Source organism: Mesorhizobium sp. J8 (assembly GCF_016591715.1).
GTDB lineage: Bacteria > Pseudomonadota > Alphaproteobacteria > Rhizobiales > Rhizobiaceae > Mesorhizobium.
In genome coordinates this window covers 3,602,937-3,713,453 of the sequence record NZ_AP024109.1, presented here as the reverse complement: position 1 = coordinate 3,713,453, position 110,517 = coordinate 3,602,937, and the positions used below count along the sequence as shown (strand labels likewise).

Annotated in this window: 111 protein-coding genes, 1 tRNA gene and 1 pseudogene (1 of these 113 cut by a window edge); 76 read left to right on the top strand and 37 right to left on the bottom strand. The window is 63.8% G+C overall.

Features of this window, described 5'->3' with window-relative positions; all coding sequences use genetic code 11:
- The 6 genes from urtA to MJ8_RS17840 form a co-directional block, all read left to right on the top strand.
- A protein-coding gene (gene urtA / locus MJ8_RS17865; RefSeq protein WP_201410146.1) for an urea ABC transporter substrate-binding protein crosses the window boundary here: on the top strand, positions 1-1,244 show its 3' portion. Its footprint begins 64 nt before the window's first position; 1,244 of the gene's 1,308 nt are visible here — the last part of the coding sequence; the start codon falls outside the window, past its left edge; its stop codon occupies positions 1,242-1,244.
- A gap of 199 nt (positions 1,245-1,443) precedes the next feature.
- A complete protein-coding gene (urtB, locus tag MJ8_RS17860) occupies positions 1,444-3,060 on the top strand; it encodes an urea ABC transporter permease subunit UrtB (RefSeq protein ID WP_201410145.1) in 1,617 nt (538 codons plus the stop codon).
- Complete coding sequence (gene urtC, locus MJ8_RS17855) at positions 3,057-4,280, top strand: urea ABC transporter permease subunit UrtC (RefSeq protein ID WP_201410144.1); 1,224 nt, start codon at positions 3,057-3,059, stop codon at positions 4,278-4,280. The genes urtB and urtC overlap by 4 nt, the downstream gene beginning before the upstream one ends.
- Positions 4,281-4,286: 6 nt before the next feature.
- Entirely contained in the window at positions 4,287-5,033 is a 747-nt protein-coding gene (gene urtD / locus MJ8_RS17850; RefSeq protein ID WP_201410143.1) for an urea ABC transporter ATP-binding protein UrtD, read from the top strand.
- 70 nt (positions 5,034-5,103) lie between these two features.
- A complete protein-coding gene (gene urtE, locus MJ8_RS17845; RefSeq protein ID WP_201410142.1) occupies positions 5,104-5,799 on the top strand; it encodes an urea ABC transporter ATP-binding subunit UrtE in 696 nt (231 codons plus the stop codon).
- A 263-nt stretch (positions 5,800-6,062) separates the two neighbouring features.
- Positions 6,063-6,239: a hypothetical protein gene (locus MJ8_RS17840; protein WP_201410141.1), complete on the top strand. Its 177-nt coding sequence runs from the start codon at positions 6,063-6,065 to the stop codon at positions 6,237-6,239.
- A 126-nt stretch (positions 6,240-6,365) separates the two neighbouring features.
- Here the strand turns inward: MJ8_RS17840 and MJ8_RS17835 are convergent, their stop codons facing one another.
- From MJ8_RS17835 to MJ8_RS17800, 8 genes are all read right to left on the bottom strand, one after another.
- Positions 6,366-7,511: a GGDEF domain-containing protein gene (locus tag MJ8_RS17835; protein WP_201410140.1), complete on the bottom strand. Its 1,146-nt coding sequence runs from the start codon at positions 7,509-7,511 to the stop codon at positions 6,366-6,368.
- A gap of 112 nt (positions 7,512-7,623) precedes the next feature.
- Entirely contained in the window at positions 7,624-8,430 is an 807-nt protein-coding gene (locus MJ8_RS17830; protein WP_201410139.1) for a DUF72 domain-containing protein, read from the bottom strand.
- 27 nt (positions 8,431-8,457) lie between these two features.
- A complete protein-coding gene (locus MJ8_RS17825) occupies positions 8,458-8,916 on the bottom strand; it encodes a GNAT family N-acetyltransferase (RefSeq protein WP_201410138.1) in 459 nt (152 codons plus the stop codon).
- 106 nt (positions 8,917-9,022) lie between these two features.
- A complete protein-coding gene (uvrA, locus tag MJ8_RS17820; protein ID WP_201410137.1) occupies positions 9,023-11,944 on the bottom strand; it encodes an excinuclease ABC subunit UvrA in 2,922 nt (973 codons plus the stop codon).
- A 792-nt stretch (positions 11,945-12,736) separates the two neighbouring features.
- The gene (locus MJ8_RS17815; RefSeq protein WP_201410136.1) at positions 12,737-13,018 is read right to left on the bottom strand and encodes a hypothetical protein; all 282 of its coding nucleotides are present in this window, start codon (positions 13,016-13,018) and stop codon (positions 12,737-12,739) included.
- A 76-nt stretch (positions 13,019-13,094) separates the two neighbouring features.
- On the bottom strand, positions 13,095-13,697 hold the full coding sequence (locus MJ8_RS17810; RefSeq protein WP_201410135.1) for an ATP-dependent Clp protease proteolytic subunit: 603 nt from the start codon (positions 13,695-13,697) through the stop codon (positions 13,095-13,097).
- Between the two features lie 16 nt (positions 13,698-13,713).
- On the bottom strand, positions 13,714-14,187 hold the full coding sequence (locus tag MJ8_RS17805) for an SRPBCC family protein (RefSeq protein WP_201410134.1): 474 nt from the start codon (positions 14,185-14,187) through the stop codon (positions 13,714-13,716).
- Complete coding sequence (locus tag MJ8_RS17800; RefSeq protein ID WP_201410133.1) at positions 14,184-14,498, bottom strand: ArsR/SmtB family transcription factor; 315 nt, start codon at positions 14,496-14,498, stop codon at positions 14,184-14,186. Before MJ8_RS17800 ends, MJ8_RS17805 begins: the two co-directional genes overlap by 4 nt.
- A gap of 236 nt (positions 14,499-14,734) precedes the next feature.
- Here MJ8_RS17800 and ssb point away from each other — a divergent pair, with 236 nt between their 5' ends.
- From ssb to MJ8_RS17785, 3 genes are read left to right on the top strand one after another with little or no spacing between them, the layout of a single operon-like run.
- Entirely contained in the window at positions 14,735-15,256 is a 522-nt protein-coding gene (ssb, locus tag MJ8_RS17795; protein WP_201410132.1) for a single-stranded DNA-binding protein, read from the top strand.
- 33 nt (positions 15,257-15,289) lie between these two features.
- On the top strand, positions 15,290-15,688 hold the full coding sequence (locus MJ8_RS17790) for a DUF2306 domain-containing protein (RefSeq protein WP_201410131.1): 399 nt from the start codon (positions 15,290-15,292) through the stop codon (positions 15,686-15,688).
- A 19-nt stretch (positions 15,689-15,707) separates the two neighbouring features.
- Positions 15,708-16,133: an OsmC family protein gene (locus tag MJ8_RS17785; RefSeq protein ID WP_201410130.1), complete on the top strand. Its 426-nt coding sequence runs from the start codon at positions 15,708-15,710 to the stop codon at positions 16,131-16,133.
- A 30-nt stretch (positions 16,134-16,163) separates the two neighbouring features.
- On the opposite strand, the gene MJ8_RS17780 is transcribed toward MJ8_RS17785, so the two are convergent.
- Positions 16,164-16,793, bottom strand: a complete 630-nt coding sequence (locus MJ8_RS17780; RefSeq protein ID WP_042642668.1) for a MarC family protein — start codon at positions 16,791-16,793, stop codon at positions 16,164-16,166.
- A gap of 166 nt (positions 16,794-16,959) precedes the next feature.
- Positions 16,960-17,493, bottom strand: a complete 534-nt coding sequence (locus MJ8_RS17775) for a hypothetical protein (protein WP_201410129.1) — start codon at positions 17,491-17,493, stop codon at positions 16,960-16,962.
- Positions 17,494-17,578: 85 nt separating this feature from the next.
- On the opposite strand from MJ8_RS17775, the gene MJ8_RS17770 reads away from it, so the two are divergent.
- Entirely contained in the window at positions 17,579-18,409 is an 831-nt protein-coding gene (locus MJ8_RS17770; RefSeq protein WP_201410128.1) for a helix-turn-helix domain-containing protein, read from the top strand.
- A gap of 9 nt (positions 18,410-18,418) precedes the next feature.
- Here the strand turns inward: MJ8_RS17770 and MJ8_RS17765 are convergent, their stop codons facing one another.
- Both MJ8_RS17765 and MJ8_RS17760 read right to left on the bottom strand, forming a co-directional pair.
- Positions 18,419-19,042: a ParB-like protein gene (locus MJ8_RS17765; protein WP_201410127.1), complete on the bottom strand. Its 624-nt coding sequence runs from the start codon at positions 19,040-19,042 to the stop codon at positions 18,419-18,421.
- Positions 19,039-20,769, bottom strand: a complete 1,731-nt coding sequence (locus MJ8_RS17760; RefSeq protein ID WP_201410126.1) for a SulP family inorganic anion transporter — start codon at positions 20,767-20,769, stop codon at positions 19,039-19,041. Before MJ8_RS17760 ends, MJ8_RS17765 begins: the two co-directional genes overlap by 4 nt.
- Before the next feature lie 173 nt (positions 20,770-20,942).
- Here MJ8_RS17760 and gyrA point away from each other — a divergent pair, with 173 nt between their 5' ends.
- On the top strand, positions 20,943-23,729 hold the full coding sequence (gene gyrA, locus MJ8_RS17755) for a DNA gyrase subunit A (protein WP_201410125.1): 2,787 nt from the start codon (positions 20,943-20,945) through the stop codon (positions 23,727-23,729).
- 49 nt (positions 23,730-23,778) lie between these two features.
- Here the strand turns inward: gyrA and MJ8_RS17750 are convergent, their stop codons facing one another.
- A complete protein-coding gene (locus tag MJ8_RS17750; RefSeq protein ID WP_201410124.1) occupies positions 23,779-23,931 on the bottom strand; it encodes a hypothetical protein in 153 nt (50 codons plus the stop codon).
- A 284-nt stretch (positions 23,932-24,215) separates the two neighbouring features.
- On the opposite strand from MJ8_RS17750, the gene coaD reads away from it, so the two are divergent.
- The 6 genes from coaD to tgt all read left to right on the top strand — a co-directional run bounded on the left by coaD (position 24,216) and on the right by tgt (position 28,606).
- Entirely contained in the window at positions 24,216-24,716 is a 501-nt protein-coding gene (gene coaD, locus MJ8_RS17745; RefSeq protein ID WP_201410123.1) for a pantetheine-phosphate adenylyltransferase, read from the top strand.
- 126 nt (positions 24,717-24,842) lie between these two features.
- On the top strand, positions 24,843-25,340 hold the full coding sequence (locus MJ8_RS17740) for a peptidylprolyl isomerase (RefSeq protein ID WP_225248316.1): 498 nt from the start codon (positions 24,843-24,845) through the stop codon (positions 25,338-25,340).
- 29 nt (positions 25,341-25,369) lie between these two features.
- A complete protein-coding gene (locus MJ8_RS17735; protein WP_040987166.1) occupies positions 25,370-25,882 on the top strand; it encodes a peptidylprolyl isomerase in 513 nt (170 codons plus the stop codon).
- Between the two features lie 12 nt (positions 25,883-25,894).
- A complete protein-coding gene (locus tag MJ8_RS17730) occupies positions 25,895-26,344 on the top strand; it encodes a DMT family transporter (protein WP_201410121.1) in 450 nt (149 codons plus the stop codon).
- The gene (gene queA, locus MJ8_RS17725) at positions 26,344-27,432 is read left to right on the top strand and encodes a tRNA preQ1(34) S-adenosylmethionine ribosyltransferase-isomerase QueA (RefSeq protein WP_201410120.1); all 1,089 of its coding nucleotides are present in this window, start codon (positions 26,344-26,346) and stop codon (positions 27,430-27,432) included. The genes MJ8_RS17730 and queA overlap by 1 nt, the downstream gene beginning before the upstream one ends.
- A gap of 43 nt (positions 27,433-27,475) precedes the next feature.
- Entirely contained in the window at positions 27,476-28,606 is a 1,131-nt protein-coding gene (tgt, locus tag MJ8_RS17720) for a tRNA guanosine(34) transglycosylase Tgt (protein WP_201415472.1), read from the top strand.
- Positions 28,607-28,668: 62 nt separating this feature from the next.
- Here tgt and MJ8_RS17715 read toward each other — a convergent pair whose 3' ends face one another.
- Positions 28,669-29,088, bottom strand: coding sequence for a DUF4864 domain-containing protein (locus MJ8_RS17715; protein WP_201410119.1), 420 nt, complete (start codon positions 29,086-29,088; stop codon positions 28,669-28,671).
- A 211-nt stretch (positions 29,089-29,299) separates the two neighbouring features.
- Between MJ8_RS17715 and MJ8_RS17710 the strand changes: the two genes are divergently transcribed.
- The 16 genes and pseudogenes from MJ8_RS17710 to MJ8_RS32800 all read left to right on the top strand — a co-directional run bounded on the left by MJ8_RS17710 (position 29,300) and on the right by MJ8_RS32800 (position 46,034).
- Positions 29,300-29,536 (top strand): Lrp/AsnC ligand binding domain-containing protein, encoded by a 237-nt coding sequence (locus tag MJ8_RS17710; RefSeq protein WP_201410118.1) that lies wholly within the window; start codon positions 29,300-29,302, stop codon positions 29,534-29,536.
- A gap of 163 nt (positions 29,537-29,699) precedes the next feature.
- Complete coding sequence (locus MJ8_RS17705; protein WP_201410117.1) at positions 29,700-31,112, top strand: circularly permuted type 2 ATP-grasp protein; 1,413 nt, start codon at positions 29,700-29,702, stop codon at positions 31,110-31,112.
- A gap of 92 nt (positions 31,113-31,204) precedes the next feature.
- A complete protein-coding gene (locus tag MJ8_RS17700; RefSeq protein ID WP_201410116.1) occupies positions 31,205-32,146 on the top strand; it encodes an alpha-E domain-containing protein in 942 nt (313 codons plus the stop codon).
- Positions 32,147-32,167: 21 nt separating this feature from the next.
- On the top strand, positions 32,168-32,962 hold the full coding sequence (locus MJ8_RS17695; RefSeq protein ID WP_201410115.1) for a transglutaminase family protein: 795 nt from the start codon (positions 32,168-32,170) through the stop codon (positions 32,960-32,962).
- A gap of 134 nt (positions 32,963-33,096) precedes the next feature.
- Complete coding sequence (locus tag MJ8_RS17690; protein WP_201410114.1) at positions 33,097-33,828, top strand: peptidase; 732 nt, start codon at positions 33,097-33,099, stop codon at positions 33,826-33,828.
- Between the two features lie 102 nt (positions 33,829-33,930).
- Positions 33,931-35,343, top strand: coding sequence for a pyridoxal phosphate-dependent decarboxylase family protein (locus MJ8_RS17685; RefSeq protein ID WP_201410113.1), 1,413 nt, complete (start codon positions 33,931-33,933; stop codon positions 35,341-35,343).
- Positions 35,344-35,467: 124 nt separating this feature from the next.
- Positions 35,468-36,235, top strand: coding sequence for a DeoR/GlpR family DNA-binding transcription regulator (locus MJ8_RS17680; protein WP_201410112.1), 768 nt, complete (start codon positions 35,468-35,470; stop codon positions 36,233-36,235).
- 126 nt (positions 36,236-36,361) lie between these two features.
- Entirely contained in the window at positions 36,362-37,888 is a 1,527-nt protein-coding gene (gene glpD / locus MJ8_RS17675) for a glycerol-3-phosphate dehydrogenase (RefSeq protein ID WP_201410111.1), read from the top strand.
- 39 nt (positions 37,889-37,927) lie between these two features.
- The gene (locus tag MJ8_RS17670; protein ID WP_201410110.1) at positions 37,928-39,007 is read left to right on the top strand and encodes an ABC transporter ATP-binding protein; all 1,080 of its coding nucleotides are present in this window, start codon (positions 37,928-37,930) and stop codon (positions 39,005-39,007) included.
- Between the two features lie 10 nt (positions 39,008-39,017).
- Positions 39,018-40,085: an ABC transporter ATP-binding protein gene (locus MJ8_RS17665; RefSeq protein WP_201410109.1), complete on the top strand. Its 1,068-nt coding sequence runs from the start codon at positions 39,018-39,020 to the stop codon at positions 40,083-40,085.
- Positions 40,086-40,952 carry a carbohydrate ABC transporter permease gene (locus tag MJ8_RS17660; protein WP_201410108.1) on the top strand — a complete coding sequence of 289 codons (867 nt, stop codon included), beginning with the start codon at positions 40,086-40,088 and terminating at the stop codon, positions 40,950-40,952.
- Positions 40,953-40,955: 3 nt separating this feature from the next.
- The gene (locus MJ8_RS17655; protein WP_201410107.1) at positions 40,956-41,864 is read left to right on the top strand and encodes a carbohydrate ABC transporter permease; all 909 of its coding nucleotides are present in this window, start codon (positions 40,956-40,958) and stop codon (positions 41,862-41,864) included.
- Between the two features lie 3 nt (positions 41,865-41,867).
- Positions 41,868-42,155, top strand: a complete 288-nt coding sequence (locus MJ8_RS17650) for a DUF2160 domain-containing protein (protein WP_201410106.1) — start codon at positions 41,868-41,870, stop codon at positions 42,153-42,155.
- A gap of 78 nt (positions 42,156-42,233) precedes the next feature.
- Positions 42,234-43,958 (top strand): ABC transporter substrate-binding protein, encoded by a 1,725-nt coding sequence (locus MJ8_RS17645; protein WP_201410105.1) that lies wholly within the window; start codon positions 42,234-42,236, stop codon positions 43,956-43,958.
- 90 nt (positions 43,959-44,048) lie between these two features.
- The gene (glpK, locus tag MJ8_RS17640) at positions 44,049-45,542 is read left to right on the top strand and encodes a glycerol kinase GlpK (RefSeq protein ID WP_201410104.1); all 1,494 of its coding nucleotides are present in this window, start codon (positions 44,049-44,051) and stop codon (positions 45,540-45,542) included.
- Positions 45,543-45,564: 22 nt separating this feature from the next.
- A pseudogene (locus MJ8_RS32800) lies at positions 45,565-46,034 on the top strand (DUF6882 domain-containing protein).
- 105 nt (positions 46,035-46,139) lie between these two features.
- On the opposite strand, the gene MJ8_RS17630 reads toward MJ8_RS32800, so the two are convergent.
- A complete protein-coding gene (locus MJ8_RS17630) occupies positions 46,140-46,592 on the bottom strand; it encodes a BA14K family protein (RefSeq protein ID WP_201410103.1) in 453 nt (150 codons plus the stop codon).
- A 276-nt stretch (positions 46,593-46,868) separates the two neighbouring features.
- Between MJ8_RS17630 and MJ8_RS17625 the strand changes: the two genes are divergently transcribed.
- The 3 genes from MJ8_RS17625 (at position 46,869) to MJ8_RS17605 (ending at position 48,925) form a co-directional block, all read left to right on the top strand.
- Positions 46,869-46,944, top strand: a tRNA-Lys gene (locus tag MJ8_RS17625).
- Between the two features lie 534 nt (positions 46,945-47,478).
- The gene (locus MJ8_RS17610; protein WP_201410100.1) at positions 47,479-47,691 is read left to right on the top strand and encodes a hypothetical protein; all 213 of its coding nucleotides are present in this window, start codon (positions 47,479-47,481) and stop codon (positions 47,689-47,691) included.
- A gap of 91 nt (positions 47,692-47,782) precedes the next feature.
- On the top strand, positions 47,783-48,925 hold the full coding sequence (locus MJ8_RS17605; protein WP_201410099.1) for a hypothetical protein: 1,143 nt from the start codon (positions 47,783-47,785) through the stop codon (positions 48,923-48,925).
- 31 nt (positions 48,926-48,956) lie between these two features.
- Here MJ8_RS17605 and dprA read toward each other — a convergent pair whose 3' ends face one another.
- The 4 genes from dprA to MJ8_RS17585 all read right to left on the bottom strand — a co-directional run bounded on the left by dprA (position 48,957) and on the right by MJ8_RS17585 (position 53,091).
- A complete protein-coding gene (gene dprA, locus MJ8_RS17600; protein ID WP_201410098.1) occupies positions 48,957-50,084 on the bottom strand; it encodes a DNA-processing protein DprA in 1,128 nt (375 codons plus the stop codon).
- Positions 50,081-50,662 (bottom strand): glycerol-3-phosphate 1-O-acyltransferase PlsY, encoded by a 582-nt coding sequence (gene plsY, locus MJ8_RS17595; RefSeq protein ID WP_201410097.1) that lies wholly within the window; start codon positions 50,660-50,662, stop codon positions 50,081-50,083. The genes dprA and plsY overlap by 4 nt, the downstream gene beginning before the upstream one ends.
- Positions 50,663-50,842: 180 nt before the next feature.
- Positions 50,843-52,129 carry a dihydroorotase gene (locus tag MJ8_RS17590; protein WP_201410096.1) on the bottom strand — a complete coding sequence of 429 codons (1,287 nt, stop codon included), beginning with the start codon at positions 52,127-52,129 and terminating at the stop codon, positions 50,843-50,845.
- Complete coding sequence (locus tag MJ8_RS17585) at positions 52,126-53,091, bottom strand: aspartate carbamoyltransferase catalytic subunit (protein ID WP_126082627.1); 966 nt, start codon at positions 53,089-53,091, stop codon at positions 52,126-52,128. Before MJ8_RS17585 ends, MJ8_RS17590 begins: the two co-directional genes overlap by 4 nt.
- Before the next feature lie 200 nt (positions 53,092-53,291).
- Here MJ8_RS17585 and MJ8_RS17580 point away from each other — a divergent pair, with 200 nt between their 5' ends.
- The 3 genes from MJ8_RS17580 (at position 53,292) to MJ8_RS17570 (ending at position 56,025) form a co-directional block, all read left to right on the top strand.
- The gene (locus MJ8_RS17580; protein ID WP_201410095.1) at positions 53,292-54,920 is read left to right on the top strand and encodes a DNA alkylation response protein; all 1,629 of its coding nucleotides are present in this window, start codon (positions 53,292-53,294) and stop codon (positions 54,918-54,920) included.
- A gap of 206 nt (positions 54,921-55,126) precedes the next feature.
- On the top strand, positions 55,127-55,684 hold the full coding sequence (locus MJ8_RS17575; RefSeq protein ID WP_201415471.1) for a hypothetical protein: 558 nt from the start codon (positions 55,127-55,129) through the stop codon (positions 55,682-55,684).
- The gene (locus MJ8_RS17570; RefSeq protein WP_201410094.1) at positions 55,684-56,025 is read left to right on the top strand and encodes a DUF6105 family protein; all 342 of its coding nucleotides are present in this window, start codon (positions 55,684-55,686) and stop codon (positions 56,023-56,025) included. Before MJ8_RS17575 ends, MJ8_RS17570 begins: the two co-directional genes overlap by 1 nt.
- Here MJ8_RS17570 and ruvX read toward each other — a convergent pair.
- Positions 55,967-56,449: a Holliday junction resolvase RuvX gene (gene ruvX, locus MJ8_RS17565; RefSeq protein ID WP_201410093.1), complete on the bottom strand. Its 483-nt coding sequence runs from the start codon at positions 56,447-56,449 to the stop codon at positions 55,967-55,969. The genes MJ8_RS17570 and ruvX overlap by 59 nt on opposite strands.
- A gap of 119 nt (positions 56,450-56,568) precedes the next feature.
- Between ruvX and MJ8_RS17560 the strand changes: the two genes are divergently transcribed.
- The 5 genes from MJ8_RS17560 (at position 56,569) to MJ8_RS17540 (ending at position 60,563) form a co-directional block, all read left to right on the top strand.
- Positions 56,569-57,276, top strand: coding sequence for a metal-dependent hydrolase (locus MJ8_RS17560; protein ID WP_201410092.1), 708 nt, complete (start codon positions 56,569-56,571; stop codon positions 57,274-57,276).
- A 144-nt stretch (positions 57,277-57,420) separates the two neighbouring features.
- The gene (gene gatC, locus MJ8_RS17555; protein ID WP_040987223.1) at positions 57,421-57,708 is read left to right on the top strand and encodes an Asp-tRNA(Asn)/Glu-tRNA(Gln) amidotransferase subunit GatC; all 288 of its coding nucleotides are present in this window, start codon (positions 57,421-57,423) and stop codon (positions 57,706-57,708) included.
- A gap of 4 nt (positions 57,709-57,712) precedes the next feature.
- Positions 57,713-58,171 carry a GNAT family N-acetyltransferase gene (locus tag MJ8_RS17550; protein WP_201410091.1) on the top strand — a complete coding sequence of 153 codons (459 nt, stop codon included), beginning with the start codon at positions 57,713-57,715 and terminating at the stop codon, positions 58,169-58,171.
- Positions 58,171-59,736 carry an amidase gene (locus tag MJ8_RS17545; RefSeq protein WP_201410090.1) on the top strand — a complete coding sequence of 522 codons (1,566 nt, stop codon included), beginning with the start codon at positions 58,171-58,173 and terminating at the stop codon, positions 59,734-59,736. Before MJ8_RS17550 ends, MJ8_RS17545 begins: the two co-directional genes overlap by 1 nt.
- 29 nt (positions 59,737-59,765) lie before the next feature.
- A complete protein-coding gene (locus tag MJ8_RS17540) occupies positions 59,766-60,563 on the top strand; it encodes a YdcF family protein (RefSeq protein ID WP_201410089.1) in 798 nt (265 codons plus the stop codon).
- Here MJ8_RS17540 and MJ8_RS17535 read toward each other — a convergent pair.
- The gene (locus tag MJ8_RS17535; RefSeq protein ID WP_201410088.1) at positions 60,536-61,255 is read right to left on the bottom strand and encodes a DUF599 domain-containing protein; all 720 of its coding nucleotides are present in this window, start codon (positions 61,253-61,255) and stop codon (positions 60,536-60,538) included. The two genes, MJ8_RS17540 and MJ8_RS17535, sit on opposite strands and share 28 nt — an antisense overlap.
- 179 nt (positions 61,256-61,434) lie before the next feature.
- Between MJ8_RS17535 and MJ8_RS17530 the strand changes: the two genes are divergently transcribed.
- From MJ8_RS17530 to MJ8_RS17520, 3 genes are all read left to right on the top strand, one after another.
- Positions 61,435-62,838 carry an L-serine ammonia-lyase gene (locus tag MJ8_RS17530; RefSeq protein WP_201410087.1) on the top strand — a complete coding sequence of 468 codons (1,404 nt, stop codon included), beginning with the start codon at positions 61,435-61,437 and terminating at the stop codon, positions 62,836-62,838.
- An 84-nt stretch (positions 62,839-62,922) separates the two neighbouring features.
- Positions 62,923-63,360 carry a DUF1489 family protein gene (locus MJ8_RS17525; RefSeq protein ID WP_201410086.1) on the top strand — a complete coding sequence of 146 codons (438 nt, stop codon included), beginning with the start codon at positions 62,923-62,925 and terminating at the stop codon, positions 63,358-63,360.
- Positions 63,361-63,535: 175 nt separating this feature from the next.
- Positions 63,536-64,234 (top strand): molecular chaperone DnaJ, encoded by a 699-nt coding sequence (locus tag MJ8_RS17520; protein ID WP_201410085.1) that lies wholly within the window; start codon positions 63,536-63,538, stop codon positions 64,232-64,234.
- Positions 64,235-64,275: 41 nt separating this feature from the next.
- On the opposite strand, the gene MJ8_RS17515 is transcribed toward MJ8_RS17520, so the two are convergent.
- Entirely contained in the window at positions 64,276-65,691 is a 1,416-nt protein-coding gene (locus tag MJ8_RS17515) for a D-alanyl-D-alanine carboxypeptidase (protein WP_201410084.1), read from the bottom strand.
- Between the two features lie 288 nt (positions 65,692-65,979).
- Here MJ8_RS17515 and MJ8_RS17510 point away from each other — a divergent pair, with 288 nt between their 5' ends.
- From MJ8_RS17510 to MJ8_RS17490, 5 genes are all read left to right on the top strand, one after another.
- Positions 65,980-66,309, top strand: coding sequence for a phasin family protein (locus MJ8_RS17510; RefSeq protein WP_040972326.1), 330 nt, complete (start codon positions 65,980-65,982; stop codon positions 66,307-66,309).
- A gap of 277 nt (positions 66,310-66,586) precedes the next feature.
- On the top strand, positions 66,587-66,913 hold the full coding sequence (clpS, locus tag MJ8_RS17505) for an ATP-dependent Clp protease adapter ClpS (RefSeq protein ID WP_040972327.1): 327 nt from the start codon (positions 66,587-66,589) through the stop codon (positions 66,911-66,913).
- 6 nt (positions 66,914-66,919) lie between these two features.
- Positions 66,920-69,385, top strand: coding sequence for an ATP-dependent Clp protease ATP-binding subunit ClpA (gene clpA / locus MJ8_RS17500; RefSeq protein WP_201410083.1), 2,466 nt, complete (start codon positions 66,920-66,922; stop codon positions 69,383-69,385).
- 228 nt (positions 69,386-69,613) lie between these two features.
- Complete coding sequence (locus tag MJ8_RS17495; RefSeq protein WP_201410082.1) at positions 69,614-70,351, top strand: AzlC family ABC transporter permease; 738 nt, start codon at positions 69,614-69,616, stop codon at positions 70,349-70,351.
- A gap of 35 nt (positions 70,352-70,386) precedes the next feature.
- A complete protein-coding gene (locus MJ8_RS17490) occupies positions 70,387-70,698 on the top strand; it encodes an AzlD domain-containing protein (protein WP_412177065.1) in 312 nt (103 codons plus the stop codon).
- Positions 70,699-70,710: 12 nt separating this feature from the next.
- Here the strand turns inward: MJ8_RS17490 and MJ8_RS17485 are convergent, their stop codons facing one another.
- From MJ8_RS17485 to MJ8_RS17475, 3 genes are all read right to left on the bottom strand, one after another.
- Positions 70,711-71,139: an HIT family protein gene (locus MJ8_RS17485; RefSeq protein WP_201410080.1), complete on the bottom strand. Its 429-nt coding sequence runs from the start codon at positions 71,137-71,139 to the stop codon at positions 70,711-70,713.
- A 64-nt stretch (positions 71,140-71,203) separates the two neighbouring features.
- Complete coding sequence (locus MJ8_RS17480; protein ID WP_201410079.1) at positions 71,204-71,431, bottom strand: hypothetical protein; 228 nt, start codon at positions 71,429-71,431, stop codon at positions 71,204-71,206.
- Complete coding sequence (locus MJ8_RS17475; protein WP_201410078.1) at positions 71,401-73,068, bottom strand: sulfatase-like hydrolase/transferase; 1,668 nt, start codon at positions 73,066-73,068, stop codon at positions 71,401-71,403. The genes MJ8_RS17480 and MJ8_RS17475 overlap by 31 nt, the downstream gene beginning before the upstream one ends.
- A 2-nt stretch (positions 73,069-73,070) precedes the next feature.
- Between MJ8_RS17475 and MJ8_RS17470 the strand changes: the two genes are divergently transcribed.
- On the top strand, positions 73,071-73,235 hold the full coding sequence (locus tag MJ8_RS17470; RefSeq protein WP_116390151.1) for a cytochrome oxidase subunit III: 165 nt from the start codon (positions 73,071-73,073) through the stop codon (positions 73,233-73,235).
- A gap of 12 nt (positions 73,236-73,247) precedes the next feature.
- On the opposite strand, the gene MJ8_RS17465 is transcribed toward MJ8_RS17470, so the two are convergent.
- The 3 genes from MJ8_RS17465 to MJ8_RS17455 all read right to left on the bottom strand — a co-directional run bounded on the left by MJ8_RS17465 (position 73,248) and on the right by MJ8_RS17455 (position 75,832).
- The gene (locus MJ8_RS17465) at positions 73,248-74,462 is read right to left on the bottom strand and encodes a GNAT family N-acetyltransferase (protein ID WP_201410077.1); all 1,215 of its coding nucleotides are present in this window, start codon (positions 74,460-74,462) and stop codon (positions 73,248-73,250) included.
- Positions 74,463-74,630: 168 nt separating this feature from the next.
- Positions 74,631-75,359, bottom strand: a complete 729-nt coding sequence (locus tag MJ8_RS17460) for a glycerophosphodiester phosphodiesterase (RefSeq protein ID WP_201415470.1) — start codon at positions 75,357-75,359, stop codon at positions 74,631-74,633.
- Between the two features lie 8 nt (positions 75,360-75,367).
- Positions 75,368-75,832: a RidA family protein gene (locus MJ8_RS17455; protein WP_040994991.1), complete on the bottom strand. Its 465-nt coding sequence runs from the start codon at positions 75,830-75,832 to the stop codon at positions 75,368-75,370.
- A gap of 139 nt (positions 75,833-75,971) precedes the next feature.
- On the opposite strand from MJ8_RS17455, the gene MJ8_RS17450 reads away from it, so the two are divergent.
- The 4 genes from MJ8_RS17450 to tsf all read left to right on the top strand — a co-directional run bounded on the left by MJ8_RS17450 (position 75,972) and on the right by tsf (position 79,189).
- Positions 75,972-76,802, top strand: coding sequence for a cell envelope integrity EipB family protein (locus tag MJ8_RS17450; protein ID WP_201410076.1), 831 nt, complete (start codon positions 75,972-75,974; stop codon positions 76,800-76,802).
- A gap of 83 nt (positions 76,803-76,885) precedes the next feature.
- A complete protein-coding gene (locus MJ8_RS17445) occupies positions 76,886-77,164 on the top strand; it encodes a DUF4031 domain-containing protein (protein WP_040994988.1) in 279 nt (92 codons plus the stop codon).
- A gap of 202 nt (positions 77,165-77,366) precedes the next feature.
- Positions 77,367-78,146 carry a 30S ribosomal protein S2 gene (gene rpsB / locus MJ8_RS17440; RefSeq protein WP_040994986.1) on the top strand — a complete coding sequence of 260 codons (780 nt, stop codon included), beginning with the start codon at positions 77,367-77,369 and terminating at the stop codon, positions 78,144-78,146.
- 122 nt (positions 78,147-78,268) lie between these two features.
- Positions 78,269-79,189, top strand: a complete 921-nt coding sequence (gene tsf / locus MJ8_RS17435) for a translation elongation factor Ts (protein ID WP_201410075.1) — start codon at positions 78,269-78,271, stop codon at positions 79,187-79,189.
- Between the two features lie 52 nt (positions 79,190-79,241).
- Here tsf and MJ8_RS17430 read toward each other — a convergent pair whose 3' ends face one another.
- Complete coding sequence (locus MJ8_RS17430; RefSeq protein ID WP_201410074.1) at positions 79,242-80,168, bottom strand: LysR family transcriptional regulator; 927 nt, start codon at positions 80,166-80,168, stop codon at positions 79,242-79,244.
- 114 nt (positions 80,169-80,282) lie between these two features.
- Here MJ8_RS17430 and MJ8_RS17425 point away from each other — a divergent pair, with 114 nt between their 5' ends.
- The 13 genes from MJ8_RS17425 to lpxB all read left to right on the top strand — a co-directional run bounded on the left by MJ8_RS17425 (position 80,283) and on the right by lpxB (position 93,407).
- On the top strand, positions 80,283-80,807 hold the full coding sequence (locus tag MJ8_RS17425; protein ID WP_201410073.1) for a nuclear transport factor 2 family protein: 525 nt from the start codon (positions 80,283-80,285) through the stop codon (positions 80,805-80,807).
- A 35-nt stretch (positions 80,808-80,842) separates the two neighbouring features.
- Positions 80,843-81,952, top strand: a complete 1,110-nt coding sequence (locus MJ8_RS17420; protein ID WP_201410072.1) for an aldo/keto reductase — start codon at positions 80,843-80,845, stop codon at positions 81,950-81,952.
- Between the two features lie 156 nt (positions 81,953-82,108).
- Positions 82,109-82,831 (top strand): UMP kinase, encoded by a 723-nt coding sequence (gene pyrH / locus MJ8_RS17415; protein ID WP_201410071.1) that lies wholly within the window; start codon positions 82,109-82,111, stop codon positions 82,829-82,831.
- Between the two features lie 90 nt (positions 82,832-82,921).
- On the top strand, positions 82,922-83,476 hold the full coding sequence (frr, locus tag MJ8_RS17410) for a ribosome recycling factor (protein ID WP_082037291.1): 555 nt from the start codon (positions 82,922-82,924) through the stop codon (positions 83,474-83,476).
- A 30-nt stretch (positions 83,477-83,506) separates the two neighbouring features.
- Positions 83,507-84,226 carry an isoprenyl transferase gene (locus MJ8_RS17405; protein ID WP_201410070.1) on the top strand — a complete coding sequence of 240 codons (720 nt, stop codon included), beginning with the start codon at positions 83,507-83,509 and terminating at the stop codon, positions 84,224-84,226.
- Between the two features lie 12 nt (positions 84,227-84,238).
- On the top strand, positions 84,239-85,054 hold the full coding sequence (locus MJ8_RS17400) for a phosphatidate cytidylyltransferase (RefSeq protein ID WP_201410069.1): 816 nt from the start codon (positions 84,239-84,241) through the stop codon (positions 85,052-85,054).
- 105 nt (positions 85,055-85,159) lie between these two features.
- Positions 85,160-86,302, top strand: coding sequence for an RIP metalloprotease RseP (gene rseP / locus MJ8_RS17395; protein WP_201410068.1), 1,143 nt, complete (start codon positions 85,160-85,162; stop codon positions 86,300-86,302).
- Between the two features lie 218 nt (positions 86,303-86,520).
- Entirely contained in the window at positions 86,521-88,881 is a 2,361-nt protein-coding gene (gene bamA, locus MJ8_RS17390; RefSeq protein WP_201410067.1) for an outer membrane protein assembly factor BamA, read from the top strand.
- 77 nt (positions 88,882-88,958) lie between these two features.
- On the top strand, positions 88,959-90,014 hold the full coding sequence (gene lpxD / locus MJ8_RS17385) for a UDP-3-O-(3-hydroxymyristoyl)glucosamine N-acyltransferase (RefSeq protein WP_201410066.1): 1,056 nt from the start codon (positions 88,959-88,961) through the stop codon (positions 90,012-90,014).
- On the top strand, positions 90,007-90,468 hold the full coding sequence (gene fabZ, locus MJ8_RS17380) for a 3-hydroxyacyl-ACP dehydratase FabZ (protein WP_201410065.1): 462 nt from the start codon (positions 90,007-90,009) through the stop codon (positions 90,466-90,468). The genes lpxD and fabZ overlap by 8 nt, the downstream gene beginning before the upstream one ends.
- 15 nt (positions 90,469-90,483) lie before the next feature.
- Positions 90,484-91,326 (top strand): acyl-ACP--UDP-N-acetylglucosamine O-acyltransferase, encoded by an 843-nt coding sequence (gene lpxA / locus MJ8_RS17375; RefSeq protein WP_201410064.1) that lies wholly within the window; start codon positions 90,484-90,486, stop codon positions 91,324-91,326.
- A complete protein-coding gene (locus tag MJ8_RS17370; RefSeq protein WP_412177119.1) occupies positions 91,307-92,230 on the top strand; it encodes an LpxI family protein in 924 nt (307 codons plus the stop codon). The genes lpxA and MJ8_RS17370 overlap by 20 nt, the downstream gene beginning before the upstream one ends.
- Positions 92,220-93,407 carry a lipid-A-disaccharide synthase gene (gene lpxB, locus MJ8_RS17365; RefSeq protein ID WP_201410063.1) on the top strand — a complete coding sequence of 396 codons (1,188 nt, stop codon included), beginning with the start codon at positions 92,220-92,222 and terminating at the stop codon, positions 93,405-93,407. Before MJ8_RS17370 ends, lpxB begins: the two co-directional genes overlap by 11 nt.
- 46 nt (positions 93,408-93,453) lie before the next feature.
- Here lpxB and gltA read toward each other — a convergent pair whose 3' ends face one another.
- Together gltA and gltX are read right to left on the bottom strand one after the other, a co-directional pair.
- Positions 93,454-94,782 carry a citrate synthase gene (gene gltA, locus MJ8_RS17360; RefSeq protein WP_040994963.1) on the bottom strand — a complete coding sequence of 443 codons (1,329 nt, stop codon included), beginning with the start codon at positions 94,780-94,782 and terminating at the stop codon, positions 93,454-93,456.
- Positions 94,783-94,965: 183 nt separating this feature from the next.
- Positions 94,966-96,390 (bottom strand): glutamate--tRNA ligase, encoded by a 1,425-nt coding sequence (gene gltX / locus MJ8_RS17355; RefSeq protein ID WP_201410062.1) that lies wholly within the window; start codon positions 96,388-96,390, stop codon positions 94,966-94,968.
- A gap of 100 nt (positions 96,391-96,490) precedes the next feature.
- On the opposite strand from gltX, the gene MJ8_RS17350 reads away from it, so the two are divergent.
- A complete protein-coding gene (locus MJ8_RS17350; protein WP_201410061.1) occupies positions 96,491-98,950 on the top strand; it encodes a ComEC/Rec2 family competence protein in 2,460 nt (819 codons plus the stop codon).
- Here MJ8_RS17350 and lexA read toward each other — a convergent pair.
- The 6 genes from lexA to MJ8_RS17320 form a co-directional block, all read right to left on the bottom strand.
- Entirely contained in the window at positions 98,944-99,684 is a 741-nt protein-coding gene (lexA, locus tag MJ8_RS17345; protein WP_201410060.1) for a transcriptional repressor LexA, read from the bottom strand. The genes MJ8_RS17350 and lexA overlap by 7 nt on opposite strands.
- A 116-nt stretch (positions 99,685-99,800) precedes the next feature.
- Positions 99,801-101,006 carry a gephyrin-like molybdotransferase Glp gene (glp, locus tag MJ8_RS17340; RefSeq protein ID WP_201410059.1) on the bottom strand — a complete coding sequence of 402 codons (1,206 nt, stop codon included), beginning with the start codon at positions 101,004-101,006 and terminating at the stop codon, positions 99,801-99,803.
- Positions 101,006-101,482, bottom strand: a complete 477-nt coding sequence (gene moaC, locus MJ8_RS17335; RefSeq protein WP_201410058.1) for a cyclic pyranopterin monophosphate synthase MoaC — start codon at positions 101,480-101,482, stop codon at positions 101,006-101,008. The genes glp and moaC overlap by 1 nt, the downstream gene beginning before the upstream one ends.
- Before the next feature lies 1 nt (position 101,483).
- On the bottom strand, positions 101,484-102,296 hold the full coding sequence (gene trpC / locus MJ8_RS17330; RefSeq protein ID WP_201410057.1) for an indole-3-glycerol phosphate synthase TrpC: 813 nt from the start codon (positions 102,294-102,296) through the stop codon (positions 101,484-101,486).
- A gap of 4 nt (positions 102,297-102,300) precedes the next feature.
- Positions 102,301-103,311 carry an anthranilate phosphoribosyltransferase gene (gene trpD, locus MJ8_RS17325; RefSeq protein ID WP_201410056.1) on the bottom strand — a complete coding sequence of 337 codons (1,011 nt, stop codon included), beginning with the start codon at positions 103,309-103,311 and terminating at the stop codon, positions 102,301-102,303.
- Positions 103,308-105,203, bottom strand: coding sequence for a peptidylprolyl isomerase (locus MJ8_RS17320; protein ID WP_201410055.1), 1,896 nt, complete (start codon positions 105,201-105,203; stop codon positions 103,308-103,310). Before MJ8_RS17320 ends, trpD begins: the two co-directional genes overlap by 4 nt.
- A gap of 143 nt (positions 105,204-105,346) precedes the next feature.
- Between MJ8_RS17320 and tpiA the strand changes: the two genes are divergently transcribed.
- The 5 genes from tpiA (at position 105,347) to MJ8_RS17295 (ending at position 110,479) form a co-directional block, all read left to right on the top strand.
- Positions 105,347-106,114, top strand: coding sequence for a triose-phosphate isomerase (gene tpiA / locus MJ8_RS17315; RefSeq protein WP_201410054.1), 768 nt, complete (start codon positions 105,347-105,349; stop codon positions 106,112-106,114).
- 161 nt (positions 106,115-106,275) lie between these two features.
- Entirely contained in the window at positions 106,276-106,779 is a 504-nt protein-coding gene (gene secG / locus MJ8_RS17310; protein ID WP_201410053.1) for a preprotein translocase subunit SecG, read from the top strand.
- A 213-nt stretch (positions 106,780-106,992) separates the two neighbouring features.
- Complete coding sequence (locus tag MJ8_RS17305; protein WP_201410052.1) at positions 106,993-108,123, top strand: L,D-transpeptidase; 1,131 nt, start codon at positions 106,993-106,995, stop codon at positions 108,121-108,123.
- Between the two features lie 150 nt (positions 108,124-108,273).
- On the top strand, positions 108,274-109,911 hold the full coding sequence (locus MJ8_RS17300) for a CTP synthase (RefSeq protein ID WP_318528182.1): 1,638 nt from the start codon (positions 108,274-108,276) through the stop codon (positions 109,909-109,911).
- A gap of 22 nt (positions 109,912-109,933) precedes the next feature.
- A complete protein-coding gene (locus MJ8_RS17295) occupies positions 109,934-110,479 on the top strand; it encodes a DUF1697 domain-containing protein (protein ID WP_201410051.1) in 546 nt (181 codons plus the stop codon).
- The last annotated feature ends 38 nt before the right edge of the window (positions 110,480-110,517 follow it).

Sequence of the window (110,517 nt, the reverse complement as noted above, 5' to 3'; positions counted from 1 at the left end):
TGGCGTCGGCTTCGGCCAAGGCGGAAGACACGATCAAGGTCGGCATCCTCCATTCGCTGTCGGGGACCATGGCGATTTCGGAGACGACGCTGAAAGACGTCATGCTGATGCTGATCGACGAGCAGAACGCCAAGGGCGGACTGCTCGGCAAGAAACTGGAAGCCGTGGTCGTCGATCCGGCATCCAACTGGCCGCTCTTCGCGGAGAAGGCGCGCGAGCTGATCTCGAAGGACAAGGTCGCGGCCGTGTTCGGCTGTTGGACCTCGGTGTCGCGCAAATCGGTGCTGCCGGTGTTCTCGGAGCTCGACAACATCCTGTTCTATCCCGTCCAATATGAAGGCGAGGAGAGCGAGCGCAACGTCTTCTACACCGGCGCAGCGCCGAACCAGCAGGCCATTCCGGCCGTCGATTACCTGATGAGCGCCGATGGCGGCGCGGTGAAGCGCTGGGTGCTGGAAGGCACCGACTATGTCTATCCGCGCACCACCAACAAGATCCTCGAAGCCTACCTCAAGTCGAAAGGCGTGCCGGCCGAGGACATCATGGTCAACTACACGCCGTTCGGCTTCTCCGACTGGCAGACCGAGGTTTCGGCGATCAAGAAGTTTGGCTCGGCCGGCAAGAAGACGGCCGTGGTCTCGACCGTCAACGGCGACGCCAACGTGCCGTTCTATAAGGAACTGGGCAACCAGGGCATCAAGGCCGAGGATATCCCGGTGATGGCCTTCTCGGTAGGCGAGGAGGAACTGGCCGGTCTCGATACCGGCCCGCTCGTCGGCCATCTTGCCGCCTGGAACTACTTCGAGAGCGTCGACACGCCCGAGAACAAGAAGTTCATCGAGGACTGGCACAAGTTCATCAAGAACGACAAGCGCACCACCAACGACCCGATGGAAGCCCATTACATCGGCTTCAACATGTGGGTGAAGGCGGTCGAGAAGGCCGGCACCACCGACCCGGACAAGGTCATCGACGCCATGGTCGGCGTGTCGGTCCCGAACCTGACCGGCGGCTATTCGACGATGATGCCCAACCACCACATCACCAAGCCGGTGCTGATCGGCGAGATCCAGGCCGACGGCCAGTTCGAGACCGTCTCGCAAACGCCCGGCCTCGTCATGGGCGACGAGTGGTCTGACTACCTGCCGGACTCCAAGGACCTCATCTCCGATTGGCGGGCGCCGCTGAGCTGCGGCAACTTCAACGTCAAGACCGGCAAATGCGGCGGCAAGGGCACCAACTGATCCCGGCCCGGACTTAGGTCCCCAAGTCCTCCCAGGTCTGACGGATCGAGGAGTGGCCCCACGATCCTAGACCGCTGCCCGGGCGGGCCATTTCGGTCCGCCCGGGCAAGATCCCGAAACCTAGTTGGCGCAATTCCCGACGGAAAACCGCTTCACACATTTTCTGGAATTGCTTGAGAAAGCTGGCTTGAAGACGACAATGCTGTTGCTGCGCGCAATTGGTCTGGTGTTGCTGCTGACGATGGCAAGCTTATTGCCGTCGAAGGCGGCCGAGGCCGACCTTCGCGCGACGCTCGCCAAATTCGCGGCCGCCACCGGTTTCTCGGCCACGGAGGCCGTCGTGCGCGAGCTGGCCGCGAGTGGCGATCCGGCGGTCGAGCGCCCGCTTTCGGCGCTGGCCGACGGCAATCTCTACATTCGCAAGAGTGACTCCCAGGTTTTTGTCGGCAAGGAGGCGGGAGAGGGCATCGAATTGCTCGATCCGCTGAGCGGCGAAAAGGCGGCCGACGCCGCCAAGACCGATCTCACCAAGATCAAGGTCAACAATGGGCTCCGCCGCACGATCCGCGACGCGCTGGGCACGCTGACGTTGCGGGCCAAGGACGCGAGCGTGCGCCTTGCCGCTGCGATGACCATGTTCAAGACGCCCGACGCCGCGAATATCGAGCCGCTCGACGCCGCCATAGCGGCCGAGACCGAACCGGCCGTCAAAACCCTGTTCGAACAGGCGCGCGCGGCGTCGGTTGTGGTTTCCGACAAGCCCGAAGCCGACAAAACTGCGGCCATCTCGGTCATCGCCGCGCGCGGCGACCGCGACGCGCTTTCATTGCTGACTTCGGTCGATGCCAATGCCCAGGGCGCGGTCAAGGACGCTGCGAACGCCGCGATTGGACATATCAACTCCAAGCTCGCCCTGTGGGATGCCGGCCAGAACATCTGGTATGGCATCTCGCTGGGGTCGGTGCTGCTGCTTGCGGCGATCGGCCTTGCCATCACCTTCGGCGTCATGGGCGTCATCAACATGGCGCATGGCGAGATGGTGATGCTTGGCGCCTACACCACCTTCGTCGTCCAGCAGGCGATCCGCACCTCGTTTCCCGGCCTGTTCGACTGGTCGCTGGTGATCGCGCTGCCGCTCGCCTTCCTCGTCGCGGCGCTGGTCGGTCTCGCCATCGAGCGCGGCATCATCCGCTTTCTCTATGGACGCCCGCTGGAGACGCTTTTGGCCACGTGGGGCGTTTCGCTCATCCTGCAGCAAGCGGTGCGCACCATTTTCGGGCCGACCAACCAGGAGGTCGGCAATCCATCCTGGATGTCCGGCTCGTTCGATATCGGCCAGCTGGCGATCACCTGGAACCGGCTGTGGATCCTGGTGTTCGCGCTCGCCGTGTTCGCGGTGCTGCTCTACGTCATGAAGCGCACGCCCTGGGGCCTGCAGATGCGCGCCGTGACCGCAAATAGGCGCATGGCCGCGTCCATGGGCATCAGGACGCCATGGGTCGACGCGCTGACCTTTGCGCTGGGCTCGGGCATCGCGGGCATCGCCGGCGTGGCGCTCAGCCAGATCGACAACGTGTCGCCCAATCTCGGCCGCGGCTACATCATCGACAGTTTCATGGTCGTGGTCTTCGGCGGTGTCGGCAATCTGTGGGGCACGCTGGTCGGCGCCTTCTCGCTCGGCATCGTCAACAAGTTCCTCGAGCCCTATGCCGGCGCGGTGCTGGGCAAGATCGTCGTGCTGGTGCTGATCATCCTGTTCATCCAGAAGCGCCCGCGCGGCTTGTTCGCACTGAAGGGCAGGGCGGTGGAAGCATGATCACGCAACGCTTCCTTTCCGCCGACCGCCGGATTGGCGTTACGATCGTCGCGCTGCTTGCGGCAGCCATCATCGTGCCGCTGCTCAACCTCGCTGTGTCGCCACAAAGCGCCTTCTATATCCCGCCGTACATCGTGGCGCTGGTCGGCAAATATCTGTGCTACGCGCTGCTGGCGCTCGCACTCGACCTGGTCTGGGGCTATTGCGGCATTCTTTCGCTCGGCCACGGCGCCTTCTTCGCGCTCGGCGGCTATGCGATGGGCATGTATCTGATGCGCCAGATCGGCTCGCGCGGCGTCTACGGCAATCCGATCCTGCCCGACTTCATGGTGTTTCTGAACTACAAGGAATTGCCCTGGTTCTGGTACGGCTTCGACCATTTCTGGTTCGCGGCGCTGATGGTGCTCGCCGTGCCGGGCCTGCTCGCCTTCGTCTTCGGCTGGTTCGCCTTCCGCAGCCGCGTCACTGGCGTCTATCTGTCCATCATCACCCAGGCGATGACCTATGCGCTGCTGCTCGCCTTCTTCCGCAACGACATGGGTTTCGGCGGCAACAACGGCCTGACCGATTTCAAGGATATTCTCGGCTTCCCCGTGCAGGCGGACGCGACGCGCTCGGCGCTGTTCGCGGCGAGCGCCGTCACGCTGGCGCTGGCCGTTTTCGTCACGGCGGCGATCGTGCGCTCCAAATACGGCAAGCTCCTGATGGCGGTGCGCGATGCCGAGAGCCGCACCCGCTTCCTCGGTTGGCGGGCGGAGAACGTCAAGCTGTTCGCCTTCACCGTCTCTGCCGTCATGGCCGGCATCGCCGGCGCACTCTACGTGCCGCAGGTCGGCATCATCAATCCCGGCGAATTCGATCCGGCCAACTCGATCGAGGTTGTGATCTGGACCGCTGTCGGCGGGCGCGGCACCATCGTCGGGCCGATCATCGGCGCGCTGTTGGTCAATGCCGGCAAATCCTGGTTCACCGGCGTGCTGCCGGAATTCTGGCTGTTCGCGCTCGGCGGGCTGTTCGTCGCCGTCACGCTGCTTTTGCCCAAAGGCATCGTCGGTATGTGGGATGCCTGGCGCGGCCAGGCCAAGGCGCTGCGCGCGGCTTCGCTTGCCGCCGAAGCCGGCGCTGATCCAGAGATGCCACAGCCGAAGATCGTTCGCTCGGCGGCGCGGACGCCGGGCGCCTGGTCGGCCACCAGCCCCGAACCGCAGCCGGCGGAGTGAGCGGTCATGAGCAAGTCGAACACGATTCTCTATCTCGACGGCGTCTCGGTCTCCTTCGACGGTTTTCGCGCCATCAACAATCTGTCGCTGGTGCTCGATAGGGGCGAGATGCGCGCCATCATCGGCCCGAACGGCGCCGGCAAGACGACGATGATGGACATCGTCACCGGCAAGACGCGGCCGGACGAGGGCGAGGTGTTCTTCGACGGCCAGGTCGATCTCACCCGCCACGACGAGGCCGAAATCGCCATGATGGGCATCGGCCGCAAGTTCCAGAAGCCGACCGTCTTCGAAAGCCACAGCGTCGAGGACAATCTGATGCTGGCGCTGAAGGGGCCGCGTTCGATCTTTCCGGCGCTGTTCCATCGCCGCTCGGCGGCCGAGACGCGGCGCATCGACGACATTCTCGGCATCATCCGTCTCGGCGACAAGCGCGACGAGCTCGCCGCCAATCTCAGCCACGGCCAGAAGCAATGGCTGGAGATCGGCATGCTCTTGGCGCAGGACCCGAAGCTCCTGCTCGTCGACGAGCCGGTCGCCGGCATGACCGATGCCGAAACCGAGGAGACCGCGCGCCTGCTCAAGGACATCGCCCGCGACCATTCGGTGGTCGTCGTCGAGCACGACATGCATTTCGTGCGCGAGCTCGGCGTCAAGGTCACCTGCCTGCATGAGGGTTCCGTCCTGTCGGAAGGCTCGCTCGATTTCGTTTCGGCCGACGAGCGCGTCGTCGAAGTCTATCTGGGGCGCTGAGCATGATCTGGCGGGTTCCGTTCCATCGTTTCGATTTCGCTTTCCTGAAGCGCTGGAGAAGGGGCTGACCATGCTCGAAGTCTCCAATGCCACGCTGCATTACGGCGCCGCCCAGGCGCTGCGCGGCGTTTCGCTGAAGGCGGGCGCCGGCAAGATCACTTGCGTGCTCGGCCGCAACGGCGTCGGCAAAACCAGTTTGATGAGATCGATCGTCGGCCATCACCGGCTGACGAGCGGAAGCGTTGCCTTCGAGGGGAAGGCGCTCGACCGGAGCGCGGCGTATGATCGCGCCCGGTCGGGCATCGCATTCGTGCCGCAGGGCAGGGAAGTCTTTCCGCTGCTCACGGTGCGCGAGAACCTGGAATCCGGCTTCGCGCCGCTCAGGCGTGCCGACCGCACCATTCCGGCCTATGTCTTCGAGCTGTTCCCGGTGCTGAAACAGATGCTGTCGCGGCGAGGCGGAGACCTTTCCGGCGGCCAACAGCAGCAGCTCGCCATCGGCCGCGCGCTGGTGATGCGGCCGAAGCTCCTGGTGCTCGACGAGCCGACCGAAGGCATCCAGCCCTCGATCATCAAGGATATCGGCCGCGCCATCCGCTATCTGCGCGACCAAGCGGGAATCGCCGTGCTGCTGGTCGAGCAATATCTCGACTTCTGCCGCGAGCTTGCCGACGAGGTCAACATCATGGATCGCGGCCAGATCGTGCATACCGGGCCGGCCGAAGACCTTGATAGAGCGGATGTGCGGAAGTTCCTGACAGTCTAAAGCGGCCGCTCGACTTCGCCTGAACCGCGAAACGACAGCAGGTCCAATATTTCTTCCATGCAACCCTGTCCCAACCCTGGCGGAACAAGGGCTGCATGCTAGTCTTTTCTTGGCCTTGGTGAGTCGGCCGCTTCCGTATCAGTCTCGAATGAGGGGAAGGCGCGCGGTCACCGCCCGCAAGTTCCACGCAAGCAAGCCTGCCTAGCTTTCCCCGCAGTGATTGCCGGTCAACGCGTCCAAAAAATTCATGCCAGGGGACGGCGATGGAACGTTTTGTCGAGGACTATCAGAAGCGGCGGCTCACTGACCGCGCCGATATCATGACGGCGATCAACATCCTGATGTCGCAGGGTTTCGACGAGGATGATCTGCTGGGAGAAATGACCAAGGTCTTCTACGTCGATCTCGACGCCTTCAACGAAGTGATCGCCCATCACTGAGGGCGATACCTTAGCCTAAAGCGCGTCGCGATCTTTCAGGTTCGCTCCATGCGCTTCAGGTTTTTGATTTTGCGCATGTCTTTATCCCGAAACCGGTTCCCACTTTCGGGAGACATGCTCTAAGCTTCAACCGGCACGGCGGAAGTCGAGCACGCGGTTGCGGCCGCCGCGCTTGGCGGCATAGAGCGCCTTGTCGGCGGCGCTGAGGACCTTGTCGAAGCTCATGCCATCCGTGCTGCCGAAGGCGAAGCCGGCGCTGACCGTGCAGCGCAACGGCCCAGTCTCCGTCTCGACGGTACGCGCGGCGAACGCGGCTCTGACACGTTCGGCCGTCGCCTCGGCTGTCTCGGGCAAGGTGCGCCTCAGCACCATGGCGAATTCCTCGCCACCCATGCGGGCGACGGAGTCGTTCGGGCGCAGGTCGGCGGAGAGCACCTCGGCAAAGACCTTGAGCACCCCGTCGCCGGCGGCATGGCCGAACTGGTCGTTGATGGCCTTGAAGCCGTCGAGATCGAAAACCACCACCGCCGTAAAAGCGCCGATGGGCGTCTTGCCGTGCAAATCGAACAAAGCGCGGCGGTTGAGCAGACCGGTCAAGGCGTCGGTCTGCGCCTCGCGCTGATGATGGCGGGCGTGCCGCCCCTGGTTGAGCGCCAGGGACAATGCGCCGATGCCGGTCATGGAGGCGATGACGATGACGAGGCTTAGATCCTCCGCCCAGTTGCTCGGCGCGTGCCCGAGGATGAGCCTGCCGTCCCATGCCAGCACGGCCGCGCACAGCACGAAGGAGGCCGCGGTCAGCGAATAGAGCAATGCCACGCCGATGAGATGGACAGGCGCCTCGGCGCGGCCCCGCCAATATTCATAGGCGGTTCCGAACAAGAGCAGCGCGGCCAAGGCGTTTTCCAGCATGAAGCCCAGGCCGTCATAGCCGAGCGCCATGGGCGGCAGCGCGAGAGCATAGGAAATTCCGGCGCCGAGCGCGATCAGCGGCAAGGGCGAGCGTCTTGTCCTGAATTGATGGGCAGCACCCAGCATGACCGAGAAGCCGAGCAAGAGCAGTGCCAGCGTCAGCACACCGAGCGCCGTTCCGGGCCTTGCGATATAGGCGTCATAGGCAAAGACCTCGACCACCACGACCAGCACGCTGACCGCCCAGGTCAAAAGGAACTTGTCGGAACGTGCGGCCATCCAGGTTCCGAACAAGGTAAGGCTGAGGCAAGCGGCGGAGAAGCCGACGGCCAGAAGCAATGAATTGTAGTCGAGCAGCATGCACGCGTCCTTGCCGGCGCCGGGCTTCTGCAACCTGACGTAGGTCCATTAGTGCAGCAAGGAAGTATCGATTACGTTACGATCGCCGCGAAGATTGCCGGATTTGCCCTTATCAGTTCGCCACCCGCTTCATCAGCGCCATGGCGCCGAACGGCGCGCGCACCTTACCCTCGGTGATGAAGTAGGCGAACACGTCGCGCGGCTTGACCGGCGCATCGGTCTTGGGATCGGCGCGCGGCAAGTCGGCGGGCTGCTTGCCTTCCGCCCAGGTCTTTACGCGCTTCGCCCATTCGTCGAGGCCTTTCGGCGTGTAGCAGTCGGGATTGTCGTCGCTGCCGGTCTGCAGGCGTGCGTAGACGAAATCGCCGGTGACGTCGGCGATCGCAGGATATTTCGCGTGGTCGGCATAGACGATCGCGGCGTTGTATTTGCGGGCGAGCGCCGGGAATTCCGGTACGATGAAGCTGTCATGGCGCACTTCCAGCGCGTGGCGCAAAGGCACGCCGTCCTGCTTTTCGGGCAGAAGCTTCAGGAACGCTTCGAAATCGTCGGCATCGAATTTCTTGGTCGGCGCGAATTGCCACAGGATCGGCCCGAGCTTGTCGCCGAGCGCGGCAACGCCGGAGCCGAGGAAGCGCATCATCGATTCGCCGGCTTCGCCGAGCACGCGGCGGTTGGTGACGAAGCGATTGCCCTTGAGCGAGAAGACGAAACCCTCAGGCGTGTCTTTGGCCCACTTCACAAAGGTCGGTTCCTTGAAGCTGGAATAATAGGTGCCGTTGACCTCGATGCTCGGCACCTGGCGGCTCGCATAGTGCAGTTGCTTGGCCTTGGCGAGCTTCTCCGGATAGAAGGCGGTATCCCAGGGCTCGAAGGTCCAGCCGCCCATGCCGGAGCGGATTTTTCCTTGGGCAGTCATCGTCTTCCTCCTCCGTTCGAAATGCGATCAGGCCGCTCGGTCGACGGGCTTTGCCATGTCGACCAGGGTCCATCCTGGTCGGTATGGATTGGCGCGGCGACCCGTTTCCCGATAGCCGTAAGCGGAATAGAGCGCGATGTTCCGCTCCATGCGCGAATTGGTGTAGAGCCGCACCTCCGGCACGCCCCATGCCCGCGCCTGCTCGTCGGCGAAGGTCAGCAATCTGATCCCGAGCTTTTTGCCCTGGAAAGCCGGGGCGACGGCGACGCTGAAGATCATGGCGTGGTCTGGGTGGCGTTCGAGAACGATCAATCCGGCGAGTTCTGAGCTTTCTTCCAGCAGCCAGACTTCGCCGCGCTCGATGCGCGGCGCATAGTCCTCGGTGACCGGGATCGGCGGCCCACCAAAGATGGGCGTGTACGGCGCATAAGCATCCGCAGTCAGCGCGATGACCGCGGCGAGATCGCCGGGGCGGGCCGCTCTCATGATTGGTCCACTCCGGCAGCGGCCGCGACGACCTTCTGCATCCCGGCAGCCATAGCCGCGACGGCGCCGAAGCGGCTTTCGACAGAGATCAGGCCGTTGCTTGCCATCACTCCGCCGCTTCGCGTTTGCCTCCGGGGCGGCGCTCCAGAAGCTCCTTCAGGAACTGGCCGGTGTAGCTGCGTTTCTCGCGCACGATAGCTTCCGGCGTGCCGGACGCCACCAGCTCGCCGCCGCCGTCGCCTCCTTCCGGGCCGAGATCGAGCACCCAATCGGCGGTCTTGATCACTTCGAGATTGTGCTCGATCACCACCACCGTATTGCCCTGGTCGACCAGTTCATGCAGCACTTCGAGCAGCTTGGCGACGTCGTGGAAATGCAGGCCCGTGGTCGGCTCGTCGAGGATATAGAGCGTCTTGCCGGTCGCCTTGCGCGACAGTTCCTTGGCGAGTTTTATCCGCTGCGCCTCGCCGCCCGACAACGTCGTCGCCTGCTGGCCGATATGGATATAGCCGAGGCCGACCTGCTTCAGCGTCTCCAGCTTGTCGCGCACGCCCGGCACCGCCGAGAAGAACTCGACGCCTTCCTCGACCGTCATGTCGAGGACGTCGGCGATCGACTTGCCCTTGAACAGCACATCCAGCGTCTCGCGGTTGTAGCGCTTGCCGTGGCAGACGTCGCAGGTAACGTAGACGTCGGGCAGGAAGTGCATCTCGATCTTGATCACGCCGTCGCCTTGGCACGCCTCGCAGCGGCCGCCCTTGACGTTGAAGGAGAAGCGGCCCGGCTGGTAGCCGCGCGCCTTGGCTTCGGGGAGCCCCGCGAACCAGTCGCGGATCGGGGTGAAGGCGCCGGTATAAGTCGCTGGGTTGGAGCGCGGCGTGCGGCCGATCGGCGACTGGTCGATGTCGATGACCTTATCGAGGAATTCCAGCCCTTCGATGCGGTCGTGCTCGGCCGGATGCTCGCGCGAGCCCATGATGCGGCGTGAGGCCGCCTTGAACAGCGTCTCGATCAGGAAGGTCGACTTGCCGCCGCCGGAGACACCGGTGACGCAGGTGAAAGTGCCGAGCGGGATCTCCGCCGTCACGTTCTTCAGATTGTTGCCGCGCGCGCCGACCACCTTGATGCGCCGGTTCTTCTTAGCCTCGCGGCGCACTTCCGGCGTCGCCACTTCGAGCTCGCCGGACAGATATTTGCCGGTGATCGAGGCCGGTGTCGCCATGATCTGCTGCGGCGTGCCCTGCGCGATGATGCGGCCGCCATGGATGCCGGCGGCGGGGCCGATGTCGACGACGTAGTCGGCATGCAGGATGGCATCCTCGTCATGCTCGACGACAATCACGGTGTTGCCGATGTCGCGCAGGTGCTTGAGCGTATCGAGCAGGCGTGCATTGTCGCGCTGGTGCAGGCCGATCGACGGCTCGTCCAGCACATAGAGCACGCCGGTGAGGCCCGAACCGATCTGCGAGGCGAGCCGGATGCGCTGGCTCTCGCCGCCCGACAGCGTGCCGGAGTTGCGCGACAGCGTCAGATAATCGAGGCCGACGTCGTTCAAGAAGCGCAGCCGCTCGCGGATCTCCTTGAGCACGCGCACCGCGATCTCGTTCTGCTTCTCGTTGAGCTGCGCCGGCAGGTCGGTAAACCACTGGTCAGCCTTGCGGATCGACAGCTCAGTGACCTCGCCGATGTGCTTGCCGGCGATCTTCACGGCCAGCGCTTCCGGCTTCAGCCGATAGCCGTTGCAGGCGGGGCAAGGGGTGGCCGACATGAAACGCTCGATCTCCTCGCGCATCCAGGCCGATTCCGTTTCTTTCCAGCGCCGGTCGAGATTGGGGATGACGCCCTCGAAGGTCTTGGTGGTCTTATAGGAGCGCAGGCCGTCGTCATACTGGAAGGTGATCTCGCGCTCGCCGGTGCCATGCAGCACGGCTTTCTGCGCCTCCGCGCTCAGGTCCTTGAACTTGTCGCCGAGCTTGAAGCCATAGGCCTTGCCGAGCGCTTCCAGCGTCTGCGCGTAATAAGGCGAGGTCGACTTCGCCCACGGGCTGATGGCGCCGTCGCGCAGCGAGACGTTCTCGTCCGGCACCACGAGGTTGGGATCGATGGCGCGCTGGCTGCCGAGGCCATCGCAGGTCGGGCAGGCGCCGAACGGGTTGTTGAAGGAGAACAGCCTGGGCTCGATCTCCGGAATGGTGAAGCCGGACACCGGGCAGGCGAATTTTTCCGAGAACAGGATGCGCTCATGCGTCTCGTTCTTCGACTTGTTGACCGAGTCCTCGCCGGTCAGGCTGGCGTCGAGCGGCCGGTCGGCGAATTCGGCCACCGCAAGGCCATCGGCAAGCTTCAGCGCCGTCTCCATCGAATCCGCGAGCCTGGTCGCCAGATCGCCGCGCACGACGATACGATCGACCACCACATCGATGTCGTGCTTGTACTTCTTGTCCAGCGCCGGCACGTCGGCGATCTCGTAGAAGGTGCCGTCGACCTTGACGCGCTGGAACCCTTTCTTCTGCAGCTCCAGCAGTTCCTTGCGGTACTCGCCCTTGCGGCCGCGCACGATCGGCGCCAGCAGATAGAGGCGCGTGCCTTCCTCCAGCGCCAGCACGCGGTCGACCATCTGCGAAACCGTCTGGCTCTCGATCGGCAGGCCGGTGGCCGGCGAATAGGGGACGCCGACGCGCGCGAAGAGCAGGCGCATATAGTCGTAGATCTCGGTGACGGTGCCGACCGTCGAGCGCGGGTTGCGCGAGGTTGTCTTCTGCTCGATCGAGATGGCGGGCGACAGGCCGTCGATCTGGTCGACGTCCGGCTTCTGCATCATCTCCAGGAACTGCCGGGCATAGGCCGACAGGCTTTCGACATAGCGGCGCTGGCCCTCGGCGTAGATCGTGTCGAAGGCGAGCGACGACTTGCCAGACCCCGACAGTCCGGTCATGACGATCAGGCTGTCGCGCGGCAGGTCGAGATCGACGTTCTTGAGATTGTGTTCGCGCGCCCCGCGAATGGAAAGATATTTTTGGTCGGCCATCGCCGGTCGCCGCCTCAGATCTGGAATTTGCTTGGATTGGGCGGGTTGTCCCGGCCATCCCTTATGTAGGTTGTTTTGCCGCCGCGTCGAGAGACGCCACAATCTCGACGGAAGAAGCCGTTCATGGGTTTAACCGTCTTTCGCGCGAGCGGGCAAGCGGAAAGAACAAAGGCCGAACACGCTCCTGACAAAGCTTTGTGGAAACAATCGCGTCAGGCGCTGTGGAACAATCGCTCGAAGCATCGTGGAAACAAGTGCCGCCGATGCCCGCCTCGTTGATCCACTGAGCTCGGCTTACCCAAACGTAACCTCCCGGCGATCACATTTTTCGGTAACCGGCTATTCAAGTGTTGACGCCAGCGACCCACGGGAGCAGTCTCAAATCGTCAACGAAGCCGGCCGTCTTTCGATGGCCTCGCCGCCCAACAGGCGGCCTGCGAGACGCCGCAGGCGATAGCGATTTGCGCTTCGAACGACATTGTCGCAATGGACCCAGGAGCGGAGCATGACGCCACCGGACAGTCCCTTGAGGCTCCACGCGGAGATGGAGCCACGGCAGGCATAAGTGCCAGGGCAGACTTGAAACGCCGGCCCGACAAACCGTGACTTGCCGATTCCTACAATTAGAGACCATAGTCGGATCGTCGGCCGAACGCCGCGTTGCATCCGAAACAGAACGCCGGCAGTCCACTCCCGGCTAAAATTGGATTTCAGATCCATGAAGCCCCATTCGTCTGCAGAGCAGGGATGGGGCTTACATTTTGCGGAACGCTTGACCTGCGACCCGGCCAATCAGCGGTTCGGCAACTTCATGCCGCCCGTCGCCATGTCGATGGTGATGCTGCCGCCGATCCTGACATCGGTGTTGCCGATCTTGAACGAGCCGTCGCTGCCGGCCGGCTGGGTGTCATCGGGTTCCGGCTGCGGCGCCGGCTTGGCGATGCGGTAGTCGCCGCTCACTCCGGGCAGTTTCTGCAGCGAGCTGTCGTCGGCCAGCGCGGCGCCGGGTATCAGCACGGTGGCAAGCGCGGCGAGGGCAGCGCACAAATGTCTGGGCTGAGCGGACCTGATCATGCGCGGACTATAGGGACGCGGCCGAAGAGATGCCAGACGCGCGGCGATCAAATTGCCGCGCGCCTGCCCCGCGACGTCAGGCCGCTTTCTTGCGCGTGTCGTAGACGTGGTCGACGAGGCCCCAGTCCTTGGCTTCGGCGGCGCTCATGAAGTAATCGCGGTCGAGCGTGCGCTCGACCTCCTCGTAGGTCCGGCCGCAATGCTTGGCGTAGAGCTCGGTCATGTGCTGCTTGGTGCGCAGAATGTCCTCGGCGTGGCGCTGGATGTCGGAGGCCTGGCCCTGGAAGCCGCCGAGCGGCTGATGCAGCACGATCCTCGTGTTGGGCAGCGCGATGCGCCGCCCCGGGGAGCCTGCCATCAGCAGGAAGGAGCCCATCGAGGCGGCGAAGCCCATGCAGACTGTCGAGACCGGGCAGGAGATGTATTGCATCGTGTCGTAGATGGCGAAGCCGCTGGTCACCATGCCGCCGGGCGAGTTGATGTAGAGCGATATTTCCTTGTCGGGATGGTCCGATTCCAGCGACAGAAGCTGCGCGCAGACCAGCGCCGACACGTTGTCGTTGATCTCGCCGTTGATGAAGACGATCCGCTCGCGCAGCAACCGCGAGAAGATATCGAAGGAACGTTCGCCGCGGCTCGATTGCTCGATGACCATCGGCACCAGGTTGGCAATGCTCATGACGGATTCCTCTCGATCAGGCCGCGCGCAGCATCATGCAAGGCGCATTGGCGGCGGTTGGGTTCTTGCGCGTGTCGAGCGAAAGCCCGCAGCCGGCACCGGAAACAGCGACAAGAGGCTGCGCGACCGGCACGAAGCCGTCATGCACGATGCAGAGATGCGTGCCGCCCGAGGCCGTGCCGGCAAGCGTGAAGGTGACCACACTGTCGAAGGCTGGAAGCCCGCCGTCGTCAGCCCCAGGTTTTTCGCGCCAGGAATAACGCAGCAGCCTGCCCGGCTCGGCCTCGAGCACCTCGCATTCTATAGTCGCATCCGGTCCGGCAAAGGCGAAGCGGCTGCCGGCTTCCGCCTTGATGTCGTTCGGCATCATCCAGGCGGCGAGCAGTTCCGGCTCGGTCAACGCCCGCCAGACCTTTTCCGGCGGATCGGGGAGGTCGCATTCGAAGCTGAGTGGCGCTTCGTCGACCATCGGGTTTTCGGTTGCCGTCATTGATCCATTCCCTTCAGAACCGTCTTCAACTTCTCGATGCGTTCCGGCCAGAAGGCGCGGTAGCGTTCGATCCAGCCGAGCAGCGGATCGAGCCCCTGCGGATCGGCGCGGTAATAGGCGTTGCGGCCGGCGCGCCGCTCGACCACCAGGCCGGCGCCGCGCAGAACGGCGAGATGCTGCGAGACCGCCGGCTGCGAGATGCTCATACCGGCGCGCAGCTCGCTTACGCTCATCTCGCCGGCGGTCAGCCGCTCATAGACGGCGCGACGCGTGGGGTCGGCGAGCGCCCGGAAAATCTCTGCTTCGATCATGGGTAAAGCATAAGTCGATACTTATTGATTTGGCAAGCCGCTATTTGATCGCCATATCGGGACATAGGTCTAAACCCTGCCTTTGCTGACATTCCTTGACAGAAAAGGCGGTTGTGACTAGAACGAAAAGAGAACAAAAACCTTGTGGGAAAAGCCAGCCTTTGCGGGCAGGGGCGACCCCGAGGCTGTAAGGTGAGCGACTTAAAATTTGTTTCGGATGAGCGCGGAGAAGTAAGATGGCGGGTAGCGTCAACAAGGTCATTCTGGTCGGCAATCTCGGGGCGGACCCTGAAATCCGCCGCCTGAATTCCGGCGATCCGGTCGTCAACATCCGCGTCGCCACTTCGGAAAGCTGGCGCGACAAGAACTCGGGCGAGCGCAAGGAAAAGACCGAGTGGCACAATGTCGTGATCTTCAACGACCAGCTCGCCAAGGTGGCCGAGCAGTATTTGAAGAAGGGCATGAAGGTCTATGTCGAGGGCCAGCTGCAGACCCGCAAATGGCAGGACCAGACTGGCAATGACCGCTACACGACCGAGATCGTGCTGCAGAAATTCCGTGGCGAATTGCAGATGCTCGATGCGCGCGGCGAGGGCGGCGGCCAGGTGGGCAACTATTCCGGGGGCGGCGGCAGCCGTGGCTCCGATTTCGGCCAGTCCGGCCCGAACGAAGGTTTCAGCCGCGGTGGCGGTGGTGGTTCCAGGGGCGGCGGTGGCGGCGGATCGTCGCGCGAGCTGGACGACGAGATCCCGTTCTAAGGTCTCGACATGGTCACTTGAGGGGAAGGCGCGATGTCGCTCGGACCGCTTCTGTCGGCGCCGCCTCCCATTCCGTGGCATGCCTTCGCGGCCTTGGCCGCTTTAGCCGTCGGCGGCGCCCAGCTGGCGCTGCCGAAGGGTACTTTGCGTCACCGCGCGCTGGGTTATGTCTGGGTGGCGCTGATGCTGGTCATCGCCATATCGAGTTTCTGGATCCAGCAGATCCGGCTCATCGGTCCGTTCAGCCCGATCCATCTGTTATCGATCCTGGTGCTGGTCACGGTGCCGCTGGCAGTTTGGCATGCGCGCAACCACCGTGTGACGAAGCATCGCAAGGTGATGATTTCCCTCTATGTTTTCGCATTGATCGGCGCGGGCGTGTTCACGCTGCTGCCCGGCCGGATCATGCATGCCGTGGTGTTCGGCCAGTAACCTCGTAAGGAATATCAACGTGAAAGCACGCGTAAAATGGGTCGAGGAACGCACCTTTGTCGGCGAGTCCGGCAGTGGGCATAAGGTCGTGCTGGGCACGGCGCATGGGCCGGACGGCAAGACGCCCGGACCGAGCCCGATGGAACTGGTGCTGATCGGCACCGGCGGCTGCTCGGCCTTCGACGTCGTGCACATCCTCGAGAAGGGCCGCGAGGCGGTGGAGGACTGCGTGGTCGAGCTCGACGCCGACCGCGCTGAGACCGACCCGAAGGTGTTCACCCGCATTCACATGCATTTCATCGTCAAGGGCCGCGCGCTGTCGCATGACAAGGTGAAACGGGCGATCGACCTGTCGATCGAGAAATACTGCTCGGCCAGCGCGATGATGGCCAAGACGGCGGCGCTCACGCATGATTTCGAGGTGGTCGAGACAGCGGCCAAGTAGGCAGTAGGAGGCGTTGCTCGCGGCGATGAGCTACGCGGCCATCAGCGCCCTGACACCATCCGCCACGAATTGCACGGCAAGCGCCGCAAGGATGACGCCGAGCAGCCTTGTCAGGATCGAGCGGCCGGTCTGGCCGAGGATGCGGTCGATGCGTTCCGACAGCACGAACACCAGATAGGTGATGACGAGGCAGAGGAAGATGATGCCGACCAGGGCTGCCTGGGCGGCAAAGCCTTCGAAATGCCCCGATAAGAGCACGGTTGCCGAGATTGCGCCCGGGCCGGCGATCAACGGGATCGCCAGCGGGAAGGCGGCGATGTTGTGGATCATGTCCTTGGTGATGGCAACGTCGCCGATCTTCTCCTTGCGGTCCTGGCGGCGCTCGAACACCATTTCGAAGGCGATGAAGAACAGGAGGAAGCCGCCGGCGACGCGGAAGGCCGGCAGCGTGATGCCGAACACCGAGAGGATCGAGGCGCCGGCAATCGCGAACAGCGCCATGACCAGGAAGCCGATCACGGAGGCGCGCACCGAGACCTGCTGACGCTCCTCGCGGTTCATGCCGCGCGTCACGGCGAGGAAGAGTGGCGCCAGTCCCGGCGGGTCGATGGTCACCAAGATGGTGACGAAGGCGTTGAACAGGCTGTCGAAACTCGGCATCGCTGGCCCCTCCCGCCAGGCGAAGCCCAGCCTCCGCAATTGGTAGAGCAAAGCCTGGGCGGTGGGAACAGGCGGGAGAGAAATGGTGCGCGAAGCTGTGAAAGCAGGCGGGACAGCGTCCGCGCGAAGGATCGCTGCGTTTCAATTCCTGGTGACTTTCCGATCTTTATGGAGCCTCATTCACTCGACGGGCCAGAAACTCGACCTCCATGCGCCAGGTCGCGCCGCCGTCATGGGATCGCTCGCCCAGCCAGCGAAACGAGTTTTCGGTGATGCGTGAAAAGCTCCAGCGCACCGACGCGCCGGTGCCGTCGGCGCCGACCTGGACGATCGCGTCGCCCTCGGCGCGGCCGAGCTGCCGGCTGTAATACTGGTTGCGCGGGTCGCTCCAGAAGATGTGCCAGGCATCGGCGCCGGGATCGTAGATGCGCAATGTCGTGCCATAGAAGGTCCATGGACCGAGGGACGGCGACGGATCCGCGTCCCGGGCGGGCAGGATCCAGACGTCCTGCACGGCCTTGCCTTCCAGAACCCAACCGAAATGCACCTCGCCGCGACCGGTTAGCCTGGTGCCGTCCTCCAGAATGCGCGTGGCATCGAACGTCCAGGCGCCGATGAAGCGGCCGTAGAGCTTCAACTTTTCGGCGAGGTCCGGAACGGGGCCGTCGCTGTGCAGGGCTTCGGCAAAGGGATCGGTCATGATTGCTGCCTCGTTTGTCAGGAGAGGGCAAGCAATAGGCGCGCGGCAGGGTTCGCCGCTTGGGAAAAATTGCTATCTTTCGGACATGACGACAACGCAGAAAACTCTGGCTTCCGGATCGGGCTGGTCAGTGTCCGACGTGGTGTGCGCGGCAACCGTCGGCGACAGGCCGTTCGAGGAGGAGCATCGCGGCTTCTGCATCGCCGCGGTCACCAGGGGCACTTTCCGCTACCGCACGCGCCAGGGCACGACGATGCTGGTGCCGGGCGCCATCCTGCTCGGAAATCCTGGCGCCTGCTATGAATGCGGGCACGAGCATGGCGCCGGCGATCGCTGCCTTTCCTTCCATTTTTCGCCGGCCTATCTGGAGCGCGTCGTGGCCGAACTGCCGGGCGCGAAGCGCCTGGGCTTCGCCGATCCGCGCCTGCCGTCCCTACCGTCGCTGGCGCCGGTGCTGGCCGAGGCGGAGGCCGCGCGAGAAAAGGGGGACAACGAGGCGTTCGAAGAACTCGGCCTGCGCATTGCCGGCGCGGTGGTCGCGGCTGCGGCAGGTTCTTGCCAACCTGCGCAGACTCCAAGCTGCCGCGACCAGAAACGGGTTGCCGAAGCGGTGCGGCTGATCGAGCTGAATACCGACCGGCCGCTCTCGCTGAGCGAGCTTGCCGACGGCACGGCGACCAGCCCGTATCATTTCCTGCGCACGTTCCGGCACGTGGCCGGCATGACGCCCTATCAGTTCCTGCTGAGGACCAGGCTGCACCGCGCCGCGGTGCGCCTGCGCAGCTCGGACGCGACGATCTCGTCAATCGCCTTCGATGCAGGCTTCAACGACCTGTCGACCTTCAACCGCCGGTTCCGGCGAGAGATGGGAGAGGCGCCGGGCGCATACCGAGCCAAACGGACTGGCGCCCGATAGGGTTTGCCTTCAATCGTCGGTCGGACCGCACCAGCCGGGCAGGTAATCCGCATCCTTGCCTTTGGCCAGCGCCAGCGCCTGCTTCATCGCCTTGTCGAAGTTCTTCGCAACCGCATCCTTATCGATGCGCCTACGCAGGAAATCCGCCCAGATGAATTCGCTGAACGGCGTCGTGTCCTTGGCGAAGCCGCCCTGCCGGCGCAATTCGCCCGCCATGCTCCGATAAGGATCATCGACCAGCTCGCCGATGGTTTTTGGAATGGCCGAATAATCGCGACGCCGGCCGTTCTCGTCGAAGGGGTGCATCCAGCCGCGATTGTCGAGCACGAAGAAAAAGGCGTCCTTGTCGAGCGCGGAGAGGTCGCTAATCACGGTCACGAGCACGTCCTTGACGCCTTCCTCGAGCAGGGCGCGGGCGAGATGGTGGTGATCGGTGACGTAGTTGCGGTTTTTCGGACCCAGCACCACCGGCACCACGTGTCTGCCCAGAAAGACACCGGTCTTCTTCTTGGCGTCCTGTGCCCGGATCATCTGGCGCTTCAAAGCAACCTCCCGCATGCCGACCGTGATCTGCGTCGGCCTCAGGTCCTCAACTGGGACCGGGGTGACAATGGGCTCTCGAGGATCGATCATGGCACGCTATCCTGTTTCTTGAGCTGCGGTTTCCCCGGACCAAGCGATCTGATCGCCGCGTCGACGCTGTGGAAAATGCGCTCAGCGCCGACGATGTCGGCAATGCCGAACCGCGTCAGCGCCGCCTGGGCGCGGAGCGATTCCATGCGCGCAATGGCAAAGACCGCGCCTTTGTCGCGACAATGGCTAATCGTGTCGATCAGTGCCTGTGCGGCGGTATAGTCGATCTCGACGATGTTGCTGGCCTCCAGCACCACCAGCTTCACATCCTCGTTCCTGGCGTCGATCAGGTCGCACAGGCCGCGCTTGAACCGGTCGGCGTTGACGAAGGAAAGCGGCGCCTGGAATGCCGCCACCAGCACGCCGGGGTGCCGCTCGCCGGGGCTGGAACCGCTCGGCGGCCACCAGACCGAGGTGCCCGGCACCTGCGCCAGCTCAATCGGTTCCGTGCGCGTCGAGCCCCAGATGCCGTGCAGCAGCGACAGGCCAATGCCGATCGCGACGCCGGTTTCGATCGGCAGCACGACGATGGCGATCATGGTGATCAGGATCAGCGCGAACTCGACCTTCGCCTGGCGCCAGACCTTGGCGAACACCTGCCAGCGCAGGATATGCTGGGCCAGGAACATCAGCACGCCGGCAAGGGCCGCCTGCGGGACGTTGGCCAGCAGGCTGCCGCCGAACGCGCCGAGCGCCAAAACGATGGCCGCCGCGATCAGGCCTGACAGTTGCGAGCGGCCGCCGGTCTGGGCGACGATGGCCGTGCGCGGCGGGCTGGCGTTGACGGCAAAGGCGCCGAACAGGCCGGCCACCATGCTGCCCGCGCCGACGCCGACGAAGTCGCGGTTCACGTCGGTCGCTTCGCCGTCCCGTGGCGGGAAGGCGCGGCTGGTGGCCGCCGTCTGCACCATGACGACGATGGCGATCAGCAGCGCCAGCGGGACAAGCGCCTGCGCGTCGTGGAAGTCGGCGGTCGGCATGCCAGGGGCCGGCAACCCGTTCGGCAAGGCGCCGAGCACCTCGACGCCCCGGTTCCTCAAATCGAAGGCGACAACGCCAAGCGTCGCCAGCACCATGCCGATCAATGCCGCCGGGATCCGCGCGCTGACCTGTCCGGCGGCGAAGACGACTGCGAAGACGCCAAGGCCGATTGCCAGGCACCAGGGATTGGTGAGGTGGAGATTGGCGCCTATCTCGCCGATCCGCCGCACCGTCTCGCCGCTTTCGGGCGGCAGGCCGAGCAAGGAAGGCAATTGCGAGACGATGATATGGATGGAAATGCCGGCGAGGAAACCGGTCGTGACCGGCACGGACAGGAGATCGGCAATCCAGCCGAGACGGAAAATGCCGCTGAGCACCACCAACAGCCCAACCATCAGCGCCAGCATGGCCGCCAGCGCCAGGTAATGCGGCGAGCCCGAGGTGGCGATCAATGCCAGACCGCCGGCGAACAAGGGGGTGATGGTCGAATCCGCGCCCGCCGACAGCTGGCGGTTGGCCCCGAGCAGCGCGAAGGCGACCGAGCCGGCGACGAAGGTGAAAAAGCCAATCTCCGGCGCGAAACCGCCGAGCCGCGCCGTCGCCATCTGCTCGGGAATGGCGATCGCGGCCAGCGTGACGCCTGCCGCCAGGTCGCCATTGAAGTCCTTGACGCTCCAGCCGCTCAGCGCCCGCAAGGGCAGCCATGAGGTCTGGTTCACAGCACTTGGGATTTTTGCCCGATCCATCGCCGCCCTTGCCGCATGACGGCGAAAACGACGGTGGCCATATCGTCGCAATCAGCGGTATCCATTTGAAATTACCATCAAAATTGTCTCTGGAAAAGTCCGGCCGACATTGGAGTTTCGGCGAGGCTTCCTATATAAGCATCCAGTGATTCCCGACTGGATTGTGACCTGATTTGACCGACCAGAAGACACCGCGCGGGCCGGATGGCGGCCCCACCGGCATCGAGCCGATTTCGATCATCGAGGAGATGCAGCGCTCCTATCTCGATTACGCCATGAGCGTGATCGTCAGCCGCGCCTTGCCCGACGTGCGCGACGGCCTGAAGCCCGTGCACCGCCGCATCCTCTACGCCATGCAGGAAGGCGGTTATCACTGGAACCGCAAGCATGTGAAATCGTCGCGTATCGTCGGCGACGTGATGGGTAAATACCATCCGCACGGCGACGCCTCGATCTACGACGCCCTGGTGCGCATGGCACAGGACTGGTCGCTGCGCGTGCCGCTGATCGACGGGCAGGGCAATTTTGGCTCGATCGATGCCGATCCGCCCGCGGCCATGCGCTACACCGAGTCACGGCTGACCAAGGTCGCGCATGAGCTCCTGGAGGATATCGACAAGGAAACGGTCGATTTTCAGGACAATTACGACGGCGCCGAGCAAGAGCCCAAGGTGCTGCCCGCGCGCTTTCCGAACCTTCTGGTCAACGGTTCGGGTGGCATCGCCGTCGGCATGGCCACCAACATCCCGCCGCACAATCTTGCCGAAGTGTGCAACGGGGCGATTGCGATCATCGACAATCCGGGCATCGACCTGCCGGCGCTGATGGAGATCGTGCCCGGCCCGGATTTCCCGACCGGCGGCATCGTGCTAGGCCGCTCGGGCATCTACAGCGCCTATTCCACCGGCCGCGGTTCGATTGTCATGCGCGGCCGTGTCGAGATCGAAAGGCGCGGCAACGACCGTGAATCCATCGTCGTCACCGAAATCCCCTATCAGGTGAACAAGGCAGCGATGATCGAGAAGATGGCCGAACTGGTGCGCGAAAAGCGCATCGACGGCATTTCCGACATACGCGACGAGAGCGACCGCCAGGGCTACCGGGTCGTCATCGAACTGAAGCGCGAGGCCGTCGCCGACGTCATCCTCAACCAGCTCTACCGCTTCACGCCGCTGCAGACCTCGTTCGGCGCCAACATGGTGGCGCTCAACGGCGGCAAGCCGGAAGTGATGACGCTGATCGACATGCTGAAAGCCTTCGTCGGTTTCCGCGAGGAGGTGATCAGCCGCCGTACCAAATACCTGCTGCGCAAGGCGCGCGAGCGGGCGCACGTCCTTGTCGGCTTGGCGATCGCCGTCGCCAACATCGACGAGGTGATCAAGCTGATCCGCACCGCGCCCGATCCGCAGACGGCGCGCGAGCAGTTGATGGAGCGGCGCTGGCCGGCCCATGACGTCGCGCCGCTGATCAAGCTGATCGACGACCCGCGCCACCGCATCAACGAGGACGGCACCTACAATCTCTCCGAGGAACAGGCGCGCGCCATCCTCGACCTGCGCCTGCAGCGCCTGACCGCGCTCGGCCGTGACGAGATCGCCGATGAGCTGAACAAGATCGGCGCGGAGATCATTGATTTCCTTGATATTCTGTCGTCTCGCGCGCGCATCCAGCAGATCGTCAAGGACGAGCTGATAGCGGTCCGGGACGAATTCGGCACGCCGCGCCGCACCGAGCTCTCCGAGGGTGGGGCGGACATGGAAGACGAGGACCTGATCCAGCGCGAGGACATGGTCGTCACCGTCAGCCATTCCGGCTACATCAAGCGCGTGCCTCTGTCGCTCTATCGGGCGCAGCGTCGCGGCGGCAAGGGCCGCTCCGGCATGTCGACCAAGGAAGAGGATTTCGTCACCCGGTTGTTCGTGGCCAACACGCACACCCCGGTGCTGTTCTTCTCTTCGCGCGGCATCGTCTACAAGGAAAAGGTCTGGCGGCTGCCGATCGGCAACCCACAGTCGCGCGGCAAGGCGCTGATCAACATGCTGCCGCTCGAGCAGGGCGAGCGCATCACCACGATCATGCCGCTGCCGGAGGACGAGACCAGCTGGGGCGAGCTCGACGTGATGTTCGCCACCACGCGCGGCACCGTGCGCCGCAACAAGCTGTCCGACTTCGTCCAGGTCAACCGCAACGGCAAGATTGCCATGAAGCTGGAGGAAGAGGGCGACGAGATCCTGGGCGTGGAGACCTGCACCGACAATGACGACGTGCTTCTGACGGCGAATTCCGGCCAGTGCATCCGTTTCCCGGTCTCCGACGTGCGTGTCTTCCAGAGCCGCAATTCCGTGGGCGTGCGCGGCATAAGCATGGCCGAGACCGACCGCATCATCTCGATGTCGATCATCGAGCATGTCGATGCCTCACCCGCCGAGCGCGCAGCCTACCTGAAGCGCGCCGCAACGGAGCGCCGGCTTGCCGCCGGCGGAGCCGGCGAGGAAGAGGAGATCGCGCTCACCAATGAGGAGGTCGGCGAGGAAGCCGAGCTTTCCGACGAGCGTTATGAGTTCCTCAAGGCGCATGAACAGCTCGTGCTGACGGTGACCGAATATGGCTACGGAAAACGCTCGTCATCTTACGACTTCCGCCTGACGGGCCGGGGCGGCAAGGGTATCCGCGCCACCGACGTGTCGAAGACCGCCGAGATCGGCCGCCTGGTCGCGACCTTCCCGGTCGGCAATGACGATCAGATCATGCTGGTTTCGGACGGCGGCACTGTCATCCGGGTGCCGGTCAACGGCATACGGTTCGCCAGCCGCGCCACCAAGGGCGTGACGATCTTCAACACGGCCGAAGGCGAGAGGGTTGTGTCGGTCGAGCGGATTTCGGAGCCGCAGTCTGACGAGGAGGCGGAAGACGTGTCTTCGAGCGAGACTGATGAGGACGATACGGGCGGAAGCGAATAGGGTTCGTCCGGGTCGACCGGCCTTTGGGCCGGCTTGGTCTTGGCGGAGATCAGTGGCGACGGTAGACGTTGCGATGTGCGAAACCATCGAGCCGCTTGGCGTTGGCCTTGACGCGCACCCGCGCCGCTTCCTGGTGCAATCCGAATGCGGTCGCGATCAGCATCACGATGGTCATTGCAGTGGCAAGCATGTAGATCAGCATTTGCGTGTTCTCCTGGGCTTACAACGATGACGTGGGGATTTGGTTTCATCCCTTGAAGCGGCAACCTAGTGAACGCTGCGTGAAACGTTCGTGATTGCCGCGTTCATCTGTCATTCATGGGCGCGAAAAGGTTCACGACCGTCCGATCGATGGATTTGCCATCCTTCGAGAGGCTCGCTAAAGCCTTTCGTCGGAAACGGCGGACCGCTCTGTCTTTTTTGTTTTGCGCAATTCCGGACGGAAAACCGCTCACACTTTTCCTGGAATTGCTCTAGAAGCCTGCCATGACCGAACGCACCGCCCTTTACGCCGGCTCCTTCGACCCGCTGACCAACGGCCATCTCGACGTGCTGAAAGCCTCGCTGGCGGTGGCCGACACCGTCTATGCGGCGATCGGCATCCATCCGGGCAAGAAGCCGTTGTTTTCCTTCGAGGAACGCGTGGAACTGATCGAGGCCGCGACCAAGGCCGAGTTCGGCCGCGACGGTGGTCGCATCAAGGTCGTTGCCTTCGATGGGCTGGTCATCGACGCTGCCCGCAAGCACGGCGCCTCGATCATGATCCGAGGCCTGCGCGACGGTACCGACCTCGATTACGAGATGCAGATGGCCGGCATGAACGAGACGATGGCGCCGGAGTTGCAGACGGTTTTTCTCCCCGCCAGCCCGTCCGTGCGCACCATTACCGCCACACTCGTGCGCCAGATTGCGTCGATGGGCGGCGATATCCGCCCGTTCGTGCCAGCGGCCGTCGCCGGCGCGCTCAACGCCAAGTTCACCAGATAGGCTTTCCCGGAGATCCCTATGCAGCTGAAGAAGCTCGCTTCGTTCCTTGTCGTGCTTGCCGGCCTTTTCGCGGCATCCCTTTTCTCGATATCCGGGCCGGCCGTCGCCGCCGACAAGGAAAACACCATGATCATCACGCTCAAGGACGGCGACGTGACCATCGCGTTGCGTCCCGATCTGGCGCCCAAGCATGTGGCGCAGATCAAGAAGCTGGTGCGCGACGGCGCCTATGACAATGTCGCCTTCCACCGGGTCATCGACGGCTTCATGGCGCAGACCGGCGACGTCAAGTTCGGCAACATGAAGAAGGGCTTCAACCCGCAAGCCGTCGGCACCGGCGGTTCCGATCTTCCCGACCTGCCGGCCGAGTTCTCGCAGAGCGAGCAGTTCACGCGTGGCGTGGTCGGCATGGCCCGATCGCAAGACCCGAACTCGGCGAACTCGCAATTCTTCATCATGTTCGCGCCGGCACCGAACCTCGATGGCCAGTACACCATTGTCGGCAAGGTGGAGAGCGGCATGGAACTCGTCGACAAGATCAAAAAGGGCGACGAGGCCGACAACGGCACGGTCACCGACCCCGACCGCATGATCAAGGTTCGTATCGCCGCCGACGGCAAATAACTCCCTCAATTTCCAAAAGGATTTCTGACATGGCTGAGATCAAGGATCGCGAGAACGCGCTCATCATGGAGACGACCAAGGGCCAGGTCGTCATCGAGATGTATCCCGAGCTGGCGCCCGGGCACGTCGCCCGCATCAAGGAACTGGCGCGTGAAGGCGCCTATGACGGGGTGGTGTTCCATCGTGTCATCGACGGCTTCATGGCGCAGACCGGCGACGTCAAGTTCGGCAACTCCTCGAAGCCAACCTATGCGCCGTCGCGCGCGGGCATGGGCGGCTCCGACAAGCCGGACCTCAAGGCCGAGTTCTCCAACGCCAATCACGGCCGCGGCGCCTGCTCGATGGCCAGAGCCCAGAACCCGAACTCGGCGAACTCGCAGTTCTTCATCTGCTTCGACGACGCCGCCTTCCTCAACCGCCAGTACACGGTTTGGGGCCAGGTCATCGAAGGCATGGAGAATGTCGACAAGATCAAGCGCGGCGAGCCGGTTCAGGATCCCGACAAGATCGTGTCGCTGAAGGTCGCGGCCGACGTCAAGTAAGGCACAAGAACGATGATGGGCGCAGTCTGGTCCCTGCTTGGCATCCTGTCCGGCGCCTTCATCGCCGTCCAGGCGCCGATCAATTCGCAATTGGCGCGCGGCCTCGGTCTTCCGGTCGCGGCGGCGGCGTTCTCCTTCCTGTCGGGCGCGGTTGTGCTTGGTATCATTGCCTTCGCGGTGGTGAGGCTGCAGGGCATCACGCTCGACTGGAAGGCGCCGGCGCCTTGGCTGTTTATCGCCGGCGGCATGCTCGGCGGCTTCTATGTCACGCTCTCCACCATTCTCACGCCGCGCATCGGCGCCGCGGCCCTCATGGCCTTCCTGGTCGCCGGGCAGTTGCTCGCCGGCATGCTGATCGACCGCGTCGGTTTCCTAGGCGTGGCGGTGCGCGAAATCTCGCTTGGCCGCGTCGCTGGCGCCGTGCTCTTGCTTGCCGGGGCGCTGCTCATCCGGCTCTACTGATGCGCGTCGACCTGTTCGACTTCGACCTGCCGGAGGAGCGTATCGCGCTTCGCCCGGCGGAGCCGCGCGACAGCGCCCGATTGCTGGTCGTCAAGCCGGGCGAACCATTGCAGGACCGCATCGTCTTCGATCTGCCGTCGCTGCTGCGCGAAGGCGACGTGCTGGTATTCAACGACACCAAGGTCATTCCGGCCCAACTGAAAGGCATCCGCCGGCGCGGCGAGGCAATGGCGCAGGTCGAGGCGACGCTGCATATGCGGGTGGCGCCGGACCGCTGGCAGGCCTTCATGCGGCCGGGCAAGCGCATCGCTGCCGGCGACCGCATCCATTTCGGCCATGACGGCAACTCCTGCTTCCTTGGCCAGCTCGACGCGACGGTGCTCGAGAAGGGCGAGGCGGGCGAGGCGCTGCTCGGCTTCGACCTGTCCGGGCCGTTCCTCGACGAGGCGCTGCATGCGGTCGGCCACATCCCGCTGCCGCCTTACATCGCCTCGAAGCGAGATGACGACGAGCGCGACCGCGCCGATTACCAGACGATCTATGCCAGGGAAGAGGGCGCGGTCGCTGCGCCCACCGCGGGCCTGCATTTCACGCCGGAGCTGTTTGCCGCGCTCGACGCCAAGGGCATCGAGCGCCGCTTCGTCACGCTGCATGTCGGCGCCGGCACTTTCCTGCCGGTGAAGGCAGACGACACGGCCGATCACAAGATGCATGCCGAGACCGGCTCGGTGAGCCCGGAGACGGCGGCGGCGCTCAACACGGCGAAGGCGCGGGGAGGGCGGATCATCTGCGTCGGCACGACCTCGCTGCGCCTGCTGGAGAGCGCAGCGCGCGCGGACGGCAGGATCGAGCCCTGGTCCGGACCCACCGACATCTTCATCACGCCCGGCTATCGCTTCCGCACCGCCGACATGCTGATGACCAATTTCCATCTGCCGCGCTCGACGCTGTTCATGCTGGTCTCGGCCTTCAGCGGGCTGGAGGCGATGCGTTCGGCCTATGCGCATGCGATCGAGAACCGCTACAGGTTCTATTCCTATGGCGATGCCAGCCTGCTTTTTCGAGCGGAGACAAGCGATGGACGTTGATCTCGAAAGACAGTCGGCGCGCCCGTTGCCGACGGGCAGTTCAATGGCCGAGACTTTTTCCTTCAAGGTGCTTGCCACCGATGGCAAGGCCAGGCGCGGTCTTGTCTCAATGCCGCGCGGCGAAATACGCACGCCGGCCTTCATGCCGGTCGGCACCGGCGGCACCGTCAAAGCCATGTATATGGATCAGGTGCGCGGCGTCGGCGCCGACATCATCCTCGGCAATACCTATCATCTGATGCTGCGGCCTGGCGCAGAGCGCGTGGCGCGGCTCGGCGGTCTGCACGAGTTCGCGCGCTGGCCGCAGCCGATCCTGACCGACAGCGGCGGCTTCCAGGTCATGTCGCTGTCGAAGCTGCGGAAGCTGACCGAGCAGGGCGTCACCTTCCGCTCGCATATCGACGGCGCGCCTTACGAAATGTCGCCGGAGCGGTCGATCGAGATCCAGGGACTGCTCGATTCCGACATCCAGATGCAGCTCGACGAATGCACGGCGCTTCCGGCCAAGCCCAAGGAGATCGAGCGCGCCATGGAATTGTCGCTGCGCTGGGCCGAGCGCTGCAAGACGGCGTTCGGCGAACAGCCGGGCAAGGCGATGTTCGGCATCGTCCAGGGCGGCGACAGCGCGCCGATGCGCATACGCTCGGCGCAGGCGCTGAAGGCGATGGACCTCAAAGGCTATGCCGTCGGCGGGCTTGCGGTCGGCGAGCCGCAGTCGGTGATGCTGGAGATGCTCGACATCACCTGCCCGGAACTGCCAGCCGACAAGCCGCGCTACCTGATGGGCGTCGGGACGCCGGACGATATCCTGAAATCGGTGGCGCGCGGCATCGACATGTTCGACTGCGTGATGCCGACCCGCGCCGGCCGCCACGGTCTTGCCTATACGCGGCGCGGCAAGGTCAATCTCAGGAATGCCCGCCATGCGGACGATCCGCGTCCGCTCGACGAGGAGAGCGACTGCCCGGCCGCGCGCGATTACTCGCGCGCCTATCTGCACCACCTTGTGCGCTCGCAGGAAGCGCTCGGCGCCATGCTGCTGACCTGGAACAATCTGTCTTACTATCAGAAGCTGATGCAGGACATCCGGGCCGCCATCGAGGCGCAGTCCTTCGAAGCGCGCACCGCCGAGATCACCGAAGGCTGGGCGAGGGGCGATGTTCCGGCGCTGTGACGCCGATATCTATTTTTGTCGCAACTCCGCACGGAAATCGCTTCGCGCTTTCCTGAGATTGCTCAGGTGCTGACCGAGTTCGAGGCGCGCAGGCTGCAGCCGGTGATCTTGAAGCTGCCGTCCGGCTGCCGCTGCAGCGTATAGACCGCTTCGTAATCCTTGCCGTCCGGGCCGACGATCAGCACCTGCTGGACGATCGAACCGGGCGCGGTCTCCTCGACCTTGCCGAAGGAATAGGATTGGGGTTTGCGCACCGGCGCGTAACCGTTCGTCACCATGTTCATGAAGGTGTCGACCGTTGGAAAGATCCGCTTCACGTTCGGCGCGGCGAAACTGTAGGCGGTGGCGCCGTCATCGGCGATGAAGGCCTTCAACTGGCTGTCGATGGCGGTCTGCGCGGCCTTGATCTCGGCGTCGCCTGCGAAGGCAAGCGAGATCATCAACATAGGAACAAGAGCTAATGCGAACAACACACGGCGCATGGCCTGCCTCCCGGGAATTCGCTGGCGAACGAATCTAACATACGCAGCGCCGCATGGCGTGGTTTCACCGACCCGCGAAGATTTCGTCGTTTCAGCGCCGGGGGGCGGGATCAGCTACTCTTTGACTTGCGCGGAGGGCAAAGCTTGAAAGCCGGGCGGCAGTCTGCCACAAGGGCCGCTTGATCGTGAAGCAGGCTGGCAGGACCGGGCAATGAAGGCATTTTTCGTGCAGATCAAGTGCGACCTGGGCAAGTCCTATGAGGTCGCCAGCGCGCTCGCCGATGCCGAGATCGCCTCCGAAATCTACTCGACCGCCGGTAATTACGACCTGCTCGCCAAATTCTATATCGACGACGAGGAAGATGTCGGCCACTTCGTCAACGAGCGGGTGCAGGTTCTGCCTGGAATCAAGGACACCTTCACCATCGTGACCTTCCGGGCGTTCTGACCGGGTCTGTCTTTGCCCCGCCGGCAGGCAGGTACTGACCCGGCCTTGCCGCCCATGCCTTGAACAATTTGCATAGAGTGGCCGTCGCGGCTTCCTAAATCGCCGATTGCGCTTGATTTTCTCCGGCAGGGCCAGTGAAATGGCTTCAGAGGGGAGTACGCGATTGGCAGCGTTCGACGAAATGCTTCCGGAAGTCTCCGGATTGAGAAGACCTTATGAGGCTTACGATCGCTGGCTGAAGGAGCAGGACCCGGCCAGGCTCACCCAGAAGATGCAGGACGCCGAGCGCGTCTTCCGCAAGACCGGCATCACCTTTGCCGTCTATGGCGAGCAGGAAGCTTCCGAGCGGCTGATCCCTTTCGACATCGTCCCGCGCATCCTTTCCGGCCAGGAATGGCGGCGGCTGACGCAAGGCATCGAACAGCGCGTGCAGGCGCTGAACGCCTTCCTCGACGACATCTACCATCGCCAGGAGATCCTGCGCGCCGGGCGGGTGCCCAAGGATCTGATCGCCAGGAACGAGGCCTTCCTGCCTGAGATGATCGGCGTCAGGCCGCCGGCCGGCGTCTATACACATATCATCGGCGTCGACATCGTGCGCATCTCGGAGAACGAGTTCTACGTGCTGGAGGACAATGCCCGCACGCCGTCCGGCGTCTCCTATATGCTGGAGAACCGCGAGACGATGATGCAGCTCTTTCCGGAGCTGTTCCAGAAGATCAAGGTGCGGCCGGTCGAGAACTATCCGCAGCTGCTGCGCCAGTCGCTGGCGGCGGTCAGGCCGCAAAGCGCCAAAGGCACGCCGACCATCGCGGTGCTGACGCCGGGTTCCTACAACTCGGCCTATTTCGAGCACGCCTTCCTCGCCGACCAGATGGGCGTGCAACTCGTGGAAGGGCAGGATCTGCGCGTCGTCGACGGCCATGTGGCGATGCGCACGACCGAAGGCTACAAGCAGATCGACGTGCTCTACCGGCGCGTCGACGATGCCTTCCTCGATCCGCTGACGTTCCGGCCGGACTCGGCGCTCGGCGTCCCAGGCATCATGGATGTCTACCGCGCGGGCAACATTACCATCGCCAATGCGCCCGGCACCGGCATCGCCGACGACAAGGCGATCTATTCCTATATGCCGGAGATCGTCGAGTTCTACACCGGCCGCAAGGCGATCCTGGGCAATATCCCGACCTGGCGTTGCTCGGAGCCGGATAGCCTCAAATATGTGCTGGAGCACATCGGCGAGCTGGTGATCAAGGAAGTGCACGGCTCCGGCGGCTACGGCATGCTGGTGGGACCGGCGGCGACCAAGAAGGAATGCGAGGCATTCGCCAAGAAGCTGCAGGCGAAACCCTCCAACTACATCGCCCAGCCGACGCTCGCGCTCTCGACCTGCCCGATCCTGACCGAAAAGGGCCTGTCGCCGCGCCATGTCGACCTTCGGCCATACGTCTTGGTTTCGGACCGTATCCAGATCGTGCCCGGCGGCCTCACGCGCGTTGCCTTGAAGGAAGGTTCGCTGGTTGTGAACTCATCACAAGGTGGCGGCACGAAAGACACTTGGGTGTTGGATGATTGAGATGAGCAGGGGGGGCGCAGCAATCATGAAACGCAATCCTCCCTATTCGCTACTCGCTATTCGCTATTCGCTCGACACCGGAGCAAGCTGAGATGCTTTTGGGCCGCACCGCCAACGGTCTCTACTGGATGAACCGCTATATCGAGCGGGCCGAAAACATGGCGCGTCTCGTCGATGCCGGCCTGCGCATGGCGCTGACGCGTACCCAGGACGCATCCGAGGAGTGGAATTCGGTGCTGCTCAGCGCCGGCTCGGACCTCGCCTTCAGCCAGAAATACCAGGAGTACACCGCCGCCAACGTCTCTGACTTCCTGCTGCGCGACACCTCGAACCCTTCGAGCACGATGTCGTCGATCGAGACGGCGCGCAACAATGCTCGCATGGTGCGCACGGCGCTGACGCGCGAGACCTGGGAAAGCATCAACGAAGCCTGGATGTCGCTGAAGCGCATGCTGGCGAAGCCCATCGACGAGCGGGACCTGCCTACGGTGCTCGACGCTATCAAGCGCGAGACGGCGCTGATCCGCGGCTCGTTCTACGGCACGATGCTGCGCAACGAGATCTTCGATTTCTCGCAGCTCGGCACTTATGTCGAGCGCGCCGACAACACGGCGCGCATCCTCGACGTGAAATATTATGTGCTGCTGCCTTCGCTGTCCTGGGTCGGCTCGACGCTGGACAACTACCAGTGGGAGTCGATCCTGCGTTCGGTGTCGGCGCATCGCTCCTATCGCTGGGTCTATGAAGCCGACTACAAGCCGACGAACATCGCCGACTATCTGATCCTCAATGTGCGCATGCCGCGTTCGCTGACCTTCTGCTACCGGTTCCTGGGCGAGCATTTGAAATTTCTCGCCGACGACTATGGCGAGCGCCACGCCTGCCACGCCACTTACGAGAAGATCCAGGCGATGCTGAGGAAGGGTTCGATCAAGGACATATTCGACCACGGCCTGCACGAGTTCCTGCACGAGTTCATTCGCGACAACACCAGGCTGGGCGACGAGATCGCCCAGGACTACCGGTTCTATTGAGCACAGCCGAGGGCGAGCGCTATGCGGCTCAAGATCACCCATCGCACCGAGTACCGTTACGATCAGCCGGTGCAGTACCTGCTGCAGCGGTTGCGCCTGCTCCCTTCCAGCGGGCGCACGCAGACAGTCGGTTCCTGGGCGATCAAGGTGGACGGCGCGCGCGAGGAGGTGCGCTTCGCCGACCATTTCGGCAACGACACACGGCTGGTGAGCGCCGAGAGCGGCCGGAACTCGATCACCGTCGAGGCCGCGGGCGAGGTGACCACGCATGATACGGCGGGCGTGACGGGGCCGCATCAGGGCTTTGCGCCGCTCTGGCTGTTCGCACAGCAGACGCCGCTCACCGCTGCCGGCAAGGGCATACGCGAATTGGCCGGCGCGGTCGGGCAGGGCACCGAGATCGAGCGATTGCACCGGTTGATGGGGGTGATCCGCGAACGCGTCGCCTACAGACCGGGAACGACCAGCGTCGTGACGCCGGCCGAGGAGGCGCTCGCGCTGAAGTCCGGCGTCTGTCAGGACCACAGCCACATCTTCATCGCCGCCGCCGGCGCGCTTGGTTTTCCCGCCCGTTATGTCAGCGGCTACCTGATGATGGATGCGGCCGTCGAGCAGGCCGCGAGCCATGCCTGGGCCGAGGCTTATGTCGTCGGGCTCGGATGGGTTGCCTTCGACCCGGCGAACGGTATCTCTCCGGACGAACGCTATGTGCGGGTGGCGACGGGGCGCGACTATCGCGACGCCTCGCCAGTGTCGGGCATACTCTTGGGGCAGGCGCAAGAGAAGCTTGCCGTCACCGTCACGGTAGAGCAGTAATCCGCCTCGAATCGCAGGGGGCGGGTTCAGCGTTTGATAGAATCGCCGAGCCGCTCTATCTCTTTGTTTTCACGCAATTCCGGGCAAAAAAACGCTATACGCCTTTCCCGGAGTTGCTCAGCAGAAGAGCGACCATGACCTATTGCGTCGGCCTCAAGATCGATCGCGGGCTCGTATTCATGTCGGACACGCGCACCAATGCCGGCATGGATTCGATCTCGACCTTCAAGAAGATGCATGTGTGGGAAGAGCCGGGCGAGCGCGTGATCGTGCTGATGTCGGCGGGCAATCTTGCCACAACGCAGGCCGTGGTCAGCCTGCTCGACGAACGCAACAAGGCCGCTGGCGACCGTCATCCCAAGCTGCTCGAGACGCCATCCATGTACCAGACGGTGCGGCTGGTCGGTGAGACGGTCAAGGAAGTCATCGAGCATGCCTCGCCGAACGGCGACAAGGCGGATTCCTACTTCAATGCCTCCTTCATCCTAGGCGGCCAGATCAAGGGCAGCTCGCCCAGGCTGTTCATGATCTATCCGGAAGGCAACTTCATCGAGTCGACCGACGACACGCCTTTCTTCCAGATCGGCGAGACGAAATACGGTAAGCCGATCATCATCCGCGCCTATGACCGGACAATGAGCCTAGCCGAAACGGTGAAGCTGCTTCTGGTGTCGTTCGACTCGACGCTGAAATCCAACCTTTCGGTCGGCCTGCCGCTCGACCTGCTGTTCCTGGAACGGGATGCGCTCAGGGTGGGGCTGAACCGACGGATCGGCCAGGATGATCCTTATTACCGAACCATTTCCGATGGCTGGTCCAACGCGCTGAAGATCGCGTTTTCAAATCTGCCCGATTTTCCGGGGTAGGGCTCCTCCCATTCCACCGTTGCGTTGCCATATTTAACATGTTAATTAAATTCGAAGACGGCTCGATCGGCCGTATCTTCGACGGCTGCTGGGAGGAAAAACATGGAGAATGAGGAATTTCGCGACTGGTCCCGGCGGGCTGCCGATTGGGGCGCCGACTACCGCGCGGGCCTGCGTGACCGTCCGGTTCGGCCCGCAATCGCGCCGGGGGAAATCTTCAGGAGCATCGAGGCCTCGCCGCCCGAATTGCCCGAACCGATGGAAAAGATCTTCGCCGATTTCGAAGCCAAGATCGTGCCGGGCATGACGCATTGGCAGCATCCGCGCTTCTTCGCCTATTTCCCGGCCAATGCGGCGCCTGTCTCGGTGGTTGCCGAATATCTGGTCTCGGCGATGGCCGCGCAATGCATGCTGTGGCAGACCTCGCCGGCGGCGACCGAACTCGAGACGCGCATCGTCGACTGGATGCGCCAGGCGCTTGGCCTGCCTGAAGGGTTTTCCGGCGTCATCCAGGATTCGGCCTCGTCGGCGACGCTTGCCGCAGTGCTCACCATGCGCGAGCGGGCGCTCGACTGGCAGGGAAACAAGAAGGGGCTGGCCGGACAGGGCAAGCTGCGCGTCTATTGCTCCGACCAGGTCCACACCTCGATCGATCGCGCCATCTGGGTCTCGGGCATCGGCGAGGACAACCTTGTCCGCATCCCGGTCTCCGGACGTTTTCGCGCGATGGACACGGCGGCCCTGGAGGCGGCGATCCTTGCCGATCGTGAAGCCGGTCTGCTGCCGGCAGGCATCATCGCTTGCGTCGGCGGCACCAGCACCGGCGGCACCGACGACATCGCCGCGGTGGCCGCTGTGGCGAAGCGGCATGGGCTTTACCTGCATGTCGATGCGGCCTGGGCCGGCTCGGCGATGATCTGCCCGGAATACCGGCATTTCTGGGCGGGCGTCGAAGGCGCCGATTCCATCGTCTTCAATCCGCACAAATGGCTCGGCGCCCAGTTCGATTGCTCGATCCAGTTCGTGCGCCAGCCGGAGGATCTCGTGCGCACGCTGGCGATCAAGCCGGATTATCTGAAGACACGCGGCCACGACGGCATCATCAACTATTCGGAATGGTCGGTGCCGCTGGGGCGCCGCTTCCGCGCGCTCAAACTCTGGTTCCTGCTGCGCGCCCATGGCCTCGAGGGCCTGCGCACCATGATCCGCAACCACGTCGCCTGGAGCACAGGGCTTGCCGCGCGCCTCGCCGGGGAAGCGGATTTCGATCTCGCCAGCGAGCCGATGCTTTCGCTGTTCTCGTTCCGTCACCAAGCGCCCTCGGGCGCCGATCCGGACGAGCACAATCTCCGCCTCGTCGACGCCATCAACACCGATGGCCGCATTTACCTGACGCAAACGCGAGTCGATGGGCGCGTGGCGATCCGCTTTCAGGCGGGGCAGTTCGAGGCGACGGCGGCCGATGTCGATGCGGCGTTCGACGTCATAACCGAGATTGCGCGGCGCTCGTCCTGAGACGTCGGAGACGTTCCGCGCCGGTTTGCCTTTTGCAATCAGGTGATTTTCGTTAGCCGGCTTATACCTTTTCTTCGCTTTCGTTTTCCGATATAGACGGAAAAAACGAAAATGGAGGAGCCGGATGTTTCTTTCGCCACGTCACGCCGAAATCATCCAGATGGCGAAAGATCATGGCCGGGTTCTGGTCGACGATCTGGCGACGCATTTCAATGTGACGCCGCAGACCATCCGCAAGGATCTTAACGATCTCTGCGATCAGCGCCTGCTCACCCGCATCCACGGCGGCGCGCTGTTTCCGTCCGGCATCGAGAACATGGAGTATGAGGCGCGCCGCAAGATCGCCGCCGACGAGAAGGAGGCGATCGGCAGCGCGGCGGCGCGGTTGATCCCGGACAATGCCTCGCTGTTTATCAATATCGGCACCACCACCGAGGCCGTCAGCAAGGCGCTGCTCGACCATAGCGGGCTTATGGTGATCACCAATAACATCAATGTTGCCAATAGGATGCGCATATATCCTACGATAGAGGTGGTGATCGCCGGCGGCGTGGTGCGCGGCTCCGACGGGGGCGTTGTCGGCGAAGCGGCCGTCGATTTCATACGCCAGTTCAAGGTCGACTACGCCGTCATCGGCGCCTCAGCGATCGATCATGACGGCGCGCTGCTCGATTTCGATTTCCGCGAAGTGAAGGTGGCGCAGGCCATCATCGCCAATGCGCGTCATGTCATTCTGGTCTCCGACAGGACCAAATTCGAGCGCACGGCACCAGTCCGGATCGGTCACCTTTCGCAGGTGAATACCTTCATCACCGATCGTTGCGACATCCCCTCGATCCGCCGGATCTGCGAGGAGACGGAGGTCCGGCTGATCGAGACCGCGCTCGAATAGGCGTGCATCGCGACCGCTTCACGCTGCTGTGATATTTCGTTTGACATTCGGTTTGAGTTCGAAATAATTCCGACACGGTTTCGTAAAACACAAAAATGGTGCAATGCGAAATCGTTGGAGGACCCTTTGGACGCATCCCCGATCCATGACATTTTCGTCATCGGCGGCGGCATCAATGGCTGCGGCATAGCCCGCGACGCCGTTGGCCGCGGATACTCGGTATACTTGGCCGAAATGAACGACCTGGCGAGCGGGACCTCCTCCGGCTCGACCAAGCTTATCCATGGCGGCCTTCGCTATCTCGAATTCTACGAGTTCCGGCTGGTGCGCGAAGCGCTGATGGAGCGCGAGGTCCTGTGGAAAAACGCGCCGCACATCATCTGGCCGATGCGCTTCGTCCTGCCTTACGCGAAGGGCTTGAGGCCCGCCTGGCTGATCCGGCTCGGGCTGTTCCTTTACGATCATATCGGCGGGCGCAAGCTCTTGCCGGCGACGAAGACGCTGGACATGGCGAGCGATCCGGCAGGCAAGCCGCTCAAGCCATTGTTCCGCAAGGCGTTCGAATATTCGGACGGCTGGGTCAACGATGCGCGCCTGGTGGCGCTGAACGCGCGTGACGCCGCCGACCGGGGCGCCATCATCCGCACCCGCACCAAGGTCGTCAGCGCGCGGCGCGACGGTTCGACCTGGGCCGTCAAGGTGCAGAACGTGTTGAGCGGCGAAACCGAGGAGGTTCGCGCGCGGCTTCTCGTCAACGCCGCCGGCCCATGGGTCGATCACGTGCTCTCGGCCGCCGTCGGCCAGAATGAGGTCCACAATGTCCGCCTCGTGCAAGGCAGCCATATCGTCGTCGCCAAGAAGTTCGACGATCCGCGCGCCTATTTCTTCCAGAACAAGGATGGCCGCATCATCTTCGCCATCCCCTATGAGGAAGAATTCACGCTGATCGGCACCACCGACCGCGACTATCCGGGGGATCCGCACGACGTGAAGATTTCCGACGCCGAGATCGACTATCTGTGCGCCGCGGCGAGCGAGTATTTCGCCGTAGCCGTGAAGCGCTCCGATATCGTCTGGACCTATTCCGCCGTGCGCCCGCTCTATGATGACGGCGCGTCCAAGGCGCAGGAGGCGACGCGCGATTATGTGCTCAAGGCCGATGGCGGGGAGGGCGTCGCCCCGCTTGTCAACGCCTTCGGCGGCAAGATCACGACCTTCCGCCGGCTGGCGGAATCGATGCTTGAGAAGATCGAGGGCTTTCTCGGCAAGCGCGGCAAGCCTTGGACGCATGACGCGCCGCTTCCGGGTGGTGATTTTCCTGCCACCGGTTTCGACGCGCAGGTCGCCAGGCTGAAGAGCGCCTATCCGTTCCTCGATCAGCGGCTGGCTCGCCGCTTCACCCGGCTTTACGGCACGCGCGCGGAAAAGCTGCTCGGGCTCGCCAAGTCGAATGCCGATCTCGGCCGCAATTTCGGCGCCGACCTTTTCGAGGCGGAAGTCCGCTATCTCGTCGAGAACGAATGGGCGGTCACCGCCGAGGACGTGCTGTGGCGCCGCACCAAGCGCGGCCTGCATTTCAGCCGCGAGCAGGCGGCGGCGCTGGAGGAATTCATGCGCGGATTGAGCAACCGTCACGTCGCGGCTGCGGAATGAGGTTCGACCGCTGATGCGCAAGGCCTGGGAGGAGGCGTGATGCTGGAACTGAGGAACGTGACGAAGACAGTCGGCGCGCAGGAGCATATCCGCGACGTGTCGCTGACGCTTCAGCATGGCTCGCTGAACGTGCTCCTCGGACCGACGCTTTCCGGCAAGACCAGCCTGATGCGGCTGATGGCGGGCCTCGACGCGCCGACGTCCGGCTCGGTCTGGTTCGACGGCAAGGACGTCACCGGACAGAAGGTGCAGAAGCGCAACGTCGCCATGGTTTACCAGCAATTCATCAACTACCCGGCGATGACGGTCTACGAGAACATCGCCTCGCCGCTGCGGGTCGCCGGCATCGAGCAGGCCAAGATCGACAAGGAAGTGCGCAATGCGGCGGCGCTCTTGAAGCTGACACCCTATCTCGACCGCACGCCGCTCAACCTGTCCGGAGGACAGCAGCAGCGCACCGCGCTTGCCCGCGCCATCGTCAAGAATGCCAGCCTGGTGCTGCTCGACGAGCCTTTGGCCAATCTCGACTATAAGCTGCGCGAGGAATTGCGCGCCGAATTGCCGAAGATCTTCGCCGCCGCCGGCACCATCTTCGTCTATGCCACGACCGAACCGCACGAAGCGCTGTTGCTCGGCGGCAATACGGCGACGCTCTCGGAAGGCCGCGTCACGCAGTTCGGCCCGACCGTCGACGTGTTCCGCAAGCCCGTCGACCTGGTGACGGCACGGACCTTCGCCGACCCGCCGCTCAACACAATCGTGCTCTCCAAGAAGGGGGCTGACTTCCTGCTTGAAGGCGGCGTCAAGCTGCCGGTGCCGCCGGAGCTCGCCGGCATTGCGGACGCCAGCTACACGATCGGTTTCCAGCCGCATCATCTGTCGCTGGAGCGGCCGAACGCCAGCGCGGTGCCGGTGCGGGCCAAAGTCACCATCACCGAGATCACCGGCTCGGAGAGCTTCGTCCATCTCGATTTCGCCGACGCGCGCTGGGTGATGCTCGCGCATGGCATCCTCGATTTCGAGACGGACGACGAGGTCGAGGTGTTCATCGATCCTCGTCACATAATGGTGTTCGACCAGAACGGCCGCGCCGTGACGGCGTCGAAGCTGGCGGCCTGAGGAGGATCGGATGGCGCGCATCGAGGTCAACCACATCCGCCACTCCTATCTGCCCAACCCGCAGAAGGATTCGGATTTCGCGCTGAAGGAGGTGCACCACACCTTCGAGGATGGCGGCGCCTATGCCCTGCTCGGACCATCCGGCTGCGGCAAGACCACCTTGCTCAACATCATTTCCGGACTGCTGCATCCCTCGCACGGCCAGCTTCTGTTCAACGGCCGGGACGTGACCAACCTGTCGACGCAGGAGCGCAACATCGCGCAGGTGTTCCAGTTCCCGGTCATCTACGACACCATGACCGTCTACGACAATCTGGCCTTCCCGCTGCGCAACCGCCGCGTGCCCGAGACCGACGTCGATCGCAAGGTGCGCGAGACCCTCGATATGATCGATCTCGCTTCGCTGGCGAAGAAGAAGGCGCGCGGGCTCACCGCCGACCAGAAGCAGAAGATCTCGCTCGGGCGCGGCCTGGTGCGCTCGGACGTCAATGCTATCCTGTTCGACGAGCCGCTGACGGTGATCGACCCGCATATGAAATGGGTGCTGCGCTCGCAGTTGAAGCAACTGCACCGCCGCTTCGGTTACACGATGGTCTATGTCACGCATGACCAGACCGAAGCGCTGACTTTCGCCGACCGTGTCGTGGTCATGTATGACGGCGAGATCGTCCAGATCGGCACGCCGGCGGAGCTCTTCGAGCGCCCGCGCCACACTTTCGTCGGCTATTTCATAGGCTCGCCGGGCATGAACGTGCTGCCGGTGTCGCTCGACGGCAGGACGGCGACACTCGGCGCGCAACGCATCGAATTGCCTGGCGTGCCCAAAGCCGAAGCCGGCGCCGTCGAACTCGGCATCCGTCCCGAATATGTGCGGCTCGGCCGTGAAGGCATGGCGGTGCAGGTCAGCAAGGTCGAGGACGTCGGCCGCCACAAGGTCGTGCGCGCCAATCTGGAGGGCAGGGAGATTGCCGCGGTGATCGGCGAGGACGACGAAGTGCCTGCCGAGCCGAAAGTCCGCTTCGATCCGGCCGGCATCAACATCTATGCCGGTTCCTGGCGTGTCGAGATGGGGGCATAGATGGACAAGACCTGGAACAACAAAGCCTGGTTCCTCGTCCTGCCGGTGCTGGTGCTGGTGGCGTTCTCGGCCGTGATCCCGCTGATGACCGTCGTCAACTATTCGGTGCAGGACACGTTCGGCAACAACGTCTTCTTCTGGGCCGGCACCGAGTGGTTCGAGGAATTGCTGCATTCCGACCGCTTCTGGGAAGCGATGGTGCGCAATCTGATCTTCTCCTTCATCATCCTGGCGATCGAAGTGCCGCTCGGCATCTTCATCGCGCTCAACATGCCGAAGAAGGGCTGGGGCGTGCCGGTGTGCCTGGTGCTGATGGCGCTGCCGCTGCTCGTCCCGTGGAACGTCGTCGGCACGATCTGGCAGGTGTTCGGCCGCAACGACATCGGCCTGCTCGGCTACTCCGTCAACGCGCTCGGCATCGACTACAACTACGTCCAGGATCCGTTCGATGCCTGGGTCACCGTCATCGTCATGGATGTCTGGCACTGGACCAGCCTGGTGGTGCTGCTTTGCTACGCCGGCCTGGTCTCCATTCCCGACGCCTTCTACCAGGCGGCCAAGATCGACGGCGCCTCGCGCTGGGCGGTGTTTCGCTACATCCAATTGCCCAAGATGCAGCGCGTGCTCCTGATCGCCGTGCTGCTGCGCTTCATGGATAGCTTCATGATCTATACCGAGCCCTTCGTCGTTACCGGCGGTGGCCCCGGCAATTCGACGACCTTCCTGTCGATCGATCTCGTCAAGACGGCGCTCGGCCAGTTCGACCTCGGCCCGGCGGCAGCCATGTCGCTGGTCTACTTCCTGATCATCCTGTTGTTGTCGTGGGTGTTCTACACCGTGATGACCAACTACGACGCGGAGCGCTGACAGATGGCGAGCGCCAACGAGACGACGCGCGTGAGCGAAACGGCTGTGACCGAGGTGGGCAGCACGCTGTCGCAGGACGAGGTGGCCAAGCTGATGCGCCGCCGCGGCGAGGAATCGCGCTGGTGGTGGATCGTGCCGACGCTCTACATCATCGTGCTTCTCCTGCCGATCTACTGGCTCATCAATATGAGCTTCAAGACCAACCAGGAGATCGTCTCCTCGCTGACGCTCTTTCCGCACGAACCGACGCTGCGCAATTACAGGATCATCTTCACCGATGCGTCCTGGTATTCGGGCTATATCAATTCGATCACCTATGTGGTGATGAACATGGTGATATCGGTGGCCGTGGCATTGCCGGCGGCCTATGCCTTCTCGCGTTACCGCTTCCTCGGCGACAAGCACCTGTTCTTCTGGCTGCTCACCAATCGCATGGCGCCGCCGGCGGTGTTCGCGCTGCCGTTCTTCCAGCTCTATTCCGCCTTCGGCATGATCGACACGCATATCGCGGTGGCGCTGGCGCATTGTCTGTTCAACGTGCCGCTGGCGGTGTGGATCCTCGAAGGCTTCATGTCGGGCGTGCCGAAGGAGATCGACGAGACCGCCTATATCGACGGCTATTCCTTCCCGCGCTTCTTCGTGAAGATCTTCATGCCGCTGATTGCGAGCGGCATCGGCGTCGCCTGCTTCTTCTGCTTCATGTTCTCGTGGGTCGAGCTCCTGATCGCGCGCACGCTGACCACGACCGACGCCAAGCCGATCGCCGCCACCATGACCCGCACGGTCTCCGCCGCCGGCATGGACTGGGGACTGCTCGCCGCGGCCGGCGTGCTGACGCTGATCCCCGGCGCGCTCGTGATCTGGTTTGTCCGCAACTATATCGCCAAGGGCTTTGCCCTGGGGAGGGTCTAAGCCATGAACCTCGACTTCTCCTGGATGGCATGGACGTGGCCGACGGCCGCCTTCTTCGTCGTGATTGCGCTGATGCTCTGCGGCATGGGCGTTTGGGAATATGTCTCGCCCGGCGGCAATCCGCGCGTCGGCGTGTTGCGCTTCGAGACGACGCGCGGCGACCGCCTTTTTGTTTCGCTGCTCGGCAGCGCCTTCATCCATCTCGCTTGGCTGGGTCTGGTAGGACCCAACCTGTGGTGGGCTCTCGCTCTCTCCGTGGTCTACGCCGTTGGCGTGTTCCGATACGTATAGAGGGGGAAATAGTCGGAGCGGCCGCGTGCTGGCGGCTGCTCCGGATCGCACTTCACAACCTAAGACTGGAGGAGACACATGCGACGGCAATTTCTAACATCCACGACCGCCCTTGTCCTATTGCTTGGAGCGGGCCACGCCTATGCCGGGATGGACGAGGCAAAAGCCTTTCTTGACAAGGAGATAGGCGACATGTCGACGCTTTCGCGCGCCGATCAGGAAAAGCAGATGCAGTGGTTCATCGACGCCGCCAAGCCGTTCGCCGGCATGGAAATCAAGGTGGTCTCGGAAACGCTGACCACGCACCAGTATGAATCACAAGTGCTGGCGCCGGCCTTCTCCGCGATCACCGGCATCAAGGTCACGCATGACGTCATCCAGGAAGGCGACGTCGTCGAGAAAATCCAGACCCAGATGCAGACGGGACAGAACCTCTACGACGGCTGGGTCAACGATTCCGACTTGATCGGCACGCACTGGCGTTATCAGCAGGCGCGCAACCTGACCGACTGGATGGCCGGCGAGGGCAAGGACGTCACCGATCCGATGCTCGACGTCGACGACTTCATCGGCAAGTCGTTCACGACCGCACCGGACGGCAAGCTCTACCAATTGCCTGACCAGCAGTTCGCGAACCTCTACTGGTTCCGCTACGACTGGTTCAACGATGAGAAGAACAAGGCGGATTTCAAGGCGAAATACGGCTACGACCTCGGCGTGCCGGTCAACTGGTCGGCCTATGAGGACATCGCCCAGTTCTTCACCGGCCGTGAGATCGACGGCAAGAAGGTCTATGGCCACATGGACTACGGCAAGAAGGACCCGTCGCTCGGCTGGCGGTTCACCGATGCCTGGCTGTCCATGGCGGGCAATGGCGACAAGGGCATCCCGAACGGCAAACCGGTCGATGAATGGGGCATCAAGGTCGACGAGAATTCGCGTCCGGTCGGCTCCTGCGTCGCCCGCGGCGGCGACACCAACGGACCGGCCTCGGTCTATGCCATCCAGAAATACCTCGATTGGCTGAAGGCCTATGCGCCGCCGGAAGCGCAGGGCATGACCTTCTCCGAGTCCGGCCCGGTGCCCTCGCAGGGCAATATCGCCCAGCAGATATTCTGGTACACCGCCTTCACCGCCGACATGGCCAAGCCCGGTCTGCCGGTCGTCAATGAGGACGGCACGCCGAAATGGCGCGTCGCGCCGTCGCCACATGGCGTCTACTGGAAGGATGGAATGAAGCTCGGCTACCAGGATGCCGGTTCCTGGACCCTTCTGAAGTCGACCCCAACGGATCGCGCCAAGGCCGCGTGGCTCTACGCGCAGTTCGTGGTATCGAAAACGGTCGACGTGAAGAAGAGCCAGGTCGGCCTGACCTTCATCCGCGACTCCACCATCCACGACAAGAGCTTCACCGAACGTGCGCCGAAGCTCGGCGGCCTGATCGAGTTCTACCGCTCGCCGGCGCGCGTGCAGTGGACGCCGACCGGCACCAACGTTCCGGACTATCCGAAGCTGGCGCAGCTCTGGTGGCAGAACATTGGCGACGCGTCCTCGGGGGCCAAGAGCCCGCAGGAAGCGATGGATTCGCTTTGCGCCGACCAGGAGAAGGTACTCTCTCGTCTGGAGAAATCGGGCGTCCAGGGCGACATCGGCCCGAAGATGGCCGAGGAGCATGACCTCGATTACTGGAACAAGGACGCCGTCTCGAAGGGCAACCTCGCGCCGCAGCTCAAGGTCGAGAATGAGAAGGACAAGCCGATCACCGTCAACTACGACGAGCTGGTGAAGAGCTGGCAGAAGTAGCTGCATGACGCAGGCCTGCGGACCTGTGTAGGAAATGCAGGGGAGGCGGCTTGGCCGTCTCCCCTGTTGCATGAAAAGTGGAGGGATGGAATGAGCGGTTTTGTGCTGGCGATCGACCAGGGAACGACCTCGACCCGGGCGATCCTGTTCGACGACAAGATGAAGGTCGCAGGTGCCGGCCAGCAGGAATTCGCCCAGCATTATCCGGCCTCCGGTTGGGTCGAACATGATCCGGAAGATATCTGGGCAAGCGTTCTGGCCACGGTGAAATCCGCGCTGAAGGCGGCAGGCCGCGCGGCATCCGATGTCGCCGCAATCGGCATCACCAACCAGCGCGAGACGGTCGTGATCTGGGACAAGACGACTGGCAAGCCGATCCACAATGCGATCGTCTGGCAGGATCGCCGGACCGCGCCGCTCTGCCAGAAGCTCAAGAAGCAGGGGCTGGAGAAGAAATTCACGAAGAAGACCGGCCTGCTGCTCGACCCCTATTTCTCCGGCACCAAGATCGCCTGGATGCTGGACAAGGTGAAGGGCGCCAGGAAGCGCGCCGAGAGGGGCGAACTGCTCGCCGGGACGATCGACAGTTTCCTGATCTGGCGGCTGACCGGCGGCCAAGTGCACGCCACCGACGCGACAAACGCCTCGCGCACGCTCGTCTACAACATCGAGAAGAATGTCTGGGACGAAGAGCTGCTTTCGATCCTCAAGATTCCGGCTGCGATCCTGCCTCAGGTGAAGGACTGCGCCGACGATTTCGGCGTCACCGAGAAGAGCCTTTTCGGGGCCGAGATGCGGATCCTCGGCGTCGCCGGCGACCAGCATGCGGCGACCATCGGCCAAGCCTGTTTCGAGCCCGGCATGATGAAGTCCACATACGGCACCGGCTGCTTCGCGCTGCTCAACACCGGCGCCGACCTTGTGCGCTCGAGGAACCGGCTTCTGACCACGATCGCCTACCGGTTGAACGGCAAGACCACCTATGCGCTGGAAGGTTCGATCTTCATCGCCGGCGCCGCCGTGCAATGGCTGCGCGACGGCATCAAGGTGATCGGCAAGGCCGAGCAAAGCGGCGCGCTCGCCGCGAGCGCCGATCCGGCGCAACAAATCTATCTGGTGCCGGCCTTCGTCGGGCTCGGCGCGCCGCATTGGGACGCCGACGCGCGCGGCGCGATCTTCGGGCTGACGCGCAATTCCGGACCGGCGGAATTTGCCCGCGCGGCACTCGAATCGGTCGCCTTCCAGACGCGTGACCTGCTCGACGCCATGCGCAAGGACTGGAAAGGCGCCTCGGCCAAGACGGTGCTTCGGGTGGACGGCGGCATGGTGGCGTCCGACTGGACCATGCAGCGGCTCGCCGACATTCTCGACGCGCCGGTCGACCGTCCGACGATCCTGGAGACGACGGCGCTGGGCGCGGCCTGGCTTGCCGGGTCGAAGGCCGGCGTGTGGCCGAAAGCGAAGGATTTCGCCAAGAGCTGGGCGCTTGAGCGGCGCTTCAAGCCGGAAATGGACGCCGCAACACGCGCGACGAAGCTGGCCGGATGGCGCGATGCGGTGCGCCGGACGCTGAGCACGCAGTAGCGATCTCGGGATTTGGGGGAGAATGCAACCGGATTGGTATCCTGCTTGGCGCGATGAGGCCGTTGAACAGCTCACCGCCAAGAATGCGCGCCTGGCGAAGGATTTCCGCCTCGGCAGTTGGTCGCGCTACAACTACGACTTGACGGCAGGAAAGTTGGTGTTTTCCGACCTGAGCGGCGTCAAGGTCGTCTCGGAAATCCAGATCGCGGGCTCCACCAGCGCCAAGGCAACTGGCTCTGGGCTTGGGCAAACTCGTACTGGCCTTCGGAGTTCATAACTGACGCGCAATCAGCCCGATCTTTCGGCAAGAACCATGGCATCGGCGAGCTCACCCGAGACTATGTGACGGACGAAGATATTGACGGACTCGGCTGGAAATTGACCTCAGCGGTGACTCGGATTTGCAACGCCTGCGGAGCCTATCGCTCTCCTCCTGATGATGGCGGGGTAGGTCTTTATCTGATCCTCAAAACCGTTAGCTGGGCAAGCTGACCCGCGGAGCGCGCTCAGTTCTTGAAGTCCGGTTGAATGCCACGAGAGAGCCCGCGCCTTGCGGCGCGGGCTCAATCAACGACCCTGGGTATTGACTGGAGGCCGTCAGTAGGGCGAAATGCACTGCTGACGCGGGCCGTTGTTCGGTTGGAAGGTGTTGTCCGAGGCGCGGTAAGAGCGATAGCGGTCGTAGCACCACTGCACATGCGCGTTGCCGCGATACACACGGTTGTTTTCACTGTTGACGATGGCGCCGGTGATCAGCGCGCCAGTCGCGAAAGCAGCCAGCGGGAACCAATAGTCGCCGTGACGGCGATAGCCGTGGCGATATTCACGATAGCCGCGATGGCCATTCCAATAGACGGCGTCACCACGGCGCGAGAAATCGCGGTTGAAGCCGCGATGCCTTCTCCAGTCCCGATACTGCACGGTCTGGACATCCGACAGGCCCTGGGGTTGCGGCACATAGTTGGGCTGAGCGTTGACCGGCACGACCTCCGCCGCGACGAACGACGCCGAGAGAGCGGTTGCCAGCAGGCCCGATGCGATCTTGTTCATTAATCTTCTCCTCGAGGTTGATCGACGTCCCCGCTGCGAAACGGGTGCGGGTCGCAAATTGTTCCCTTCTACATCAACCCGTTGTTGTGGAGCTTTCTGACGCAATGCGGACCCGGATCATTGGCGCCGGTATCGAAAGCTCTTCGGAAACACCCTCGGCGCCCCCCGAATCCGTTCAAAAAATCGGCCTTGGAAGGCCATCTTTTTCCGGTTGACCGGCCGCGGCACTCTCCCTATGTTCCGCGCAATTTCGAGGGCGGCGTTTTGAGCCCGCGGGAGCGCGTAGCTCAGCCGGTAGAGCAACTGACTTTTAATCAGTAGGTCATGGGTTCGAATCCCATCGCGCTCACCATCAACGACCGCCCTACGGCCCGGCCATATTTGCCGAATTTCCCCAAGTCCAACCGCCACCATGACATTAGGTCGCCGCCGCCGGCGCTTTACATTTTTGTAAATTGCCCTGGGTACTCGGTTCGCGATAGGGCACGCTGGTGGCCCCGTTCGGGCATCCGGCTTTTTCGGCAACAAACTGGCTCGGATGAAGGGCCGAGGCCCTTGGGGTCTCGCCGTCGGTCAGCATCGGAGGAACATAATCCTCGGCGTCGTCCAGAGGGCTCCGGACGGACCCCTTGATGTTCGCAATGCCTACCGCCAAGGCGCAGCGCGAGCTTGCCGAGTACAAGCCCAACAAACGGGCAAGGGTTCGCAGGCGATGGCGCCTGGAGGATCAACTCGCCGACCAGCTAAAGGCGTCCATCCAGCCTCTGCTCCGGAAATAACCGCGCTTTTCGCCAAAGCTGCCAGCTTGATGGCCTAGGCAATCGGAACAAAAACCATTCGCGACCGTTGCGTGGCCGAAGGGACCGCAATTTGGGATGCGGATACAGTGGACGTACTGAACTTGGAACTGGCCAGGGCCAGGCAGAGCGTAAAGCGCGCCGAAACTTCTCTCAATCACGCAAAGGAAATGCTGGACGAGGACTGTGGCGTAGGCATCAACCTCGCGCTGTGCAGCCGCATACGGTCGGAACAGAAGCGCGTGGCAGAAGCCCGGAAGCGGCTGATGAAGATCGCCGGGCTGCCTTGCTCTGAGGGCTGACTTTCCCCAAGACGGTGAGTGCCGGTCACGGGCAAAACTTGTCCCTGGACAGGGGCATGGTTAAACTCGGGGCCCCGAAGGAGGCTCCAGGATGGCACTTGACCTTTCGGTAGAGACCGCGGCCCGCAAAGCGGCGACGCCGCCCGGCAGATATCTCTTCGGCCCGGTCGCCGATTTCCTGATGCTCGGCGGCAGCGCGTTCCTGATCCTGCCGGTGCTTTATTTCGTGCCGCGCGATTATGAAGGCCCGCTGGCCGCGACGATGGTCGTCGTGGCCTATCTGGTGAACTACCCGCATTTCGCCCATTCCTACCAGATCTTCTATCGCAATTTCGGCCGCAAGGCGCGTGGCGACGGCTACGACCGAAGCCTGCAGTTTCGCTACATTTTCGCCGGCGTCATCGTTCCGGTGATCATGGCCCTGTTCTTCGCCTATGGCGCGGCGACGTCGAACACGCGGCTGCTCGGCCTCGCGGCCAATGCGATGTTCTTCTTCGTCGGCTGGCACTACGTCAAGCAAGGCTACGGCATGCTGATGGTCGACGCCGTCCTGAAGCGCAAATTCTTCGATGACCGGGACAAGAAGGTGTTGCTCGTCAACAGCTACGCTGTGTGGATCCTGGCCTGGCTGCAGACCAACACTGCGGTGACCGCAGGACAGTATTACGGACTCCAGTATTACACCTTCGCCGCGCCTTCATGGGCCACCGACGTTGCCTTGACGGCGGCCGTCGCATCGACAGCGGCCACACTCGTGATGCTGGCCAGTCGTCGGCGAAAGAATGGCGGCCTGCCGTATAACGGTATCGTTGCCTATATCGCGTCGCTTTATCTCTGGATCCTGATTGCCAGGATAAACCCGCTCTGGCTGCTGGTGGTGCCGGCGCTGCACTCGCTGCAATATCTGGCTGTGGTGTGGCGCTATCAGACCAATGTCGAGCGTGACGTTTCGGATGCGGCGCGCGATCCGGAGCCGAAAATACTGTCCGTCCTCGGCCCTCGCTACAGGCTGCGGGTGTTGGGATTCATCATCGGAGGCGCCGCCCTCGGCTATCTCGGCTTCTGGCTGATCCCGTTCGTGCTGACCGCCCTGGTCCCCTACGACAGGCAGGTGCTCGGTTCCTCGCTGTTCTTCTTCATCGTGCTGATCTTCATCAACGTGCACCACTATTTCCTTGACAATGTGATGTGGCGCCGCGGCAATCCGGAAGTGTCGAAATATCTGTTCCGGTAGGACGGCCAAACTCGGACCTGAAGGCCGCAGCTCACGCGATCAGCGACACATTCCCTCCGGCGTGACGCTCCAGCCGTCCGGCGAGGTCGAGTTCCAGCAGCACCATCGAGATCTGTGCTGCGCTCATACCCGTGTGGCGGATGATGTCGTCCACCGCGATCGGCGTAGGCCCAAGCGCTTCCAGCACATCGGCGCGGTCGTTTTCGCCGGGCGGCGGCATGGCCGACATGTCGGGCGCCTCGGCAAGCGGGAGGGTTCTTGGAAGCCGGGCACCGGCAAGCGGCGCCAGCGCGCCAAGCACGTCGGTGGCTTCGGTGACGAGCGTGACGCCGTCCTTGAGCAGCGCGTTGCAGCCGGCGGCGCGCGGGTCGAGCGGCGAGCCCGGCACGGCGAAGACCAGCCGGCCCATTTCATTGGCGAGGCGGGCGCTGATCAGCGAGCCGGAGCGCTGTGCGGCTTCGACCACCACGAGACCGAGCGCTATGCCGGCGACAAGGCGGTTGCGGCGCGGAAAATCCTGGGCGCGCGGCTGCCACGCGAAGGGCATTTCCGACACGATGGCGCCGCCGCGATCGGCGATCTCGTCGCACAAGCCGGCATTCTCGGGCGGGTAGGGGACATCGAGCCCGCCGGCGAGTACGCCGATAGTGCCGGTCGAAACGCTGCCCTTGTGCGCGGCCGTGTCGATGCCGCGCGCCAGACCGGAAACGATGGCGTAGCCTTCGCGTCCGAGATCGGCCGCCAGCATGCGGGCCATCTTGATGCCGGCGAGCGACGCATTGCGGGCGCCGACGATCGCCACCGCCGGCAAGCGGAAGACCGCGCCTTCGCCCTTCACCGCAAGCAGCGGCGGCGGATTGTCCAGGGTCTTCAGCAGGGGTGGATAATCGGCCTCGCCGATGCCGACGAAGCGGGCGCCGGCGCGCCGGGCGGCGTCCAACTCGGCTTCGGCCTCGGCAATGGAGGGGATGCGGGCGATACGATTGGCGCCGCCCGAGATCATCAATTCGGGCAGCATCTCAAGCGCGGCTTCGGCCGAGCCGAAGCGGTTGATCAGCTCGCGAAACGAGGCTGGGCCGACATTGGGCGTGCGGATCAGGCGAAGCCAGGCAAGCCGCTGCCGGTCGCTGAGGCGCGGGCCGGCGGCCGGAGCGCTCATCCCTTCGCCCCGATCCTGCCTTCGGTGCCGGCAAACAGGCGCGAGATGTTGGCGCGGTGCTTGATGAAGACGATCAAGCTCATCAGCGCGAACAGGCCGGCGATCTGCGGCGTGTTCATGAAATAGAGGGCGATCGGCACGACCACCGCGGCCGCCAATGCCGCCAGCGAGGAATAGCGGAACAGGAAGGCCATAGCGAGCCAGACGACGGCAAAGACAAGCATGCCTTGCCAGGCAAGGCCGAGCAGCACGCCGAGATAGGTGGCGACGCCCTTGCCGCCCTTGAAGCCGAGCCAGACCGGGAAGAGGTGGCCGAGAAAGGCGCCGAAGCCCGCCAGAACCCCGTAATCCGGCGAAAAATGACCGGCGACCAGGGCGGCTGCGGTGCCCTTCAGCGCGTCGAGCAGCAGCGTGGCGGCAGCGAGCCCTTTGTTGCCGGTCCTCAGCACATTGGTGGCGCCGATATTGCCGGAGCCGATCTTGCGCACGTCGCCGAGCCCGGCCGCACGGGTAATCAGGAGCCCGAACGGGATCGAGCCGAGCAGGTAGCCGAAGACGAGCGCGATCACGTAACCCATTGTTTCCCCCGGTGTTCCCTTCTCTGTGGGTGCTCGTCTTAAGATTGAAGCAATGTGCGCTATGCAACCATGGTTTGCAAGGGCCGGCACTGCTCAAGCACCAATTGGACATATAATGGTAGAGTCGGGAGGGTTCGCCAAGCAACCCTGTGCCCGGCAGCACTCAAAGCAATGGATGGGCTATGCTGAAAACACCGTGCGGCCCGCGACCATCGTCAGCAAGACCTTGCCTTGGAGGCGCGCGCCTTCGAAGCATGTGTTCTTCGAACGCGAACGCAGGCCGCTTTCGCTGACGATCCACGGCTCGTCAAGATCAACGACCGCGAGATCGGCCGACGCGCCTGGCTTCAATGTGCCAGCCGGCAGGCCGAACAGTCGTGCAGGCGCCGTAGACAGCGTCTCGATCAGCCTGGTGAGCGGCACATCGCCGTTGTGATAGAGCCGCAGCGCCGCGCCAAGCAGCGTCTCCAGCCCGATCGCGCCGGCAGCGGCATCGGCGAAGGGGAGGCGCTTGGTGTCGACATCCTGCGGGTCGTGCGAGGAGACGATGATGTCGATCGTGCCGTCCTTGATCGCTTCGATCATCGCCAGCCGGTCGTCCTCGGCGCGCAGGGGCGGGGTCAGCCGGAAGAAGGTGCGGTATTCGCCGACATCGTTCTCGTTGAGCGACAGGTTGTGGATGGCGACGCCGGCCGTGACATTGGCGCCGTCCGTCTTGGCCCGGTTCACCGCGCCAGCCGCCATCGCCGACGAGATCTTGGCTGCGTGGTAGGCGCCGCCGGTCAGCCGGGCCAATGCCAGGTCTCGTTCGAGCGGGATCAGCTCGGCCTCGCGCGGAATGCCCGAAAGACCGAGCCAGCTCGCATAGAGCCCTTCGTTCATGACGCCGGACGAGGCGAGGTCGGCATCCTGGATTTCATGCGCGATCACGCCGCCGAAATCGCGGGCATAGGTCAGCGCGCGGCGCATGACCAGCGCGTTGGCGATGGTGTGGCGGCCGTCGGTATAGGCGACGGCGCCGGCCTCGCGCAGCAGGCCGAATTCGGTCATCTCGCGGCCTTCGAGGCCCTTGGTGATCGCGGCCGCCGGGAAGATGTTGACGCTTGCGGTGTCGCGTGCCGTGCGCAGCACGAATTCGACCAGCGCCACATTGTCGATCACCGGATCGGTGTCGGGCATCATGACGATGGAGGTGACGCCGCCGGCCGCCGCCGCCACACTTGCCGAGGCGATGGTTTCGCGATGCTCGCCGCCGGGTTCGCCGATGAAGACGCGCGCGTCGACAAGGCCCGGAATGATCGTCTTGCCGGTGCAGTCGACGACGGTGGCGCCTTCCGGGACGCCCTGGTTCAATGCGGCTTTCCCGGCCGCGACGATCTTGCGGCCGTCGACGATGACGCTGCCGATCTCGTCCACGCCGCGCGACGGGTCGACGATGTGCGCCTTGCTGAAGACGGTCACGCTCATGCGCCGCGCCCCTCATGGTTGCGGCGCGGATCAAGCAGCGCTTCCATCACCGCCATGCGCACGGCCACCCCCATCTCCACCTGCTCCTGGATGACGCTTTGCGGTCCGTCGGCGATCTCGGAGGCAATCTCGACGCCGCGGTTCATCGGGCCGGGATGCATGACCAGCGCATCGTCCTTGGCGGCTTTCAGCTTCTCGGCATCGAGGCCGAAATAGCGGAAATACTCGCGGATCGACGGCACGAAGGCACCTTCCATGCGCTCGCGCTGCAGGCGCAGCATCATCACCACATCGGCATCCTTGAGGCCCTCGGCCATCGAGCGCGCGACGATAACGCCCATCCTGTCGATGCCGGACGGCAGCAATGTCGAGGGCGCGACGACGCGCACCTGCGCGCCAAGCGCGTTCAGGAGCATGATGTTGGAGCGGGCGACGCGCGAATGCAGGATGTCGCCGCAGATCGCCACGATCAGCTTCGACAGCGGCCCCTTGGCCCGGCGGATGGTCAGCGCGTCGAGTAGCGCCTGCGTCGGATGCTCATGCGCGCCGTCGCCGGCATTGACCACCGAGCAGCCGACCTTCTGGGCCAAAAGGGCGGCCGCACCGGCCGATTGGTGGCGGATGATCAGGATGTCGGGGCGCATGGCGTTGAGGGTCATCGCCGTGTCGATCAGCGTCTCGCCCTTCTTCACCGAGGAGCTCGCCACCGACATGTTCATGACGTCGGCGCCGAGGCGTTTGCCGGCCAGCTCGAAGGACGACTGCGTGCGGGTCGATGCCTCGTAGAACAGGTTGATCTGGGTGCGGCCGCGCAGCGTCGAGGTCTTCTTTTCCGATTGCCGCGAGATCGCCACGGCCTGATCGGCGCGATCGAGCAACAGCTCGATATCGGCCGGGGACAGATCGCGGATGCCCAGAAGATGGCGGTGGGGAAAGAGCGGCAGGGACGAAGCGTCGGTCATCTCAAGGCGCTGCTATAGGGTGCGGTCCGGCCTGCCGCAAGCGCCAGCTTTGGATTGCGGGCGTTCTCCCCGGTATTTTCGTCGCGCGCCTTCCGTGGCTTGGGCTATAAGGCCCGGAGGCTTCGGATTCGCGACCGCGGCCTTGCAAATGCTAAGGACCTCTCGGCCAATTGAAGGATTGGGCAACTGAAGGATTGGGCGTGACCGACGAGGTGACCAACCAGCCGCCGCCGCTGGCAGGCGGCAATGCATGGCGGGGCGATCCGTTGCTCATCCAGCTTGCCGAGCGTTTTTCCGATGCCGTGCGCAAGGACCTCGACGGGCTTGGCCGGTTCGTGATGACGCAGGAGGCGCAGGAGCTTGCCCGCCTCGCCAATACCGACACGCCGAAATTGCGCACCCATGACCGGCAGGGCCGGCGCCTCGACCTGGTCGAATACCACCCGGCCTATCACGCCTTGATGCGCCGCTCGATTGCCGGCGGCCTGCATTCTTCGGTGTGGGAAAACGGCGACGCCGAGATCGGCCGCCGCCATCAGGTGAGGGCGGCGCGCTTCTACCTGACCGCCGAGCTCGAGACGGGGCATCTGTGCCCCATCACCATGACCAGCGCCTCGCTGGCGGCGCTGATGGCGAGCCCGAAACTTTTCCGCGAATGGGCGCCGCGCGTGACGACGCGCAAATACGACCAGACGCAGAAGCCGCCGGTGCAGAAGACCGGGCTGACGCTCGGCATGGGCATGACCGAGAAGCAGGGCGGCACCGATGTGCGCGCCAACACCACGAGGGCGGAGCGCACCGGCAGCGGTTTTTACCGACTGTCCGGCCACAAATGGTTCATGTCGGCGCCGATGTCGGATGCCTTCCTGGTGCTTGCCCAGGCGTCGGAGGGACTGTCCTGCTTCCTCGTTCCGCGCATCCTGGGCGATGGTTCCGGCAACGGCTTCCGCTTCCAGCGGCTGAAGGACAAGCTCGGCAATCGCTCAAACGCCTCGTCGGAGGTGGAGTTCGTCAATGCCATCGGCGAGATGGTCGGCGACCCCGGCGCCGGCGTGAAGACGATCATGGATATGGTGACGCTGACCCGGCTCGACTGCGCGGTCGCTTCGTCGGCGCTGATGCGGGCGGGCCTTGCGGAGGCCGTGCATCACACGCGCCATCGCCAGGTGTTCGGATCGAACCTGATCGACCAGCCGCTGATGCAGCGGGTTCTGGCCGACATGGCACTCGATGTCGCCGCGGCAACGGCGCTGTCGTTCCGGCTGGCGCGTTCTTTCGACGAGGCGGCAAGCGACCGTGGCGAGGCGGCCTTTGCCCGCGCCATGACGCCGGTGGTCAAATACTGGGTCTGCAAGATCGCGCCGGCGCTGCTTTACGAGGCGATGGAATGCCTCGGCGGCAACGGCTATGTCGAGGAAGCGCCGCTTGCCCGCTATTATCGGGAGGCGCCGGTCAATGCGATCTGGGAAGGATCGGGCAATGTCATGGCGCTCGACGTGCTGCGCGTGCTCGGCCGCGCGCCCGGCCTGTTCGAGGAAGTGCTCGCCGGCATCGACCGCGATCTCGGCACCGGCGGGCGCGGCACCATCGGCGTGCTGAAGGCGGCCATGCAGGTCGCCGCGACAGACCAGGGCTCGGCGCGCCTGCTCACCGAACAGCTCGCGCTGTCGGCTGCCGCGGCGGAGCTGCGCCGGCTGGGAGCAGGGCGGATCGCCGACGCCTTCGTCGAAACGCGGCTGGGCGGACAATGGCGCACCACCTACGGCATGCTCGATTCGCGCCACGACGCGCGCATGATCATCGACACGCTTTATCCGCCAGTGACCTGATCCCGCCCTAAATCGAGGAGCATGAAGCCGAAGACCGCTTCGCGCTCTTCGGCTTCATGCTCCAGGGCGGATTGTCCATCTGTGGATAGCTGTTAACCTTAACAAATGGTTTCCGTTGCGGTGAGCCGTTGCAAAGCCCAATCTTCGTTCGCTGGAGTAGGGAAAGGTTAACCATGACCTCCCCGAGCTCCGTCAGCGGGAAGCGTATGCGGCACGTGTTGAGCTCAGTTCTGGCCTTGCATTGGGCGGTGGTTTTCGCTCTGCTCGCCTATATCTGCATGGACGGCAGCCGCGGCATAGCGACGGCGCTTGGCGTGCTTGGCCTCTCAGTCCAGGCCAACGGGCTTGCCGGGCTGGAAAATGTCGCCGTTCTGGCGCCGCTTTCCATCGCGCTCCTGACCGTCGCGGTGTTGTTCTGCTGGGCCTTCGTCGAAACGCTGCTGAACACGGCGGCAAGGCCGGACGCGGGCGAGAGCGTGGCGCGGACCGCCTTCGTCGCGGCATCGCTCCTGCTTTCGCTGATCCTCGTCGGCGGCGTGGCGCAAGGCATAAACGGCCTGTTCATGATCGTCGCCATCCAGATGACGGCGCTGCTTGCCTCCTATGTCGCGGTGCTGGCTGAACGCCGCTCCGGCTTTGCCGCAATGCATTTGCCCGAGGGCGATGTCCGCGCCGCCGCGCGCATGGCGATGGGCGCCGCGCACAGCTCGCTTCTTTCCCGCATATCCGGCCGCCCGGAAAACAAGCCTGGAGGCAGGCGCTGATGCGCACGATATTCACGCTCTGGGCTGCTCCGATGGCCATCTTCTGGGGATGGTTCTTCCTGTCGGCCAACGACATGAATTTCGGCTATGCGATGCTGAGCCGGCAGGTGCACGATTTCGCTTTCCAGCTCTACGGCCAGATGCTTGGCGTCGATCCGGCCATCATTCCGGGGATGGTGGCGCGGACCTGCGTTTTCGACTTTTTCCTGCTCATGGGGCTTTGGGCGTTCCGGCGCCGGCGCAACATCGCCGAATGGATCAGGCAGCGCCGGCAGGGCGATATCAGTTCCGATCGGCTCGGCCGAGCGACTGAAGCCGGTCCAACGCTCCCTGCAGAATAAAGGCGGCGGCCGCCGAATCGATCTTGCCGGCGCGCTTCTTGCGCGAGAAATCCATCTCGATCAGCGTCCGCTCGGCCGCGACCGTCGACAGCCGCTCGTCCCACAGCACGAAGGGCAGGTCGGAAAGCGGCGCCATGTTGCGGACGAAAGCGCGCGATTTTTGCGCACGAGGGCCTTCCGAGCCGTCCATGTTGACCGGGAGGCCGAGGACGACGGCGCCGACATTGTCCTTTTCGAACTGAGCGAGCAGTTGGGCGGCATCCAGCGAAAATTTCCTGCGCAGGATAACCGGGCGCGGATGGGCGAAGGACAGCCCGCGATCGGAGACCGCCACGCCGATCGTCTTGTCGCCGAGATCGAGTCCGGCGAGCGTCTTGCCATCGGCAAGACGGTCCGGTACTTCCTCGATTGAAATGATGCCCAAACGGCTTCCTCTGACATCCAGGCGTCACACATCCTTTTGACGATGGAGAGCGCCGCGCTACTTTCAATTTGCCGCCAGCGTTCTATCCTTCGGCAACGGAAAAATCGAGGAAGGCATTCATGAAACTGACCTGGTACGGACATTCGGCATTCCGCGTCGAGACCAAGGACGCCACCATTCTCATCGACCCCTATCTGGTCGGCAATCCGTCCTGGACAGGCGGCTGGGAAGAGCCGGCGGAAGGCGTGACCCATGTTCTCCTGACCCACGGCCACAACGACCATGTCAGCGGCGCGGTCGAGGTGCTGAAGAAGAGCGGCGCCATGCTGGTCGCCAATTTCGAGATATGCATGTATCTCGTCGGCCAGGGCGTCAGCGGCGACAAGATCAATCCGGGCAATATCGGCGGCACGGTCGATTGCGGGCCGTTCACCACCACCTTCGTCCAGGCGCTGCACTCGTCTTCCTTCGGCGGCGAAGGCGGCACCAACACCTATCTCGGCAATCCGGGCGGGCTGGTCCTGCATTTTCCCGAGGACAAGACGCTCTACCACATGGGCGACACCGACATCTTCTCGGACATGGGCCTGATCAACGAACTGCACGAACCGAAGATCGGCATCGTGCCGATCGGCGACCGCTTCACCATGGGCGGTGCGGTGGCGGCCCTTGCCTGCCGTCGCTTCTTCGGCTTCGAGACCGTCGTTCCCTGCCATTTCGGCACGTTCTCGATGATTGACCAAACGGCCGACAAGTTCGTCGCCGGCATGGAAGGCTCGGGCGTTAAGGTGGCGCTGCCGGAAATCGGCAAGGCGATCACGGTCTAAAGCGCTTCGCTCCTCTGCGACGGGGTCGCGCTGCCTTGGGCGCTCCCCTAAGCATCTCAAGGCCGATCGGCCGGCATGATCCATGTTGCACGCTGAGCGCCGCGCCGCTATAGCCCGCACTGGTTTTCCCGAGGCGAAAAGAACATGTCCGTTGATCTTCAGACCGTGAAGCGCGTCGCGCGCCTTGCCCGTATCGCGGTGAGCGAGGAGGACGCCGAGCGCATGACAGGCGAATTGAACGCCATCCTCGGCTTCGTCGAACAATTGAACGAGGTCGATGTTTCGGGCGTCGAGCCGATGACCTCCGTCACGCCGATGGAGATGAAGAAGCGCCAGGATGTCGTCACCGACGGCAACAAGCCCGCCGACATCGTCGCCAACGCACCGGCGACGGAAGAGAACTTCTTCCTCGTTCCGAAGGTGGTGGAGTAGGCCCGTGGCTGTCGAGATCGCCGTCGAGACGCCTTTGCAGGACGACATGCGCGCGCTGGTCGCCGAGCTCAATGCCGCGCTGCTCGAACTGACCCCGCCCGAGCATTGCTATCATCTCACCGTTGAGCAGATGGCAGGCCCGGACACGACGGTGTTCATCGCGCGTGACAACGGCCTTGCCGTCGGCTGCGGCGCGCTCAAGCGCCATGACAATGCCACCGGCGAGGTCAAGCGCATGTACACCCGGCCTTCGCATCGCGGCCGCAAGATCGGCGCCGCGATCGTCGGACGGGTCGAGGCGCTTGCCCGGCAGGAAGGGCTGACGCGCCTGGTGCTTGAAACCGGCGATCGCCACCCCGCCGCCTGGACCGTTTATGAGCGCGCCGGATTCACGCGTTGCGGACCGGTGCTGGATTATCCCGACTCCGAGTGGTCGGTGTTTTACGAAAAGAGCCTTGCCTGATGAGCGATCTCACACATCTCACCATTTCCGAGGCTCGCGCCAAGCTGCGCGGCAAGGAGATCTCCGCGACGGAAATCACCGAGGCCTATCTCGCGGCCATCGATCGCGCGAATCCGGTGCTCAACGCCTATGTGGCTGTCACCGCCGACAAGGCGCGCGACATGGCAAAGACCTCCGATGCCAAGCTCGCCAAGGGCGAGGGCGGCGCGCTAGAAGGCATTCCGCTCGGCATCAAGGACCTATTCGCCACCGAAGGCATCCATACCCAGGCCTGCAGCCACGTGCTGGACGGCTTCAAGCCGCGTTACGAATCCACCGTCACCAGCAATCTTTGGGCCGACGGCGCGGTGATGCTCGGCAAGCTCAACATGGACGAGTTCGCCATGGGCTCGTCGAACGAGACCTCTTATTACGGCCCGGTGATCAATCCATGGCGCCGCTCGCGTGTCGATACGGTTGTCATGCCGACGACGCATCAGGGCGATGGCGGCTTTGTTTCAGCCGGCGGCACCAAGACGGCGCGGACCCTGGACAACGCCCAGCTAGTGCCGGGCGGCTCGTCGGGCGGCTCGGCATCGTCGGTGGCCGCATTCCTGTGCGCCGGCGCGACCGCGACCGACACCGGCGGCTCGATCCGCCAGCCCGCCGCCCTGACCGGCACGGTCGGCATCAAGCCGACTTACGGTCGCTGCTCGCGCTGGGGCATCGTCGCCTTCGCCTCCTCGCTCGACCAGGCCGGACCGATCGCGCGCGACGTGCGCGACGCCGCGATCCTGCTGAAGTCGATGGCCTCCGTCGATCCGAAGGACACGACCTCGGTCGACCGCCCGGTGCCGGACTATGAAGCGGCGATCGGCAAGCCGATCAAGGGCATGAAGGTCGGCATTCCGAAGGAGTATCGCGTCGAGGGTATGCCCGAAGACATCGAGGCGCTCTGGCAGCAGGGCATCGCCTGGCTGAAGGATGCCGGCGCCGAGATCGTCGACATCTCGCTGCCGCATACCAAATATGCCTTGCCGGCCTATTATATCGTGGCCCCTGCCGAGGCCTCGTCGAACCTCGCCCGCTATGACGGCGTGCGCTACGGCCTGCGCGTGCCCGGCAAGGACATCGTCGACATGTACGAGAAGACCCGCGCCGCCGGTTTCGGCCGCGAGGTCAAGCGGCGCATCATGATCGGCACCTATGTGCTGTCGGCGGGCTACTACGACGCCTACTACCTGCAGGCGCAGAAGGTGCGCACGCTGATCAAGCGCGACTTCGAGAATGTCTTCGCCGCCGGCGTCGACGTCATCCTGACGCCGGCGACCCCGTCGGCGGCCTTCGGCATCGCCGACGAGGACATGGCCTCCGATCCGGTCAAGATGTATCTCAACGACATCTTCACCGTGACGGTGAACATGGCAGGCCTTCCCGGCATTTCCGTCCCGGCCGGCCTTGACGGCAAGGGCCTGCCGCTCGGCCTGCAGCTGATCGGCCGCCCGTTCGACGAGGAGACGCTGTTCCAGACGGCCAACGTCATCGAGCAGGCGGCGGGCAAATTTCAGCCGGAAAAGTGGTGGTAGCGTCGTCCCCTCCGACGAGAGAGTGAGGGATGTTCTACTACCTGTCGAAAATCTTCTGGTTCTTCGGCCAACCGATCAACCTGGCGATCTTCCTGTTGCTCGCCGGCCTGCTGACAGCGCTGTTCCGGCGCCGCCGGCTGGCAGCGACGGGCAGCGTGCTCGGCATCGCCATCCTGGTTCTTTCGGCCTGGACGTCGGTCGGCGCGATGATGCTGACGCCGTTGGAAGAACGCTTTCCCAAGCCGCCATTGCCCGAGAAGGTCGACGGCATCGTCGTGCTTGGCGGCGGCTTCGAGGGCGCCATCAACCTTGCGCGCGGCGGTTATGAGCTGAACAGCAGCGGCGACCGCATGGTGGAGACGGCGATCCTGGCGAGACGCTTTCCCCAAGCGAAGATCGTCGTGTCCGGTGGCAACGGTTCGCTTTTCCTCGACGGCGAGGGCGATGCCGATACGGCGCCGCGCCTGCTTGGCGCGCTCGGCGTATCAGCCGATCGCCTGATCCTAGAGGACAAATCGCGCAACACTTACGAGAACGCGGTCTTCTCGCGAAAGCTTGTCGAGCCGAAACCGGGCGAGACCTGGCTTCTGGTAACCTCGGCTTTCCACATGCCGCGCGCCAAGGCGCTGTTCGACAAGGCGGGTTTTGCAACCATTCCGTGGCCGGTCGACTACCGCACATCGGGTAAGGAAGGCGTCGGCTTCTATCGCGACAATCCCGTCGACTCGGTGCAGGCGACCACCATCGCGGTGCGCGAGTGGATCGGGCTTTTCGCCTACCGGCTCTCGGGCAAGATCGATCAGTTCTTTCCCGGACCGGGCGGCTGACCGAGCACCGCCTGCCGCGCCGCCGAGAAGAATTGACGGCGCACCAGCACCCCCAGCAAGACCAGTGTCGACATGACGAAGACTACCGGGTCGACGAACCAACCGAGATAGCCGATCGAGAAGAAGACGGCGCGCAGGCCGGAGTTGAAGTGCTTGCCGGCAAGCACGTTCATGCGCGTTGCCCGCCACACCGCCGTTTCGCTGACCGGATTGCGCGAGGCCGGGCCATGCGGGGTCGGCACAGCGCCTATCAGGATCGAGCAATAGTTGAACAGGCGGTAGGCCCAGCCGAATTTGAAGAAGGCGAAGGCGAGAATCAGCACCAGGCCGAACACCTTGATCTGGAAGGCTTCGCGTGACGTGGCCGCGCCGAAGGGCAGGTCGGCCAGCACCTGGAGCACGCGGTCGGAGGCGCCGAGCAGGGCAAAGCAGCCGCCGAGCGCGATCAGCGAGCTCGAGGCAAAGAAGGCGGTGCCTTGCTGCAGGCCGCCCATGATCGCGGTGTCGACGATGCGGATCTCGCGCTCGGCCATATTGCGCATCCAGGCTTCGCGCTGCGCGTTCATGGCGGTCGTCAGCGAGACGCGGCTGATCAGCCTGCCGTCCGAGGCGAGCGTGTGCAGCACCCAGACCGCCAGGAAGAAGGTCAAAGCCGCCAGATCTGCCATTGAAAGGTGGAGTGAGTCGCCCATGACTTCTTGTAACACGGGCCGGGCCGGCGCTTCGACAGGTGCTCGATGCGCCGGCATTGCGATGTCGCTGGCGGAGCAAACAAGGTCGGCAGCCGCCGCGCCGCGATTTGCAAAACAGCGGAAACATCGCGGGAATTCCTATATGTAGTCTTGATCGGCCTCCAGGAGACAACGGCCCCGTGTTCCTTTCGGTTTTCGACCTGTTCAAGATCGGCATCGGCCCATCGAGCTCGCACACGATGGGGCCGATGACGGCGGCGCGCCGTTTCCTCGACGAGATACTGGCCGGGGACTGGCCGCGGCCGGCGGGTGTGAAAGTCGACCGCATCGGCGCCAGCCTGCATGGCTCGCTCGCCTATACCGGCATCGGCCACGGCTCAGATCGCGCCGTGATCCTCGGCCTGGCCGGCCAGACACCGCAGACGGTGGATCCTGACGAGGCCGACGGTATCGTCGCCCGCATCGGCACGGAGAAGCGGATTTCCCCGCCCGGGCATCCGGCATATCGCTTCGATCCCGCAAAGGACCTCGTGCTCGACCGCAAGACGCCGCTGACCGGCCACGCCAACGGCATGGCCTTCTATGCCTATGACGCATCCGACCGGCTGCTGCTCAAGCGCATCTATTATTCGATCGGCGGCGGCTTCGTCGTTTCCGAGGAAGAGCTGCAGCGCATGAAGGCTAAGGGCTCGGTGACGACCGAGGGCAAGAAGGTGCCGTATCCGTTCAAGAATGCCGTCGAGATGCTGGCGATGGCGGCAAAGAGCGGGCTCTCTATCGCAGAGATGAAGCGCGCCAACGAGGAAAAGCATATGTCGCGCGAGGAGCTCGATGCCGGCCTCGACGCGATCTGGGGTGCCATGAAAGGCTGCATCGACCGCGGCCTGTCGCAGGACGGCATCATGCCGGGCGGGCTGAAGGTGCGCCGCCGCGCGCGGCAACTGCACGACAAGCTGCAGGAACAGTGGCAGCAGAACCGGCCCAATCCCTTGCTCGCCAATGACTGGCTGTCGATCTACGCCATGGCGGTCAACGAGGAGAACGCCGCCGGCGGGCGCGTGGTGACGGCGCCGACCAACGGTGCTGCCGGCACGCTGCCGGCGGTGCTGCGCTATTGGCTGCATTTCCATCCCGAAGCCGATCAGCCGAGCATCCGCGACTTCCTGCTGACGGCCGCCGCTGTCGGCGGCATCATCAAATCGAACGCCTCGATTTCGGGCGCCGAGGTCGGTTGCCAGGGCGAGGTGGGTTCCGCTTCGGCGATGGCCGCCGCCGGCCTTTGCGCGGTGATGGGCGGCAGCCCCGAGCAAGTGGAGAACGCCGCCGAGATCGCGCTCGAGCATCATCTCGGCATGACCTGCGATCCCGTTGGCGGCCTTGTGCAGGTGCCCTGCATCGAGCGCAATGCGCTGGGCGCGGTCAAGGCCGTGACCGCCGCCTCCTTGGCCATCAAGGGCGACGGCACGCATTTCGTGCCGCTCGACGCCGCGATCGAGACCATGCGCCAGACCGGCCTCGACATGAACGAGAAGTACAAGGAAACCAGCCTGGGCGGGTTGGCGGTCAACGTGGTGGAGTGTTGAGGTCTTATCGAGACTCGCGCCCGGCCCTGTGGAGAAGTCCCTCAAGGCGTTGACGCGTCAACCCTTGCGGCTAAATCTTGGGGCATGTCACTCAATCTCATCAAACTCTGCGTCGGCTGCGACAGTGTCGAGGACCTCGAAGAGTGGATCGCCTTCCGCCTCGACGAGCGGCGCCGCGCCGGCGAGCCGGCCGAGCATTGGCACACCACCCGCATGGTGCCGACGCGCGGTAGCGAGATCACGGATGGCGGGTCGCTCTATTGGGTGATCAAGGGCAGCGTGCAGTGCCGGCAACTGATCACCGAGATCAGGCCCTTCACCGACGATGAAGGCATCGGCCGCTGTCATCTTGTGCTCGATCCCGAGGTCGTGCGCACCGAGTGGCAGCCGCGCCGCGCTTTCCAGGGCTGGCGTTACCTCAAGCCCGCCGATGCGCCGTCCGATATCGGCAAGGGCAGGGCGGCGCTCGCCGAGATGCCGCCGAAGCTCAGACTGGAACTTGCCGAACTCGGCCTACTCTAGGCTGCGTTGACATTCAGGTGATGACGGCCTGACCTGAATATCGACACACCCGGCGCGGCTTTGCGGATCCTCCTCTGCGCTGGCCCTTCGGCTCGCCTGACGTGGGACTTGCAAGCGCCAGACCTAGGTCCCATCCTATTTGCATGCTCGGTCATCTCTGTGGCGGTGCTAGTCGATGGGTGTGATCCTCGCTTTGGCAGCGGTGCTCGTGGTGCTTTTCGGCGCCGCGCTGCTCTTTGTGCGCGCAGACGCGGCAAGGATGGCCGACGGTCTTAGATCACTCGGGCCGGCCTTCCTTGGGCTGGTCGGCGCGCCCATGCTGATCTTCGGTCGCAGCCTTATCGGCGGACTGCTGCTGCTCGCGGCGCTGGCCTGGGTCGGCTGGATACGGACGAGGCGGCCGATGGCCAGGGCGGCGGCATCCAAGCACTCGACGGTGCGCACTGCAGCGCTGGAGATGGACCTCGACCATGACAGCGGCAGGCTCGAGGGGCTCGTTCTGGCCGGGCGCTATGAGGGCAAGATGCTTGGGGCCATGGGGCTCACCGACCTGCGCCGGCTCCATGGCGAACTCAGTCCCGACCTGGAGAGCCGCCAGCTTCTAGAGACGTATCTTGACGGCCGTTTTCCCATCTGGCGCAAGGACGCGCAGCCGCACGGTGGCGAAGGGCTGGGTGTTGCGCCAGGTGCGGGCGCCATGACTAAGGAGGAGGCCTACAAGATCCTTGGTCTTGAAGCGGGGGCTGCCGCGGCGGATATCCGCAAGGCGCACCGCCGCCTGATGCAGCGCCTGAACGCCGACGTCGGCGGCACGTCTGTCCTGGCGGCGAGAATCAATGAAGCCAAGGACGTCTTGCTCTCCAATCACGACTAGTCTCCTTCGACGCTGCACTTTCCGGGAGTTTCAGATGCCGCCTATTGTTCGACGGCGTAGCACGAGATTTTCTTGCGCTTCAGCGCATCGCAGGCCTTCCAGGCGGCATCCTTCGAGCCGAAGCCGCCGAAGCGGGCGCGATAGTAGGTGGTGCCCCCCTTGTCGAAGGCGACGGTGAAGCCGGAAGCGTCGGCCAGGATCTTCGGTGCCTGCTTGGCTGCTTGGTCGAGCAGGCTCTGGGCGCCCGACTTCGTGGGCGAAGAGGCAACCTGAACCACCCAGCCGGACGGCACCGACGACGTCTTGACCGGATCGATCGAGGGCGCGGCAGGCGCCGGCTCGGCATAGGCGGCGACGCTGGTGTCCTCGGCTTTGGGAGCCGGCGCCATGGCTGCTATCGCGACCGTCTTTACCTTGCGGGCCTTGAGCACCGGCTTGGTCTCTTCGGCGACCTGCTGGGTATCGTCCTTAACGTCGTCAGCCGCGGCAACGACGGTGTCGTCCGCTGCCGGCTTGGCGTCCGGCGTCGGCGCGTCCTGCTTGGGCAGGAAGACCTTGGCCAGCGTCTTGACCGGATTGTCGTTGGCCTTGGCGATGAGATCGCCGCTGCCGCGCGTCGAGGCGCGCGGCAGATAGGTGTTGATCAGCGCGGCCATCTGGTTGTCGCGGCTGCGGCCGGAAGCGCCGCCCATCACCACCGCGACGAGGCGGCGGTCGCCGTCGGCGACGGAGGAGACGAGATTGTAGCCCGAGGCGCGGGTATAACCGGTCTTGATGCCGTCGACGCCCTTGATGCGGCCGAGCAGGCGGTTGTGGCCGTTGATGCGCTGGCGGCCATACAGGAACGAGCGCTGCGAGAAATAGCCGTAATATTGCGGGAAATGCTCGCGCAGCGCGATGCCCAGCATCGCCATGTCGTGCGCCGTTGTGAACTGGCCCGGGTCGGGCAGGCCGTTGGCGTTGCGGAAGACGGTGCCGTTCATGCCGATCTGGCGCGCCTTGGCCGTCATCATGCGGGCAAAATTGTCCTCGCTGCCGCCGAGCAGTTCGCCGAGCGCAGTGGCCGAGTCGTTGGCCGATTTCGTCACCATCGACAGGATCGCCGTCTCGACCGAAACCGAGCCGCCGGCGCGCACGCCAAGCTTGGTCGGCGGCTGAGCCGCGGCATGCGCCGAATACGGCACCGGCGTGTTCTTGCTGATCCTGCCTTTCGCCAAAGCCTCGAAGGTGAGGTAGAGCGTCATCATCTTGGTGAGCGATGCCGGATAGCGCCGGCCGTTGGCGTCGGCGGAATAGAGCACCTTGCCGGTCTTGGCATCGACGACGATGGCCGCGGACTTCGCGGCAAGAGCCGACGCGACATCGGCGGCGACAATCGTCACCGCGAGCGCGGCAACCATGATCGCCTTGAAGGAGAAGGAAGATTTGGAGACGAAGCCCGACAACGCCTGACGCACCGTTTACTTACCCTGAATTTTCATTGCCCCGGAGGCGGCCAAGGGAGCGCCTGCCTCGCTTCCGGCCAAGCTATCGCGCGCAGCGTTACCAATCCGTTTATGGTAACCGCCGCGTTCACCATTTTTCGGCAAATCGAGTTTCTCTTTAATCGAATTTTACCTGCCGGCGCCGCAGGAGCCCTGTGCCACAAGGGATTCTTGACTTTTGTGCAGCGCACAATATATTGAGGTGCATTGCACAAGGGCGCCCGGGGCCAAAAGGGCGTTTCAACCAAAGGGAAGCATGAAATGACCCAGACCTATGAGGACTTCACGAAATACGGCAAGGAGTTTGCCGACACCGGGCTGAAGAGCTTTGCCTCGCTCACCAAGGGCGCGCAGGCGATCGCCACCGAGGCCGGCGAATACACCAAGAAGAGCTTCGAGGCCGGCAGCGCCGCCTTCGAGAAGCTGTTCTCGGCCAAGTCGATCGAGAAGGCCATCGAGATCCAGACCGATTACGCCAAGCAGAGCTATGAGAGCTTCGTGGCCGAGGCCAGCAAGATCGGCAATCTCTACGCCGAGCTCGCCAAGGAAGCCTACAAGCCCTTCGAATCGGTGGTCGCCAAGGCGAAGTAATTTCGTCCCATCACACCCGATACGGCCAGCCGGCCTGCGGAAAGGACCCGGTCGCGGTGACGCGGCCGGGTTTTTTCATGCGCGACCGCAACCCGATGCGCCTTGCTGCATTCACGATTGAGAAATTCGCTGAGGTTTGCCCACCTAGCCATATTGTCAGCTAAACAGAAGGGCTTAAAATCGTCCATCGAGAACCTACATGTTGAACTCGCATGAGGATTCGAAAAGGCTGGACTACGTGACGATCGGTTTGACTGCCACGGCGGACGTGGTGCGAATGCAAAGTGATGGAGACCGCAACGATCCCGGTCGCGGCACCGCCGTCATCACGCGCACCAAAACCAAGACCAAGAAGCCCAGCCTCTACCGGGTCCTCATTTTGAACGACGACTACACTCCGATGGAGTTCGTCGTTCACGTCCTGGAGCGGTTTTTCCAAAAGGACCGCGAAGCCGCCACACGCATCATGCTTCATGTTCACAATCATGGAGTGGGCGAGTGCGGCGTCTACACATTCGAGGTGGCCGAGACCAAAGTGTCTCAGGTCATGGATTTCGCCCGACAGAATCAGCATCCGCTGCAATGCGTGATGGAGAAGAAGTGAGGTAACATGCCGGCTTTCTCCCAAGGCCTGGAAAAGGCGCTACATCAGGCGCTGACATTCGCCAACGAGCGGCATCATGAGTATGCGACGCTCGAACATCTGCTGCTCGCCCTTATCGACGACACCGAGGCGGCCGCCGTCATGCGCGCCTGCAACGTCGATCTCGACGAGCTCAAGCATACCGTTCTCACCTATATCGACACCGAGCTCGACAACCTCGTCACCGGTTACGACGAGGATTCGAAGCCGACGGCAGGCTTCCAGCGCGTCATCCAGCGCGCCGTGATCCATGTGCAGTCGTCCGGCCGCGAGGAAGTGTCCGGCGCCAATGTGCTCGTCGCCATCTTTGCCGAGCGCGAGAGCCACGCCGCCTATTTCCTGCAGGAACAGCAGATGACCCGCTACGATGCGGTCAACTACATCTCGCATGGCATCGCCAAGCGCCCTGGCGCTTCGGAATCGCGCACGCCGCGCGGCGCCGAGGACGAGCAGGGCGGCCAGAACGGCGCCGAGCCGCAGGATGAGGGCGGCAAGAAGAAGCAGCAGGACGCGTTGACGGCCTACTGCATCAACCTCAACAACAAGGCGCGCGCCGGCAAGATCGACCCGCTGATCGGCCGCGACAGCGAGATCAACCGCACCATCCAGGTGTTGTGCCGCCGTTCCAAGAACAACCCGCTCTATGTCGGCGATCCCGGCGTCGGCAAGACGGCGATCGCCGAAGGCCTTGCCAAGCGCATCGTCGAGGGCGACGTGCCGGAAGTGCTGCAGGACGCCACCATCTTCGCGCTCGACATGGGCACGCTCTTGGCCGGCACCCGCTATCGCGGCGATTTCGAGGAGCGGCTGAAGCAGGTCGTGAAGGAGCTTGAGGACTATCCGGGCGCGGTGCTGTTCATCGACGAGATCCACACGGTGATCGGGGCCGGCGCCACTTCGGGCGGCGCCATGGATGCATCGAACCTTCTGAAGCCGGCGCTGTCGTCCGGCGCGATCCGCTGCATCGGCTCGACCACCTACAAGGAGTTCCGCCAGTTCTTCGAGAAGGACCGCGCGCTGGTGCGGCGCTTCCAGAAGATCGACGTCAACGAGCCGACCATCGAGGACGCCATCGAGATTATGAAGGGCCTGAAGCCCTATTTCGAGGAGTTCCACAAGGTCCGCTACACCAGCGAGGCGATCAAGGCCTCGGTCGAGCTGTCGGCCCGTTACATCAGCGACCGCAAGCTGCCGGACAAGGCGATCGATGTGATCGACGAGACCGGCGCCTCGCAGATGCTGGTGCCGGAGGCCAAGCGCAAGAAGACGATCGGCATCAAGGAGATCGAGGCGACGATCGCCACCATGGCGCGCATCCCGCCGAAGACGGTCTCGGCCGACGACGAGAAGGTGCTGCAGGGCCTGGATGTCGAGCTGAAGCGCGTCGTCTACGGCCAGGACACCGCGATCACCGCGCTGACCTCGGCGATCAAGCTGGCGCGCGCCGGTCTGCGCGAACCGGAGAAGCCGATCGGTTCCTACCTGTTCTCAGGGCCGACCGGCGTCGGCAAGACGGAAGTTGCCAAGCAGCTTGCCGCCTCGCTCGGCGTCGAACTGATCCGCTTCGACATGTCGGAATACATGGAGCGCCACACCGTCTCGCGGCTGATCGGCGCGCCTCCCGGCTATGTCGGCTTCGACCAGGGCGGCCTGCTCACCGACGGCGTCGACCAGCATCCGCATTGCGTGCTGCTGCTTGACGAAGTCGAGAAGGCGCATCCGGACCTGTTCAACATCCTGTTGCAGGTGATGGATCACGGCAAGCTGACCGACCACAACGGCAAGCAGATCGACTTCCGTAACGTGATCCTGATCATGACCACCAATGCGGGCGCCTCGGATGCGCAGCGCGCGGCGATCGGTTTCGGCTCGACCAAGCGCGAGGGCGACGATGTCGAGGCCATCAACCGGCTGTTCACGCCGGAGTTCCGCAACCGTCTGGACGCGATCATCCCGTTCGGCTCGCTGCCGGTGCCGGTGATCCATCAGGTGGTGCAGAAGTTCGTCATGCAGCTCGAGGCCCAGCTCTCCGAGCGTGGCGTCACCTTCGACCTGTCGCCGGACGCGATCGCCTGGCTGGCCGACAAGGGTTATGACGAGCGCATGGGGGCGCGTCCGCTTGGCCGCGTCATCCAGGAGCACATCAAGAAGCCGTTGGCCGACGAGGTGCTGTTCGGCAAGCTCAAGAAGGGCGGCACGGTGCGTGTCACCGTCGAGAAGAAGGAAACCGGCGAGTCCGGCCTGAAGCTCGAATCGCTCGCCGACGAGTCGCCCGTGCAACCGAAGAAGGAAGAGCCGGAAGACGCGCCGAAGCCGAAGAAGGCGGTGGCCAAGAAGCCTGCGCCCAAGAAGGCCGTGGCGCAGAAGCCTGAGCCGAAGGGCAAGGACGGCAACAAGCGCAGCCTTGTGCCGCAACTGCCGCGCAAGGGCTGATCGGCCTTCATGTGAAACGCAAAAGAGCCCCGGCAACGGGGCTTTTTTGTTGCAAGGAAAAACGTGGAAATGCCGCCCGTATCTTGCCGGCGTTTGCGGGCAGGGTTCGCGGCTGCCCGCGCGGCCGATGTCCTCCAACCGCCAACAGATTTTCCTGGATCAATGGAAAGACGATGCGCCGCTTTCGGAGCGGTCGCATCCTGTGGCCGCGCATGCTATGGCCGGCACATGTCGACTTGGACCTCGGACGCCACAGCGCCTCGTTCCACGTGGTTCCTGCGTGGTGTCCGCGCGGCCTTTTCCCTGCCTGGCCTGATCCTCGTCAGCTCGTTCATTGGCTTTGCCGCCTTGGCGAAAGACGCCGGGGTCACGGCGGCACAGGCCGCTTTCATGACCGGAACGGTGTGGGCTCTGCCATCGATGGTCGTGCTGGTGGGCGCGATCGCATCGGGAGCGGCGCTGCCGGCGGCGATGTTCGCCGTCACGTTGTCCGCCATACGTCTGATGCCGATGGTGATGGCGCTAGCACCCGAGATGCGCGCCGGGAAAACCCGGCAATGCGTGCTCTATCTCCTGGCGCATTTCGTGGCCGTGACCTCCTGGGTGTTGGCCATGGAGCGCCTCAAGCGCGTCCCGCCTGACATGCGTACGACTTACTATGCCGGCCTCGGCGGCACGCTGGTGACGACGAATGTCATCGTCGTGACCGTCGTCTATGCAGTGGCGGACGCGCTGCCGTCCGCCGCTTCGGCGGCGTTGCTGATGTTGACGCCGATGTATTTCCTGACCTCGTTGTGGGGGTCGGCGCGCGAGCGGGCAGGGCACGTGGCAATGGTTCTGGGCATCGTCCTCGGACCGGTCTTCCATATGGTGTTGCCGCAGATCGATCTGCTGGTTGCCGGACTGATCGGCGGCACGGTCGCCTATGGCTCGCGATTGTGGCGGCGCAAGGTGCGCGCGGCGTGAGTTACTTTTCCAGCGGCGCCTGGTGGTGGCCATACGTGTTCATTCTCGTCGCCGGTTTCGCCGCGACGGATATCTGGCGCTTCCTCGGTGTCTATCTTGGCGGGAAGCTTTCCGAAGATTCAGACCTGTTGGTATTGGTTCGCACTATGGCGACCGCGCTCGTTGCCGCCGTCATCGGCAACCTGATTGTCTTTCCGGGCGGCGCGCTTGCGCACACTTCGTTTGGCTTGAGGACGGGGGCGGCCGCCCTGGGTTTCGTCGCCTATCTGATGTCGGGACGGCGCATGGTCGTCGGCATCGCCACAGCCGAGTTCCTGCTGCTGGCGGGGCTTTATCTGAACTTTTGATTTCTCCCCATCTCAGTTCGCCAGCGCCGCGCGGATCTTGTCGGCATTCTCGGCCAGTACCTCGGGCTTCTCCATCTGACCGGAATGCGGCTTCAAGGGCACGCCCTCGAAGCGCGGGAGGACATGGACATGAAGGTGGTAGACGGTCTGCCCGGAAGCCGGCTCGTTGAACTGCATGATGGTGACGCCGTCGGCGTTGAAGGCTTTTTTCACCGCGACCGCAACTTTCTGCACGACGCCGAACAATGGTCCGAATGTTGCCGGATCGGCGTCGAGCATGTTGCGCGACGGCGCCTTGGGCACCACCAGCGTGTGGCCAGTGCCTTGCGGCATCACATCCATGAAGGCGACGACCGCGTCGTCCTCGTAGACGCGATGCGAGGGGATCTCGCCGCGCAGGATTTTGGCGAAGATGTTGCCGGGATCATAGGCTTCGGCCATGGGGGACACTCCCAATTGCACTCGCCGTCCGGTGTAGCGAAGCTGCCGGTAGGCGGCAAGGCGCTCAGGCGAGATCGACGATGCCTGCTTCGACAAGAGCCCGGTGGAAGCGTTTCTTGCGCACGGACTCGCTCGCGAAATAGGGCGCGGCACAGTCCGCCAGAAGGGTGGCCCTGGTCGCGAATACCGGATCGAGCGGCAGACCTGCTGCGGACATGGTCAATGTCGACAGGAATGCCGCGTCGAGCATGGCCGGAGCCGTCAGATCGCCGGGCAACGCGCCGTTGACCATCTCGATCGCGTAGAAGGTCTTGTACAAAGCCCTGTCGGAAGGCGGCAGGCCGGTGAGGCCGTCGTGAATGACGGCTGGTGATCGCCGTAACGCACGATGATGGCGGGCCGGCCCTTCAGCGCGGTTTTGAGTTTCTCGCGAAACGCGGCATAGGCCTCGACGCTCTCAGCCAGCCGAACGGCATATTCGCCGTAATTCTCGTCGCCCGTCAGCGCGACGGCTTCACGGCGGACATCGGCTTGAAGCGCGGGAGGAAAAATGCGGCGACGATGATCGCCGTGGTTCATCAGCGTCATGATCGAAAGAAAACAGGGCTTCTCGCTCTCCAGGCGGTCCGCGATCCGGCCCAGCGCATGGTTGTAAAGCTGTTCGTCATGACGCTCCCGACGCCAGCGCTCCAGATCGAAGGGCGGCGGCAGGGTCGGGGCGTAGGTGACCTCCTCGAAGCCGACCGATTTATAGAAACGATCGCAGTTGACGAAGTTGGGACGGTCACAGCTGACATGCGACACGTGATACCCCATGCCTGAAAGCACCGACGGCAAGGAGTGGCGCACCCGCCCGGCCAGCAGATGAAAGACGAAGCGGCTGTCGTTCCCAAAGGAGAGCGAGGACAGGCCGGTCAGCACCGAAAATTCGGTCTGCAGCGTGCTGCCGCCGAAAACATCGACATGCAAAGCCCCCGACAGGCCGTTCGCGGGCGAGAAGAACTGTTCGAAGGACCGGTCGATCGGCACCCCATGATGCCTCGGATCGAATGTCGACTCCTGCAGGATCATGAAGATGTGCGGCCGGGCCTCGCCGTTCCCCCGCTTTGCCGGCACAGGCGGCAGAAGCGGCAGCGGATCGGGCGTGATGTCGACGAAACCCGGCCGTCGCGAAGGTCCCGCGCCGAGCCATGAAGCCACGAAAGCCGAAAGATGCGCGCGATTCCTGGTGAGCAGGTCGAAGCGGAAACGAGGCGCTCCGCCACTCAGCCGGTAGACCACGATGTAGATCAGGACCGCCGCGGCGAACAAAACAAGGCGCAGCGAGAGCGGCGTCGCCTCTTCCACCACGGTCATGTCGACAAGCACGGCGGCCGCAACGATCGCGGCGGCGGCAAAGAGGGCAGGGATCGCCATGCGGGCATGGTCGACAAGGACGCTGCGCCAGCTGCTCGCGGCCAGATGATAGAGATCTCCGGCCAGAAGATTGAAGCCGAGATAGCGATATTTGAGCTTTGACGCGATGCCGATGATGGCCGTCAGCATGAGCGTCATCCAGAGCGCGACGACCGTGCCCGGGAAAAGCAGATGCAGGAAAGCAAACAGAAGGAAGAAGGTGGAAAAGCCGATCGGCCATGTTCCCGGCTTGCCTTCGAGCCGGGCGGTCAAGAGCGGCGCGGCCACGAGCCCCGCCACACCGAGCCATTGCTCGACGCCCCAAGATGCCAAAGACAGCATGCCAACCCCGCGGTGCTTGCGCACCAATACCCCTGGGCGGTGACTTAACGGATTCCAGCGATCCGGTAAACAGCAGGCGCTAAGCCGGCTTCGTTGCTTGGCCGATATTGTAGAAAGCTCTTGATAGCGCGCTCCGCTATTGCACAAGCGCCGATGTTTGTCGTCTGATGCGTCGACATCGGGACGGAGCAATCATGAAGTGGGTCGTCGCAGGCTGGCTGCTGTTCATTGTCTCGGCGCTGTTTTTCATCGCCGCCGCATGGCGCGCGGGCGATCTGCTGGCGCTTGCCGGCGCCGTGCTGTTCCTGGTCGCCTGCTTCTCGTTCCTGGTTCCGATCGCCGCCGGAAAGCCGCACTGACCGGCAGACCGGCTATTCCTCCAGGTCCTTGCGGAAGGGCGTATGCTCTTCGAGATATGCGCCCATGCGCTCGACCTCGCGCCGTTCGCGCCTGAGATAGTCGGCGACGGCATTGCGCAAACCGGGATGCGAGATGTAGTGCGCCGAATGCATGGTCACCGGCCGGTAGCCGCGCGCCAGCTTGTGCTCGCCCTGCGCGCCTGCCTCCACCACCTTGAGCTTGCGCTCGATGGCGAAATCGATCGCTTGGTGGTAGCAGACCTCGAAGTGCAGGAAGGGGTGGTCTTCGATGCAGCCCCAGTTGCGGCCGTAGAGCGCGTCGGAGCCGATGAAGTTGATGGCGCCGGCGATATAGCGGCCGTTGCGCTTGGCCATCACCAGAAGAATGTCGTCGGCCATGCGCTCGCCGATCAGTGAGAAGAACTGCCGGTTGAGGTAGGGCCGCCCCCATTTGCGGCCTCCGGTATCCATGTAGAAAGCGAAGAAATCGTCCCAGGCGCTTTCGGTGATGTCCCTGCCGGTCAGCCAGTCGATCGAGATGCCGTCGACCAGCGCCTCGCGGCGCTCCTTCTTCATCGCCTTGCGCTTGCGCGAGGCGAGCGTGGCGAGGAAGTCGTCATAGGTCGAAAAGCCGTCATTGAAGAAATGGAACTGCTGGTCGGTGCGGTGAAGAAAACCGGCCGCTTCCAGCGTCGCGATATCGGGCTCGGTGGCGAAGGTGACATGCGCGGAAGAGACGCCGAGCTTGTCTGTCACGAGCTTCAGGCCCTCCGCCAATCCGGCCTTCACGGCGCCCGCGTTCTCGCCTTTGCCGACCAGCAGGCGAGGACCGGTGACCGGCGTGAACGGCACCGAGCATTGCAGCTTGGGATAATAGCGGCCACCGGCGCGCTCGAAGGCGTCGGACCAGCCATGGTCGAAGACATATTCGCCTTGGCTGTGCGACTTGAGATAGCAAGGGACGGCGCCGAGAAGCCTGCCTTGCGCGGTTTCCAGCCGCAGGTGATGGCCCTGCCAGCCGGTGCGCCGGACAGCGCAGCCAGAGTCCTCCAAGGCGCTTAGAAAAGCGAACGAAACCAGCGGGTTGTAGCCGTTTTCTTTATCGCCGCGCGTGGTCCCGGCAAAGCCGTCCCATTCCTCGCAGGTGAAAGCGCCGATGCCCGCAGCTATGCGGATCGCATAATCCGCGGTCGCTGCCCGTCCATCGTCGTCGTCGCCTTGATCCATGCGGCTTATTTAAGCGTCCTCAAGGCTGCTACAAGTCACGTTTCAGGCACCGCCTCAGAGCATGATGCCGAAAAGTGTGAAACGGTTTTTCGGACGACATCATGCTCTCTCTCTTAGATTGTTTAGAGCCGGATGATTTCAGGTCGTTTGACCTGAAATCATCCGGCTCTAGGCAACGTTGACCAGATCGGGTTCGAAGCCCTCGAAGGTCATCTGGTCGGCATATTTGAAGGTGAGGTCGACCGCCGGCTGGTCATGCACGGTCCAGGTTATGACGGGCATTTTCAGCTTTTCGCGCACGAAGCTGACGAAGGGGTTCGGCAGGTCGCCTGCGGCGTAGGAGGTGAAGGCGAGGTCGTGCGCGAGCATGGCGAAATGCGCCTCGATCAGCTGGTTGTCCCTGCCATAGGCTGTCAACCCGCCGGGAATGCCCGGCGCGTCCTTGGCGAAGTCGCGGATCAGCCAGTGGTCGAACGACATGATCGCCACCTTGCCCTTGTAGCGCTTGAGCAGCCGGCCGACGCTTGCCACCAGCCCGGCGTCGTGGCCGGGAACGCCCTTCAACTCGACCACCAGCGGCACGCGGCCGTCGATCAGCTCGAGCGCTTCCTCGAGCGTCGGCACGTGGTCCATGGTGCCGCCGATCCTGAGCGTCGCCAGTTCGGCCGCGGTGCGCTGCCAGACGAACCCGTCCTCGCCGGTAAGGCGTTTCAGGTCGCCGTCATGGATGATGACCGGGACGCCATCGGATGAGATATGCACGTCGCATTCGATGGCGTAGCCTCGCTCGGCCGCCGCGGCGAAGGCCGACAGCGTGTTCTCCCAGCGGGTTTTGTTCATGTCGTGGAAGCCGCGATGCGCGACAGGGCGGGCAATCAGCCAGGAGAGATCGGTCATGTTGGGCATCACTCGACTTCGAAGATCGCTTCGATCTCGACCGCGGCGTTGAGCGGCAGCGAGGCGGTGCCGACGGCGGAGCGGGCGTGCTTGCCGCGCTCGCCGAGTGCCGCGACCAGGAAGTCGGAGGCGCCGTTTGCAACCAGATGCTGCTCGACGAAATCAGGCGCCGAAGCCACGAAGACCGTGATCTTGACCAGGCGGCGGATCTTTTCGAGATCGCCGAGCGCCGCCTTGGCCTGGGCCAGGATGTTGATGGCGCAGAATTTCGCCCCTTCCTTGCCGGCGGCGGTGTCGATGTCGCGGCCGAGCAGACCGCTTGCCTGCAGCTTGCCGTCCTTCAGCGGCAGCTGGCCGGCGGTGAACAGCGTGTTGCCGGTGCGGCAATAGGGCACGTAATTCGCGGCGGGCGCGGCGGCGGCCGGGATGGTGACGCCAAGATCGCTTAGCCGCTTTTCGATTGTTTCGCTCATTGGTTTTCCCTATTGCTGGAAGACGCCGCGTTGGCCGGGCCGAAATTGCTATTTTTGCCTCGCTTCCGCCACGACTTTTTTTAAGCTGGACCATCTTTCCCTGCGGCCTGTCCCGCGGCCGCGACGATCGGAGCAACGCATGCGCGCAACGCGCCTTTTTCTTGCCGCCGCCTGTCTTTCGGCCGCGTTCCCAATGGCGCCGGCCTTTGCGGTTCCCGCGCTGCAGGCGCATCGCGCCGTCTACGATCTGACGCTCAACAAGGCCTCCGACCGTTCGGGGATAACCGGCATCACCGGCCGCATGGTCTACGAGTTCAACGGCTCCGCCTGTGAGGGCTACACGGTCAAGTTCCGCTTCGTCACCCAGATCGTCACGAACGACAACACCAGGCTGACCGACCAGCAGACCACGACTTTCGAGGATGCCGAGGGCAAGACCTTTTCCTTCGTGACGAAATCCTTTGTCGACCAGAACCTCGACAAGGAGGTCAGAGGCACGGCCACCAGGGAGGCGAAGGGCCTCAAGGTCGATATCGACAAGCCGGAGAAGAGCAGCCTCGAGCTCGCGGCCACGCAGTTTCCGACCCAGCATCTGGTCGAGCTGATCGGCAAGGCAGAGAAGGGCGAGAATTTCTACCAGACCAACCTGTTCGACGGCTCCGAAGACGCCAACAAGGTGATGACCACCACCGTCATCGTCGGCAAGAAGACCGAATCCGACAAGACGGATCCGGAAGCGCCGGCGCTGGCCAAGCTCGCCTCCGACAAATACTGGCCCGTCGACATCGCCTATTTCGACGACACCGACAAAGGCGGCGAGGAGGTGCCGGAATACCGGATCAGCTTCAAGCTGCACGAGAACGGCATCACCCGAGACCTCGTCATGGACTATGGCGACTTCTCGATGACCGGCAAGCTGGTGAACCTGTCGCTGTTCGACCAGACCAAGCCTTGTCCGGCTTCCAAATAGCGATTTCCCGACGGCAGCCGACCCGGCTTGCAGGCCTGGCCCTCAAACGCCATGTGTGAGGCTTACCAAATGCGGCGGGCCTGATGGCGGTCTATGTCGATGCGGCGATCTGGAAATGGGCCGGCCACCGCTGGTGCCACCTCCTTGCCGACGACACGGACGAGCTGCATCGTTTCGCCGCCGAGCTCGGCCTCAAGCTTTCCTCCTATCAGGGACCGCCCAAGACCTCGGCGCCGCATTACGACATCACCGGCTTCGAGCGCGACCGCGCGGTCCGGCTCGGCGCGATCGAATGCAGCCGCGAGGAGATCGTCGCGATCTTTCGCCGCGTCAGGGTGCCGAACGGCAAGGTGAAACGCTGAGGATTGGGCGGATCGCCGCAGGTCTGGGCGTTTTCCGGCACCCGGCTTGCGTTTGACGGACTTCCCCTCTATATGCGCGCTCATTCCACACACGGACTTTGGTGTCTGCCCGGGAGAAATCCGGCTGAAACCTCCGGTGGCATCAGGACATCCCGTCCGAAATGCCTGTGTCCGTGGAGGCCAACCGGAAAGGAACTAAAGAATGGCTCTGCCAGATTTCAGCATGCGCCAGCTTTTGGAAGCTGGTGTTCACTTCGGCCACCAGACCCACCGCTGGAACCCGAAGATGGCGCCCTACATCTATGGCGCCCGCAACAACATCCACATCATCGACCTGTCGCAGACTGTGCCGCTGCTGCACCAGGCGCTGAAGCAGGTGTCCGACACCGTCGCCAAGGGCGGCCGCGTGCTGTTCGTCGGCACCAAGCGCCAGGCCTCCGACATCGTCGCGGACGCCGCGCAGCGTTCGGCCCAGTATTATGTCAACTCGCGCTGGCTGGGCGGCATGCTCACCAACTGGAAGACGATCTCGAACTCGATCCAGCGCCTGCGCAAGCTCGACGAGACGCTGGCCGGCGAGGCCCAGGGCCTCACCAAGAAGGAGCGCCTGAACCTCGACCGCGAGCGCGAGAAGCTCAACAAGGCTCTCGGCGGCATCAAGGACATGGGCTCGACGCCGGACCTGATGTTCGTCATCGACACCAACAAGGAAGCGATCGCCATCCTCGAGGCCAAGCGCCTCGGCATTCCGGTCGTGGCCATCATCGATTCGAACTGCGACCCGGACAAGATCGACTTCCCGATCCCCGGCAATGACGACGCGGCCCGCGCCATCCAGCTCTATTGCGACCTGATCGCCAAGGCGGCCATTGACGGCATCGCCCGCCAGCAGGGCGCGCTCGGCGTCGACATCGGCGCTTCAGCCGAGGCTCCGGTCGAGCCGGCGCTCGACACCCCGGCCGCCGAAGCTCCGGAAGCTTGATAAGGAAGGCCGGAATCCCGGCCTTCATCTTTCCAATAAGTTGGCGCGCTAAAGCGCTTTTGCCGAGCGCATCATCCGAGTTCCGGTTGGTGCGTCGGCGCATTTGAAACAAAGAGGCGACAATGACGATTTCGGCTGCACAGGTCAAAGAACTCCGCGACTTGACCGGCGCGGGCATGATGGACTGCAAGGCGGCGTTGAACGAGACCAACGGCGACATGGAAGCGGCCGTCGACTGGCTGCGCAAGAAGGGTATCTCCAAGGCCGACAAGAAGGCCGGGCGCACCGCCGCCGAGGGCCTGATCGGCGTCGATGCCGGCCTGCGTGAAGCCGCCATTGTCGAGGTCAACTCCGAGACCGACTTCGTCGCCCGCAACGAGCAGTTCCAGGAACTGGTGCGCAACATCGCGAAGGTCGCGCTCGCCTACGGCACGACCGAGGCGGTTGCCACAGCCAAGTATCCGGGCTCCGACAAGACGGTCACCGAGACCATCAAGGACGCCGTCGGCACCATCGGCGAGAACATCAATTTCCGCCGTTCGGCCAAGCTCACCGTCCCGCATGGCGTGGTGGCGACCTATGTGCACAACGCGGTTGCCGACGGCCTCGGCAAGCTTGGCGTGCTGGTGGCGATCGAGACCACCGGCAACGAGCATGCGGCCAACGCCTTTGCCCGCCAGGTGGCGATGCATGTCGCCGCCAGCAACCCAGTCGCGCTGACCGCCGAGGAAGTCGACCCGGCGCTGGTCGAGCGCGAGAAGGCGATCTTCTCCGATCAGGCGCGCCAGTCGGGCAAGCCGGAAGCGATCATCGAGAAGATGGTCGAGGGCCGGTTGCGCAAGTTCTATGAAGAGGTGGTGCTTTTGAAGCAGGCCTTCGTGCTCAATCCCGACATCACCGTCGAGAAGGCGCTGAAGGATGCCGAGAAGGAAATCGGCGCTCCGGCGAAGATCGTCGCCTATCTGCGTTACGCGCTGGGCGAGGGCATCGAGAAGGAAACGACCGATTTCGCCGCGGAAGTTGCGGCTGCTGTCAAGAAATAGCTCCGAGCCAGGGGAGCGCTCGGCGTTCCCTCAAGGTGAAGAGCTCACGAGCTCAGGCAACTCGGCCGGGTGTCCGCATGGATGCCCGGCCGATTTCTTGTGCGGTGTCGATAAAGGCCCTGAGCTTCGGCGCCATCGACGCGCGGCGCGGGAAATAGAGGAAGAGGCCGGGTTCCCCGATCGCCGTCTGCGGCAGGATCTGGACGAGGCGGCCGGCGGCAAGGTCGGCGCGGACCAGCGGCTCGAAGACGTAGGCGAGCCCGACGCCGGCCAGCGCCAGGTCGATGGCGCCAAGCGAATCCGTGACGATGGCCGTTCCGCGCGTTTCGACGACGACATCCTTGCCGTTGTCGTTCAGGTCCCAGCGGTAGAGCGCGCCGGACCGAACCAGCCGGTAGCCGATGCAGTTGTGATTGGCGAGATCGGCCACGTCGCGCGGACGGCCGTGCTTGCCGACATAGGCGGGAGAGGCGACGATCACGGCTTTGAACGGCGGCGTCATCCTGACGGTGACCATGTCCTGCGCGATCATTTCACCGAGCCGGATGCCGGCGTCAAAACCTTCGCCGACGATATCGATAAGTCCCTGGTCGGCAACGATCTCGACCGTCACATCGGGATAGCGTTCGGCCATCGCCGCGACCACCGGCGTCACCGCCAGGGGGATCGCTATGTTGGAGGCGTTGATCCTGAGCAGGCCGGCCGGCCTTCCCTTCACGCCACGGATTCGATCCATCCGCTCGGCGATGTCCTGGAGGGCTGGGGCCGCCGTTTCCACCAGGGCCTTGCCGGCTTCGGTCAGCGAGACGCTGCGCGTCGTGCGGGCAAAGAGCGGCTGGCCGATGCGCTCTTCCACCAGCCGTACAGCATGGCTGACGGCGGACGGGCTCATGCCGAGCTCTGCCGCGGCAAGCGCGAAGCCGCCGCGCCGCGCGACGGCGACAATGACCGGCAAATGTGTAAGCAGATCGCGATCCATTCATGAACGATATCGCACAGTCTTTGCGAACAATGCAACCTTATCGATGCCTGCAGCCTGGTCCACATTCTCCTCGAAACATCGGCGGCGGGCTGATGCTCAAGGAGAGACGAAATGAACGCGTTGAGACATGTAACTTTTGCCGCAGGCATGGCGCTGGCGCCGGTCGACGCGGGCGCAGAAGCAACCGGCTGGCAGGCGCTTGCCGACGAGCGCGCGGTGATCCGCATCGTCGACGCCATCGACCGGGCGGTGGATGCGCAGGATTGGACGCTTGCGCGCAGCTATTTCGCCGATCGCGTCACCGCCGATTTCAGCAGCCTGTCGGGGCAACCCGCGGCCAACATCGCCTCCGACGAGCTGATCGGCGCCTGGGCGGGCAATCTCAAGGGCAGCAAGACCAGCCTGCATCTGCGCACCAACCATCAGGTCGTGCTCGAGGCTGATGCCGCGACCGTCCGTTCCAACGGCTATGCGTGGAACCGGATGGAAGGCAATGGCGACCCGCTTTGGGAAGTCTGGGGCACCTACGAGCATCATCTGACGCGCTCGGCTGCCGGCTGGAAGGTCGACGGCTTCACCTTCCGCATGACGCATGAGCGCGGCAATCCCTGGGTCAAGGCGACCCCCGGCCAGTGACCGGCAGCAAATCAGTTCAGAATCGGAAGACCACCATGACCATGACCTATTACACGCTCGGCAACAGCGGGTTGCGCGTCAGCCGGCTGGCGCTCGGCACCATGACCTTCGGCACGGAATGGGGCTGGGGCGCGGACCGTGAGACCGCGCGCGCTATGTTCGATGCCTATGTGGAAGCCGGCGGAAACTTCTTCGACACCGCCGACCTCTATACCGGCGGCACAGCCGAGACCTGGCTCGGCGAGTTCGTCACCGAGCGCGGCCTGCGCGACAAGGCGGTGATCGCCACCAAATTCACCATGAATACCGAAGCCGGCAATCCGAATGCCGGCGGCAACGGCCGCAAGAACATCATGCGGGCCGTGGAGGCCTCACTGAAACGGCTCGGCACCGACTATATCGACCTTTACCTTCTGCATGTCTGGGACAGGATCACCCCGGCAGAGGAGGTGCTGCGCACGCTGGACGACCTCGTCCGTGCGGGCAAGGTGCGCCATATCGGCCTTTCCGACGTGCCTGCCTGGTATGCCGGCCGCGCCCAGGCGGTCGCCGAGCTGCGCGGCTATGAGCCGGTCTCGGCGCTGCAGCTCGAATATTCGCTCGCCGAGCGCGCCATCGAACATGAATATGTGCCTTTCGCCACCCGCCATGGCGCGGGCATCATGGTGTGGAGCCCTTTGGCCAGCGGCCTGCTCAGCGGCAAATACAGGCCGGCGCAAGCCGGAAATGCCGGGCGGCTCGACGGCTTCCGCAACACCACACATCCCGGTTTCCAGAAGTTCAGCGACCGCAACTGGGTGATCGTGGCGGAGCTCGAGAAGGTGGCGGTCGAGCTTGGCCGCAGCATGGCGCAGGTCGCGCTCAACTGGGTGGCGACGCAGCCCGGCATCGCCACCGTCATCCTCGGAGCGACGAAGCTCAACCAGCTCGAGGATAATCTTGGCGCGCTCGATTTTTCGATTCCCGCCGAGCTTCGTGCGCGGCTAGAGAAGGTCAGCGCCACGCCGGCGCCGTTCCCGCATCCCTATTTCGGCTCCGAGATCCAGGTCCGGGTGACGGGTGGCGCGGTCACCGGCGACAAGCCGGCCGGCTATTCGCCTCCCGTCGTGATCGAGGGCGAGGCGGTCAGCATCTCAAGCAACTGATCGGAAAGACCGAAAAAGCCTGGAATTTTGCACGAGGGCGCGGCGTGACATCGCCGCGCCCTTCGTGTATCGGGTCAACCCGTCATGACAGCACCGCCGGATGAAGCGGGGGCGGTTCGCCTCCAAATTTGCCGCGCCGAGATTTCGAGGAATGAGATGACGGTGAAGCCCCTCTATCGACGTGTCGTGCTGAAGGCTTCCGGCGAAGCGTTGATGGGCGAGCAGCATTTCGGCATCGACGTCTCGGTCGTCGACCGCATCGCCGCCGATATCGCCGAGGCGCGCGCGCTGGGCGTGGAAGTCGGCGTCGTCATCGGCGGCGGCAATATCTTCCGCGGCGTGGCCGTCGCTTCGAAGGGTGGCGACCGCGTCACCGGCGACCACATGGGCATGCTCGCCACCGTCATCAATTCGCTGGCGCTGCGCACCTCGCTCAACAAGATCGGCGTCGACGCCGTCGTGCTTTCGGCGATCGCCATGCCGGAGCTCTGCGAGAGTTTTTCGCAGCGCCAGGCGACGGCCTATATGAACCAGGGCAAGGTGGTCATCTTTGCCGGCGGCACCGGCAATCCGTTCTTCACCACCGATTCGGCCGCGGCCCTTCGCGCCGCCGAGATCGGCGCCGATGCGCTGTTCAAGGGGACGCAGGTCGACGGGGTCTATTCGGCCGATCCCAAGAAAGACCCGAGCGCTGTCCGTTTCGACCGCATCAGCCACGCCGAAGTCATCAAACGCGGGCTTGCCATCATGGATACGGCAGCGATTGCACTTGCGCGCGAAAACAACATTCCGATAATCGTCTACTCGATCCACGAAAAAGGTGGTTTCGGCGATATTCTGAGGGGCGGCGGCCATTGCACGGTCGTCACGGACAAGTAACAGGCGCCGGGATCCGTCAAACGATCACGGAACCGCCGACCGAATAACGATAGAAGCAGTGAACCCGGCGAACGGGTCGAGGAGATGATCATGAGTGGCGAGTACGAAGACCTGAAGCGACGCATGGACGGGGCGATCGCCGCATTCAAGCATGACCTGGCTTCGCTGCGCACCGGCCGGGCCTCCAGCAACCTGCTCGACGCTGTCCAGGTGCAGGCCTACGGCACCGCGATGCCGATCAACCAGGTCGCCAACGTTTCGGTGCCGGAGCCGCGCATGATTTCGGTGTCGGTCTGGGACAAGTCGATGGTCAGCGCGGTCGACCGCGCGATCCGGGAAGCCAATCTCGGCTTCAACCCGATCGTCGACGGCACCACGCTGAGGATTCCGCTTCCCGAGCTCAACGAGCAGCGCCGCAAGGAACTGGTCAAGATCTCGCACGGCTATGCCGAGAACGCGCGCGTCGCGGTCCGCCATGTCCGCCGCGACGGCATGGACTTCCTCAAGAAGGCCGAGAAGGATGGCACCATCAGCGAGGACGACCAGCGCAAGCGGTCCGACCAGGTCCAGAAGCTGACCGACGAGATGATCAGCACGATCGATCACCTGCTTTCCGATAAGGAAGCTGAAATCATGCAGGTTTAGGGTCGGGTTTTCCGGCTCGAAAGCGAGATTATGGCAACGCCCGCGCATGTCGCGATCATCATGGATGGAAACGGACGCTGGGCCAAGGCGCGCGGCCTGCCGCGTCTTGCCGGGCATCGCGCCGGTGTCGAGGCTCTGCGCAAGACCGTTCGCGCGGCGCCTGAACTCGGCATCTCCTATCTGACCGTCTACGCTTTCTCCTCGGAAAACTGGTCGCGGCCGAAATCCGAGGTCAGCGACCTCATGGGTCTCTTGAAGCTGTTCATCCGCCGCGATCTCGCCGAGCTGCACCAGAACGGAGTGCGGGTGAGGGTGATCGGCGACAAGGAGGGGCTGCAACCCGATATCAGGGGCCTGCTGCAGGAGGCCGAATCGCTGACCGCCGGCAACGAGGCGCTGACGCTTGTGATCGCCTTCAACTATGGCGGCCGCGACGAGATCGTGCGCACCGCCCGCAAGCTGGCGGAAGCCGTCGCGCGGGGCGACATGGCGAGCGAGGCGATCACCGCCGAAAGCTTCGCTGCATCGCTCGACACGAGGGGCATCCCCGATCCCGAACTGGTGATCCGGACCAGCGGCGAACTCAGGCTGTCGAACTTCCTTCTCTGGCAGGCCGCCTACAGCGAGCTTGTCTTCCTGCCTTGCTATTGGCCGGACTTCAGCCGCGAGCATCTGGCAGACGCCTTGCGCGACTTTGCCGGCCGTGAACGACGCTTCGGCGGACTCGCCGCCCGCGATGTCGCGCTTTAGGCGCCGCCACGCATGAGCAACCTTCAACAGCGCGTCATCTCGGCAATCGTTATGGCGGCTCTGACGCTTGGGCTCACCTGGCTCGGCGGATTGCCGTTCCGGCTGTTCTGCGCGGCAATTGCGGCGCTGATCTTCTATGAATGGACGCGCATGGCGCGCACCGGCAGCGGCGCGGCGCTCGGCCTCCTGCCTGAAGCGCTGATTCTGATCTTCGTCGCCGCGCTGATCGCGGGGCTGCCGGCCTTGTGGCTGCTCTTGCTGGTCGCGATCCTTGTGGCGGTCGCGGCCATCGCCGCCCGGGTCAGAGGGGCGGCGCCTTGGGAACCCCCCGGGGTCGCCTATGCGGCACTATCCGGCTTCTCGCTCGCCTATCTCCGTGACGACAATCACTCCGGGCTGATTGCGATCCTCTTCCTGTTCGCCGTGGTCTGGGCGACCGACATAGCGGCCTATTTCGTCGGCCGAGCCGTCGGCGGCCCGAAGCTCGCGCCGTCGATCTCGCCCGGCAAGACGCAGAGCGGCGCGCTGGGCGGCGCGGTCGGCGGCGTTATCGCCGGCGTTTTACTCGCAATCGTCGCCGGCGCCGGCAATCTGGTCCAGCTTGGCCTCGTCGCGCTGGCGCTCTCGGTCGTTTCGCAGATCGGCGACCTGTTCGAATCATGGGTCAAGCGCCGGCACGGCGCCAAGGATTCGAGCAATCTCATTCCCGGCCATGGCGGCGTCATGGACAGGGTGGACGGACTTGTCGCGGCCGCATTGGCGCTGTACGTCATGGGCTGGGTCGCGGCGGGCGTCGAACATCCGGCACTGGGGCTGTTTCCGAACTGAACGACGCAGCAGTCAGGCGAAAAGTGGCACGCGCCCGCGGATTCGCCCGGATTGATGCCACAGTCGCGGTGGAATGTCGCGTGCGGGCGAATTTGAGGGCATGACTTGAACGACATCTTTCACACGGTGTTCAGCACACAAGGCTTCGTCCTTGGCACGCTCGTGCCGTTTCTGTTCGTGCTGACCGTGGTCGTGTTCGTCCACGAGATGGGCCACTATCTGATCGGCCGCTGGTGCGGGATCGGCGTCAAGGCTTTTTCCATCGGCTTCGGCCCAGAGCTCTTTGGGTTTTACGACCGCCGCGGCACGCGCTGGAAGCTTTGCGCCATTCCGCTTGGCGGCTACGTCAAGTTCGTCGGCGACATGAATGCGACATCGAGCCAGCCGAGCACGGAAGAGCTCGAATCGCTGACGGAAGCCGAGCGCGAGGTCGCCTTTCACGCGCAACCGATCTGGAAGCGCGCTGCCACCGTCGTGGCGGGGCCGTTGTTCAATTTCCTGCTGACGATTGCGGTGTTCGCGGTGCTGTTTTCTCTCTACGGCCGCCCGGTCCTGGAGCCGACGGTGGCCGAAGTCACCGCCGGCAGCCCGGCGCAGAAAGCCGGAATCCAGCCAGGCGACCGATTCGTCAAAGTCGACGGCTCCAAGGTGGAGACCTTCGCCGATGTGCAGCGGCTGGTTTCGGGCAGGGCAGGCGACGCCATCACCTTCACCATGCTGCGCGACGGCAAGGAAATCGACGTTACGGCGACGCCGGAGCCCATGGAGCAGCAGGATGCGCTGGGCAATAAGGTCAAGCTCGCGGTGATCGGTGTGGTCAACAATGCCGAGCTCGGCCAGCCTCGCCTGATCTCCTACACGCCGGCGGGCGCCGTGGTGGCGGCGGTCGAGGAAACCGGGCACGTGATCGAACGCACCGGCCAGTTCCTGCAGCGCTTTGCGCTCGGGCGCGAGGACAAATGCCAGCTGGGCGGTCCGATCAAGATCGCGAAGATGTCGGGCCAGGCAGCCAAGCTCGGCTTCGAATGGCTGGTGCAGCTTGTTGCATTTCTGTCAGTCGGAATAGGATTTCTCAATCTCCTGCCGATTCCCCCTCTCGACGGCGGCCACCTGTTGTTCTACGGCGTGGAGGCCGTCATAAGGCGGCCCGTTTCGGAGCGCATGATGGAGATGGCCTACCGGACCGGGCTGTTCCTGGTGCTTGGATTTATGGGCTTCGTGTTTTGGAACGATCTGTTTGGGTGCTGAAATCATGAAGAAATTTGGCTTCAGCGCCGGTCATATTGAGATGCCGTTTACCATGCGTGGGGATATGCGTGACGCGAAAGCCACGCGGTACGGTTAAGTAAATACAAATTAACCGGGAGCCTTGCGTGTAGGGAAAATCCGGTTAATACGGTAAGGGAAAATACCGCACGTCCGGTTTTCTCGCCGTGGGGACTACGAGAAAAAGGTACAAAAGCCCGATGAAGGCAGCATCCAAGTTTCTGAGCGCCGCTTCCGCGGCGGCTTTGTCCGCCGCTCTGGTCGTGCCAGGCGCGCTCGCAGTGCAGTTGGCCGCCACATCCGTGGCCGAGGCTGCGGTCATTTCGCGGGTCGAGGTCAGCGGCAACCAGCGCGTCGACGCTGAAACGATCCGCAATTACATCTCGATCAAGCCGGGCAAGCCTTTCTCCAGCTCCGATATCGACGACGCCGTCAAGGCGCTGTTCGGCACCGGGCTGTTCTCGGACGTCCAGATCAACCAGGTCGGATCGAGCCTGGTCGTCAAGGTTTCCGAATACAAGGTCGTCAACCAGGTCCTATTCCAGGGCAACAAGAAGCTCAAGGACAACGCGCTCCAGGCCGCTATCCAGCTGAAGCCGCGCGCGACCTTCTCGCAGCAGGCGCTGGACGCCGATGTCGAGGCGGTCAAGGCGGCCTACAAGCGCATCGGCCGCGACGACGCCGCGGTGACGACGCAGATCATGGATCTCGGCGACAACCGCGTGAACGTGGTCTTCAACATCACTGAAGGCGGCCGCACCCAGATCGCGGCGATCAATTTCGTCGGCAACCACGCTTATTCCAGCCGCCGCCTGTCGGACGTCATCAACACCAAGCGCTCGTCCTGGCTGTCCTTCGTGCTGCGCGACGACGTCTATGACGAGGACAAGCTGCGCGCCGACCAGGAGCTGCTGCGCCGCTTCTACTACAATCACGGCTATGCCGACTTCCAGGTCGTCTCGGCCGTCGGCGAGCTTGACGATACGACCAACAAATACACGGTCACCATCACCGTGCAGGAAGGCGATCGCTACACGTTCGGCGACGTCAGCGTGGAAAGCACCATCCCCGAAGTCGATTCGAAGTCGCTGGAATCGGTCGTCGAAACCCATAAGGGCGACGTCTACAACGCCAAGGACGTCGAGGATTCGATCGTCGCTTTGACCGAGAAGGTCGCGGGCTCGGGCTATGCCTTCGCCCAGGTGACGCCGCGCGGCGACCGCAATTTCGAGAACCACACCATCTCGGTCGTCTACACCATCGACCAAGGCACCAAGGCCTATATCGAGCGCATCGAAATCCGCGGCAACGACCGCACGCGCGACTATGTCATCCGTCGCGAATTCGATGTCAGCGAGGGCGATGCCTTCAACCAGGTTCTCATCCAGCGCGCGAAGAAGCGGCTGGAAAACCTTGATTACTTCCAGTCCGTCGAAATTTCGACCGTTCCGGGCTCGGCCCCTGATCAGGTCGTGCTGGTGGTCACCGTGGTCGAAAAGTCGACCGGCGAATTCTCGGTCGGTGCCGGCTATTCGACCGGCGGCGACACGCCCGGACCTTCGATCGAGGGCTCGATCACGGAGCGCAACTTCCTCGGCCGTGGCCAGTACATCAAGCTGTCAGCCGGCGGCGGCAAGCATTCGCGCGACTTCGCTCTTTCCTTCACCGAGCCTTACTTCCTCGGCCGGCGCATCGCGGCGGGCTTCGACATCTACAAGTCGACTCGCGAATACGATCACTACGATACGGACACCACCGGTGCGACCGTTCGCTTCGGCCTGCCGATCACGGACAATATTTCGACGCAGCTGGCGTACAATATCTCGCAAGAGAAGTACTCGCTCTCGGACAACTGCACCACCGATGGCGCCTATGACCCGCTCAAGTGCACCATCTCCCAGGCGATTCGGGATGGTGTCGAAGAGAGCCCCTGGCTCAAGTCGTCGGTCAGCCTTGGTTTGGTCTATAACACGATCGACGACATGAAGAACCCGCATGAGGGCCTTTATGTCACCGGTACGACCGAGTTCGCCGGCTTGGGCGGCGACGCCAAGTGGGTCAAGGTTACGGGGCGCGCAAGCGTCTACCAGACTTTGTCCGAGCAGCTTGATATCGTTGGCCTGGTTTCCGGCGGCGCAGGCTACCTTGCAGGTTACGGCAATGGCGATCTGCGTATCTTCGACCTCTTCCAGAGCAATGATCGCATGATCCGCGGCTTCGAGTATGGCGGCATCGGCCCTGTGGCCGCTGACGCCGACGATCACCTTGGCGGCACGACTTATTTCAATGCCTCCGCGGAGGCCCAGTTCCCGCTGCCGGTCATTCCGGAAAGCTTTGGCTTGCGCGGTGCTGTGTTTGCCGATGCTGCAACGCTCTATGGCAACAAGCTTGAAGATGTCGATCAGGGTTCAGTCGGCATGAAGTGGCGCGCCTCGGTCGGTGTCGGCCTGATGTGGGCTTCGCCGTTCGGTCCGATCCGCATCGACTATGCGATCCCGGTCAAGAAAGAGCCGACCGACAAAACGCAGGAATTCAACTTCGGTATCGCGACCCGCTTCTGATTTGTGGTTGCGACGGTTCCGGGCCGACTGACGGCCCGGAGTGGACTGATCCGACCCAGCTGGATATTGCTTCTGGAATGACCGATCCGGTGTTCTTCGCGCCTTCACGCCGGTATACGGCTGGCGAGGTCGCGAATCTGACCGGCGCCAGCCTGCTCGATTCCGCTCAGGCCGAGATTGCCATCGAGGCGCTGGCTCCAGCAAATGAGGGTGGCAACGGCGCGCTCGTCTTTGTCGACGGCAAGCGCAATTTCGCGCTTATGCCATCGCTCAGGGCGGCCGCGGTTCTGTGTCCTGCCGATTTTGCCAGCAAGGCGCCGCCGGGCATCGCCGTGCTCATGCATCCGCGTCCGCAACAGGCTTTCGCGATGGTCGGGCGCCTGTTATTTCCGCAAGCGGCGACTCCGGGGCCTATGACCGGAGAAACCGGCATATCGGCGCATGCGTTCATCGACCCATCAGCGCATATCGAGGAGGGGGCGATCGTGGAGGCCGGCGCCGTGATCGGACCCGGCGTGTCCATCGGTAGCGGCACGGTCGTTGCGCCACACGCCGTTGTCGGCCGGTCCTGCCAGATCGGTCGCGACGGCTACATCGGCCCCGGCGCCAGCATTCAATATGCGCTTGTCGGCAATCGCGTCATCATCCATGGCGGGGCCCGGATCGGCCAGGATGGATTCGGCTTCGTCGGCGGCGCCAAGGGGCCTGAACGCGTGCCGCAGATCGGCCGCGTCATCATTCAGGACGATGTCGAGATCGGCTCCAATTCGACCGTCGACCGCGGCGCGATGTCCGACACCATCATCGGCCAAGGCACCAAGATCGACAATCTGGTGCAGATCGCCCACAATGTTCGCATCGGCCGCAATTGCATTATAGCCGGGCTTTCGGGTATTTCCGGTTCCGTCGTCGTCGGCGACAACGTCACCATGGGTGGCGGTGTCGGCCTCGCCGATCATCTGACCATCGGGCCCGGAGCCAAGCTTGCTGCGAGAAGTGGATTCATGAACAACGTGCCGGCAGGCGAGGTCTGGGGAGGTTACCCGGCGCAGCCCATGGCGGAAGCCATGCGCGAGATAGCGATGCTGCGCAAGATGGCCAGGACGCGCAAGCAAGGCGACGGAAATGGCTGACATGGTGGCAACGACACTCGAGGCGGTCGACATCATGGGGCTCATGAAGCTCCTGCCGCACCGCTATCCGTTCCTGCTGATCGACCGCATCGTCGATATCGACGGCGACGATTCCGCCGTCGGCATCAAGAACGTGACCATCAACGAGCCGCATTTCCAAGGCCATTTTCCCCAGCAACCGGTCATGCCCGGCGTGCTCATCATCGAGGCCATGGCGCAGACCGCTGGCGCGATCTGCATTCGCAGCCTCAATACGGAAAAGCCGTCGCTGGTTTATTTCATGACCATCGACAATGCGAAGTTCCGCAAACCGGTGGTTCCGGGCGATCAACTCAGGATCCACGTCAAAAAGATCAAGAAGCGCGGCAATCTGCTGAAATTCGCCTGCGAGGCGATGGTCGATGGCGCGAAGGCCGCCGAAGCCGAGGTTTCGGCCATGATGATCACTGACTGACGATTTGAAATGCTCATGAAAGTCGAGACATCCATTCATCCTTCCTCGGTCGTCGAAGAAGGTGCCCGGCTCGGCAAAGGCGTCCGCATCGGACCCTTCTGTCATGTCAGCGCCGATGCAATTCTTTCCGACCGCGTCGAACTGGTCAGCCATGTGTCGGTGATGGGCGCCACCACCATCGGGGCAGGGACGAAGGTCTATCCGATGGCGACGCTCGGCGCGCCGCCGCAGAACACCAAGCACAAGGGCGGGCGCACCACGCTCGTCATCGGCGAGAACTGCACCATCCGCGAAGGCGTGACGATGCATGTCGGCACCGATTCCAGCCGTGGCGAGACGAGTGTCGGCGACAACGGCAATTTCCTCGCCTACGCCCACATCGCCCATGACTGCGTCGTCGGCAAGAACGCCACCTTCGCCAATGGCGCGACGCTCGGCGGCCATTGCGAGATCGGCGACAACGTCTATATCGGCGGCCTGACCGCTCTTCACCAGTTCGTACGCGTCGGCGACAACGCCTTTATCGGCGGTTGCTCGGCCGTCGTCGGCGATATCATTCCCTACGCGATCGCCGCCGGCAATCGCGCCAATTTGCGCGGCCTCAACATCATAGGGCTCAAGCGCTCCGGGATGCCGCGCTCGGAAATCTATCTGCTGCGCAAGGTTTATCGGTCGATTTTCGACCGTTCCCGCAGCGTCGCCGAGAACGTCGAACTCGCCAGGGCGGAATTCGCCTCCTCGTCTCCCGCCGCCATGAAGATGATCGACTTCCTGGCCAGCGGCGGCAAGCGGCACTATGTCATGCCGCCGCTGAAGGGCGGTGGCGGCGACGACAATGATGGCGATGACGAGGGCTGAGCCCGCCGAGACACGGCTCGTACTTGCGCCCGGCTCCAGGGTCGGCATCATCGCCGGCGGCGGCAGCTTGCCGGTCGAAGTGGCCGAGGGCCTTGCTCGGCAAGGACACCCGCCTTTCATCATCATGGCCGAAGGCGAGGTCGATCGCGCGGCGGATTTTGCAAGGTACGAGCAGGCGACGCTCGCGCTGGAAGATGTCGGCTCGCTGGTCCCGTTGCTGAAACGCCGGGATATCAGCCATCTGGTTCTGGCCGGCGAGATCAGGCGCAGGCCACGGCTGGCCAGGATCCGCCCGACCCTTGGCCTGCTGGCGATAATCCCTTCCGTGGTCATGGCGCTGGCGCGCGGCGACGATGGCCTTTTGAAGGTTGTCACGCGTGGATTGGAGAAGCGCGGCATCAAGGTCGTCGGTGCGCACGAAGTCGTGCCGGAACTGGCGGCCGGAGAGGGCACGCTGACGGTCACGGCGCCGAAGCAATCGGATTGGCGTGACATCGAGGCCGGCCGAGCGGCGGCCAAGGCCATCGGCGCGCTGGACATCGGACAGGCGGCGATCGCGATCGGCGGGCGTGCGATAGCGCTCGAGGGGGTGGAAGGCACCGCCGCGCTGCTTGAGCGGACAAGGGAATTGCGCGGGCACGGCAGGCTTGCCGGCAAGACGCGCGGCGTCCTTGTCAAATGCGCCAAGCCCGGGCAGGAATTGCGTGCGGACCTCCCCTCCATCGGCCCGCAGACGGTCGAGGCGGCGCATGCCGCCGGGCTGGCCGGCATTGCGCTGGAAGCTGGCCGCTCGCTTATTCTCGAAGGCCCGGAGACGCTCGCGCGCGCCAACGCGCTTGGGCTGTTCATCGTCGGCTTGCCCGCAGTGGATCAGGCCAATGGAAAGCCGGCTAATGGTCGCTGACAAGCCGCTCAAGCTCGCGATCGTCGCCGGCGAGGAATCCGGCGATCTGCTGGGCGCCGACATCGTGCGGGCGCTCGAGCGCACGACCGGCCGCAAGGTGCAGCTTGTGGGCATTGGCGGCCGGCATCTTCAGCAGCTGGGGCTGACGCCGCTCTTCGACGGCAGCGAGATCGCGCTGATGGGTTTCAGCGCGGTGCTGCGCGACCTGCCGCGGCTGATGCGCCGCATCAGCCAGACGGCGGCGACGATCGCGGCCGAGCGGCCCGATTGCCTCGTCACCATCGACAGTCCGGACTTTTCGCTGCGCGTCGCGAAGAAGGTCCGCGCGGCAGCACCGGCCATCCCGATCGTCCACTATGTCTGCCCGAGCGTGTGGGCGTGGCGGCCGGGCAGGGCGGTGGCGATGAAGCCGTATGTCGACCATATCCTGTGCATCCTGCCGTTCGAGGTGAAGGCGCTTGCACGTCTCGGCGGACCGCCGGGCACTTATGTCGGCCACCGGTTGACGCAGGATCCCGGCGTGCTCGCCGCCGCCAAGGCGCAGAGCCAGCCGCGCGATCTCACCGACGACCGCGTCAAGACGGTGCTGGTGCTGCCCGGCTCGCGCCGCGGCGAGGTGCGCCGGCTGATGGAACCCTTCGGCAAGGCGATGTCGGCGCTGCGCCAACGCGGCCATACTCTGCGCTTGCTCCTACCGACGGTGCCGCATGTCGCCGAGCTGGTGAAGGCCTCGGTCGCGAGCTGGGACGACAAGCCGGAAATCATCACCGAGCCGGAGCGCAAATGGCAGGCCTTCGGCAAGGCCGATGCGGCATTGATCGCGTCTGGAACGGTGTCGCTGGAGCTCGCGCTTGCCGGCGTTCCGATGGTGTCGTGCTACAAGCTCGACCCGATCGCGCGCCAGCTTCTGCAGCATATGGTGACGACATGGTCGGCGCTGCTGCCCAACCTCATTTCCGACCGCGCGCTGGTTCCGGAATTTTATGACCAGTATGTCCGTCCGGAAAATCTCGCCCGGCAGTTGGAAGCCCTGTTCGCCGACACCGGCATGCGCGCCTGGCAAAAGGCAGGCTTTGCCGAGATCGCCCGGCGCATGGCAACCGAACGGCCCTCGGGCGAGATCGCCGCGGAAGTGGTGATGGGATCTATCAGGAAGGCAGTAGGCAGTAGGCAGTAGGCAGTACGAGCTCTCGTTCTACTGCCTATTGCCTACTCACTATTCCCTATCGTTTCGCAATCGGCACGTAATCGCGCTCCGTGGCGCCGGTGTAGAGCTGGCGCGGGCGGCCGATCTTCTGGTGCGGATCCTCGATCATTTCCTTCCACTGGGCGATCCAACCGACGGTTCGCGCGACCGCGAACAGCACGGTGAACATGGTGGTGGGGAAGCCGAGCGCCTTCAGCGTGATGCCGGAATAGAAATCGACATTCGGATAGAGCTTCTTGGCGATGAAATATTCGTCGGTCAGCGCGATCTTCTCGAGCTCCATCGCGATGTCGAGCAGCGGATCGTCCTTGATGCCGAGCTCGCCCAGCACCTCATGCGCGGTCTTCTGCATGATCTTGGCGCGCGGATCGTAGTTCTTGTAGACGCGATGGCCAAAGCCCATCAGCCGGAACGGGTCGTTCTTGTCCTTGGCGCGGGCAATGAACTCCGGAATGTGATCGACATGGCCGATCTCGCCCAGCATGTTCAGCGCCGCTTCGTTGGCGCCGCCATGCGCCGGACCCCACAGGCAAGCGATGCCGGCGGCGATGCAGGCGAAGGGATTGGCGCCGGATGAGCCGGCGAGGCGCACCGTCGAGGTCGAGGCATTCTGCTCGTGGTCGGCGTGGAGGATGAAGATGCGCTCCATCGCGCGCGCCAGCACCGGGTTGATCTTGTACTCCTCGCACGGCACGGCGAAGCACATGTGCAGGAAGTTGGCCGCGAAGCCGAGATCGTTCTTCGGATAGATGAAGGGCTGGCCGATGTGGTACTTGTAGGCCATCGCCGCGATCGTCGGCATCTTGGCGATCAGGCGCATCGAGGCGACCATGCGCTGATACGGGTCCGAGATGTCGGTCGAGTCGTGGTAGAAGGCCGACAGCGCGCCGACCACGCCGCACATCACGGCCATCGGGTGCGCGTCGCGGCGGAAGCCGGTGAAGAAGCGCGACATCTGCTCGTGCACCATGGTGTGGCGCGTCACGCGATAGTCGAAGTCCTCCTTCTGCGCCTTGGTCGGAAGCTCGCCGTAGAGCAAGAGGTAGCAGACCTCGAGGAAGTCGCCATGTTCGGCGAGCTGGTCGATCGGATAGCCGCGATGCAAGAGGATGCCGGCATCGCCGTCGATGAAGGTGATCGCCGACTCGCAGCTTGCCGTCGACGTGAAGCCGGGGTCGTAGGTGAAGGCGCCGGTGGTGCTGTAGAGGGCGCCGATGTCGATCACGTCAGGCCCCGTCGACCCGCTTCGCACCTTGAATTCATGCGTCTTGCCGGCGAGTTCGAGCCTGGCGGTCGATTCGTGCGCCTTGCCGCCCGGTTCCAGTTTTGTCGCAGCTTCGCTCATTCCCAAACTCCTTTATGTTTCCTCATGCCGGCAAGGCAATTCCTGCAAACGACACGTCGAAATCACCGGAATGCGCGAACTTGCCAATCGCATTTTAGGAGGTGCGTGCCAGATTGGGCCAAGGCCTAATGTTGCACTGCGAAACACACCTTTCAATGCCAATCTTCTTGGGCCAGTTCGCTCCTAATCGATTTGATCGCCAATGCGAGCCAGGCTTTCCTGGCGGCCCAGAACGGCCAGCACGTCGAACACGCCGGGCGAGGTGCTGCGACCGGTCAGCGCGGCTCTGAGCGGCTGGGCCACGGCGCCGAGCTTGTGTCCGCCAGCCTGCGCGAACTCCCGGATCGCGGCCTCCGCCGAAGCGGCGCTCCAGTCACCATGGATGGAAGACAATGCGCCATGCGCGCCGCGCAGAATCGCGCGCGCATCCGCGCTGAGCAAGCCCGCCGCCTTCTCGTCGAGCGGCAAAGGCCGCTCCGCGAACAGGAAACCAGCGCCGTCGACCAGCTCGACCAGGGTCTTGGCCCGCTCCTTGAGGCCGGGCATGGCGGCGAGCAGCTGCGCCTTGCGCTTGTCATCGAGCCTCGCGGCAAGCGCCGGGCCCCCCTCGAGATAAGGCAGAGTGGCGACGAAGATGTCGAACAGCGCGCGATCGTCCATCCTGCGCATATGCACGCCGTTCAGCGCCTCGAGCTTGGCGAAATCGAAGCGGGCCGCGCCCTTGTTGACGTCGCCGATATCGAACCAGGCTATCATGTCCTTGATCGACATCACCTCGTCATCGCCATGGCTCCAGCCGAGTCGCGCCAGATAGTTGAGCAAGGCCTCGGGCAGGTAGCCCATGGCGCGATAGGCCTCGACGCCCAGCGCGCCATGCCGCTTCGACAGCTTGGCGCCGTCGGCGCCGTGGATCAGCGGTATGTGCGACATCGACGGCACCGCCCAGCCCATGGCGTTGTAGATCACCGTCTGGCGCGCGGCGTTGGTCAGGTGATCGTCGCCGCGGATGATATGCGTGACACCCATGTCGTGATCGTCGACGACGACGGCGTGCATATAGGTCGGGTTGCCGTCCGAACGCAGGATGATGAAGTCGTCGAGATCCTTGTTGGGAAAGCGCACCTCGCCCTGCACGCGGTCCTGAACGACCGTCTCGCCTTCGGTCGGCGCCTTGATGCGGATGGCGCCCTTGACGCCTGCCGGGGCCTCGGACGGATCGCGGTCGCGCCACTGGCCGTTGTAACGCGGCGGCAGGCCCTTGGCGCGGGCCGCCTCGCGCATCGCTTCCAGCTCCGCCGGCGTCTCATAGCTGTAATAGGCCTTGCCCATGCGCACGAGCTCCTCGGCCACCTCGCGATGGCGCGGCGCGCGCTCGAACTGCGAGACGGCATCGCCGTCCCAGGAAAGGCCAAGCCAGGTCAGACCGTCGAGAATGGCGGCCGTGGCGGCTTCGGTTGAGCGCTCGCGATCGGTGTCCTCGATGCGCAAAAGCATCGTGCCGCCGGTGTGCTTGGCGTACAGCCAGTTGAACAGCGCCGTGCGCGCCCCGCCGATATGTAGATAGCCTGTGGGCGAGGGGGCAAAACGTGTGACGACCTTGTCGGACATGAAACTCTCGAGAAGCACTGAAAAATGCAGTTTCGCGCAGACTTCCACGCGACCGGCGTTCATGTAGCATAGGCGGTCTGGGGCGCAAGGGGCAGACCCGATGGCTGGACGTGGCCGGGGCGCGGAGGAGGGCGGGGGAATGACAGCAGGCGTTAGCGAGCGCCTGATGTTTGCCCATGCCGAGCCCACCGCGGAAGCGCCGCTTTCGCTTCCGGAACTCCGTCCACCCGCCGAACCACCGCCGCCCGGTGGCGGCGCGCTGCAGCCAGTCTTGCCAACAGGGATCGTCGGCAGGATCCGCAAAAAGCTTGGCCGCCTTTCGCTGCCAGCGCTGCGCCGAAGCGTTGCGGTCGCCGCCACCATCGAGCTCGATCGCGGCGTCGGCTTCCTGCTGGTGCCGGTGTTCCTGGCCGCCGGCGTGATCTATTACTTTTCGCTGAGCACCGAGCCGGATCTCTACAGGCCGCTTGCAGCGGTGGCTCTGATGGCTGTCTGCGCGGCGGTGTCGCGCTCCTGGCAGAGAACGCATCTTGTCTTCATGGCATCGCTCTTCTGCGCGCTCGGCTTTCTGGCGGCCAAGGTTGAGACCTGGCGGATGGCGACGCCGATGCTGGGCTCCGAAATCCAGACGCGGCTGACGGGCCGCCTCGTCATCGCCGAGGCGATGGCCAATGGCCGTGTGCGGCTGACCATCGATCTGATCTCCACGGAGCATCCGAAGCTGCGCTACGCGCCGGACCGCGTCAGGCTGTCGGCGCGCAGGATCCCGCCCGGCATGACGGCCGGATCGATGCTGACGGGCCATGCGAAGCTGCTGCCGCCGACCGGTCCGGTTCGGCCGGACAGCTACGACTTTTCCTTCGACAGCTACTTTGCCGGCATCGGCGGCAGCGGTTTCTTCCTGGGCGATCCGAAACTTGTCGCGCCGGTGGAGGCGCCTTTTGGCGCGCGTGTGGCATCGGCAATCGAGAACGCGCGCGAAGGGATCGCCGATCACATCAGGAGCAGCATCGGAGGGTCCGAGGGCGAGATCGCGGCGGCGCTAATCGTCGGCGTGCGCGCCGGCATTCCGGAAGAAATCAACGAGTCGATGCGCCGCACCGGGATCTATCACATCATCTCGATTTCCGGCCTGCACATGGCGCTGGTCGCCGGCACGATCATGGTGCTTTTGCGCGGCGCCTTCGCGCTGTTTCCCGATTTCTCGTCGCGGCGGCCGGTAAAGAAATACGCGGCCGGGATCGCGCTCCTCTCGATCGCTGCCTATCTCGTCATCTCCGGCATCGTGGTGGCGGCCGAGCGAAGCTTCATCATGCTCGCCGTGATGCTCGCCGCGATGCTCTTCGACCGCGCGGCGCTCACCATGCGCAACCTGGCGATCTCGGCGATTGCCGTCATCCTTGTGTCGCCGCACGAAGTGGTCGGCCCGAGCTTCCAGATGTCCTTCGCCGCCACCGCGGCCCTGGTCGGCGCCTATGCTGGCTTTGCCGACTATCGCGCTGGCAAAGCGACCGTGCCGCCGGCAAAGCGTTCGTTCGTGAGGTTCCTGTCGCGAAAACTGGCGGTTGGCGTGGGTGGCGCCGCCGTGACCTCGCTCATCGCGGGCAGCGCGACGTTGCTGTTTGCGATCTGGCACTTCCAGCGCGTGTCGCCGCTCAGCCTGCTCGCCAATCTGGCGGTGATGCCGATCGTCTCGCTGATCGTCATGCCATTTGCCGTGTTGAGCGCGCTGGCCATGCCCTTCGGCTTTGACGGTCCGTTCCTCTTTGTCATGGGCAAGGGGTTGACGGTGATGATCGCCATTTCGGCGTGGATATCCGAGCGCTCGCCGGTCGACGCCGTCGGGCTGATCTCGATCCAGTCGGTGCTGCTGGCGACGATCGCGCTGGTCATCGCGACCATGGCCACTACCTGGCTGAGGCTTGCCGCCGTTCCCTTCGCGCTCGCCGCGCTGCTGGCCATTCCGCATGTGCGCACGCCGGACGTGCTGATCTCGGAAGACGCGCATCTGGTCGCGATGCCGATCGGCGGCGGGGAGCTTGCCGTCAATCGCGAACGCTCCAACGAGTTCACGACTGACAACTGGAAACGTGCGCTGAAAGCCGAGACAATCGTGCCGCCAGAGACATTCGCCAAGGACGCTCTCGACATCGCCGACCCCGTCGATCTGCCGCCGGGGTCGCCTTTCTACTGCACGGGCGATCTCTGCATCGGCCGGCATCCGTCCGGCGCCATCGTCGCCCTCGTGGAGAACCGCGACAACGCCCGGCCGGCCTGCGGCTTCGCCGACCTCATCGTCATCAATGACGCCACGGCCTACAATCCCTGCTGGGATCCGCGCGTGCTTGTCGTCACCAAGCGGCAACTGGCGCTTGACGGCAGCGCCGCCGTCTTCTTCGATCCGCAATCGGCAACCGCGCGGCCGGCCGTTCGTTATGCGGTGGAAGAGCCATATCGGCCCTGGCACGAGCAGCGGAAATATACGCGCGAAGCGAGAGGATTGCCGCCCTATCAAAAGCCTGAGCGGACGGATGCGAAATCTTCACAACCGGATCAGTAGCGGCGGATCAACCCGACAAGCTTACCCTGCACCTTCACTCGGTCCGGCCCGAAGATGCGGGTCTCGTAGGCCGGGTTGGCCGCCTCCAGCGCGATCGAGGCTCCCTTGCGGCGGAAGCGCTTGAGCGTCGCTTCCTCGTCGTCGACTAGTGCCACCACGATCTCGCCCGGGCTTGCCGTGTTGGCGTTGCGGATGATGACAGTGTCGCCATCGAAGATGCCGGCCTCGATCATCGAGTCGCCCTTGACCTCCAGCGCGTAATGCTCCCCGCCGGCGATCATGTCCGGCGGAACGGTGATCGAATGCGTCTGATGCTGAATGGCGTCGATCGGCACGCCGGCGGCAATGCGGCCCATCACCGGGATGGACACTGCCGAGCCGGCATCGTCGTCATTGCTTGGCGTCGGGGTGCGCGATGCGGTAGCGGGCTTCACCTGACGGCTGAGATTGTTCTGACCCAGGCTGCCCTGGATGACGCTCGGCGAAAACTTCTTCGCCGCATTGAGGCCGGGGGCGATCGAGTCGGGCAGGCGCAGCACTTCCAGCGCGCGCGCCCGGTTCGGCAGCCGGCGAATGAAGCCGCGTTCCTCCAGCGCCGTGATCAGCCGGTGGATGCCGGATTTGGAGGCGAGATCGAGCGCTTCCTTCATCTCGTCGAAAGACGGCGGAATCCCGCTTTCCTTCAGCCTTTCGTGGATGAACATCAGAAGTTCATGTTGTTTGCGCGTCAGCATGGCGGCCCCCACGGGTTCTGAAACCAGAATCAGAAAAACAAACCCAGAACAAACACTATCTGTTCCAGTTGTGTTCCGCAACCGTTTAAAGTTTAGTGAATTTGTTGACGTTTTGTTCAGCGTAACATCAGGACGCGGCATTCGGCGCCGGTCTCGGCGGCCGGCGCGAAGGGCTCGCGCACGATCAGGCCGTTGGCATCGGCGAGCATCCTCAGCATCGAGGAGTCCTGGATGCCGAAAGGGGTAGCAACGAGCGTGCCATCATTGTCGCGCACCACGGCGCGCACATAGTCCTGCCTGAGATCGTTGGCCTGCATCGCTGCGCCCAGCCGGGCCGTCCGCACGTCCTGCTTATGGTCGCGGCCGCCTAGCCGGGCAAGCAGCGGCTTGAGGAACAGCTGCGAGCAGACGATGCTGGCCACCGGGTTGCCGGGCAGGCCGATGCAGCGGACATTGCCAAGCCGGCCGAACATCAGCGGTTTGCCCGGGCGCATGGCGATCTTCCAGAAGTCGAGCTTCATGCCTTCGCCGGTCAGCACGTCGTGGATCAGGTCGTGATCGCCCACCGAGGCGCCGCCGAGCGTGACGATGACATCGGCGTTAGCCTCGACCGCTTTCCTGACCAGCGCGGCGATAGCCTCCTTACGGTCCGCCGCGATGCCGAGATCGAGCGCACGCGCGCCGACCGACTGGGCGGCGGCGGCAACGCCATAGGCGTTGGACGAGATGATCTGGTCGGGGCCGAGCGTGCTGCCCGGCGGCAGCAATTCGTCGCCGGTGGCGATGATCGCGACCAGCGGCCGGCGTACGACATTCAAGGCGGGATGGTTGGCCGAGGCTGCCAGCGAGAGGGCTGCGGCATCGAGCACACGGCCCTTTTCGAGCAGCACGTCGCCTTCGACGAAGTCGAGCCCGCGGCGGCGCACATTGCGTGCTTGCGCGGTCGGTTCCGTCACCTCGATCCGGCCACTGCCGAGATCACGGACGTTTTCCTGGATGACGATGGTGTCGGCGCCTTCAGGCAGCGGCGCGCCGGTGAAGATGCGCACGGCCTGGCCGTCGCCGACGGTCCCGGAAAAGCCGCGCCCGGCCGGCGCCATGCCGATGACTTCAAGCCACGCCGGCGCAGCGGCAACATCGGCGGAGCGCGCAGCGTAGCCGTCCATCGCCGAGGCGTTGAAGGGCGGCTGCGTGCGCAGCGCCACAACCGGTTCCGCCAGGACCCGCCCGGCCGCGTCCGCCAGCGGAATGCTTTCGCCCGGTAAAGGCGCCACGCTGTCGAGCAGGCGTTCGAGCGCTTCGGCGACCGGAACCAGGGCCATCAGGCATCCGCCTTATAGTCGCCGGACTTGCCGCCGGTCTTCTCGACCAGCCGAATACCGGAAATGACCATGCCGCGGTCCGCCGCCTTGGCCATGTCATAGATGGTGAGGCACGCGACCGAAGCGGCGGTCAGCGCCTCCATTTCCACGCCGGTCTTGCCAGTGACGCGGGCAAGCGCGGTGACCCTGAGGCCAGGCAGTGTGCGGTCCGGCTCGATGTCGACGGCCACTTTGGTGAGAAGCAGCGGATGGCAAAGCGGGATCAGCTCATGCGTCTTCTTCGCCGCCATGATGCCGGCGATGCGCGCCGTGCCCAGCACATCGCCCTTCTTGGCGTCGCCGGCCAGAATCATCTCCAGCGTTTCAGGCCGCATGGTGACAAAACCTTCGGCGATTGCCGTGCGTGTGGTCTCGGCCTTGTCGCCGACATCGACCATGTTGGCTTCGCCCTTGGCGCCGAGATGGGTGAGGGCCATCTCAGATGGCCTCGGCCGGTGGCTTGCCTGTCAGCAGAAGCTTGGTCGCCGCGGCCACGTCCGCCTGCCGCATCAGGCTCTCGCCGACGAGAAAGGTGCTGATGCCGGTCTTCTGCAACCTGAGGCAGTCGCCGTGGGTGAAGATGCCGCTCTCGCCGACCAGCAGGTAGCCGCCCGGCACCATAGGCGCCAACCGCTCGGAGGTCTCAAGGCTGGTCTCGAAGGTTCGCAAATTGCGATTGTTGATGCCGATCAGCCGCGACGACAATTTCAGCGCGCGCTCCGTTTCGGCCTCGTCATGCACCTCGATCAGCGCGTCCATCCCGAGTTCGAATGCGGTCGCTTCCAATTCGCCCGCCAGGGCATCGTCCACGCTTGCCATGATGATCAGGATGGCGTCTGCGCCCCAGGCGCGTGCTTCGTAGACCTGGTAAGGGTCGAACAGGAAATCCTTACGCAACGCGGGCAGGGACACCGCCTGGCGCGCATTGGTGAGAAATTCCGGAGCGCCCTGGAAAGAAGGGGCGTCAGTAAGTACCGAAAGGCAGGCGGCGCCACCTTGCTGGTATGCCTTGGCCAGCGCCGGTGGATCGAAATCGGCACGGATCAAACCCTTGGAAGGGCTGGCCTTCTTGATTTCGGCGATCAGGCCGAAGCTTCCCGCTCTGTGCTTCGCCTCAAGCGCCGCTAAAAAACCGCGCGTCGCACCGGCATCCTTTGCCCGCGCCTTGATCTCGGCCAGCGGTACTTTCGCTTTCGCCGCAGCGATCTCGTCGCGCTTGTAGGCTTCGATCTTGCGCAGGATATCCGACAAGGCCTTATCCGTTCGAAATCTCGACCAGCTTGTCCAGCACACCAAGCGCGCGGCCGCTGTCGATCGCTTGTGCCGCCGCCGCGATGCCGTCGGCCAAAGTCGTCGCCTTGCCGGCTACGACCAGCCCGGCGCCGGCATTCATCAGCACCGTGTCGCGGTAAGCACCGGCGGCGCCGCACAGCATATCGCGCAATTCCTTGGCGTTGTAGGCCGCGTCGCCGCCGCGCAGCTCTTCCTTGGTGTGCCGCTTCAACCCGACGGCTTCCGGCGTCAGGGTGAAGCTGCGGATCTCGCCGCCGGCAAGCTCCGCCACCTGGGTCTCGCCCGTGGTGGTGATCTCGTCATAGCCATCGCCATGGACGACCCAGGCGTGCTCGGCGCCCAGCGCCTTCAGCGTCTCCGCCACCGGCATGATCCATTCCGGCAGGAAAACGCCGACCATCTGGCGGCTGACGCCGGCTGGGTTCGACAGCGGTCCGAGCAGGTTGAAGATGGTGCGGGTGCCAAGCTCGACGCGGGTCGGCCCGACATGCTTCATCGCCGGATGATGCGCCGGCGCGAACATGAAGCCGACGCCGGCCTCGTGGATGCAGCGGCCGATCATCTCCGGCGAGATATCGATCTTGACGCCAAGCGCCGTCAGCACGTCGGCGGAGCCGGTCAGCGAGGACAGGCCGCGATTGCCATGTTTGGCGACGGGCACGCCGGCGGCGGCGATGACGAAGGCCGAAGCGGTCGAGATGTTGACCGAGTGCGAATTGTCGCCGCCGGTGCCGACGATGTCGATGGCGCCGTGCGGCGCCTCGACGCGCAGCATCTTGGCGCGCATCGTGGCGACCGCGCCGGATATCTCGCTCACCGTCTCGCCGCGCACGCGCAGCGCCATCAGGAAGCCGCCGATCTGCCCGGGCGTCGCATCGCCCGACATGATGATGTCGAAAGCCTCGCGGGCCTCCTCGAAGGAAAGCGCGGTGCCCGCGGCGACCTTGGCTATGTGTGTCTTCAGCGCGCTCATCGTGTCTGTGCTTGCGAAACGGCGTTCGGGTCGACGCGGACGTTGTATTGCGATTGCAGCTGCGCCACCAGCTGGTCGAGCAGGTCGTCGGACATGCCGGCGCCGAAGGATTTCTGCGCGTCTTCCGGCACCGCGCTGCCGTCGGCGCCCGCCGGCTCGAAAACCTCGGCGACCTTGAACAGAATCTGGCCGTCGCCGGTGGGCGAGGGGATCAAGCCGGTGCCGCCTTCGCCGACGCTGAACATGGCGGCAGCGCCCTCCTTGCCGAAATCGGCATCGTCGGCTTCGCGCTTCAGCCCGCGCTTGGTCTGTTTTTCGAGCTTGAGTTCGCCGGCGATGACGTCGAGCGTGGTGCCGGCCTTGAGGCGCTTCTCCAGCTCCTTGGCCTTCGCGTCGAGCCGCTTGTCGGTCTCGGCCTCCGTCCAGTCGGCGACGACCTTCTTGCGGACCTCGTCCAGCGTGCGGTCGCGCGCCGGCGTGACCGACTGCACCTCGTAGAAGACGAAGCCATTGTCCGCGGTGGTCAGGCCTTCATTCTCGGTGTTGGGTTCCGCGGCGAACACCGCTTTGATCAGCGCGGCCGATTCCGGCAGGTCGTTGACGACCGTGCCGTCCGGCCGCTGGCCGGTACGGTCGATGGCATCGATGGTGACGACCTTGAGCTTCAGCTTCTCGGCGGCCTGGGCAAGCGAGGCGCCCGAGGCGCGGGTGTCCTCATAGCTGTCATGGACGTCGAGCAGGATGCGGTTTGCTTCCGTGAGCGCGAGGTCCTTGCGGATCTGGGCGGACACTTCCGAAAGCGGCTTCACCACCTGCGGCTTGATCTCGGTGACGCGCAAGAGCACGGGACCGAAGGCGCCCTGGATGACCGGGCTGACCTCGTTGGCATTGAGCGAGAAGGCCGCGTCGGCGACCGCCTTGTCGGCGATCTTGTCCTTCGACAGCGTGCCCAGCAGCGTGTCGGCCGGCGTCTTGCCCTCGGCGGTGATGAGCTTGTCGAAAGTGGCGCCTGCCTTAAGCGAATCATAAGCCGCCTTGGCCGCATCCGGCGTCTTGAACACCAGCTGCTCGATGGTGCGCATCTCGGGCATCGTGTAGCGCGCGATATTCTTGTTGTAGTCCTCGCTGACCTGTTGGTCGGTTACCGCGGAGGGATCCGCGATATCCTGCGGCTCCAGTCGCACATAGGAGAATTTGCGGTATTCCGGCGCGGCATAGGTCTTCTTGTTGGCGTCGAAATAGGCGTTGATGGAGCTGTCGGACGGCGCCTCGATCGGCTGCACGAGGGTCTTCGGCAGGACGAGATAGTCGATCGTGCGATCCTCGCCGCGATAGAGCGAGACCGCCTTCAGGAACGTCTGCGGCACCTTCAGGCCATCGGAAATCGCCTCGACGATCTGCTGGCGCACGGCCACCTGCGCGCGGTTCTTGAGATAGTCCTCAGGCCGCATGCCGAGCTGGCGCAGGAGATATTCGAAGGTCCGGCGATCGAACTGGCCGCTGGGACCCTTGAAAGCCGGATCCTCGCGCGTCAGTTCCGCCAGCCGGTCCTTGGAAAGGCCGAGGCCGAGCTTGCGCGCCTGCTCGTCGAGCACGGCGCCCGAAACGAGCTGCGCCAGTACCTGGTTGTCGACGCCGAGCAGCTTGGCCTGCTCCTGGGTGACGCGCTGGCCATATTGCTGCGACAGAAGGCTGAGCTGGCGGTCGTAAGCGAGGCGGTACTCGTTGATCGAGACCTCGGTGCCGCCGGCCGTGATCACCGCGTGATGACCGCCGAGAACGCCACCCACCATGCGCGTGGTCGCGCCCCAGGCGAGGAAGCTCACCACCAGCAAGGACAGCAACGCCTTCGCGACCCAGGTGCCCGCCGCGCTTCTCAATATACCAAGCATGCATACTTCCGATTTTTGCGCATTTTCGCATGCGCCGAGTCTGAAACAAGCGCAATAGCGCCCTTCCGGTCCACTGTCGATTGCTTTGTGACCTGATTTTGGTAGTGAGGGCGCTGCTTAATGTCGCTCGGAGAACGCGCCCCATGACCCCTGGAATCCGCCCGCTTGTCGCCGGCAACTGGAAAATGAACGGCACCAGCGCCTCGCTCAACGAGCTGCGGTCGATCGGCAACGGGTTCATGAGCGGACTCGACGCGGAGACCGAGGCCCTGGTGTGCGTGCCGGCGACCTTGCTCCAGCGCGCCGCCGAGATCCTGTCGCGCACGCCGGTGCGGGCCGGCGGAGAAGATTGTCATCCCAAGGAGAGCGGCGCCTTCACCGGCGAGATTTCGGCCGAGATGCTCAAGGACGCCGGCGCAAGCCATGTGATCGTCGGCCATTCGGAGCGCCGCGAGCTGTTCGGCGACAATGACGCGACGGTCCATGCCAAGGCATCGGCCGCCTGGCGGGCGGGGCTGGTGGCCATCATCTGCATCGGCGAGACGCGCGCCGAGCGCGAGGCCGGCGCCACGCTCGACGTCCTGTCGCGCCAGCTCGAAGGGTCGGTTCCGACCAGCGCCACCGCCGCGAACACCATCATCGCCTATGAGCCGGTCTGGGCGATCGGCACCGGCCTGACTCCGACCGCGGCCGACGTCGCCGAGGCGCATGCGCATATCCGCGGCAAGCTGACCGGGTTGCTCGGCGATGCCGCGGCGAAGATGCGCATTCTTTACGGTGGCTCGGTCAAGCCTTCCAATGCGGTGGAACTGCTCGGCGTCGAGAATGTCGACGGCGCGCTGGTCGGCGGCGCCAGCCTGAAGGCGGCCGACTTCCTGGCGATAGCGGAAGCTTACATGAACATTGCTTAGAGACCGCCTGCCGGACTAGCGCGGCATAAATCGTTGTATTGGCCGCATTGCTTCCCATATTCCCGGCCACGGGCTTGGAAATGCCGCCAAAGCATTGTAAGGAGCCGCCTCCAAAACACCGGTCGTATGCGCGGCAGCGCTTGGCCTCGCCAGGATAAATCATGGAAACCGTACTGATCGTCATCCACCTCATGGTCGTGCTCGCCCTTGTCGGCGTGGTGCTGCTGCAGCGCTCCGAAGGCGGCGGCCTGGGCATCGGCGGCGGTTCCGGCTTCATGACGGCGCGAGGCGCCGCCAACGCACTGACCCGAGCCACCGCAATCCTGGCGGCGGCCTTCTTCGTGACCTCGCTGGCGCTATCGATCCTTGCCCGCTACGGCGAGAAGCCGATCGACATCCTCGACCGTCCGGCGACGTCCAGCCAGGGCAACGGCGTGCTCAACCAACTGCCGGGTTCCAATGGGCCGGTGGGCACCTCCAAGCCCGCGGCTCCCGCGGCTCCGTCCGGCGGAACGACCACCACCACGCCGCTCGCCAACGGCAACTCCGCTCCCGCTCCGGCAACAACGCCTGCTCCGGCCGCTCCGGCGCCAGCGAACCCGGCCACGCCGCCTGCCAACAATGGCGTCAGCCTGCCGGTCACCCCGCAGGTTCCAAACCAGTAGCCGGACAAGCATCGGGCCGCGATCTGTTGTTCTTTGAACACAGTCGCGGCAAATGCGCGCCCGATCACGAAGATTCAACCGGGCGTAGCGCCTGCCTCAGCTTGAGGCGGTGACGGCTAATCGATTATAGATTTCGCGCGGCACTTTTCGGCGTCCTTGGGGGGCGCCGGGCGACGCCGTGGGCAACTTGCACTGAACAATCGGATCTTCGCCATGCAGCTTCGCAGCTTCATCCTCCTGGGATTCTGTGCCGTCCTCGGCATGGGTTCCGCGGCCTTTGCCGGACCGGCAAATCTGGCCACTTCCCCGTCGGTCGAGAAGACCGACGCAATTCCTGTCGCCGCCAAGAGCGACGCATCGCAGCTGAGGCTTCTCAAGAAGAAGAAGAATCCGACCGCGGACGATCTCGCGCAGATCAGCAAGCTCGAGGCCAAGATCGCGGCCGACAGGGAAGCCGCCAAGCAGAAGGCGCTCGAGGCTCGCAAGATGGCGATGCGCGAGGCGGCCAAGGCCAAGGCGGACGCCGCGCGCCAGGAATGGCTCGCCAGGAAGAGCGGTGGCGCGGCCGCTCCGGCCGAAGTCGCCGACGCCAAGCCAGCCAAGAAGACCACCAAGATCCTTGCGCCGCTGGAGCCGATAGCGCCGCTCGCTCCGGTCAAGGCCGAAGAGCCGATCCCGGCGGAAGCCATGAACATCACCGCCACCGGCAACAACGGCGAATTGCGCAGTGAGCAACCCGGCCAGAAGCAGACGAGCAGCGGCGGGCTGTTCGCCGGCCTCTTCGGCGGAGCCCAAGCGACTTCCATCAACTATCTGCCCGAGACCCGCGCGCTCGATTCGGCGCTCGCCAAGAAGGACGCCAAGCGGCCCTTCAAGGTTAAGCCGGAATTCGTGCCGCAGGATGTCTCCTTCTCCGGCTATGAGCCGGGCACGATCGTCATCGATACCAGCGCTCGCCGCCTCTATCTGGTCGAGAGCTATTCGACCGCGCGCCGCTATGCCATCGCCGTCGGCCGCGAAGGCCTGCAGTTCAAGGGCACGGTGGCTGTCGGCGACAAGCAGGAATGGCCGCGCTGGATCCCGACGCTCGACATGCAGAAGCGCGAACCGAAGCATTACGGCCAGTACAAGGACGGAATGCCCGGCGGCGGCGAGAATCCGCTCGGCGCGCGCGCCATCTACCTCTACGATGGCAAGAAGGACACGCATCTGCGCATCCACGGCACCATCGCGCCGCAGTCGATCGGAACCAGCGCCTCGAACGGCTGCTTCCGCATGATCAACGAGCACGTCATGGACCTCTACAGCCGCGTCAAGATCGGCACCAAGGTCGTTATTATCTAACGAATTCCATCAAACTGCCGAAAGGGCCGGCACCGCCGGCCCTTTTGTTTTGACCGAATCAAAGCCTGGTACGGGCACTCAGCGCCATTTTGGGAAAAAGCCTTCGCGGCGGTTTTTTCTCTGGCGGAATCAATCAGGCCGCGTTAAGCGATGACTCCCATGGCGCGATATGTATTCATCACAGGCGGCGTGGTTTCCTCCCTCGGAAAAGGCATCGCCGCAGCAGCTCTTGGGGCTCTCCTGCAGGCGCGAGGCTATCGCGCGCGGATCAAAAAGCTCGATCCTTACCTCAATGTCGACCCCGGAACGATGTCGCCTTACCAGCATGGCGAAGTGTTCGTGACCGACGACGGCGCCGAGACCGATCTCGATCTCGGCCATTACGAGCGGTTCACCGGCCGCTCGGCCAACCAGCAGGACAACATCACCACCGGCCGCATCTACAAGAACATCATCGAGCGCGAGCGGCGCGGCGACTATCTCGGCGCGACCGTGCAGGTGATCCCGCACGTCACCGACGAGATCAAGCATTTCGTGCTGGACGGCAATGACGATTACGATTTCGTGCTGTGCGAGATCGGCGGCACGGTCGGCGACATCGAGGCGATGCCGTTCCTGGAGGCGATCCGCCAGCTCGGCAACGACCTGCCGCGCAACAACGCGGTCTATGTGCATTTGACGCTGATGCCCTACATCCCGACGGCCGGCGAATTGAAGACCAAGCCGACGCAGCATTCGGTGAAGGAATTGCGCGGCATCGGCATCGCGCCCGACATCCTTCTGGTGCGCGCCGACAGGCCGATCCCCAAGGAAGAGCGCCGCAAGCTGTCGCTGTTCTGCAACGTGCGCGAAAGCGCCGTCATCCAGGCGCTCGACGTGCCGCATATCTACGACGTGCCGATGGCCTATCACCAGGAAGGGCTCGATTCGGAAGTGCTGGCCGCTTTCGGCATCGACCCGGCGCCGAAGCCGCGGATGGAGCCGTGGCAGGCGCTGTCCAAGCGCATCCACAATCCGGAAGGCGAGGTGACGATCGCCGTCGTCGGCAAGTATACCGGGCTCAAGGATGCCTACAAATCGCTGATCGAGGCGCTGTCGCATGGCGGCCTGGCCAACCGGGTCAAGGTCAAGCTCGACTGGATCGAAAGCGAGATCTTCGAAAAGGAAGACCCGGCGCCGTGGCTGGAGAAGGTGCACGGCATCCTCGTTCCCGGCGGTTTCGGCGAGCGCGGCTCGGAAGGCAAGATCCTGGCGGCAAAGTTCGCGCGCGAGCGCAAGGTGCCTTACTTCGGCATCTGCTTCGGCATGCAGATGGCCTGCATCGAGGCGGCTCGCTCGCTGGCGGGGGTTGACCATGCGTCGTCGACCGAATTCGGCCCGACCGATGAGCCCGTCGTCGGTCTGATGACCGAGTGGCTCAAGGGCAATATGCTCGAGAAGCGCAGGGCTACCGGCGACCTTGGCGGCACGATGCGGCTCGGCGCCTACCAGGCCGAACTCGCCAAGGGCTCGAAGATCGCCGAAATCTATGGGGACACGCAGATTTCCGAACGCCACCGGCATCGCTACGAGGTCAACATCGACTACAAGCAGCGGCTCGAGGATTGCGGCCTGGTTTTTGCTGGCATGTCGCCCGACGGCGTGCTGCCCGAGACGGTCGAGTATCCCGACCATCCCTGGTTCATCGGCGTGCAATACCACCCCGAACTGAAGAGCCGGCCGCTCGATCCGCACCCGTTGTTCGCCAGCTTCATTTCGGCCGCCGTGGATCAGTCGCGGCTGGTTTGAGCGACCGACCCGCACATCGGCCATGCAAACCTATGTCGCGCTGCTCTACAGCATCATTCTGGGCGAGGGGCGGCGCGTGATCATGGCCGATCTCAAGGCGATGGCCGAGGGACTGGGGCTGAAGAACGTCCGCACGCTGGTCGCGACCGGCAATCTGGTGTTCGAGGCGCGGGCGGGCGAAATCTCGAAGCTCGAGCAGCGGCTGGAACAGGCCTTCGAGAAAACCTTCGGCCGCCATGTCGACATCATCGTACGGGGCGCCGAGGATTGGTTGAAGCTTGCGGCGGGTAATCCATTCCCGGCGGAATCCGCCGCTACGGCCGACCAGGTGGCGGTCCGGGTGATGCGCGAGCCGGTCCTCTCGAATGCCGTCGAAGCGCTCCAGGCCTATGCCGCAGACGACGAGAGGGTGCTTTGGGTCGACGGCGATATCTGGCTTGTCTTCTCGCGCGAGCGGCCGAGCTCGCGACTGCTCGCCGCCGCCAACCACAAGCGCTTCGGCGTCGGCACGTCGCGTAACTGGAACACGGTGCGGCGGCTGGCTGAGATGGTAGGCAGTAGGCAGTAGGCAGTGGGCGGTAGGGTGGCGTCTTCTATTGCCTTATC

What these genes read in the sequence shown, in the direction of transcription:
- MJ8_RS17575 (WP_201415471.1), top strand. Translation starts at nt 55,127, where the DNA reads ATGCGGCACGTGTTGAGCTCAGTTCTGGCCTTGCATTGGGCGGTGGTT.
- MJ8_RS17295 (WP_201410051.1), top strand. Translation starts at nt 109,934, where the DNA reads ATGCAAACCTATGTCGCGCTGCTCTACAGCATCATTCTGGGCGAGGGG.
- MJ8_RS17680 (WP_201410112.1), top strand. Translation starts at nt 35,468, where the DNA reads ATGTTTCTTTCGCCACGTCACGCCGAAATCATCCAGATGGCGAAAGAT.
- MJ8_RS17815 (WP_201410136.1), bottom strand. Translation starts at nt 13,018, where the DNA reads ATGATCAGGTCCGCTCAGCCCAGACATTTGTGCGCTGCCCTCGCCGCG.
- MJ8_RS17695 (WP_201410115.1), top strand. Translation starts at nt 32,168, where the DNA reads ATGCGGCTCAAGATCACCCATCGCACCGAGTACCGTTACGATCAGCCG.
- MJ8_RS17710 (WP_201410118.1), top strand. Translation starts at nt 29,300, where the DNA reads ATGAAGGCATTTTTCGTGCAGATCAAGTGCGACCTGGGCAAGTCCTAT.
- lpxD (WP_201410066.1), top strand. Translation starts at nt 88,959, where the DNA reads ATGACCGATCCGGTGTTCTTCGCGCCTTCACGCCGGTATACGGCTGGC.
- MJ8_RS17780 (WP_042642668.1), bottom strand. Translation starts at nt 16,793, where the DNA reads ATGCCGAGTTTCGACAGCCTGTTCAACGCCTTCGTCACCATCTTGGTG.
- MJ8_RS17525 (WP_201410086.1), top strand. Translation starts at nt 62,923, where the DNA reads ATGTCACTCAATCTCATCAAACTCTGCGTCGGCTGCGACAGTGTCGAG.
- lpxB (WP_201410063.1), top strand. Translation starts at nt 92,220, where the DNA reads ATGGTCGCTGACAAGCCGCTCAAGCTCGCGATCGTCGCCGGCGAGGAA.
- MJ8_RS17420 (WP_201410072.1), top strand. Translation starts at nt 80,843, where the DNA reads ATGACCATGACCTATTACACGCTCGGCAACAGCGGGTTGCGCGTCAGC.
- MJ8_RS17840 (WP_201410141.1), top strand. Translation starts at nt 6,063, where the DNA reads ATGGAACGTTTTGTCGAGGACTATCAGAAGCGGCGGCTCACTGACCGC.
- MJ8_RS17445 (WP_040994988.1), top strand. Translation starts at nt 76,886, where the DNA reads ATGGCGGTCTATGTCGATGCGGCGATCTGGAAATGGGCCGGCCACCGC.
- MJ8_RS17830 (WP_201410139.1), bottom strand. Translation starts at nt 8,430, where the DNA reads ATGACTGCCCAAGGAAAAATCCGCTCCGGCATGGGCGGCTGGACCTTC.
- dprA (WP_201410098.1), bottom strand. Translation starts at nt 50,084, where the DNA reads ATGAGCGCTCCGGCCGCCGGCCCGCGCCTCAGCGACCGGCAGCGGCTT.
- MJ8_RS17665 (WP_201410109.1), top strand. Translation starts at nt 39,018, where the DNA reads ATGGCGCGCATCGAGGTCAACCACATCCGCCACTCCTATCTGCCCAAC.
- clpA (WP_201410083.1), top strand. Translation starts at nt 66,920, where the DNA reads ATGCCGGCTTTCTCCCAAGGCCTGGAAAAGGCGCTACATCAGGCGCTG.
- uvrA (WP_201410137.1), bottom strand. Translation starts at nt 11,944, where the DNA reads ATGGCCGACCAAAAATATCTTTCCATTCGCGGGGCGCGCGAACACAAT.
- gltA (WP_040994963.1), bottom strand. Translation starts at nt 94,782, where the DNA reads ATGAGCGAAGCTGCGACAAAACTGGAACCGGGCGGCAAGGCGCACGAA.
- MJ8_RS17645 (WP_201410105.1), top strand. Translation starts at nt 42,234, where the DNA reads ATGCGACGGCAATTTCTAACATCCACGACCGCCCTTGTCCTATTGCTT.
- MJ8_RS17585 (WP_126082627.1), bottom strand. Translation starts at nt 53,091, where the DNA reads ATGACCGACGCTTCGTCCCTGCCGCTCTTTCCCCACCGCCATCTTCTG.
- MJ8_RS17770 (WP_201410128.1), top strand. Translation starts at nt 17,579, where the DNA reads ATGACGACAACGCAGAAAACTCTGGCTTCCGGATCGGGCTGGTCAGTG.
- MJ8_RS17560 (WP_201410092.1), top strand. Translation starts at nt 56,569, where the DNA reads ATGAAACTGACCTGGTACGGACATTCGGCATTCCGCGTCGAGACCAAG.
- glp (WP_201410059.1), bottom strand. Translation starts at nt 101,006, where the DNA reads ATGGCCCTGGTTCCGGTCGCCGAAGCGCTCGAACGCCTGCTCGACAGC.
- MJ8_RS17740 (WP_225248316.1), top strand. Translation starts at nt 24,843, where the DNA reads ATGATCATCACGCTCAAGGACGGCGACGTGACCATCGCGTTGCGTCCC.
- MJ8_RS17730 (WP_201410121.1), top strand. Translation starts at nt 25,895, where the DNA reads ATGATGGGCGCAGTCTGGTCCCTGCTTGGCATCCTGTCCGGCGCCTTC.
- plsY (WP_201410097.1), bottom strand. Translation starts at nt 50,662, where the DNA reads ATGGGTTACGTGATCGCGCTCGTCTTCGGCTACCTGCTCGGCTCGATC.
- urtE (WP_201410142.1), top strand. Translation starts at nt 5,104, where the DNA reads ATGCTCGAAGTCTCCAATGCCACGCTGCATTACGGCGCCGCCCAGGCG.
- MJ8_RS17590 (WP_201410096.1), bottom strand. Translation starts at nt 52,129, where the DNA reads ATGAGCGTGACCGTCTTCAGCAAGGCGCACATCGTCGACCCGTCGCGC.
- frr (WP_082037291.1), top strand. Translation starts at nt 82,922, where the DNA reads ATGAGTGGCGAGTACGAAGACCTGAAGCGACGCATGGACGGGGCGATC.
- MJ8_RS17450 (WP_201410076.1), top strand. Translation starts at nt 75,972, where the DNA reads ATGCGCGCAACGCGCCTTTTTCTTGCCGCCGCCTGTCTTTCGGCCGCG.
- MJ8_RS17775 (WP_201410129.1), bottom strand. Translation starts at nt 17,493, where the DNA reads ATGACCGATCCCTTTGCCGAAGCCCTGCACAGCGACGGCCCCGTTCCG.
- MJ8_RS17835 (WP_201410140.1), bottom strand. Translation starts at nt 7,511, where the DNA reads ATGCTGCTCGACTACAATTCATTGCTTCTGGCCGTCGGCTTCTCCGCC.
- lpxA (WP_201410064.1), top strand. Translation starts at nt 90,484, where the DNA reads ATGAAAGTCGAGACATCCATTCATCCTTCCTCGGTCGTCGAAGAAGGT.
- MJ8_RS17650 (WP_201410106.1), top strand. Translation starts at nt 41,868, where the DNA reads ATGAACCTCGACTTCTCCTGGATGGCATGGACGTGGCCGACGGCCGCC.
- MJ8_RS17810 (WP_201410135.1), bottom strand. Translation starts at nt 13,697, where the DNA reads ATGAGCATTGCCAACCTGGTGCCGATGGTCATCGAGCAATCGAGCCGC.
- MJ8_RS17425 (WP_201410073.1), top strand. Translation starts at nt 80,283, where the DNA reads ATGAACGCGTTGAGACATGTAACTTTTGCCGCAGGCATGGCGCTGGCG.
- MJ8_RS17735 (WP_040987166.1), top strand. Translation starts at nt 25,370, where the DNA reads ATGGCTGAGATCAAGGATCGCGAGAACGCGCTCATCATGGAGACGACC.
- MJ8_RS17540 (WP_201410089.1), top strand. Translation starts at nt 59,766, where the DNA reads ATGTTCTACTACCTGTCGAAAATCTTCTGGTTCTTCGGCCAACCGATC.
- MJ8_RS17430 (WP_201410074.1), bottom strand. Translation starts at nt 80,168, where the DNA reads ATGGATCGCGATCTGCTTACACATTTGCCGGTCATTGTCGCCGTCGCG.
- MJ8_RS17800 (WP_201410133.1), bottom strand. Translation starts at nt 14,498, where the DNA reads ATGATCGAAGCAGAGATTTTCCGGGCGCTCGCCGACCCCACGCGTCGC.
- MJ8_RS17685 (WP_201410113.1), top strand. Translation starts at nt 33,931, where the DNA reads ATGGAGAATGAGGAATTTCGCGACTGGTCCCGGCGGGCTGCCGATTGG.
- MJ8_RS17605 (WP_201410099.1), top strand. Translation starts at nt 47,783, where the DNA reads ATGGCACTTGACCTTTCGGTAGAGACCGCGGCCCGCAAAGCGGCGACG.
- MJ8_RS17765 (WP_201410127.1), bottom strand. Translation starts at nt 19,042, where the DNA reads ATGATCGATCCTCGAGAGCCCATTGTCACCCCGGTCCCAGTTGAGGAC.
- queA (WP_201410120.1), top strand. Translation starts at nt 26,344, where the DNA reads ATGCGCGTCGACCTGTTCGACTTCGACCTGCCGGAGGAGCGTATCGCG.
- MJ8_RS17630 (WP_201410103.1), bottom strand. Translation starts at nt 46,592, where the DNA reads ATGAACAAGATCGCATCGGGCCTGCTGGCAACCGCTCTCTCGGCGTCG.
- MJ8_RS17300 (WP_318528182.1), top strand. Translation starts at nt 108,274, where the DNA reads ATGACTCCCATGGCGCGATATGTATTCATCACAGGCGGCGTGGTTTCC.
- rpsB (WP_040994986.1), top strand. Translation starts at nt 77,367, where the DNA reads ATGGCTCTGCCAGATTTCAGCATGCGCCAGCTTTTGGAAGCTGGTGTT.
- MJ8_RS17400 (WP_201410069.1), top strand. Translation starts at nt 84,239, where the DNA reads ATGAGCAACCTTCAACAGCGCGTCATCTCGGCAATCGTTATGGCGGCT.
- coaD (WP_201410123.1), top strand. Translation starts at nt 24,216, where the DNA reads ATGACCGAACGCACCGCCCTTTACGCCGGCTCCTTCGACCCGCTGACC.
- MJ8_RS17455 (WP_040994991.1), bottom strand. Translation starts at nt 75,832, where the DNA reads ATGAGCGAAACAATCGAAAAGCGGCTAAGCGATCTTGGCGTCACCATC.
- MJ8_RS17405 (WP_201410070.1), top strand. Translation starts at nt 83,507, where the DNA reads ATGGCAACGCCCGCGCATGTCGCGATCATCATGGATGGAAACGGACGC.
- MJ8_RS17350 (WP_201410061.1), top strand. Translation starts at nt 96,491, where the DNA reads ATGGCTGGACGTGGCCGGGGCGCGGAGGAGGGCGGGGGAATGACAGCA.
- gatC (WP_040987223.1), top strand. Translation starts at nt 57,421, where the DNA reads ATGTCCGTTGATCTTCAGACCGTGAAGCGCGTCGCGCGCCTTGCCCGT.
- MJ8_RS17660 (WP_201410108.1), top strand. Translation starts at nt 40,086, where the DNA reads ATGGACAAGACCTGGAACAACAAAGCCTGGTTCCTCGTCCTGCCGGTG.
- MJ8_RS17510 (WP_040972326.1), top strand. Translation starts at nt 65,980, where the DNA reads ATGACCCAGACCTATGAGGACTTCACGAAATACGGCAAGGAGTTTGCC.
- MJ8_RS17570 (WP_201410094.1), top strand. Translation starts at nt 55,684, where the DNA reads ATGCGCACGATATTCACGCTCTGGGCTGCTCCGATGGCCATCTTCTGG.
- MJ8_RS17790 (WP_201410131.1), top strand. Translation starts at nt 15,290, where the DNA reads ATGTCGCTCGGACCGCTTCTGTCGGCGCCGCCTCCCATTCCGTGGCAT.
- MJ8_RS17670 (WP_201410110.1), top strand. Translation starts at nt 37,928, where the DNA reads ATGCTGGAACTGAGGAACGTGACGAAGACAGTCGGCGCGCAGGAGCAT.
- moaC (WP_201410058.1), bottom strand. Translation starts at nt 101,482, where the DNA reads ATGGCCCTCACCCATCTCGGCGCCAAGGGCGAAGCCAACATGGTCGAT.
- urtB (WP_201410145.1), top strand. Translation starts at nt 1,444, where the DNA reads ATGCTGTTGCTGCGCGCAATTGGTCTGGTGTTGCTGCTGACGATGGCA.
- MJ8_RS17825 (WP_201410138.1), bottom strand. Translation starts at nt 8,916, where the DNA reads ATGAGAGCGGCCCGCCCCGGCGATCTCGCCGCGGTCATCGCGCTGACT.
- urtD (WP_201410143.1), top strand. Translation starts at nt 4,287, where the DNA reads ATGAGCAAGTCGAACACGATTCTCTATCTCGACGGCGTCTCGGTCTCC.
- gltX (WP_201410062.1), bottom strand. Translation starts at nt 96,390, where the DNA reads ATGTCCGACAAGGTCGTCACACGTTTTGCCCCCTCGCCCACAGGCTAT.
- fabZ (WP_201410065.1), top strand. Translation starts at nt 90,007, where the DNA reads ATGGCTGACATGGTGGCAACGACACTCGAGGCGGTCGACATCATGGGG.
- MJ8_RS17750 (WP_201410124.1), bottom strand. Translation starts at nt 23,931, where the DNA reads ATGCTGATCTACATGCTTGCCACTGCAATGACCATCGTGATGCTGATC.
- bamA (WP_201410067.1), top strand. Translation starts at nt 86,521, where the DNA reads ATGAAGGCAGCATCCAAGTTTCTGAGCGCCGCTTCCGCGGCGGCTTTG.
- ssb (WP_201410132.1), top strand. Translation starts at nt 14,735, where the DNA reads ATGGCGGGTAGCGTCAACAAGGTCATTCTGGTCGGCAATCTCGGGGCG.
- tgt (WP_201415472.1), top strand. Translation starts at nt 27,476, where the DNA reads ATGGCCGAGACTTTTTCCTTCAAGGTGCTTGCCACCGATGGCAAGGCC.
- pyrH (WP_201410071.1), top strand. Translation starts at nt 82,109, where the DNA reads ATGACGGTGAAGCCCCTCTATCGACGTGTCGTGCTGAAGGCTTCCGGC.
- MJ8_RS17805 (WP_201410134.1), bottom strand. Translation starts at nt 14,187, where the DNA reads ATGACGGCAACCGAAAACCCGATGGTCGACGAAGCGCCACTCAGCTTC.
- MJ8_RS17470 (WP_116390151.1), top strand. Translation starts at nt 73,071, where the DNA reads ATGAAGTGGGTCGTCGCAGGCTGGCTGCTGTTCATTGTCTCGGCGCTG.
- secG (WP_201410053.1), top strand. Translation starts at nt 106,276, where the DNA reads ATGGAAACCGTACTGATCGTCATCCACCTCATGGTCGTGCTCGCCCTT.
- MJ8_RS17370 (WP_412177119.1), top strand. Translation starts at nt 91,307, where the DNA reads ATGGCGATGACGAGGGCTGAGCCCGCCGAGACACGGCTCGTACTTGCG.
- MJ8_RS17690 (WP_201410114.1), top strand. Translation starts at nt 33,097, where the DNA reads ATGACCTATTGCGTCGGCCTCAAGATCGATCGCGGGCTCGTATTCATG.
- MJ8_RS17715 (WP_201410119.1), bottom strand. Translation starts at nt 29,088, where the DNA reads ATGCGCCGTGTGTTGTTCGCATTAGCTCTTGTTCCTATGTTGATGATC.
- MJ8_RS17760 (WP_201410126.1), bottom strand. Translation starts at nt 20,769, where the DNA reads ATGGATCGGGCAAAAATCCCAAGTGCTGTGAACCAGACCTCATGGCTG.
- tpiA (WP_201410054.1), top strand. Translation starts at nt 105,347, where the DNA reads ATGACCCCTGGAATCCGCCCGCTTGTCGCCGGCAACTGGAAAATGAAC.
- MJ8_RS17545 (WP_201410090.1), top strand. Translation starts at nt 58,171, where the DNA reads ATGAGCGATCTCACACATCTCACCATTTCCGAGGCTCGCGCCAAGCTG.
- MJ8_RS17485 (WP_201410080.1), bottom strand. Translation starts at nt 71,139, where the DNA reads ATGGCCGAAGCCTATGATCCCGGCAACATCTTCGCCAAAATCCTGCGC.
- lexA (WP_201410060.1), bottom strand. Translation starts at nt 99,684, where the DNA reads ATGCTGACGCGCAAACAACATGAACTTCTGATGTTCATCCACGAAAGG.
- MJ8_RS17465 (WP_201410077.1), bottom strand. Translation starts at nt 74,462, where the DNA reads ATGGATCAAGGCGACGACGACGATGGACGGGCAGCGACCGCGGATTAT.
- MJ8_RS17495 (WP_201410082.1), top strand. Translation starts at nt 69,614, where the DNA reads ATGTCGACTTGGACCTCGGACGCCACAGCGCCTCGTTCCACGTGGTTC.
- glpK (WP_201410104.1), top strand. Translation starts at nt 44,049, where the DNA reads ATGAGCGGTTTTGTGCTGGCGATCGACCAGGGAACGACCTCGACCCGG.
- MJ8_RS17535 (WP_201410088.1), bottom strand. Translation starts at nt 61,255, where the DNA reads ATGGGCGACTCACTCCACCTTTCAATGGCAGATCTGGCGGCTTTGACC.
- MJ8_RS17460 (WP_201415470.1), bottom strand. Translation starts at nt 75,359, where the DNA reads ATGACCGATCTCTCCTGGCTGATTGCCCGCCCTGTCGCGCATCGCGGC.
- trpD (WP_201410056.1), bottom strand. Translation starts at nt 103,311, where the DNA reads ATGAGCGCGCTGAAGACACACATAGCCAAGGTCGCCGCGGGCACCGCG.
- clpS (WP_040972327.1), top strand. Translation starts at nt 66,587, where the DNA reads ATGCAAAGTGATGGAGACCGCAACGATCCCGGTCGCGGCACCGCCGTC.
- MJ8_RS17305 (WP_201410052.1), top strand. Translation starts at nt 106,993, where the DNA reads ATGCAGCTTCGCAGCTTCATCCTCCTGGGATTCTGTGCCGTCCTCGGC.
- MJ8_RS17480 (WP_201410079.1), bottom strand. Translation starts at nt 71,431, where the DNA reads ATGGTCAACGGCGCGTTGCCCGGCGATCTGACGGCTCCGGCCATGCTC.
- MJ8_RS17320 (WP_201410055.1), bottom strand. Translation starts at nt 105,203, where the DNA reads ATGCTTGGTATATTGAGAAGCGCGGCGGGCACCTGGGTCGCGAAGGCG.
- MJ8_RS17655 (WP_201410107.1), top strand. Translation starts at nt 40,956, where the DNA reads ATGGCGAGCGCCAACGAGACGACGCGCGTGAGCGAAACGGCTGTGACC.
- MJ8_RS17700 (WP_201410116.1), top strand. Translation starts at nt 31,205, where the DNA reads ATGCTTTTGGGCCGCACCGCCAACGGTCTCTACTGGATGAACCGCTAT.
- MJ8_RS17520 (WP_201410085.1), top strand. Translation starts at nt 63,536, where the DNA reads ATGGGTGTGATCCTCGCTTTGGCAGCGGTGCTCGTGGTGCTTTTCGGC.
- urtC (WP_201410144.1), top strand. Translation starts at nt 3,057, where the DNA reads ATGATCACGCAACGCTTCCTTTCCGCCGACCGCCGGATTGGCGTTACG.
- tsf (WP_201410075.1), top strand. Translation starts at nt 78,269, where the DNA reads ATGACGATTTCGGCTGCACAGGTCAAAGAACTCCGCGACTTGACCGGC.